The sequence below is a fragment of the Xanthomonas sp. NCPPB 2250 genome, from assembly GCF_056725265.1.
Genome location: NZ_CM161520.1, coordinates 2,400,653 through 2,515,995 on the forward strand (window position 1 = coordinate 2,400,653; position 115,343 = coordinate 2,515,995).

The 115,343-nt window shown below is 67.2% G+C and carries 52 protein-coding genes and 5 tRNA genes (2 of these 57 running past the window's edge); 44 read left to right on the forward strand and 13 right to left on the reverse strand.

Translation table 11 applies throughout. From position 1 onward, the window contains the following. A protein-coding gene (locus tag AC1PMG_RS10085) for a hypothetical protein (RefSeq protein ID WP_481111512.1) crosses the window boundary here: on the forward strand, window positions 1–173 show its 3' portion. Its footprint begins 4 nt before the window's first position; only the last 173 of its 177 coding nucleotides appear in the window; its start codon lies beyond the left edge, outside the window; it ends in the stop codon at window positions 171–173. A 534-nt stretch (window positions 174–707) separates the two neighbouring features. On the opposite strand, the gene AC1PMG_RS10090 is transcribed toward AC1PMG_RS10085, so the two are convergent. Next, entirely contained in the window at window positions 708–1,466 is a 759-nt protein-coding gene (locus AC1PMG_RS10090; RefSeq protein ID WP_017913018.1) for a 3-hydroxybutyrate dehydrogenase, read from the reverse strand. A gap of 141 nt (window positions 1,467–1,607) precedes the next feature. Here AC1PMG_RS10090 and AC1PMG_RS10095 point away from each other — a divergent pair, with 141 nt between their 5' ends. From AC1PMG_RS10095 to AC1PMG_RS10120, 6 genes are read left to right on the forward strand one after another with little or no spacing between them, the layout of a single operon-like run. Beyond that, complete coding sequence (locus tag AC1PMG_RS10095; protein WP_017909499.1) at window positions 1,608–2,222, forward strand: CDP-alcohol phosphatidyltransferase family protein; 615 nt, start codon at window positions 1,608–1,610, stop codon at window positions 2,220–2,222. Window positions 2,223–2,267: 45 nt separating this feature from the next. Then, complete coding sequence (gene phaE / locus AC1PMG_RS10100; protein ID WP_481111513.1) at window positions 2,268–3,389, forward strand: class III poly(R)-hydroxyalkanoic acid synthase subunit PhaE; 1,122 nt, start codon at window positions 2,268–2,270, stop codon at window positions 3,387–3,389. Beyond that, window positions 3,386–4,462: a class III poly(R)-hydroxyalkanoic acid synthase subunit PhaC gene (locus AC1PMG_RS10105; RefSeq protein WP_481111514.1), complete on the forward strand. Its 1,077-nt coding sequence runs from the start codon at window positions 3,386–3,388 to the stop codon at window positions 4,460–4,462. Before phaE ends, AC1PMG_RS10105 begins: the two co-directional genes overlap by 4 nt. Next, window positions 4,449–4,889, forward strand: a complete 441-nt coding sequence (locus tag AC1PMG_RS10110) for a DUF5329 family protein (RefSeq protein WP_481111515.1) — start codon at window positions 4,449–4,451, stop codon at window positions 4,887–4,889. The genes AC1PMG_RS10105 and AC1PMG_RS10110 overlap by 14 nt, the downstream gene beginning before the upstream one ends. A 28-nt stretch (window positions 4,890–4,917) precedes the next feature. Continuing rightward, a complete protein-coding gene (locus tag AC1PMG_RS10115) occupies window positions 4,918–5,118 on the forward strand; it encodes a PspC domain-containing protein (protein WP_026144177.1) in 201 nt (66 codons plus the stop codon). Next, window positions 5,115–5,564 (forward strand): hypothetical protein, encoded by a 450-nt coding sequence (locus AC1PMG_RS10120; RefSeq protein ID WP_481111516.1) that lies wholly within the window; start codon window positions 5,115–5,117, stop codon window positions 5,562–5,564. Before AC1PMG_RS10115 ends, AC1PMG_RS10120 begins: the two co-directional genes overlap by 4 nt. Window positions 5,565–5,694: 130 nt before the next feature. Here the strand turns inward: AC1PMG_RS10120 and AC1PMG_RS10125 are convergent, their stop codons facing one another. Continuing rightward, window positions 5,695–6,906: an NAD(P)/FAD-dependent oxidoreductase gene (locus tag AC1PMG_RS10125; RefSeq protein WP_342071894.1), complete on the reverse strand. Its 1,212-nt coding sequence runs from the start codon at window positions 6,904–6,906 to the stop codon at window positions 5,695–5,697. Between the two features lie 177 nt (window positions 6,907–7,083). Here AC1PMG_RS10125 and AC1PMG_RS10130 point away from each other — a divergent pair, with 177 nt between their 5' ends. The 3 genes from AC1PMG_RS10130 (at window position 7,084) to AC1PMG_RS10140 (ending at window position 11,468) form a co-directional block, all read left to right on the forward strand. Further along, window positions 7,084–7,299, forward strand: coding sequence for a hypothetical protein (locus AC1PMG_RS10130; protein WP_017907884.1), 216 nt, complete (start codon window positions 7,084–7,086; stop codon window positions 7,297–7,299). A 144-nt stretch (window positions 7,300–7,443) separates the two neighbouring features. Further along, window positions 7,444–9,009: a hybrid sensor histidine kinase/response regulator gene (locus tag AC1PMG_RS10135; RefSeq protein ID WP_481111650.1), complete on the forward strand. Its 1,566-nt coding sequence runs from the start codon at window positions 7,444–7,446 to the stop codon at window positions 9,007–9,009. Between the two features lie 95 nt (window positions 9,010–9,104). Next, window positions 9,105–11,468, forward strand: coding sequence for a Tex family protein (locus AC1PMG_RS10140; protein ID WP_481111517.1), 2,364 nt, complete (start codon window positions 9,105–9,107; stop codon window positions 11,466–11,468). Window positions 11,469–11,547: 79 nt separating this feature from the next. On the opposite strand, the gene AC1PMG_RS10145 is transcribed toward AC1PMG_RS10140, so the two are convergent. The 3 genes from AC1PMG_RS10145 to AC1PMG_RS10155 form a co-directional block, all read right to left on the reverse strand. Beyond that, entirely contained in the window at window positions 11,548–15,351 is a 3,804-nt protein-coding gene (locus tag AC1PMG_RS10145; RefSeq protein WP_481111518.1) for a PAS domain-containing protein, read from the reverse strand. Window positions 15,352–15,510: 159 nt separating this feature from the next. Further along, entirely contained in the window at window positions 15,511–15,891 is a 381-nt protein-coding gene (locus tag AC1PMG_RS10150; protein WP_481111519.1) for a response regulator, read from the reverse strand. A gap of 164 nt (window positions 15,892–16,055) precedes the next feature. Continuing rightward, window positions 16,056–16,142 (reverse strand) — tRNA-Leu (locus AC1PMG_RS10155). Between the two features lie 431 nt (window positions 16,143–16,573). On the opposite strand from AC1PMG_RS10155, the gene AC1PMG_RS10160 reads away from it, so the two are divergent. From AC1PMG_RS10160 to AC1PMG_RS10175, 4 genes are all read left to right on the forward strand, one after another. After that, window positions 16,574–16,649: transfer RNA gene (locus tag AC1PMG_RS10160), tRNA-Ala, on the forward strand. A gap of 46 nt (window positions 16,650–16,695) precedes the next feature. Then, window positions 16,696–16,771 (forward strand) — tRNA-Glu (locus AC1PMG_RS10165). 114 nt (window positions 16,772–16,885) lie between these two features. After that, window positions 16,886–16,961 (forward strand) — tRNA-Ala (locus AC1PMG_RS10170). Between the two features lie 43 nt (window positions 16,962–17,004). After that, window positions 17,005–17,080, forward strand: a tRNA-Glu gene (locus AC1PMG_RS10175). A 568-nt stretch (window positions 17,081–17,648) separates the two neighbouring features. On the opposite strand, the gene AC1PMG_RS10180 is transcribed toward AC1PMG_RS10175, so the two are convergent. Genes AC1PMG_RS10180 through AC1PMG_RS10200 form a run of 5 tightly spaced genes read right to left on the reverse strand, consistent with a single transcriptional unit; the run spans window position 17,649 to window position 26,033 of the window. Beyond that, window positions 17,649–19,520 carry a lipase family alpha/beta hydrolase gene (locus AC1PMG_RS10180; protein ID WP_481111520.1) on the reverse strand — a complete coding sequence of 624 codons (1,872 nt, stop codon included), beginning with the start codon at window positions 19,518–19,520 and terminating at the stop codon, window positions 17,649–17,651. Then, window positions 19,517–22,591 (reverse strand): efflux RND transporter permease subunit, encoded by a 3,075-nt coding sequence (locus AC1PMG_RS10185; RefSeq protein ID WP_481111521.1) that lies wholly within the window; start codon window positions 22,589–22,591, stop codon window positions 19,517–19,519. The genes AC1PMG_RS10180 and AC1PMG_RS10185 overlap by 4 nt, the downstream gene beginning before the upstream one ends. Further along, window positions 22,588–23,706, reverse strand: a complete 1,119-nt coding sequence (locus AC1PMG_RS10190; protein ID WP_481111522.1) for an efflux RND transporter periplasmic adaptor subunit — start codon at window positions 23,704–23,706, stop codon at window positions 22,588–22,590. The genes AC1PMG_RS10185 and AC1PMG_RS10190 overlap by 4 nt, the downstream gene beginning before the upstream one ends. Before the next feature lie 23 nt (window positions 23,707–23,729). Further along, window positions 23,730–24,548, reverse strand: a complete 819-nt coding sequence (locus tag AC1PMG_RS10195; protein WP_481111523.1) for a MipA/OmpV family protein — start codon at window positions 24,546–24,548, stop codon at window positions 23,730–23,732. A 27-nt stretch (window positions 24,549–24,575) separates the two neighbouring features. Further along, window positions 24,576–26,033: an efflux transporter outer membrane subunit gene (locus AC1PMG_RS10200; RefSeq protein ID WP_481111651.1), complete on the reverse strand. Its 1,458-nt coding sequence runs from the start codon at window positions 26,031–26,033 to the stop codon at window positions 24,576–24,578. Window positions 26,034–26,145: 112 nt separating this feature from the next. Between AC1PMG_RS10200 and AC1PMG_RS10205 the strand changes: the two genes are divergently transcribed. From AC1PMG_RS10205 to AC1PMG_RS10225, 5 genes are all read left to right on the forward strand, one after another. Then, a complete protein-coding gene (locus tag AC1PMG_RS10205) occupies window positions 26,146–26,835 on the forward strand; it encodes a response regulator (RefSeq protein ID WP_152182643.1) in 690 nt (229 codons plus the stop codon). Next, entirely contained in the window at window positions 26,832–28,082 is a 1,251-nt protein-coding gene (locus AC1PMG_RS10210; RefSeq protein WP_481111524.1) for a sensor histidine kinase, read from the forward strand. Before AC1PMG_RS10205 ends, AC1PMG_RS10210 begins: the two co-directional genes overlap by 4 nt. A gap of 277 nt (window positions 28,083–28,359) precedes the next feature. Further along, window positions 28,360–28,560 carry a hypothetical protein gene (locus tag AC1PMG_RS10215; protein WP_481111525.1) on the forward strand — a complete coding sequence of 67 codons (201 nt, stop codon included), beginning with the start codon at window positions 28,360–28,362 and terminating at the stop codon, window positions 28,558–28,560. Window positions 28,561–28,773: 213 nt separating this feature from the next. Then, window positions 28,774–29,238 (forward strand): hypothetical protein, encoded by a 465-nt coding sequence (locus AC1PMG_RS10220; protein ID WP_481111526.1) that lies wholly within the window; start codon window positions 28,774–28,776, stop codon window positions 29,236–29,238. Window positions 29,239–29,433: 195 nt separating this feature from the next. Continuing rightward, window positions 29,434–29,988, forward strand: a complete 555-nt coding sequence (locus AC1PMG_RS10225; RefSeq protein WP_481111527.1) for a hypothetical protein — start codon at window positions 29,434–29,436, stop codon at window positions 29,986–29,988. A gap of 850 nt (window positions 29,989–30,838) precedes the next feature. Here AC1PMG_RS10225 and AC1PMG_RS10230 read toward each other — a convergent pair. From AC1PMG_RS10230 to panD, 3 genes are all read right to left on the reverse strand, one after another. After that, on the reverse strand, window positions 30,839–30,985 hold the full coding sequence (locus tag AC1PMG_RS10230) for a BPSL0761 family protein (protein ID WP_481111528.1): 147 nt from the start codon (window positions 30,983–30,985) through the stop codon (window positions 30,839–30,841). Between the two features lie 575 nt (window positions 30,986–31,560). Then, a complete protein-coding gene (locus AC1PMG_RS10235) occupies window positions 31,561–32,160 on the reverse strand; it encodes a class I SAM-dependent methyltransferase (protein WP_481111529.1) in 600 nt (199 codons plus the stop codon). Between the two features lie 209 nt (window positions 32,161–32,369). Continuing rightward, on the reverse strand, window positions 32,370–32,735 hold the full coding sequence (gene panD / locus AC1PMG_RS10240; protein ID WP_481111530.1) for an aspartate 1-decarboxylase: 366 nt from the start codon (window positions 32,733–32,735) through the stop codon (window positions 32,370–32,372). 1,112 nt (window positions 32,736–33,847) lie between these two features. Here panD and AC1PMG_RS10245 point away from each other — a divergent pair. From AC1PMG_RS10245 to AC1PMG_RS10365, 25 genes are all read left to right on the forward strand, one after another. Then, complete coding sequence (locus tag AC1PMG_RS10245) at window positions 33,848–35,467, forward strand: MBL fold metallo-hydrolase (protein ID WP_481111531.1); 1,620 nt, start codon at window positions 33,848–33,850, stop codon at window positions 35,465–35,467. 9 nt (window positions 35,468–35,476) lie between these two features. Continuing rightward, window positions 35,477–35,698 carry an MbtH family protein gene (locus AC1PMG_RS10250; protein WP_481111532.1) on the forward strand — a complete coding sequence of 74 codons (222 nt, stop codon included), beginning with the start codon at window positions 35,477–35,479 and terminating at the stop codon, window positions 35,696–35,698. A gap of 235 nt (window positions 35,699–35,933) precedes the next feature. Then, a complete protein-coding gene (locus tag AC1PMG_RS10255; protein ID WP_481111533.1) occupies window positions 35,934–36,692 on the forward strand; it encodes a thioesterase II family protein in 759 nt (252 codons plus the stop codon). A 109-nt stretch (window positions 36,693–36,801) separates the two neighbouring features. Continuing rightward, the gene (locus tag AC1PMG_RS10260; protein WP_481111534.1) at window positions 36,802–38,451 is read left to right on the forward strand and encodes a cyclic peptide export ABC transporter; all 1,650 of its coding nucleotides are present in this window, start codon (window positions 36,802–36,804) and stop codon (window positions 38,449–38,451) included. A gap of 10 nt (window positions 38,452–38,461) precedes the next feature. Then, window positions 38,462–42,121, forward strand: a complete 3,660-nt coding sequence (locus AC1PMG_RS10265) for a condensation domain-containing protein (protein WP_481111535.1) — start codon at window positions 38,462–38,464, stop codon at window positions 42,119–42,121. Window positions 42,122–42,242: 121 nt separating this feature from the next. After that, the gene (locus tag AC1PMG_RS10270) at window positions 42,243–43,364 is read left to right on the forward strand and encodes a DUF3326 domain-containing protein (RefSeq protein ID WP_481111536.1); all 1,122 of its coding nucleotides are present in this window, start codon (window positions 42,243–42,245) and stop codon (window positions 43,362–43,364) included. Between the two features lie 7 nt (window positions 43,365–43,371). Next, a complete protein-coding gene (locus AC1PMG_RS10275) occupies window positions 43,372–45,957 on the forward strand; it encodes a lantibiotic dehydratase (protein ID WP_481111537.1) in 2,586 nt (861 codons plus the stop codon). A gap of 21 nt (window positions 45,958–45,978) precedes the next feature. After that, complete coding sequence (locus AC1PMG_RS10280; protein WP_481111538.1) at window positions 45,979–58,854, forward strand: amino acid adenylation domain-containing protein; 12,876 nt, start codon at window positions 45,979–45,981, stop codon at window positions 58,852–58,854. After that, a complete protein-coding gene (locus AC1PMG_RS10285; protein ID WP_481111539.1) occupies window positions 58,851–59,897 on the forward strand; it encodes a TauD/TfdA family dioxygenase in 1,047 nt (348 codons plus the stop codon). The genes AC1PMG_RS10280 and AC1PMG_RS10285 overlap by 4 nt, the downstream gene beginning before the upstream one ends. Window positions 59,898–59,958: 61 nt before the next feature. Beyond that, a complete protein-coding gene (locus tag AC1PMG_RS10290; protein ID WP_481111540.1) occupies window positions 59,959–60,972 on the forward strand; it encodes a TauD/TfdA family dioxygenase in 1,014 nt (337 codons plus the stop codon). 5 nt (window positions 60,973–60,977) lie between these two features. Then, complete coding sequence (locus AC1PMG_RS10295; RefSeq protein ID WP_481111541.1) at window positions 60,978–65,090, forward strand: amino acid adenylation domain-containing protein; 4,113 nt, start codon at window positions 60,978–60,980, stop codon at window positions 65,088–65,090. Beyond that, window positions 65,087–72,034 carry a type I polyketide synthase gene (locus tag AC1PMG_RS10300; protein WP_481111542.1) on the forward strand — a complete coding sequence of 2,316 codons (6,948 nt, stop codon included), beginning with the start codon at window positions 65,087–65,089 and terminating at the stop codon, window positions 72,032–72,034. Before AC1PMG_RS10295 ends, AC1PMG_RS10300 begins: the two co-directional genes overlap by 4 nt. Continuing rightward, entirely contained in the window at window positions 72,035–75,445 is a 3,411-nt protein-coding gene (locus AC1PMG_RS10305) for an amino acid adenylation domain-containing protein (RefSeq protein WP_481111543.1), read from the forward strand. Then, window positions 75,435–76,712 (forward strand): LLM class flavin-dependent oxidoreductase, encoded by a 1,278-nt coding sequence (locus AC1PMG_RS10310; protein ID WP_481111544.1) that lies wholly within the window; start codon window positions 75,435–75,437, stop codon window positions 76,710–76,712. Before AC1PMG_RS10305 ends, AC1PMG_RS10310 begins: the two co-directional genes overlap by 11 nt. Window positions 76,713–76,725: 13 nt before the next feature. Then, window positions 76,726–85,608: an amino acid adenylation domain-containing protein gene (locus AC1PMG_RS10315; RefSeq protein WP_481111545.1), complete on the forward strand. Its 8,883-nt coding sequence runs from the start codon at window positions 76,726–76,728 to the stop codon at window positions 85,606–85,608. Window positions 85,609–85,691: 83 nt separating this feature from the next. After that, window positions 85,692–90,371: a type I polyketide synthase gene (locus AC1PMG_RS10320; protein ID WP_481111546.1), complete on the forward strand. Its 4,680-nt coding sequence runs from the start codon at window positions 85,692–85,694 to the stop codon at window positions 90,369–90,371. Beyond that, entirely contained in the window at window positions 90,368–91,960 is a 1,593-nt protein-coding gene (locus AC1PMG_RS10325; RefSeq protein ID WP_481111547.1) for a condensation domain-containing protein, read from the forward strand. Before AC1PMG_RS10320 ends, AC1PMG_RS10325 begins: the two co-directional genes overlap by 4 nt. After that, window positions 91,960–93,555: an MBL fold metallo-hydrolase gene (locus tag AC1PMG_RS10330; protein WP_481111548.1), complete on the forward strand. Its 1,596-nt coding sequence runs from the start codon at window positions 91,960–91,962 to the stop codon at window positions 93,553–93,555. Before AC1PMG_RS10325 ends, AC1PMG_RS10330 begins: the two co-directional genes overlap by 1 nt. Window positions 93,556–93,587: 32 nt before the next feature. After that, complete coding sequence (locus AC1PMG_RS10335; protein ID WP_481111549.1) at window positions 93,588–105,692, forward strand: amino acid adenylation domain-containing protein; 12,105 nt, start codon at window positions 93,588–93,590, stop codon at window positions 105,690–105,692. Continuing rightward, window positions 105,689–109,756, forward strand: coding sequence for an amino acid adenylation domain-containing protein (locus AC1PMG_RS10340; RefSeq protein WP_481111550.1), 4,068 nt, complete (start codon window positions 105,689–105,691; stop codon window positions 109,754–109,756). The genes AC1PMG_RS10335 and AC1PMG_RS10340 overlap by 4 nt, the downstream gene beginning before the upstream one ends. Before the next feature lie 127 nt (window positions 109,757–109,883). Beyond that, a complete protein-coding gene (locus AC1PMG_RS10345; protein WP_481111652.1) occupies window positions 109,884–110,297 on the forward strand; it encodes a YybH family protein in 414 nt (137 codons plus the stop codon). A gap of 197 nt (window positions 110,298–110,494) precedes the next feature. After that, window positions 110,495–110,845, forward strand: a complete 351-nt coding sequence (locus AC1PMG_RS10350) for a hypothetical protein (RefSeq protein WP_481111551.1) — start codon at window positions 110,495–110,497, stop codon at window positions 110,843–110,845. A gap of 642 nt (window positions 110,846–111,487) precedes the next feature. Continuing rightward, window positions 111,488–112,966, forward strand: a complete 1,479-nt coding sequence (locus tag AC1PMG_RS10355) for a patatin-like phospholipase family protein (protein ID WP_481111552.1) — start codon at window positions 111,488–111,490, stop codon at window positions 112,964–112,966. Window positions 112,967–112,975: 9 nt separating this feature from the next. After that, entirely contained in the window at window positions 112,976–113,533 is a 558-nt protein-coding gene (locus AC1PMG_RS10360) for a hypothetical protein (RefSeq protein WP_481111553.1), read from the forward strand. A 745-nt stretch (window positions 113,534–114,278) separates the two neighbouring features. Further along, window positions 114,279–115,343 carry the 5' portion of a hypothetical protein gene (locus AC1PMG_RS10365; protein ID WP_481111554.1) on the forward strand. Its footprint extends 333 nt past the window's final position, so the window shows 1,065 of its 1,398 coding nt (coding positions 1–1,065); its start codon is at window positions 114,279–114,281; its stop codon lies off the right edge, out of view.

Here is a 115,343-nt window from a genome sequence, read left to right on the forward strand (position 1 = left end):
TTGCACCAGGCTTCACCCGTACCCTCATCCGGCCCTTCGGGCCACCTTCTCCCGACGGGAGAAGGAACAGCCTGTTCCTGCCGCTGGTGTTCGAGGGCGACCCGCGCACGTTCCACGGGGTCATGCCGTACCGCGACGGACGCATGCAGTCCTGGCGCTACTCGCGGGTCTGACACGCTCGTGCTGCCATCAAGCCCCTCTCCCATCGGGAGAGGGGTTGGGGTGAGGGTGCGGCGCGAAAGCGGCTCAAGGAGTTTGGGGCGAGGGTGCGGTGCCAAGCGACGCGCGGAGTTGGTTGCACCACGCTTCACCCGTACCCTCATCCGGCCCTTCGGGCCACCTTCTCCCGATGGGAGAAGGACAGCCTCTTCCTTGCTCGTCGGGAGATGGGCGAGCGGCCGGCGCTGCTCGGTCGAACGCCCGCGCGACACCGCGTCCGTCTTGTCCACAGCGGCTGTGGATCGATGCTGCACAAGCCTGTGGGCAAGCGTGGCAAGTCGCTGAAATGACTGCTCGATTTCGCCGGGTGGCGAAAATTTCACCAGTCCCGGTCGCGCTTCTCCACAGCCGGTGTGGATGAAAGTGCACGAACGCTGTGGATAAGATGCCAGTGGCGTTGTGCCGCAACGGCCGCTGCCGACCTGGCGAAAAATTCGCCAGCGTCGGTCGCGCGATCCAGCAGGCGCACGTGCGTGCTTTCCGCAGCGCTACTGCGCGGTCCAGCCGCCGTCGATGGCGATCGTCTGCGCGGTGATGTTGCGCGCCGCCGGCGAGGCCAGGAACGCCACACAGCCGGCCAGTTCGTCGTAGGCGATGAACACGCCCTTGGGCATCGGCTTGAGCATCACTTGGGCGATCACGTCGGCTTCGGAAATGCCGCGGGTGCGCGCCTGGTCGGCGATCTGCCTGTCCACCAGCGGCGTTTTCACGTAGCTTGGGCAGAGCGTGTTGATGGTGATGTCGGTGTCGGCGGTCTCCAGGGCGATCACCTTGGAGAAGCCGACCAGACCGTGCTTGGCGGCGACGTAGGCGCTCTTGTACGGGCTGGCGACCAGCGAGTGGATGCTGCCGATGTTGACGATGCGGCCGAAGCCGCGTTCGCGCATGCCCGGCAGCACCGCCTGGGTCAGCCGGGCGACCCCGGTCAGCATCACCTCCACCAGCAGGCTCCACTTGTCCATCGGGAACTCCTGCAGTGGCGCCACATGCTGCAGCCCGGCGTTGTTGACCAGCACGTCCACCGGCCGGCTGACGGCAGCCAGCGCCGCGGCGATGCTGTCCGCGCTGGCCACGTCCAGCGCCACCGCCTCGGCCGAGCCGCCGGCCTGGCGCACCTGCGCGGCGACCGTTTCGGCGGCCTCGAGGTCCAGGTCGCTGACGACGATGTGGCGGCCGTCGGCGGCCAGTGCGTGGGCGATGCCGGCGCCGATGCCGCTGGCGGCGCCGGTGATCAGGACGGTCTGCATGGGGAGTACCTGCGCGGAGTGGGGAGCGATCAGCGTAGCAGCGCGCCGCGACGCCCGGCAGCGGCCGCTCGCCAGTGCGGCGGCGCCACGCTACCCTGTGCCGTCGCTCGCCGCTCACGCCGGATCCGCCACGTTATGCCGATGAAACGCCACTTCTCCATGCTGCGCGAGTTCCAGCTGGCCGACTGGTTCACCCTCGCCAACGCCTTCTGCGGCACCGGCGCGGTGTTCGCGGCGATGCGCTTCCTGCAGGACGGCCGCCGCAGCGACTTGCTGTTCGGCATGGCGCTGATCCCGCTGGCATTCGTGTTCGACGCGCTGGACGGGCGGGTGGCGCGCTGGCGCAAGTCGTCCTCGACCCTGGGCCGCGAGCTGGACTCGCTCGCCGACGTGATCTCCTTCGGCGTGGCCCCGGCGGCGCTGGCCTACGCCTGCGGCATGCAGGGCGGCTGGGACTGGCTGGTGCTGAGCTTCTTCGTCTGCTGCGGGGTCAGCCGCCTGGCCCGCTACAACGTCACCGCCGAGCAGATCGCCGGCGACGGCGACAAGGTGCCGTATTTCGAGGGCACGCCGATCCCGAGCAGCCTGGGCTTGGTCATCGTGCTGGCGATCGCTGCGCACCTGGGCCATATCGGCGACGCCTTGTGGTGGGGCGAGTGGCGGTTGGGGCCGTGGCTGCTGCACCCGCTGGCGCTGCTGTTCGCGCTGTCCGGCTCGCTGATGATCAGCAAGACGCTACGCATCCCCAAGCCCTGATCGCAGCGGGTTGCTATCATCGCGGGCCAGGTCTGGAGAGTGGCGATGAAGGCTAGCGGCGGTGGCGCCGGCGATTTCGAGGCGATGACGCGGCAGTACTGGGACGCCTGGAGCGCCGCATTGCGCCAGGGCGCCGCGGCCCCCACGTCGCCCGCGGCTGGCGATGGCGCCGGTTCCTGGCGCGACGCGATCGCAGCCTGGAGCCAGTGGCTGCCGCGCGGCAGCGCGCCGCAGGCCGAGGACGCGCTGGCGCAGTTCCAGCAGCAGGCCGGCGATTGGCTCGGCGCCATGCAGCAGGTGGCGGCGCAGTTCGCCGGCCGCGACGCCAGCAGTGCCGACGTCGCCGACGCCTGGAAGCGCCAGGTACAGGGCCAACGCGAACAACTGCTGCAGTGGCTGCTGGGTGCGGTGCGCGGCGCCGGCCAGGGCGGGATCGACCCGTGGCTGCAGCAGGCGGCACAGTGGCTGCAGGGACTGCAACGCGACAGCGGCCCATGGCTGCAGATGCCCGGGTTCGGCCCGGCGCGCAACCACCAGGCGCGCTGGCGGGCGCTGGCCAAGGCGCAGCAGGACTATCAGGCGCAGTTGCAGGCCTATCTGGGGCTGCTGCAGGGCGCCATCGACCGCGCCTTCGGCCTGTTCGAGGAGAAGCTGCGCGCGCACGAGGATCCGGGCCGGCAACTGACCAACGCGCGGGCGATGTTCGATCTGTGGATCGACGCGGCCGAGGAGGCGTATGCGGCGGCCGCGCTGTCGCCGGAGTTCCGCCAGGTCTACGCCGACGTCGCGAACGCGCAGATGCGCCTGCGCGCCCTGCTGCAGCGCGAGACCGAGCAGGTGTGCGAGCAGGTGGGCCTGCCCACGCGTACCGAACTGGATGCCGCGCATCGGCGCATCGCCGACCTGGAACGGCGGCTGCGACGACTGGAGCGCGGCGAAGGGCAGGGCGCGACTGCCGCAGCCGGACCTGCACCGGTTGCCACGGCCCAGGCTGCGCCGCAGAAGAGCCCCAGGAAGACCGCGACCAGGTCGGCCCCTGCGCGGGCGGCAGCCGCCGCGTCCAAATCCAAATCCAAATCCAACGCCGCCAAGCCAGCGAAGGCCGCGCCCGCCGCCAAGCCGCGGAAGGTCGGGACCACGCCGGCTGCACGCGGGGGGCGCGCATGAAGGGACCGCTGAGTTTCAGCAGCGACGACCTGGTCCAGGAAACCCTGGAACTGCAGCGCAAGCTGCTCGAAGGTCTGCGCGTGCTGCCGGGCCTGGACACGGTGGACTACGGTGCCACCGCGCGCCAGGAAGTGTGGCGTGACGGCAAGGTGGTGCTGTACCGCTTCGTCGGCGAACGCCCGCCCACCGCCAAGGTGCCGCTGCTGATCGTCTATGCCCTGGTCAACCGCCCGTACATGGTCGACCTGCAGGCCGACCGCTCGCTGGTGCAGGGCCTGCTGGCGCTGGGCGAGGACGTCTACGTGCTGGACTGGGGCTACCCGGACCGCTCCGAGCGCTACCTGACGCTGGAGGACTACCTGCTGCGCTACATCGACGGCGCGGTGGACTACCTGCGTTCCGCCGGCGGCGGCGCGCCAGTCAACATGCTTGGCATCTGCCAGGGCGGCACGTTCTCGCTGTGCTACGCGGCGCTGCAGCCGGAGAAGGTGCGCAACTTGGTCACCATGGTCACCCCGGTGGATTTCCACACCCCGGACAACATGCTGTCCAACTGGGCGCGCCAGGTCGACGTCGACCTGTTCGTGGACACGCTGGGCAACGTGCCGGCGGACCTGATGAACGTCAGCTACCTGATGCTCAAGCCGTTCCGGCTGAACCTGCAGAAGTACGTCGGCCTGCTCGACATCCTCGACGATCCGCGGGCGCTGGAGGACTTCCTGCGCATGGAGAAATGGATCTTCGATTCGCCGGACCTGGCCGGCGAGACCTTCCGCGAGTTCGTCAAGCAGTTCTACCAGGACAACGCGCTGATGCACGGGCGCGCGCGCATCGGTGCGCACACGGTGGACCTGGGTCGGGTCACCATGCCGGTGCTCAACGTCTATGCCGAGCAGGACCACCTGGTGCCGCCGGACGCGTCGCGGGCGCTGCGCGGCGTGGTCGGCAGCCGCGACTACGCCGAGCTGAGTTTCCGCGGAGGCCATATCGGTATCTACGTCTCCGGCCGCGCCCAACGCGAAGTGCCGGCGGCGCTGCACCAGTGGCTGGCCGAGCGCGATGGCGGGCACTGAGCGCCAGCGGCGGCCTGTCGCGCCGCCAGGGGCGCGCCTTGCTGGCGTCGCGTTGGCGGTGGCGCTGGCCTGCCTGAGCGTGCAGCGCGGCACGGCTGCGCCCGCGGCCGCGGCCGACCGTGAAATCCGCGGACTGCTGGCGGCGTTGCAGTCCTCGCCCTGCCGGTTCCAACGCAACGGGACCTGGTACTCCGGTCGCGAGGCCGAGGCGCATCTGCAGCGCAAGTATGCGGCACTGCGTTCGCACGACCTGGTGGACAGCGCCGAGCAGTTCATCGCGCGCGGCGCCAGCCGCAGCAGCGTCAGCGGACGCGCTTACCGTGTCGCCTGTCCTGGCCGGCCGGAACAGGAGGCGGCGGCCTGGTTCGAGCAACAATTGGCGGCGTTGCGCCGTCACGCCGCGCCCGCGCCGGCGCGCGTAGAGTGAGCCAGCCGCCGTCGCTGGAGCCGCTGCCATGTCGCAACCCCGTTCGCTGTCGCGCTCGTTGAACGACCGCATGATCGCGGGCGTGATGGGCGGGATCGCCCACCGCTTCGGCTGGAACGCGACCCTGCTGCGGGTGCTGTACGTGGTCGGGTCGATCGTCTCGGCCGCCTTCCCCGGCATCCTGGTCTATCTGATCCTGTGGCTGCTGATTCCCAACGAAGCCGATTGACGCGGCCGCTGGCCTGGCGCCGTGCCGGCATCGCTGTCGGCGTCCTCTGGACCTCGCCGAACACCGTCCTGGGCATGCTCGCAGGGACCATCGCGCTGGCCTTCGGGGCGCGCCTGCGCTTCAGCCGCCGCGAACTGGCGCTGGTGTTCGAACGCGTGCCGATGCGGCCACGCGGGGCGATGACGCTGGGCAACGTGATCCTGCTCAGCGCAGACGACCTGGACGTGGCCTGCGCCACCTACGAACACGCTGCCGGTCGCTGCCGGCATCCTGCGGTACGGCTCGGCGACCACGAACGTGCGCACGTGCTGCAGTACATGCTGCTCGGGCCGCTGTTCCTGCCGGTGTACCTGGCCTGCGGCGGGGTCAGCGTGCGCAATCCATTGGAACGCGCCGCCGATCGCTATGCGCTGTACGGCCGCGGTTGGTGGCCGGGGACTGGTTGAGTTCAGTGCACCGACCATCGCGTGTTTTCGCGTAGGAGCGGCTTCAGCCGCGACGAGGCTTGCCCGGTATGGCGGTCGCGGCTGAAGCCGCTCCTACGGATGTACCAGTGGCGCTTGTTGATGGCTCGGCTCAGTCGAGCCGGGAGAAACCGAACAGGCGCTTGAGCGGGTGTGCATGCCGCTCGATCTGCGCGCGCAGCAGGCCGGCGCCGATCATGCTGTAAGTGATGCCGTTGCCGCCGTAGGCCATGGCGAACTGCACGCGCGGGCCGTGCTGCGGGTGCGGGCCGAAGAACGGCAGGCCGTCCTCGGTCTCGGCGAAGGTGCCGGCCCAGGCGAAGGTCGGCTGCAGCTCCAGTCCCGGCATCACCTTGGCGATCTTGCGCGACAGCGTGCGCGCCTTGCTGTCCACGCGCGCGTCGCGGCGCGCCGGCACGTCCACGCTGTCGTCCTCGCCGCCGGCGACGATGCGGCCGTTGCCGGTGCTGCGCAGGTACAGATACGGCCGCGCGCTTTCCCAGATCATGGTGTCGCGCAATGGGCCCAGGACGGAAGGCTCGAGCGGGTCGCTGACGAAGGCGTAGCTGCTGCGGTTGCGGGCCACGCGTTGATCCAGCCAGTGCTGGTTGGCGTAGCCGGCGGCCATCACCACATGGCCGGCGCGCACCTGCGCGCCCTGGTCGGTGTGCAGGGTCACGCCGCGGCCAGTGACCACGATCCGCGCGATGCGGGTGCGGTCGTAGACGCCCACGCCGCGCCGGAAGGCGCGGCCGAGCAGGCGGTAGGTTAGGCGGTACGGATCCACCCGCGCCGCCTGGTGGCTGAGAATCGCGCCGTGCGCCTGGAGGCCGTAGTCCGCGTCCAGCGTCTGCGCGTCCAGCCATTCCACGTCCAGGCCGTGTCGCGCCCGCACTTCCAGCTCTTCCTGCAGCACCCGCACGTGGCGGCGTTTGCTGGCGTAGTACAGGCTGTCGTTCCAGCCGAAGTCGACGTCGCGCAGCGGCCGGACCAGGTCGCGCAACTGCTCCAGCGCCTGCGCGCAGGCGCCGTAGGCGAGGGCGGCGGCAGGTTCGCCATAGCGCTTGGCCAGGTCGATCAGGTGGGTGTCGATCTCGTACTGCAGCAGGGCGGTGCTGGCCGCGGTGCTGCCCCAACCGATGTCGCGCTGCTCCAGGACCGTCACGGCATGCCCGTGCGCGCTCAGTTCCTCGGCGATCAAGGCGCCGGTGATGCCGCCGCCGACGACCGCGACATCGCAGCGCACGTCGTCGCGCAGCTGCGGAAAGCTCTGCATCAGGCCATTGCGGACCGACCAGAAGGGATAACCGCTCTTGAGATCCATGACGCCCCGGCGCAGAAAGGATGTGCGACTTAGGCGCAGGTCCGGTTAAGTCCGCGTGAGCCGCCGCGGACGTCATGTTCGGGCAAACAGCCGCGATTAATCTCGGTGCAGAAGTCCCTCACATGGCGCTGTGTATGGTGCGCGCCAGTTCCACGAATTCCCTGTAGAGGAAGCGTCATGTCGGTCGTTCTGTATATCGGTGGCAGCAAGGACGGAGAGAAGGGCGTCGTGCCCTACGGTTTCCGCAAGTCCATGAAGGAAACCGAGGCAGGCCCGGAGATCTATGTCGAGCGCGTGCTGGCATTGAGCGATCGGCAGGTGCGGATCATGGCGCTGGAGTCGCTGCAGGACGATATCGTGGTAGAACGCTTGCACAGGTATTATTCGCGTTGACGCCGGCGTGCGAACCCCGGTGTGGCCGCCCGCCTAGGTGGGCCAGCGACGGTTCGCATCGACCTGCCATCGACCATGCCCGCACCAGAAACCAGCAACAGCCCGGCGCCCCCGGCGACCGTCGACCCCAACGCGCCCACCGACATGTCCAATCAGCGCAGCGATATTTTCTTCGCTGCGGTGCAGACCACGCGCATGCCGATGATCGTGACCGATCCGCGGCAGCCGGACAATCCGATCATCTTCGTCAACCGCGCGTTCCTGGAAATGACCGGTTACGGTCGCGAGGAATTGATCGGCAATAACTGCCGCTTCCTGCAGGGGCCGGACACCGATCGCGAGACGGTGCGCAGCGTCCGCGATGCGATCAAGTCGCATGACGAAGTGGCGGTGGAGATCCTCAACTACCGCAAGGACGGCTCCAGCTTCTGGAACGCGCTGTATATCTCTCCGGTGTATGACGACCGCGGCGAGTTGGTGTATTTCTTCGGTTCGCAGCTGGACGTGAGCCGTCGCCGCGATGCCGAGGACGCGCTGCGCCAGGCGCAGAAGATGGAGGCGCTGGGCCAGCTCACCGGCGGCATCGCGCACGACTTCAACAACCTGCTGCAGGTCATGTCCGGGTATCTGGAACTGATCGAGCACGCGGTCGAGAGCGACCCGCTGAATCCGTCGCTGCTGCGCAAGAGCGTGGACCGCGCACGCGATGCCGCCGGCCAGGCCGCGCGCCTGACCCAGCAGCTGCTGGCGTTCGCGCGCAAGCAGAAGCTGGAAGGACGCGTGCTCAATCTCAATGCCCTGGTGGCCGGGATGAGCGACGTGGCCGAGCGCACGCTGGGCGACGGCATCGCGTTCTCGCTGGAACTGGCGCCGGACCTGCGCAACTGCCGGATCGACCCGACCCAGGCCGAAGTGGCGCTGCTGAACATCCTGATCAATGCGCGCGACGCCATGGCCGACCAGGCGGCGCCGCGTCTGGTGATCCAGACCCGTAATGTCTCGGTGCGCGCGGACGAACCCACCACCTACGACAACCTGCTGCCCGGCCACTACGTGTGCGTGTCGATCACCGACAACGGCAGCGGCATGCCGCCGGAGGTGCTGGCGCGCGTGCTGGATCCGTTCTTCACCACCAAGGAAGAGGGCAAGGGCACCGGCCTGGGGCTGTCCATGGTCTACGGCTTCGCCAAGCAGTCCGGCGGCGCGGTGCGCCTGTATTCGGAGGAAGGCCACGGCACCACCGTGCGCCTGTACTTCCCGATCGACGACAACGTCGAGAACATGGCCCCGCGCGATTCGCGCACGCGCCGCCCGTTCGATCGCCAGGGCGACGAGACCATCCTGATCGTCGAGGACCGGCCGGACATCGCCGAGCTGGCGCGGCTGTTCCTGGGCGACCAGGGCTATGCCACGCACGTGGTGTACAACGCCCGCGAGGCGCTGGAGCTGCTGGATAGCGGCGTGCACGTGGACTTGCTGTATTCGGACCTGATCATGCCGGGGGGCCTCAACGGGGTGATGCTGGCGCGCGAGGCGCGGCGGCGCCGGCCCAAGATCAAGGTGCTGCTTACCACCGGGTATGCCGAATCCTCGATCGAGCGTACCGATGCCGGCGGCAACGAGTTCGAGGTGCTGGCCAAGCCGTACAACCGCCAGGAGCTGATTCGCAAGGTGCGCATGGTGCTGGACGGACCGACCGGGGTCACCTGACGCGACAGGTCGGCGCGCGCCTGTCAACGGGTTCCCCGGCGGCGCGAGCACTGCGAAAATGCGGGTTTTCCGCAAGGCGGCTTCGGCCGGACGCAATGCACGACACTCAGCTCGCCCAGCAGATCGCCAACACCATCGCCGCCGAGATCGGCGCGCAGCCGGCGCAGGCGCGCGCCGCCATCGCCTTGCTCGACGAGGGCGCCAGCGTCCCGTTCATCGCGCGCTACCGCAAGGAAGTCACCGGCGGGCTCGACGACACCCAGTTGCGCAACCTGGAAGTGCGCCTGACCTATCTGCGCGAACTGGAGGAGCGCCGTGCCGCGGTGCTGGCCAGTATCGCCGAGCAGGGCAAGCTCAGCGACGAACTGCGTGCGGAGATCGTCGCCGCCGACACCAAGTCGCGGCTGGAAGACCTGTACCTGCCGTACAAGCCGAAGCGGCGCACGCGCGCGCAGATCGCCCGCGAGGCCGGGCTGGAACCGCTCGCCGACGGCCTGCTGGCCGATCCGAGCCAGGTGCCGGAAACCTTCGCTGCCGGCTTCGTCGATGCCGACAAGGGCGTGGCCGACGTCAAGGCCGCGCTGGAAGGTGCGCGCGCGATCCTGATGGAGCGCTGGGGCGAGGATGCCGCATTGGTCGGCGAACTGCGCACCTGGCTGGGCGAGGTGGGGGTCATCCGCGCCCGCGTGGCCGAGGGCAAGGAGCAGGAAGGCGCCAAGTACCGCGACTACTTCGATCACGCCGAAGCACTGGCCAAGATTCCTTCGCACCGGTTGCTGGCGCTGTTCCGCGCGCGCCGCGAGGAGATCGTGTATCTGGAACTGGATCCCGGCAGCGAGGCCGAGGCCGGCCACCAGTACGCCGAAGGCCGCGTCGCGCTGCGCGCCGGCATCGCCAACCAGGGCCGCCCGGGCGACCGCTGGTTGCTGGATGCCTGTCGCCTGACCTGGCGCGCCAAGCTGCACATGCACCTGCTGCTGGACCTGTTCAACCAGGCGCGCGAGAAGGCCGAGTCCGAGGCGATCGCGGTGTTCGGCGACAACCTGCAGGACCTGATGCTGGCCGCGCCGGCCGGGCCGCGCGTGACCCTGGGCCTGGACCCGGGCATCCGCACCGGTTGCAAGATCGCGGTGGTCGACGCCACCGGCAAGCTGCTGGCCACCGACACCATCTACCCGCACGAGCCGCGCCGGCAGTGGGACCAGTCGCTGCACACGCTGCGGCAGCTGTGCACGCAGCACGGCGTGGAGCTGATCGCGATCGGCAACGGCACCGCCAGCCGCGAGACCGACAAGCTGGCCGCGGACCTGATCAAGCAGAACCCGCAGCTGAAGCTGGAGAAGATCGTGGTCAGCGAGGCCGGCGCCTCGGTGTACTCGGCGTCCGAATTCGCCGCCAAGGAGTTCCCGCAGCTCGACGTGTCGCTGCGCGGCGCGGTGTCGATCGCGCGGCGCCTGCAGGATCCGCTGGCGGAACTGGTCAAGATCGAGCCCAAGGCGATCGGCGTGGGCCAGTACCAGCACGACGTCGACCAGTACCGCCTGGCGCGGGCGCTGGACGCACGGGTGGAAGACTGCGTGAACGCGGTCGGCGTGTACGTCAACACCGCTTCGGCGGCGCTGCTGTCGCGCGTGTCCGGGCTGTCGTCGAGCGTGGCCGAGAACATCGTGCGCCACCGCGACGACAACGGCCCGTTCAAGCGGCGCAAGGACCTGCTCAAGGTGCCGCGGCTGGGCGACAAGACGTTCGAACAATGCGCTGGGTTCCTGCGCATCGCCGATGGCGAGGAGCCACTGGACGCTTCGGCGGTGCACCCGGAAGCCTATCCGGTGGTGGAGCGCATCGTTGGCGCCACCGGCAAGCCGATCAAGGCGTTGATCGGCGACGGCGGCTTCCTGCGCGGGCTCAAGCCGGACCAGTTCACCGACGAGAAGTTCGGCGTGCCGACCGTGCGCGACATCCTCAAGGAACTGGAAAAGCCGGGCCGCGATCCGCGCCCGGAGTTCAAGGCGGCGCGTTTCGCCGACGGCGTGGAGGACATCAAGGACCTCAAGCCGGGCATGGTGCTGGAGGGCGTGGTCAGCAACGTCGCCGCCTTCGGCGCGTTCGTCGACATCGGCGTGCACCAGGACGGCCTGGTGCACATCTCCGCGCTCTCGGACAGCTACGTCAAGGATCCGCGCGACGTGGTCAAGGCCGGCGACATCGTCAAGGTCAAGGTGCTGGAAGTGGACGTGGCGCGCAAGCGCATCGCACTGACCCGGCGTCTGGACGACACGCCGGCGCCGGCGCGTCCGGCCGACCGCGACAACGGCGCACGCAATGCCGGCGGCCCGCCGCGGCGCGAGCGCGACGGGCGCGGCAATCCGGGCGGCGGCAATGCCAAGCCGCGGCCGGCTGCCGCGGCGCCGGTCAACAGTGCACTTGCCGACGCGTTCGCGCGCGCCAAGCGCAGCTGAGGTTCCAGCAGAAAAAATCCGGCGCGCTCGCGCCGGTGCATCCAGTGCCGGCCGCACAGTGCGGCCGCGCAGCGCCGAATCAGGCCGATTCGGCGCGTTGGCTCTGGTCGGTGGCGAGCGCGGCCGGTGCCGGCGCCACCAGCGAGGCGGCCAGCCCGAGCAGCTTGACCGGATCCACCGGCTTACCCAGGTGCGCATCGAAGCCGGCCTCCAGGGCCAGCGCGCGATCCTCGCTGCGCACGTAGGCGGTCAGCGCGATGGCCGGGATGCGGCTGGCCGCGCCGGCGCCACGGGCGCGGATGCTGCGGATCAGGCTGTGGCCGTCGCGGTGCGGCATGCCGACGTCGCTGACCAGCAGCGCATACGGCCGTTCGCGCAGCAGCGCTTCGGCATCGTCGGCGCAGACCGCGGCCTCGACCACGGCGCCGGCTTCCTGCAGGAAACGCTGGGTGACGCCCCGCGAATCCATGTCGTCGTCCACCACCAGCACGCGCACGCCATCCAGGCGAATGCCGTCACGCCGCAGCATGCCGCGGGACAGGGCGGCGTCGTTGCCACGGCGGATCGGATCCAGACTCTGCACGTCGTTGCGCGGCAGCAGCAGGGTGAAGGTCGCGCCGAGGCCGACGCCGTCGCTGCTGACCGACAACTGTCCCTGGTGCAGTTCGGCCAGCTGCTTGGCGATCGCCAGGCCCAGGCCGAGGCCGCCGGCGCTGCGCGTGCTGCTCGCGTCGGCCTGGCGGAAGCGGTCGAACACGTGCGGCAGGAACGCCGGGTCGATGCCGATGCCGGTATCGCCGACGGCGATGCGGACGTGGGTGCTGGTGCTGTCCAGGGTCACCGTGACCGTGCCGGCGCTGGGGGTGAACTTGATCGCGTTGCCGATCAGATTGGTCAGCACCTGCTGCAGCCGCACCCGATCGCCGAGATAGGGCAGGGCGGTCGCTTCGTCGGCGACCAGCACGATGTCGATGCCCTTGTTCTGCGCGCCGGGGCGCGCCGCATCGATGGTCTCGCTCAGCAGTGCGCGCAGGTCCAGCTCGCCGGCCTCCAGTCGGACCTTGCCGGACAGGATGGCGCTCATGTCCAACAGGTCGTCGATGATCTGCGCCTGCGAATGCGCACTGCGCTCGATCACCTCCAGGCCCTTGCTCAGATCCTTCTCGCGCACCGCATCGTCCTGCATCAGCCGCGACCAGCCCAGGATGGCGTTCAGCGGCGTGCGCAGTTCGTGGCTGAGCGTGGCCAGGAACTCGTCCTTCATGCGGCTGGCGCGTTCGGCCTCGCTGCGCGCGCTCTGCTCGGCGGCGAGCAGTTGCTGCAGGCGCAGGTCGGTGCCGCGGCGCTCGATGATGATGCCGGCCAGGTGCGAGGCGGAGCGCGCAAGATCCTGTTCGTGCGGGTTGGGGTAGTGCACGAACGGGTAGTACAGCGCGACCACGCCCAGCACTTCGCCATCGCTGGCCAGGATCGGCGTCGAGCAGCAGGCGACGATGTCCGCCTCCAGGGCGGTCGCCAGATACGCCTGCCAATGCGGGTTCACCCGCACGTCGCTGCACAGCACCTGCCGGCGCAGGTAGGCGGCGCGCCCGCAGCAGCCGGTGTTGGGGTCGATCGGCAGGCGCTGCACCGCCTTGCGGAAGGCGGGCGGCATGCTCGGCGCGGCGCCTTCCAGCAGGCACTGGCGGTGCTCGTCGACCAGCATGATGGTACAGCGCAGGCCGACATCGCTCTGCGACTCGATGCCGCGCGCGATCGCCTCCAGCACCGTGCTCAGCGGCTTGCCGGTGGTGATCATCTCCAGCGCCGCGCGCTCTGCGGTGGTGGCATTCTCGATGCGCTTGCGCTCGGAGATGTCCAGCAGCGAGCCGATGAAGCCCAGGAACTGGCCGGACGAGCTGAAGCGCGGCGTGGCGGTGTCCACGCACCAGCGGTACTCGCCGTCATGGCGGCGCAGGCGGTATTCCACGGTGTAGGCGCGGCGGTCGGCGCAGGCGCGCGCGAGGGTACGGCCGACCGTGGCCAGGTCGTCGGCATGGATCATTTCCTGCCAGCCGCTGCCCAGCGCCTCCTGCTCGCTCTGCCCTGTGAACAGATACCACTGGCGGCTGATGTATTCGCAGTCGCCGTCGGCGTTGGACATCCAGATCATCACCGGCGCGTTGTCGCACAGCTGACGGAAGCGCATTTCGCTTTCCTGCAGGCGCTGCTCGACCAGGCGGCGGTCGTGGATGTCGGTATTGGTGCCGATCCAGCGCACGATGCGGCCGCTGTCGTCGCGGATCGGCAGGGCGCGGCCGAGATGCCAACGGTACTCGCCGTCGTGGCGGCGCAGCGGGTACTCGATCTCGTACGGCTTGCCGCTGCGCAGCGCTTCCGGCCACACCTCCATCACCCGCGCCAGGCCTTCCTCGGTGTGCACATGGCGCCAGCTGTCGTAGCCGGCCTCGCCGACCGGCAGCCCGGTGTACTCGTACCAGCGACGGTTGAAGTAGTCGACGTGGCCGTCGGGCATGGCGGTGAACACGATCTGCGGCATCGCATCGGCCAGTTCGCTCAGGCGCGCGGCACTGCTGGCCAGTGCGCTTTGCGCGCCCGCGCGTTGCATCGATTCCCAGCAGCGCGCCGCCACCAGCCGCACCAGCTCGATCTCGGCTGAGGTCCACACGCGCGGCTGGGCCTGGTGCACGCCGATCGCGGCCACCAGGCGGCCGGCCTTGTGCAGCGGTGCGGTCAGCACGGCGCGCATGCCCAGACGACGGTAGTTCGGATCGTCCAGGCGCATCGGCGGCTGGTGGGTCTCGGTGTCCTGCACCACCCACGGCCGGTTTTCGCGCATGCAGTCCAGCAGGTCGCTGCCGAAATCGCTGAAGCGCGAGCGCCCGGTCAGGTGCGAGGCGCCGTCGACGTAGTCGGCGCGCACGTCGAACACGTCCTCGTCGGCCTCGACGATCGCGTAGGCGCAGCGGTTGGCGCCGAGGTGCTGGCCGAGCAGGGCAGCACCGGTCTCGCAGATGGCTTCGGTGCTGTGCAGGTTCTGCAGGGTGTCCTCGAGCATCAGCAGGAAGCTGTCGTGCGCCTGCGCGCGCGCCTGTTCGGTGCGGTCGATGCCATGCACCAGGATTCCGCTGACCCGGCCCTCGGCGTCGTGCATCGGCTGGTACACGCATTCCAGCGTGGTCTCCGAGGTCGCTTCGTGCGGACTGCGGCACAGTTGGAAGGTCATCGACTCGTCGATGAACGGCACGCCGCTGGTGCGGACGTTGTCGAGCAGGCCAATGACGCCCTGTTGCTGGATTTCGGGGATGGCCTCGGTCAGCGGCCGGCCGACCACCTCGCGCGGTCCGACCAACTGCTGGTAGCGCCTGTTGACGGTCTGGATCACGTAATCCGGGCCGCGCAGGATCGCCAGCGCCGCCGGCGATTGCTCGAAGGCGTCGGCCATCTGCGCACGTTGCGCGTCCAGCGCCTTCAGCAGCGTGTCGCGTTCGCGCGCCAGGGTGATCCGCGCCGTGTCCTCGGTGCACACGCACAGCACGCCGGCGATGCGGCCCTCGTCGTCGAACAGCGGGCTGTAGGAGAAGGTGAAATACACCTGCTCGCTGTAGCCGTTGCGCATCATCGTCAAAGGAATATGTTCGTTCCAGGTCGATTCGCCGCTGGCCATCACTTGGTCGGCCTGCGCCCGCACCTCGGGCCAGACGTCCGGCCATACCTCTTCCATCGGCCGGGCGAACCCTTGCGGGTGCCGCAACCCGAGGATCGGCACGTAGGCGTCGTTGTACAGGTTGAACTGGCGCTCGCCCCAGCGCACCGCCATCGGGAACCGCGAGTTCAGGCAGATCGACAGCGCGGTGAGCAGGCTCCGCGGCCAGTGCTCCATCGGGCCCAGTTCGTGCTCACGCCAATCGATGGCGCGCAGCAAGGCCCCCGTGGCGCTGCCGGCGGGAAACCGGACAGGAGGCGGCGAACAGTCCTTGGCGTTGATGGCTGAGTCCCTCGAATCGTCCCGGCCAGGCGGCGGGCTTACGACCGAGGATTCTCAGGGGCGTGCGGTCGTCTTGGCGTGAGCGTCCTGCAACGCCTTGATCAGCTGCTCGGACAGGTAGGGCTTGGTCAGCACCACGCCGGCGGCGAAACCGGTAGGGAGCGCGTCGGCGGCCACGCCGGTGGCGAGTACGAAGGGGGTGCCACGCTCGCTCAGCGCCCGGGCGACCGGTTCGCTGGTCTCGCCGGCGGAGAGGCGGAAGTCGAGCACCGCCCGGTCCGGGCGCTCGCTGTCGATCAGCGCAAGGGCCTGCTGCACGGATGCGGCGATGCCGACCACCTCGGCACCGGCCTGGGCGAGCTGCAACTCCAGCAGCGTGGCGTTCATCTCGTCGTTCTCGACCACCAGGATACGCAGGCCCCGCAATGCCGACATCGCTTGCTCGTTAAGGTTTGGGAACGGAAAGTATAGCGGGACCGTCACTGCCACCGCCTAGACAAACGCGCGCAGGAAGATGAAGCGTTTACCTGTGATCGACGTCGACGCGCGCCGCGGCGGTCGCGCAAAAAACAAACGGCAGCCGAAGCTGCCGTCAGTCCTGGTGCCGAAGGTGGGACTCGAACCCACACGCTTTTAAGGGCGGCGGATTTTGAGTCCGCTGCGTCTACCGATTCCGCCACTTCGGCGCGGCCGCGGAGTATAGCCGACAGTTCGGTCCCGCCGCCAGCGCATCTGCGGTTGCCGTCGTTGGAGGGGCAGGGGGAATGGCAGTGGCCATGGTGCTTCCCGAGTACGTCTATATAGATGCGCCGCACGATAGGCGAAGTGTTCGGTTCCTGCCGACCGCGCAAGGGGCGCGCAAGTCCACCCGTTGTGCCGATATCGGCAATCGCCGACATGAGTGGCGGAAGGCTGCGGAGGCGGGTTGGCGTCGCGTGCGATGAGCTTCGTGCCTCGCGTCCATCGTTCGACGTGAGGCGCAGACGTAGCGCAATGCAGGCGCGCGCGCGGACGCTTCCGGTCGTGGTGAGGTCATGTGCGGCGGAGCGAACATTCCGCAAAAAAACGCTTGCGTGTGCCGATCACGATCGTTAATATTCCGCTCCTCGCAGCACGTGGGGCCATAGCTCAGCTGGGAGAGCGCTTGCATGGCATGCAAGAGGTCGCCGGTTCGATCCCGGCTGGCTCCACCAACTTTTCGGACATAGGCCGTCCGCAAAGGCGACATCGTTATACAGCGTCCCCATCGTCTAGAGGCCTAGGACATCACCCTTTCACGGTGGCGACCGGGGTTCGAATCCCCGTGGGGACGCCATTTTTCGCAGGAATTCCTCGCGCGCATCCGGGTTCGGCTCTGCCGAACGCACTGAGTGCGGGGTTTGTACATCGGAAGAAAGTCGGGTAAGATTCCGCTTCTGCCAGTACACGTGGGGCCATAGCTCAGCTGGGAGAGCGCTTGCATGGCATGCAAGAGGTCGCCGGTTCGATCCCGGCTGGCTCCACCACTTTTCGGACATAGGCCGTCCGCAAAGCAACATCGTTATCCGCGTCCCCATCGTCTAGAGGCCTAGGACATCACCCTTTCACGGTGGCGACCGGGGTTCGAATCCCCGTGGGGACGCCACTTTTCGAAAACACCCGGCACTGCCGGGTGTTTTTTTGTGCGCGCGGCGGTCGTGTGCGGTGGCTGCGAGATGCGGCAAGCATGTGCTGAAAGCTGGGTGGATCGCTGGCTTCTGCGAGCGAGCGGTGCTGCTGTTCTTTTGCTGCTCGCAGTGGGGCTGTAATGCGGCGCCCGCACCCTCACCCCAACCCCTCTCCCGAGAGGAGAGGGGCTTTGGTTGCTCCCTTCTCCCACCGGGAGAAGGTGCCCCGCAGGGGCGGATGAGGGTACGGGCGTAGCCTCGCATGGCCAGATTGGTGCAGGCACTGCGCGTCCCGTACCCTCACCCCAACCCCTCCCCCGGTGGGAGAGGGGCTTTGGTTGGTTGCTTCTCCCTTCGGGAGAAGGTGCCCCGCAGGGGCGGATGAGGGTACGGGCGTAGCCTCGTATGGTCAGATTGGTGCAGGCGCTGCGCGTCCCGGACCCTCACCCCAACCCCTCTCCCGGGGGGAGAGGGGCTTTTGGTTCCTTCTCCCTTAGAGACAGTGGGGCTGGTACTGCATCGATGAGGAGCTAGCGCTGCGCCAGCTCAATGCAGCAGCCGGCGGATCTGCAGGATCGCCTGCGGCGTGCGTTGCACGCTGTGTCCGGAGACGATCACCGTTTCCGAGGCGGCGCCGGGCAGGTGGGCGCTCCAGTACGGCACGATGCCGTCGCTGGATTGCGCCAGCGGCACGCGCGGATCCTCCTGCCCGATGATGGAGTGATAGGTCACCTGCGGTGAGATCGGCAACTGCGCCGCGGCGAGGATGAAAGGGTCGTGGTCGCTGAGGCTGTCGATGCTGTTGGGCAGCCCGTCGAGCATGTTCTTGCCCGCGATGTCCTGGAACTGATCGAGGACGCGCCGTGGCAGGCCGATCACGGCGCGTGCCAGTTCGCCCACCGTGCCGGCGGCTTCGGGCGTGCCGCGCTGCGGGGTGGCCAGGAAGATCGCCTCGGACACTTCCGGCATCGGCGCGAACTGCAGCATCGGTCCGAGCCTGGCGTGCAGTGCCTGGCGCGCCTGCGGATCCAGCGCCGCCCCGTCGAACAGGGTTCGCCACAGGCCTTCGCCGTCGCTGGAAGACACCATCAAGCGCGCCAGCACGCCGCCCATGCTGTGCCCGATCAGCACCATGTCATGTGCGGAGACGCTACGGCGGTGCGGATCGAGCTGGTCCAGCGTCTGCTCCAGGGCGTTGCGAACCTGCAGGTGGGTGTAGGGAATCGGCAGGTTGGTCGGGTAGTAGACGAACCAGATCTGATAACGCGCGCGGACCTGCGGATCGCCGAGCAGGTCGTTGGCCAGGTTGACCCAGGCTTCCGGGCTGCTGGCCAGCCCGTGCAGCAGCACCAGCACGCGCCGGTTCGGATCGTAGGGCTGGGTCAGGAACACGTGCGGCCGGTCGATGCCGTGTCCCAGGCCGAGCAGGGTGCGCAGCGATTGCGCGGCGAAGCCGGCGCGCGCCATCCACACGCCATAGCCGGCGCTGAAATTGGCGGCCAGCGGCACGTCGACACCGCCCATCGTGACCCGATCGCCGAGCGAGGGGTCGTAGACCTCCACGTGCGCGCTGTGGCTGGCCAACACCTCCTTGAGCGTGCAGCCGTCGAAGCGCAGCAATACCGTGAGGTTGGGGGTGGACATGTCGCTGTAGACAGGAGCGGCGTCGGTGCTGCGGATGGTGTCCGCCGCCGGCGGCGGCAGGACCGCGACCATCTCCGCGCCGAAGCCATCGCGCCGATACACGCTGCGCAGCCCATCGAAACGCAGGGCGCTGGCCGCCAGCATCGTCTCGGGCATCGGCATGTCCTGCGGGTTGCCGACGCCGCTGGCATCCAGCGTCACCGTCCAGTCGGGCAGGGTGGCGATCTGCGCACCGGCGTCGTGCGTGGCCGACGGATGCCGCCGGTAGCGGGCGAACAACGCGGTCACCGCCTGCTGCACGGCGTAGTTGTAGTAGTCGCGCACCTGGGTCTGGCGTTCCTCGAAAGCGCGTTCGCTGGGCGTGCGTCCGCTGAAGAACAGGTAGGCGTAGGCGTAACGCGCGGTCTGCAGCCAGGCGGCCAGCGTGGCATCGCTGTCCGGGCGTTGCCTGGCGGCGCGTTGCGCGGCCAGCAGCGACAGTTCCGCCGCCGTCGCCAGGGTACGTTCCTGGTCCATGTCGGCATTGCCGAGCAACCGGTCGATGCACGGCGGCACCGTCGCCGTGCAGCGTGCCGCGTCGAGGCCGGCCACGTTCAGCGTCTGCAGCGCGGTATCGCTGGGGCGCGCGGTGCTCAGCGCGTCGCCGCGCTTGGCCTGGATGTAGCGCGCCGCATCCACGCGTTGCAGGGTGACGCTGGCACAGCCGCCAGCGCACAGCGCCATGCACAGTACCAAGCAGGCCAGGATCACGCGGTGCCAGCGCCGCCGCTTCATGCCGCGACCTTCACCAGCGTGCCGGCGCGGCGTGCGAACAGTAGGTCGTACAGCACCGGGATCACCCCCAGGGTCACCAGCGTGCCCAGGGCCAGGCCGCCGATCATGGTGATGGCCATGCCGGTCCACAGCGGGCCGGCGAACAGCATCAATGGGACCAGGCCGACGATGCAGGTCAGCTTGGTCATCACGATCGGGCGCAGGCGCTTGACCGCCGCGGCGATCACCGCCTCGTGCCGGCTCAGGCCATCGGCCAGTTCGGCCTCGATCCGCTCCAGCAGCAGCACCGCGTTGTTGACGATGATGCCGGCCAGCGCGAGCAGGCCGAAGGTGGCCATGAAGCCGAACGGATAACCGGTGACCAGCAGGGCGAGGGTGGCGCCGATCAACACGAACGGAATGCTGGCGACCACGATGAACAGCTTGCGGAACGAATTGAACTGCCACACGAACAACAGCAGGATCGCGCCCAGCGCATGCGGCATGTACTGCAGCAGCGCCTGGTTGGCTTCGGCGGCGTCCTCCAGTTCGCCGCCCATCTCGATGCGGTAGCCCGGCGGCAGGCGCAGCGCCGCGACCTTGTCGGCCAGTGCGTCCACCACCTGGTCGGTGGTCAGGTCCGGGTTGCGGCCGGTGATGGTGATGGCGCGGCTCAGGTTGCGGCGCTGGATCGTCGAGGGCTCCGAACTCAGTTGGATGTCGGCGATCGCCGCCAGCGGCAGCGGCGCGGCGCCGGAGGACGGGTAGATCGGCGTGTCGCCGGGATTGCCGCCGCGTGCATGCGGATCGCTGTCGCCGCGCAGCACGATCGGCACGGAGCTGCCGTCGTCGTGGATCACCGAGGCATCCACGCCGCCGTAGCGCAGTTGCAGCGCCTGGGCGATGTCCTCGCTGGCGACGCCGGCGCGGCGTGCCTTGGCCTGGTCCACCTGCACCACGTAGCGCGGAATGCGGCTGTCCCAGTCGTCGCTGACGTCCAGCGTGCCGGGCAGTGCACGCAGGGCGTCGGCGATGCCGCCAGCGATCCGGCGCAGTTGCGTTTCGTCCGGGCCGATCACCCGGTAGATCGCCACGCCGGATTCGGTCGAGCCCAGGGAGAACCGCTTGGGCTCGGCGCGTACCGCCGGGTAGGCCTGGCGCAGGTGGGTACGCACCTTGGCGATCAGCGCATCGATGTCGCTGCCCGGCCGCACGCTGACGGTGAAGTAGGCGATGTTGGCCGCCGGCAGCGGCGGGTTCAGCCCGAGCACGATGCGCGGGCCGCCGTCGGCGACGTAGCCGATGCTGTCGACGATCTGCGGGTTTTGCCGGCGGTCGGCCAGCCACTGGCTGATCGATTGCACGGTGCGCAGGGTTTCGCGCGCATCGCTGCCCGGCTGCAGGGTCACCGGCATCTGGAACTGCAGGCGGTCGGACTTGGGCAGGAAGCTGTACGGTACCGAGACCAGCACGGTCACCGCCAGCGCCAGCAGGGCCAGCATGCTGCCCAGGAACAGCGCCTTGTGCGCCAGCAAGGCCTCGATCGTGCGCCGGTACAGGTGATACGGTCTGGACGTATAGGTGTCGCCATGGCCGTCGGCGGGCGCGGCATGCGCGCGGGCAAAGTACATGCACAGCAGCGGGGTGATGGTGATGCTGAGCAGCCACGAGCCGAGCAGGGTCACGGCCAGCACGATCGCCAGCGAGCGCATGTACTCGTTGGTGCTGGTCTGGCCGAAGAAGAACGGCGAGAACGCCAGCACGATTACCAGGGAGGAGGTCAGCAGCGGGATCGCCAGGCTGCGGCCGGCGGCCTCGCACGCGGCGCGGCGTTCCTCGCCGGCAGCCAGGCGCCGTTCGATGTCCTCGGCGATGACGATGCCGTTGTCCACCAGCAGGCCCAGCGCCAGGATGATCGCGGCGATGGACACGGTCTGCAGTTCCACGTTCAGCGCCCGCATCGCGATCAGTGCGCCGAGGATGGTCAGCGGCACGATCGCGCCGACGATCAGGCCGGTGCGCCAGCCGAGGAACAGCATCACCACCGCCATCACGATGACGATGGTCTCGCCCATCACGTGATGCATCTTGCCCATCTCGCGCTCGACCACGTCGGCCTGGAAGGTGACCACGTGCTGCGCGAAACCCACCGGCAGCGCCTTGGCGGTCTCGCCCAGGGTGCGCCGCAGCGCCTTGCCGACCTCGGCGACGTTGTTGCCCGGCGCCATCGACACCGCCACCACCACCGCCGGCTGGCCCTGGTAGATGGCGCCTGCGTCCGGCGGATCGACCGGCATCAGTTCGATGCGCGCCAGTTGCGCCAGCGGGATCTGCCGCGAGCCGTCGGCACCCTGCGTCGCGATCGGGGCATTGCGCAGGTCGTCGAGGTCGCGCACCTCGCCGGAGGTGGTCACGGTCATCGCCATGCCCGACGCGGCGACCAGGCCGCCGCCGGCGACCACGTTCTGCGCGCGCAGTTGCTGCGCGACCGCGGCCGGGGTGAGGCCGGCTTCGCCCAGTTTGGTGCGGTCGAAGGCGACGTAGACGCGTTCGTCCCGCAGGCCGTGGAAGGTGACCCGCTCGACGCCCGGCACGGCGTACAGTTGCGCGCGCATCTGCCGCAGCGGTCCGAGCATTTCGGCGGTGTTGAAGCCGGGCGCGGTCACCGCGATCGAGGCGATGGCGACACGGCCGAAGTCGTCGTCCACCAGCGGCCCCTGAGTGCCGGCGGGCAGTTCGGCGCCGGCCTCGGCCGCCTTGCTGCGCACCCGCTGCCACAGCGCCGGCAGGTCCTTGACGCTGTCCTGCGCGGTGACCTGCACGATGGCGCTGCCGGGATGGATGGTGGTGACGATCTTCTTCAGCCCGCTGACTTCGCGCAGCCGTTCCTCCAGCGGCCGCGCGAGCAGGTTCTCCACGCGCTCGCTGGGCATGCCGGGGTAACCGACCTGCACGATCGCATCGCGCACGGTCACGCTGGGTTCCTCCTGCGAGGGGAAGCCGAGAAAGGTGACGATGCCGCCGATCAGGATCAGCGCGGCGCTGAACAGCGCCAGGCGGCTCGATTGCAGGGTGGCGCGGGTCAGGTTCATGGCGAGACGGTGCCGAGGCGGGTGGTGGGACGGAACGGCACGACGTGCTGGCCGTCGTGGAGGAAGGCGGCGCCGGCGGCGACGATGCGCTCGCCCGGAGCCAGGCCGCGCAGGATCTGCACGCGGCCGCCCTCGGCGTGTCCGGTGACGACCTGGCGGCGGCGCACGCTGCCGCTGTCCTGGCGGTACACGAACAACATGGTCTGGCCGTCGGCCATGCTCGGGATCAGCGCGCTCAACGGCACGCTCGGCGCCTGATCGGCGGCGCTGTCGGGCAGGGCCAGCAGCAGCGATTCGCCGCTGCGCGGCTGCGCCGCATCGGCGCCGGTGCTGTCGAACAGCGCCTGCACGGTGGCCCCGCCGTCCACGCGTTCGGACACGCTGCGCAGGCGCAGTGGCAGCGCCTGCTGCGGCGCGCTGCTGCGGTAGGCGAGGACGCTCTGGCCCGGTTGCAGTGCCGCCGCGCGATCGGCCGGCAGCGTCGCCAGCACCTGCGCGCGATCGGCGCCGTCCAGTTGCAGCACCGGCTGGCCCGCGCTCACCAGACTGTCGGGCTGCTGCAGGCGTGCCACCACGCTGCCGTCGAACGGCGCGCGCAGTTCCGACTGGCGCACCGCGCGGCGCGCCAGCGCCAGATCCGACTGCGCGCTGCGCACCTTCGCCTGCGCCGCGGCGAAGGCGCTCTTGGCCGCGGTCAGGGTCGCGGCCGAGGCGGCGCCGTCGTCGAACATGGCCTGCTGCTGGGCGAGCTGGGTCTGCTGCTGCTGCAGGTCTGCCGCGGCGATGCCGACGCCGGCCTCGGCCTGCTGCAGGCGCAGGCTGTTAGGTTCCGGGTCCAGGCGTGCCAGCACCTGGCCGGCGTGGACGCGGTCGCCCACGTCCACGGCGATGGCGGCGATGCGGCCGCCGCCTTCGAAGCCGAGATCGGCGCGTTGTTGCTGGCGCACCTGGGCGAGGTAGCGGGTGCTGTCGCGCGCGGCATCGCTGCCGACGGTTTCCAGCTTGACCGCGCGCGGCGCGTCGGCGGGCGGTGCGGCCTCGCGGCCGCAGCCGGACAGCGCCAGCGCGGCCAGCGGCAGGCACAGCGTGAGAAGCAGGGTGGGGCGCAGGGTCATGATCGGCGGTGTCCCGGGAACGTTCAGAAGGTGTAGGTGACGGTGGCGCCGCCGCCGGCAGCGGCGCGGCGACGCACCACCGGGCTGCCGTCGGCGGGGCCGACGTAGCGGGTGGCGTTGAGCAGCAGCGAGGCGGTCCAGTGCGGCGACAGGGTGTGATCCCATTCGGCGCCGACGGTGTAGGCGTACACGCCGGCATCGGCGCGGTGCGGTTGGAATCCGCTGGTCAGGCTTTGCGCCTCGGTGACGCCGAAATACGCCTGGTTGAAGCGGCGGTCGCCGACGTGCGCGTCCAGGTCCAGGGTCACGTTGTCGGCCGCGGCCTGCAACAGGGTGAAGCGCGCGCCGGCGCGGTAGCGGTTGCGGCGCGCGCCGTCCTTCAATGCGAACTCCGCCTCGGCGTCCAGCGCCATGTACGGGGTGAGCTGCTGCATGACCAGGCTGCGCGCGGTGATCGCGCCGGGTACGTCGCCCATGCCGGCCAGGCTCTTGGAGCCGGGGCGCCAACTGCTGTTGCGCTGCAGGCGGCCCAGGTCGTAGCCGAACGACTGGCTGGCGGAGAAGCCATGCGCGTTCTGGAACTGCACGCCGGCACCGCGCACCGTATCCGCGAACAGGATGCCGCGCTGCACCGAGAACACCGGCACCGCCTGCACGCGATCGTCGGCGGAACCTGCATAGCGCGGGGTCAGCATGGCGCCGACGCCCACGCTCAGTTGGGTGCGGTCGCCGAACAGGCCGGCGCTCGGGGCCGGATCGGGGTCTGCGGCGTGCGCGGCCGGCGGCAGCGCCAGCACCACCACGGTCAGCGTGGGCGACAGAACGGACAGGAGATGTTTCATCGGGGGTAACCTCGTGCGGGGGAAAGGTCAGGGCGCGTGCGGCAGCGGCACGCCATAGAACGCGCGGAACAGCGCGATGCGATCGAGCAACAGGTCCTGGCGCGCCTGCAGATGCGCCAGTTCGGCCTGCGCGGCCTGGATGTCGCCGGCCAGCAGCTCGGGGCGGTCCTGCAGCCCTTGCGCCACGCGCTGCTGCAGGCGCGCCACGCGCTGGCGTTCGCGCTCCAGGTTGGAGCGTTCGCCGCGCTCGCGCTGCTGCAGCGCCGGCAGCGCATCCAGGGCATCGGCGACCTCGCGGAACGCGGCCTCCACGGTCTTCTCGTAGTCGGCCACCGCGCCTTCCTTGCGCAGCTGTGCAAGATCCAGGTTGGCGCGGTTGCGGCCGCCGTCGAACAGCGGCAGCAGCAACTGCGGCATGAAGCTCCAGGTGCGGCTGCCGGGCATGAACAGGCCGTTCAATGCCTCGCTAGCGGTGCCCAGCGAGGTGCTCAGGCGGATCGACGGGAAGAAGGCCGCGCGTGCGGCGCCGATGTCGGCATTGCGCGCGCGCAGCTCGGCCTCGGCCTGGCGCACGTCCGGGCGCTGCAGCAGCAACTGCGAGTCAAGGTCGCGCCAGGTGCGGCCGTCGTCCTGCCCGGCACCCGGCAGCAGGTCCTGCATGGTGCCGGCGCCGTCCGGCGTGGCGTAGCCGGCGAGCAGTTGCAGGGCACGGCGGGCGGCGGCGTGGTCGCTGGCGGCCTGTTGCGCTCGCGCCTGCGTCTGGTCGTCGTCGTGGCGCTGGCGGTCCAGCGCATCGCGGGAGATCAGCCCGACCGCCTGCTGGCGCGTGGCGATCGCCAGCAGCGCCGCACTGCGTTCGGCGATGGTCTGCGCCTGCTGCTGGCTCTGCAGGGCGGCGCGTTCCAGCGTGTAGGCCCGCAGCACCTCGGCGATCAGCGCACCGCGTGCCGCCTGGCGGCCGTCTTCGGAGGCCAGGTAACGCTGCTGCGCCGCCGCCGACAGCGAGGCCAGCTTGCCGAACAGGTCCAGTTCGAAGCCATCCACGCCGACCGCGACGGTACTCAGCTTCTGGCCGTAGCGCGCCTGCGTGGCCGCGTCGTCGTAGCTGCGGCGCGTGCCCTGGGCATCGAGGCCCAGCTGCGGCACTTGTTGTGCGCGTTCGATGCGGTACTGGGCGCGCGCCTGCTGCACGCTCAGCACGGCATAGCGGAAGTCCGGATCGTGGGCCAGCGCCTGGGTCAGCAGCGGGGTCAGGTCGTGCTGCGGCGAGAATGCCCGCACGAACTGCTGTTCCTGGTCGGTGAGCGCACTCTCGCCGCGATCCGGTGCGGCGGCCGCGGTCGCCGTGGTCGCGCCGAAGGTGGGCGGTAGGGCCGGTTGCGGGCGCTGGTAGACCGGCGCCAGGGAGCAGCCACCCAGGGCGAGCGCGAGCAGGCCGAGCAGGGCGCGGGTGCGACACGGGCGAAGCGGCAGGGACGGTAGAATCATGGCAGCGGTCGGGTGATCGAACTCGACTGCCAGCATCGGCGGGCATGTTCAAGCCGCCTTCTAGGAATCTTCAAGATTCCATCAAGACGCCAAACACGGGCACCGGGCAATGCACGCGAAGAAGATCCTGCTGGTCGAAGACGATGCCGACAGCGCCAGCATCCTCGAGGCCTACCTGCGCCGCGACGGCTTCGAGGTCACCATCGCCGAGGACGGGCAGAAGGCGGTGGCGGTGCATGCGCAGTGGAAGCCGGACCTGGTGCTGCTGGACGTGATGCTGCCGCGGCTCAGCGGCACCGAAGTGCTGTCCACGATCCGCCGCAGCAGCGACACGCCGGTGATCATGGTCACCGCGATGGGCGACGAGCCGGAGAAGCTCGGCGCGCTGCGTTACGGCGCCGACGACTACGTGGTCAAGCCGTACAGCCCCAAGGAAGTGGTGGCCCGGGTGTACGCGGTGCTGCGCCGCGCCGGGCCGGCGCGTGCCAGCGAAGAGCCGCTGCGCCATGAGCGGCTCACCGTGGACACCGCGGCGGTGCGCGCCACGGTGCGCGATGCCGACGGCCACGAGGTGGCGCTGGAACTGACCCCGACCGAGTTCAACATCCTGGCGACGCTGATGAAGACGCCGTTCAAGGCCTTCACCCGCAGCGAACTGCTGGAGATCTGCCTGCCCGACAGCGACGCGCTGGAGCGGGTGGTGGATGCGCACGTGCACAACCTGCGCAAGAAGCTGGAACACGAGCAGGTCACCGGCCTGCTGGTGACCGTGCGCGCGATCGGCTACCGCTTCCGATGAACTGGGCCTGGTTCCGCCGCAAGCGCCACGCGCCGCTGTGGCAATGGGTAGGCCTGCGCATGAGCGCGCTGGCGGTGCTGACCATCATCGCGATCGCGCTGGGCATGGTGCTGCGCTTCGCGATCTGGGACGTCTCCACCCTGAGCCGCCTGCCGCCGCAGGCGCGGCAGGAGATGCTGCAGCTGCGCGAGGATCCGCACAGCAATGCGCGGCGCCTATGGGAACTGTTCGAAACCTACTACGACGTGGCCGACTTCCTGCCCGGGCTGGCCAGTCGCGACTGGTGGCTGCTGGCCGGCATGGTGCTGGCGTCGATCCCGGTGATCGTGGTCTGCGGCCTGCTCGCTTCGCGACCATTGTCGCGGCAGTTCTCCAACGTCGCCGAGGCGGCGCGGCGGATCAGCGATGGCGATTTCGCCGCACGTGCGCGCGTGGTGCCCGGCGCCCCGGACGAACTGGCCGGGCTGGCGACCGACTTCAACGGCATGAGCGCGCAGCTGCAGCAGTACGAGCGCGAGGTGCGCGAGTCCAGCGCGATGCTGGCGCACGAACTGCGCACCCCGCTCAACGCGGCGATGGGCCGGGTGCAGGGCATGCTCGACCAGGTGTTCCCGAGCAGCGAGGAGCAGTTGCGCATGGTCCAGCGCCAGCTGGAGCAGATCAATCGCCTGGTCGGCGACCTGCACCTGCTGTCGATGGCCCGCGCCAACCAGCTGATGCTGGAGCCGCAGCGCTTCGCACTCGGCGCCCTGGTCCGCGAACGCCTGACCTGGGCCGCGCAGCCGCTGCAGGAGGCGGGCATGCAGGTGCAGGTGCGCATTCCCGAGCAGTTGCACATCAGCGCCGACCGCGACCGCCTGGGCCAGGTGCTGTCGGTGCTGATCGACAATGCGCTGCGCTACGCGGCGGCCGGCGGCGAACTGTCGCTGGAGGCGCAGGCCGACCCCGATGGCGTGCTGATCCGCGTCGCCGACCGTGGTCCCGGCGTCGACGAGGAAGCGCTGGCGCGCATGGGCGACCGTTTCTGGCGCGCCGACGACTCGCGGGCACGCCATTCCGGCGGCAGCGGACTGGGCCTGTCGATCGCCGCGGCCATCTGCCAGGCGCACGGCGGCACGCTGGAGTTCGCCAACCGCGCAGGCGGCGGGCTCTGCGCGCGGGTGCGCCTGCCGCATGCGTCTGCCGTCGATGCGGATGCGCTGGTCACAGGTGCGTCCGCGGCGACCCCGCGCAAGCGCCTGGCCTGAGACTCGCAACGGCTGCGGGATCTGGCGGGGGCGTGGCCGGCGGGCGTGGCGCCCAATTCGCACGCATCGCAGTGCCCGTGCTCGACGTCGCGGCGATCGGCGCCTCGTCGATGAACCTGCCGACCGCGGCACATCCACGCGCTGGACTGCGGAGCGCAGATACGGTCCTGCATCTGGCCGCCCACGCGGCACGAACCACCGATGACCTGCTTGGCGGTAAAGTGCATCAGGGTCGACACCTGCATCGGCCCGCCCGTGCCGCAAATCGGATCCCGCAATGCACGCAGACAGCACCGCCCTCCCAACCGGAACCACCCCCGCCGAATGGCGCTCCATCGAGCACGCCGCCACCAGGGAACTGCAACGCCGCACCGAGGCAGCGCACACGGCGGTGATCGCACTGCTGCAGACCCACGCCACTGCGTTCAGCGCGAAACAGCGCGCCCAGATCCGGCGGCGGTTGGCGCGGGGCGGCTGAATCCCGCGGCCGCAGGTGCGGCAGTGCGTGCGTGATGCCACAGCCAGCGAGGCAATGACAGGCGCCATCGAGCGGCGTCGCATGCCCAGTTGTCAGCGCCAAGGCGCACGCGGTCAGTGAGTCAACGAGGCAGCCGCCCGCGTGCCACGTGTCCGGCTCCGACCATGTCGCTGATTGCCACACAACCTCGGCTATCATCGACCGGACGCTGAGATGAGTACGCATATGGAAGTGCGACTCACGCGCGAGCAGGTCCTCGCGCTTGCGCCGGATGCGGCATCGGCCAAGGCGGCCGCCGGCCTGGCCACGGACGCAAAATGGAGCCTGCTCGGCGCCGACGCCGAGGTGCTGTGGGGAGAATGCCAGGGCAGTGGCGCCAAGCCCTACCAGACCCAGGTGGACCTGATCGCGCTGGTGAGCCGGGGCTCATGCCCCAGCCGCAAGTTCCCGTGCAAGCACGGGTATGCCGACGGCAACCCGCGCTGCGTGCCGGGCACCCGGCCGGCCTGGGTCGAGAAATGGATGCAGGGACGTCGCGAACGCGCGGCGCGCAAGGAGGAGGTCGCCGCCAGCACCGCGGCCCGATCCGCAGGTCCAGGCCGCGGCGGCGGCCAGGCGCGAACAGGCGCGTTGGACGCGCATGCAGGTCGGCGAGTCTGGTGGTGTCCCTTTTCATAAGGGCCTCCCATGAAATATCTAGTTAAAACATAGGCTTGTGTTTATGGAGGCGCGCGGTTGTGCACAGGAATTCGAACGCGAATACGTATCCTATCCTGCACCCTTTGACATCTTGGACGGCAATCTGTATCCCAAGTTGCGAGATCAGCCAAGGGTCTTCTCATGGTTGCTTCAAAGCACATGCGCCCCAGAGAGATGAGCTCATCCGAGTTCTATCGCTCCAACGTCTTCGTCGCCAAGTCTCCGCGGCTGGAGCGTAAAGTCGAGCTTGTCTCCAGCCAGTATGAGGCGTGGCTTTTTATTGAGTTCGATCCCGAGATCGATTGGTTCTGCGAACGTCCACCTTTAGGGATAGACCTGCTCCCATTGGAGGGTCAGAGCCACGCTCTGGACTTCTGGGTCGTCACGCGGAAGGGGGAACAATACGGCGTACTGATCTACCACGAGCAGGCGATGAGCGCTCGTGGGCGCAGCTTGGACTTGATTGAGCGCTCAATCGATCGCGCCAACATTCGCTGCCAGCTTTGGCGTGCTAACGACCTGCGAAAGCGCTTTGTACATCTTCGCAACCTCAAGCAACTGCTCGCATTTGTGTTGATGCCAACTGTGCACGGCGAGAGTGTGGCGGAAAGAGTGCTGTCCTATTTGAAGTGGGCAGAGGCGGCATCCTCTGCGGTGACTTGGTCCAACGAGGCGGCCATATGTGTTGTATCGCCAATCGCGGCTTTGCTGGCTCGGAAAGATGCCTGAAGTTGAGGAAGGTGCTCTGTGACAAGTGATTCGCCGAACGGAAGATTGCACGCTTTTTGAATGCTCTTCAGTAAGTTAATTCGCCATTCGGTGGTTCGAGGGACAACCAGGGTGCGTTTTCGGTTAAAGCCTTGCTTCGCAAGCTCGCTTTTTAACGGTTCGGCCATGCAGAGGGTTAGATTTCCTTGGGACGCCTTGATCATGTGGTCACTGAGGAAATCGATAAGTACTGGCCCAGAAACGGGAACGGGAGGAGCGCCAGATAAAGGGAAAGGGCATCCGTAACGGAGTTCATGCCAAGCGCTCCAGTATTTCAGGCCGGCTACATACATTGCTGCGCTATGCTCGTTCAGCGCGAGCTTGGTGACCAACTTCTCGGGCCAATCTGTCATGCGCGCCTCGCATTGTTTGGCGAAGTGTGGCAAATAGATGGTTTGGCTGGCTTTAGACTATGTCTAGTTGAAGCAATATTCAATTTACCCGGCGGTTCAAATCAACTCGCTGAAGCACGAGCTTATCACCATCATCGTCGTCACGCCTGGTGCCGAATCCCGCCTGCCCATCGGCTCCGCCGCGGGCCAACCACTGCCGGTGTTCAGAGGCGATGCGGGCAGTTTAGCGGACGTGCCTACGGGTTCTTCCTGAGTTTTGGTAGCGGCTCTTAGTCGCTACTCGTCTTTTGACCCACGTCTTGCTGAGGCAGATCGGCGCTTGGTCGGTGGGTCACTGAGCGTGTAGTACAGTCGAGAGATCCTATCACTGAGCCCCATGGTCAATGGCCCGTGCCGGTAGCTTTCAAGCCAGCTAGTCTCAGGCCGCGATAGGAACCCGATGACCGACGGAGTGAGGGCTAGAGCACAGCCTGGAGCGGGTAATGGCGCGTCAGCCGGGCTGCTTCGCGGCGTACCTCAACGGGCAAGCGCTCATCAAGCGCGAGCTCTACCAGGAAGGCGCCAGCCTGGTAGAGATGGCGGGTACTTTCCTCGGGTGTCGTCATATGGGCGAGCAATTGCGATCAGAAGTCCTAGGCATGGTTCGCGATCTCGGCTTGCTCGCGTTTGCTAGTCACCTTGGGGAGGTGGCAGCGTCCAGAACTTCTTCCCGATTGGCGCGATTCGTGTCAGGAAAGAGTTCGAGCAGTATCGGGCGGCGCCAATGGGCGTCCGGTACGAAGCTGTACTCGTCATCAGCAAGATCTTGGTTGGACTGCCTGGCCGCGAGCCAACGCCCACGGCGTCGTAGATGGGTTTGTAGGGCGGCGTACAGGGTGTCTATACCAAATACCCCCTGGGACAACGTAGCGGCAGCATGGCGCACGCTCACCCATGCAAGGTAGCGACGCCTGCCTACGGAATAGGAAGCCCACTCTGTTCGTATTGCCAATATGAGTGCTCGGACGTCACCGCCATCTAGGCGATGGCGCTGCAAGAGATGCACAAGATAGGCTTCGCTATCTCCATCAGCGAGCAAGCGCCAGAGAGCATCGCGAGAAATCACGTCGTTCTCGGACAAGCGAAGTTGCACAGCAAGCAACGTCATCCTTCGCCATGGGGGCGTGATCCTGCATCCCTGCTACGGCCGCTGGGCGTGGAAGTAGTGGTTGCCGCCAGCATCGACATAGCTGCGGACGAGGACCAGCCCCACCTCCGCAAGGAGGCCGACATATGCGCTCTCTCCAAGGGAGCGGGACGCGCGGCCCGTCATCACGTCCGCCCACTCGCAGACCTGGGTGGGAGCGGTGAATAGAAAATGGCCGCCGGCGTTCAGCGCCGATGCAACTGCGAAGATCAGCTGCCGCTGCATGACCGAGGGAAGCAGGAAGATGAGCCCGATCGCAACGATGCCGTCGAAACGTCTGCCGAAGAAGCTTGAGTTCTCCACCGGCTCGCAAGCGACGCTGGCACTGGGGAAGCGCTTCCGAAACTCGGCCACCATCGCAGGCGAAGCGTCGACCCCGTAGATCTCGCATCCCTCCGCGATCAGTGCCCTCGCGATCGGGACACCGGTCCCGCAACCAAGATCCAGCACCGCGCATCCGTGCGGCAGATCCTGCGCCCAGGCGCGCACCACATCGACGCCGATGTCGGACTGTTCGCGGATGGCGATGAACTCGTCCGTGACTTCTTCCCAGCCATTGGACGTATCGTGCTCGAAAGGCGCTGTGGGAATCATGCGTTAGCTCTCTTGGCCTGCGTTTTGTCTGCCGGGCCAGTAACACGATGCCGACGACGTGCTCGCAAACCTATCAAAACGGCCGCCGTGGCTCAAGAAGTTGCATGACGCGGCATGACGTTACAGGAGTCGAGACGAGCTCAAGGCCTCCGCGGAAGTGGCGACCGCGAGGCCGGATCCAAAGATCGCAATTCGCGCAAGCCCTTTCGTCACGAACCATGCGGACCTGCGGTTTGGACATTGTTGTCGTCGACCAGAACGATGATCGGCACATGGGTGGCGGCCTGTTCTTGCGTATAAGACGAGTACGCGCAGATGATGACGTGATCGCCAACCATCGCCTTTCTCGCCGCCGCTCCGTTGAGACAGATTTCTCCGCTGTGGCGAGGCGAACGAATCGCATAAGTCGTCAGGCGCTCTCCGTTCTCGACATTGTAGATTTCGATGTGCTGGAACTCGCGGATACCCGAGCTTTCGAGTAGAAGCTCGTCGATGCCGCAGGACCCTTCGTAATGCAGGTCGGCTCGCGTCACGCGGACCCGGTGAAGCTTGGCTTGAAGCAGCGGAATAAGCATGCGATGAGTCTCCATGAAGTTCGTTTCGGCCGATGCATGTGGATTGCGTGGTGGACTGATGCTGCGATTCGAACTCAAGGCGCCTGCGGCCCATCTGCCGCGTACGCGTCGGGAAAGCATGTTCTTGGTATCCGTCTGCCAGGAATCGCCATGTCAGAAACCGAACAGGCCACAAATCGGAAAACGGGTGCCGTGGATGTCACTTGCACGCTCTCCTTGTCGCCATGGGCTGTTTCTCACCAAGAATCGGCGATGCGGGTTGCCGTCGCGTCCACAGATCATGCCCGCCTCAATGACGGATTCCAACGATCTGCAGATGGCTCCGATCTAGCGCATCGAATACGCGTAGTACTCGCTGGAAGGCAGGATCAAATGCGGTGTGCAACAAGGAAATCTTGAAGCTGGCAAGCTGGTTCAAAAGCACGCGAGCAAGACGCGATTCGCGGACTGGACGGCAATTACACGGAGACCATCAATCGCGCCTCATGCTTTTTGGCGCGCATCGGCATGCTACTACCATGGCAGTAAGCCGAGCAACTTTCCAGTGGCTGAAGCGACGTGTCTCAGTCGCCTTGGCATGCCCTGCATGCCCCATGTGCACGCCAGCCAGGACATGGCAGCACGCGTTGGCAGGACAGTTGTCAATTTCTGGATAGACGTCTTCAGATGTCTGTTAAGCAGACGCGCTGCGTTCGGATGGTTCGACTGAAAACGCTCCGTACGCGGATCGCATCAACGTTGCGACGTAGCAAGAACGTCCTTGCGGTGATCGATCGCATGCGTCATGTGCGAGTTTCGTCGCCGAGCGAAAAGCGCTTGAAGCTGCGCTACTTTTTTGTCTACGGAATCGTGAGCGGGCTGGCTATACTCGTGTTCGATCGGTCGTCCTCGAACGCTTCAGACGGGTGTCACCGAACGTACATCGCTCCATGAAATGCTGACGCTTGATCGCTGCGCGGCAATCGTTGACGGAATTGTTATTAACGTTTTCCGAATTTAGCCTCTGCAATGCAGGTGACTGGCGTCACCGCGCCGACTTTGCTGGTCGGCTGAAGCACGCGCGTTGCCAGGAGTTGGACGCTACCTTCTATCTCCACTTCGATAGGTGAGGCATGAGGCCGGAAAATCTGTTCGTCAGGCCGAATCTTGTCACTGAGCCATTGTTCAATCGATGGTATGCGTGGTCCTATCTCGTTTCGCCCGCAAGTTCGGCGTTGTACCTGGCCAACCAGCAACTCAGGATCCTTCAGTCCTTCGTTTCGGCTCCCCAGGTCCATGCCAAGGCACTGCAGGATCGCAAGATGATCGGCGGTCCGTTTGTCGATCATCCAGCGACGAAAGTCGGCGAAATTCGTGCGCTACTGGAAAGGACGGTCGCGACGCGATCGCAGGCGCTCGCGTTCGCCAAGGCGGTAAAAGAGCTGCATCAGTTGCTCGAGGAGAGCGCGGACGGGCATTCGCTCGAACCGCTGTACAGCCGAGTTCCCGAGCTTTTGCGCGGCTATGTCGAACTTGTCTACGACCTCAATCACGCCCCGTCGGTGCGTTTTATGGAGGGCCTGTTGTATCGCAGTCCGCTGTTCGACGAAGCCGGCCAGAGCGTGACGATGTTCCTGGCGCACCAGGATGGGCGCCCATTCGCATTCAGTACGCCCAGGCTGCCCTCCGCCGCTGCCGTGGATCTGCCGATCAGGTTCGCAGATTCCAGGCTCGATGCGTTCTATCGCGCGAAGTCCGAACCCGCGGACTACCATTATCTGAAGGATCTGCTTGGGGTGGAGGAACAGCATGAGGAGATCTTCTCCACGTTCTTCACCTCGCAACCGCCCGTGACGACCCGCGCCGAGCATGACGGCGTCAGGATCCGCTACTTCGGCCATGCTTGCGTGCTGATAGAGACGCAAGACGTTGCGGTGCTATGTGATCCGGTGATCGGTTACGACTACGACGACGGCGCGCCACGATTCAGCTACGCCGATCTGCCAGCCAGGCTGGACTATGTCCTCATCACCCACAACCACCAGGATCATTGCGCGCTGGAGACCCTGCTCCAGCTCCGGCATAGAATCGGTACGGTCCTGGTTCCCAAGAGCAACCCCGGGGCATTGGCCGATCCCTCGTTGAGGATGGTGCTCAGGAGCATCGGCTTTGCCCGCGTGCAGGAAGTCGAGGAGATGGAGGAGGTCGACATCGACGGCGGCGTCATCCGCTGCATTCCGTTCCTGGGCGAGCATGGCGATCTCAATATCCAGAGCAAGATGGCCTTTGCCGTCGAACTCAAGGGTCGCACCGTCGTCATGGCCGCCGACTCCAACAATCTGGAACCGAGGATGTACCAGCACATCGCTGCGGCCTTGCCACAGGTGGACGTGCTCTTCATCGGCCTGGAGTGCGAGGGCGCGCCGCTGAGCTGGGTCTACGGCCCGATGCTGATGCGTACGTTATCGCGCAGCATGGATCAGTCCAGGCGATTCGACGGATCGGATTGCGCGAAAGCGTTGCAGGTGGTCGAGGTCTTCAAGCCGCAACAAGCATATGTCTATGCCATGGGGCTGGAGCCCTGGCTCACCTACATGCTCGCGGTCGATGGAAGTGAAACATCCCACTCGATCCAGGAATCGGAAAAATTCGTTGGACTTTGTCGCGAGCGCGGAATTGAATCGGAGCGGCTGTATTGCAAGAAGGAGATCGTTCTTTCCGCACGTCGGGCTTCCATTGGCAGACACAATTAGGAGAAACACGTGAGAAACGACGAGAGCGAAGATACCACCATCTACAAGGTGGTTATGAATCACGAAGAGCAATATTCGATCTGGCCGGCCGATCGTGAGAACGCGCTTGGCTGGAACGATGCCGGAAAGTCCGGAACCAAGGCGGAATGCCTGGCGTACATCGAGGAGGTATGGACGGACATGCGGCCGCTCAGCCTCCGGAAGAAGATGGACGCCGCTGCCGGCGCCTAGCTGGATCAGACACGGCGTGATCGCGCGCGTTGCCGCGCGAAGAGCGGCGCCATCGAATGCATGTCGGATTTTGCTGGATCGTCGCAAGCGTCGGCGTACCCGTGCGCGCTGGTCGATGACAGAGCGCAATACGCCCGCAGGCGGCTTCGCAAGGTGTCGCCACATGCCGTGAGAGTCCGCGCTTTCTCGGGATATCTGACCGCACGCTGCCAAAGCCACTCTGGAGGCAACGCAGATGAGTCCAAAATGGCGGAACAGGTGGATCGTGTTTCCCAGTCCGAATCCGGCTGCCAGGCTGCGCTTGTTCTGCTTTCACCATGCGGGCGGGAGCGGGCAGTTCTTTCACGGCTGGCCAGGGCATCTTGCGCCGATCGTGGAAGTGGCGGCAATTCAGCTGCCAGGTCGCGGCCCCAGGCTCGGGGAGCCCTATGCACGGCATTTGCAGGCGCTGAGCGGGATCCTGGCGAAGGAGTTGTCGCCCTATCTGGATAGGCCGTTCGTCTTCTTCGGCCACAGCCTGGGGGCGCTGCTGTGCTTCGAAACAGCGCGCAGCCTGCGCCACGACGACCAGCCGCAGCCGGCGCATCTGTTCCTCTCCGCTGCCGAGGCGCCGCACCGGCGCGAGCGCGACGAACGGATCTCCGGATTGTCCAGACAGGCGTTGATCGAACGGCTGCGCGAGTTCGATGGCGCGCCGGAGGAAGCGCTGCGGAACGATGAGTTGCTGGATCTGATGCTGCCAGCGATTCGCGCGGATTTCGAACTGGGTGAAACGTACGAGTTTCGATCCGAGCGGCCGCTGGAGTGCTCGATGACCATTTACGGCGGCATGGACGATAGAGGCGTCGACGCGGAACGATTGGAAGCATGGGAGGAGATGACCCATGGCGCGAGCGAATTGCGCATGTTTCCCGGTGGCCATTTCTACATCAACAGCGCGCAATCGAGTTTTATGCATGCGCTGTCGGCCGACATCGCCAAGCTGTGCGTGTAGTTCTGCCCATGCGTAAGCGAATGCCTTGGGCGATCGGATTGCCGCGTCCGAGCAATGGTGCCTCGGCGCCGGATCCCAGCGTCCGCGCCATCGAAAGGATTCTTGCGCTATGAGAATTGTCCGGCTTGCGGCGAAGAACGCGATGCATCTTCTCGTCCCATCGGTGGTTGCGGGCCTGATCGCGGGCCTGGGCGGCGCCGCATTGATCGCGCTCATCAACCGGATCATGAACCGCCCGGAGCTGGCCACATCCGGCCTGATCGGCACGTATGTGGCCGCGTGCGCGTTGGTGCCGCTCACGCGACTGGTTTCGGCGGCGCTTCTGATCAAGCTGAGTCAGCGCATGACCTACGATCTGCGCATGCGCCTGAGCGAGCGGATCCTGGGCGCTCCGCTGCGGCATCTGGAGGAGGTCGGCACGCATCGCTTGCTCGCTGCGCTCACCGACGATGTGTTGGTCATTTCCAACGCTGTCGTCAACATTCCGGTCGTCTGCGTCAACCTGGCGATACTGCTTGGCTGCGTGGTCTACGTGGGCTATCTCTCCCTGCCGCTGCTGGCGACAATGTTGCTGGCCATCGCCATCGGCGTCGTCAGCTATCTGCTGCCGATGGCCATCGCCAATCGCCGCCTGCGTTTGGCGCGCGAGCTGCAGAACGATCTGTTCAAGCACTTCAACGGCCTCATCGGCGGCATCAAGGAGCTGAAGCTGCACCAGCCGCGCGCCGAGACCTTCACACAGGACGTGCTCGAAGTCTCCGCCGAAGCCGTTCGCCACCACACTACCGCCGGCATGACCGCCTACGCAGCGGCGTCGAGCTTCGGGCAGGCGTTGCTGTTCGCATTCATCGGGCTGCTGGTGTTCTACCTGGGCGGCGCGCTGCACGTCGGGATGGAAGTGGTGGTCGGCTGCGTGCTCGTCGCCTTGTACATGATGGGTCCGCTCGAGGTGATCGTGAACGCGCTGCCGGCCTTCGGCCGTGCGCGCATCGCACTGCAGAACTTCGAACAGCTGGGCCTATCGCTGGCCTCGCAACCGGCCGAGCGGATGGCATCGGCGCAGGCGCCGGGGTGGAAACGGCTGGAGCTCGACAAGGTCGTGTTCCGCTACCGTCAAGATGAGGACAAGCCCGGGTTCGCGGTGGGACCTATCAGCATGCAGCTTGCGCCGGGCGAAGTGGTTTTCGTGACCGGCGGCAACGGCACCGGCAAGACCACCTTTATCAAGCTGCTGACCGGGCTGTATGCGCCCGAATCCGGGCAGATCCGGCTGGACGACCAACCGATCGGCGACGCCAACCGGGTCGCGTATCGGCAGTTTTTTTCCTCGGTGTTCTTCGATTTCCATCTGTTCGAGCAGTTCCTCGGCATCGACGTGAGCGAGGCCGGCGAGCGCATCGCGGCCTACCTGAAGGTGCTCCAGCTCGATGGCAAGGTCACGATTCGCGAAGGCAGGCTGTCCACCACCGAACTGTCGCAGGGGCAGCGCAAGCGCCTGGCCCTGCTGACTGCCTACCTCGAGGACCGGTCCATCTACATCTTCGACGAATGGGCTGCGGATCAGGATCCGGTCTTCAAGGAGGTGTTTTATTACGAGCTGCTGCCCGAGCTGAAGCATCGAGGCAAGTCGGTCGTGGTCATCAGCCACGACGATCGCTACTTCCACGTCGCCGATCGCATCATCAGGCTCGACGCCGGGAAGGTTTCGATGTCAGCGGACGTGATGCGTCCGTCCGACGCGCTGAGCCGAGCGGGGTAGCGGGATGCCCATGTCGATTCCCGACGGCTACAGGGGGCCATTCGACGGCGCGACCGAGCCGCGGACGCTGATCGAGCTCCTGCGGTGGCGCGCGCTCCGGCAACCAGGCAAGACCGCCTACCTGTTCCTGGACGAGTCGGGAGTGGTGGCGGCGCAGACCGATTACGCGACCCTGGAGCGACGCGCATCTTCCATCGCGCGACGGCTCGAACGGACGCGGGCGCGCGGCGAGCGGGCGATACTGCTGTGTGGACCCGGACTGGATTTTCATGCGGCGTTCCTGGGTTGCCTGTGCGCGGGCGTGGTTGCGGTTCCGGTCAATTCGCCTCGGGTGAACCGTAACTTCGAGCGGTTGCGCGCGGTCATGGCCGATGCCGATGCACGCCTGATCCTGACCATCGCGCCCTTGCTTCCAAAGCTGCGGCTCGCGGCCGATCATCTGCCCGACCTGCAGCGCTGCGAGTGGATCGCGGTGGATGAAGTGGAGGACGACGTGCAGCCCTGGCACGGGCCGCCCGTTACGGAGGACACGCTGGCTTTCCTGCAATACACCTCCGGTTCGACCGCAACCCCGCGCGGCGTGCGGCTCAGCCACGCGAATCTGTTGCACAACGCGCGGCTGGTGCATCGGGCCGGCCGGCATGGGCCGGACGACAAGTATGTGTCGTGGCTGCCTACCTTCCACGACATGGGATTCATGGTCGGTCTGCTTCAGCCCTTGTATGCGGGCATACCCGCGGTGTTGATGTCGCCGGCATCGTTTCTGCAACGTCCGCAGCGGTGGCTGCAGGCGATCGCCGAACACCGCGCCACCTTGAGCGGCGGCCCGGATTTCGCCTACCGGTTGTGCGTGGAGCGCATTTCTCCCGAGCAGCGCGCCGACCTCGACCTGCGCCGCTGGCGGATCGCCTTCAACGGCGCCGAGCCGGTGCGGGCGCAGACGATGGACGATTTCGTGGCGGCGTTCGCACCGTGCGGCTTCGAGAAATCTTCGTTCTATCCATGCTATGGGCTGGCGGAAGCGACCTTGATGGTCTCCGGTAGCGGTGGCGGCACAGCCGCGCGTCGCGGGCGTTTCAGCCAATCCGCCCTGGAGCGGCATCGTGTCGCCGCGGCCGGCGAGGCGGACCGCGACGCAGTGAAGCTGGTCAGTTGCGGGCGCGTGCTCGGCGGCCAGCGCCTGGCGATCGTCGATCCGCGGACGCGCCTGCGCTGCAGCGCGAGCGAGGTCGGCGAGATCTGGGTGTCGGGCCCAAGCGTATCCGATGGCTATTGGAACCGCCCGGAGCAGAGCGCGGAGCTGTTCGGCGCCCGGCTCGAGCCCGACGGCGAGGGCCCATTCCTACGAACCGGCGACCTGGGGTTCCTGGCCGACGGCGAACTGTACGTCACCGGGCGCCTCAAGGACCTGATCATCGTGCGCGGCGCCAACCACTATCCGCAGGACATCGAGCAGACGGTCGAAAGCGTGCATCCGGTGCTGCGTTCCGGTTGCAGTGCCGCGTTTTCGGTCGAGATCGACGGCGAGGAGCAGTTGATCGTCGTGCAGGAAGCCGAGCGCCAGCCAGGCATCGATCCGCAGGAGCTGATCGATGCGATCCGGCAGGCAATTTCGCAGCGACACGAATTGCAGGCCCATTCGGTCGTACTTGTCAGGAAGGGCACCATCGCCAAGACATCCAGCGGCAAGATTCAGCGGCACGCCTGCAAGGCCGCCTTTGTCGATGGGCGCCTGCGCGAGATCGCGCGCGATTCCCTCCAGACGCACGACGCTGCGCCGGAAGCGAGCCTGATCCTCAGAACCCTCCAATCCATCCCGGCCGCCAGCAGGCAACCTCCGCTGGAGGTGTATCTGCGGGAACAGGCCAGCCGCCTGCTCAAGATTCCGGCGCGGCGCCTGGCCCATGACCTGCCGCTGTCGGCGTTCGGGCTGGATTCCCTGAATGCCATCGAGTTCAAGAACGCCGTCGAGCGGGACTTGCGCGTTCCGCTCGCGCTGTCGACGCTGTTCGAAGACGGCACGATCTCCGATCTGGCCCGCGAATTGGCGCCAGCGCTGGACGCGCCGCCGGCAATGCAGGCGCAGGCAGCAGAGGGTTCGCCGCCGGAATCGCCCGAATCCGGCGCGCCGCTGTCCTGCATGCAGCAATCGTTGTGGCTGACGCACCAGCTCGCGCCTTCCAGTCCGGCCTACAATGTCGCGCTCGCCGTGCGGATCGACGACGCGATCGACCGCGCTGCGCTGCGCGACGCGCTGCAGGACGTGGTCGACCGCCATGCCGCCCTGCGCACCGTGTTCGTCGCGACCGCGGACGGTCCCAGGCAGATCGTCCGTGAGCGGCGGGACGCGTGGTTCGAGGCGACCGATGGCGCTGCGGAGCGGATGGACGAGGCGCTGATCGCGCTGGCGTACCAGCCGTTCGACCTGTCGGTTGGGCCGCTGTTCCGCGCTGCGTTGTTCACACGTTCCGCGCGCGACCACACCTTGTTGTTGATGGCCCACCACCTGGTCACCGACGGCCGTTCGATGTGGATCCTGCTCGAACAAACCCTGTCGCTGTATCAGGAGCGCAGAGCCGGTCGCCCGAGCGCCGCGCTGCAGCCGGCCCGTGACTACGCCGACTTCGTGCGCTGGCAGGCGCAAACCCTGGCGGGGCCGCAGGGCGAGGCGTCGTGGTCGTACTGGCGCGCCGAGCTCCAGGAGCTTCCGGTCCTGGATTTCCCGATGGCGTCCCGGCGGCCGCCGGTGAGGACGTTCAGCGGCGCGGAGTTGCGCTTCGACGTAGGTCTGGCGCTGGCGCAGTCGCTTCGCGACCTGGCGACATCGCACCGGACGACGCTGTACACGGTATTGCTGAGCGCTTTTCAGGTGTTGCTGCATCGTTACAGCGGCGCGCGCGACCTCGTGGTCGGTTCGCCGGTGCAGGCGCGGCCTGGCGCCGACTTCGAGGGCGTCGCCGGCTGCTTCTTCAACGTGGTGGCGCTGCGCTGCGACCTCCACGCGAACCCGCGCTTCGGCGAACTGCTCGCCCAGAACCGGCGCAAGGTGCTCGGCGCACTGGAACATCAGGATTATCCTTCGCACCTGCTCGCGCAGAAGCTGCAGGCCGAGCGCGATCCCAGCCGCTCGCCGCTGTTCCAGGCGACATTCCTCCTGCAGAAACCGGTGCCGGTCGCCGATGGCGCGCCGCTGTCGCTGCAGCAAGGCGCCAAGGCCCGTATCGGTGGCGTGACGTTCGCGCTGGAGCCGGTCGAACGGCGCTTCGCGCGCAACGATCTGGAACTGGAGATCCTGGAGGCGCAAGACGGCCTGCTCGGTTCGCTCCAATACAACACCGATCTGTTCCAGCGCGGCGACATGCAGCGTTTGATCGGGCACTACCAACAGTTGCTGTCGTCCATCGTTGCCGATCCGCGACAACGCGTCTCGCAGTTGCCGATGAGCCCGCAGGCCGAGCGCCAACGGGTTCTTGAGCAGTGGAGCCAAGGGACGGGCGGCTACTCGCAGGCGAGCACGGTCGATGCGCTGTTCGCGGCGCAGGCGGCACGAACCCCGGAGAAGATCGCCGCAGTGCACGCGGGCGCATCGCGGACCTTCGCGCAAATCAACGACGAGGCCGAAAGGCTGGCCACTCTGATCGAGAGGTTGAGTTCACATGATCCGAAATAGTCAAATCACGCTCGGCAAATCCGAGGCATTCGCCACCGGATCGCTTGCCGAGGCCGTCGCCAAGGCCGCGGACGGGAAGGTGCTGCGCTGGTATGTGGCGCAGTCCACCGACGAGGACCTGGTGGTCGAGGTGACCACATGCGAGGACGTGCGCGACCGGCCCGACCCGTCCGCGCAGCGGCGGTTCTATCCAGGAAGGAACGTCGTGCTCAGCGTCGTGCCGACCGGCATCGGCTGCAGCATCGGCGGCTTCGCCGGCGACGCCGCGCCGGCATCGAACCTGCTCGCCGGCGTAGCCGACTACCTCATCGCCAACCCCAACACGGTCAACGCCTCCAATTTCATCAATCTGCAGAACCGCAACATCCTATACACCGACGGGTACTCGATGGACCTGTTCTGCAGCGGCGCGGCCGATCTGCACATCCCGTACGCGAACCGCGTCGGGCTGATCGTGGAGAGGACCGACGAACGCAGCATCGCGACCATCTTCAATATCGTCAACGCGGTGCGCGCGGTCCACGGGGTCAACATCTCCGACGTGGTGGTGACCGAGGAAAGCATCGGCGGGCGTTGCCACGAGAACGCGTCGAAGGGTTTCGTCGGCACGGTCGACAATCCGAGCGTGCTGTTCGATGCATGCGAGCAACTGGTGCGGCGCGGGGTCAATGCCATCGGCATCACCACCAACATCAGCGACTTGCCGCTGCACAACTACGCCAAGCACTTCGACGGCGAGTATCCCAACCCGATCGGCGGAGTCGAAGCGATCATCTCCTACCTGGTCAGCAACCGTTTCAACTTGCCGGCGGCGCATGCCCCGCTGCTCAACATCAAACAGCTCGACCTGAAGAGCGCCGTGGTCGATGCACGCGGGGCGGGGGAGTTCGCCTCCGAAAGCGGACTGGCCTGCATCCTGGTCGGCTTGAAGAACGCGCCGCAGATCGCGCCGCCGGCCGGCTCCCGCATCGCCGATGTGGTCAATGTCAACAACCTCGCGGCGGTCGTCACACCGGCGTCCTGCCTGGGCGGCATCCCCGCCGTGTGCGCGAACCAGCAGGGGATCCCGATTGTCGCGGTGCGCGAGAACAGCACGATTCTGCGCGTGGACCGTGAGGTGATGCGGATGGACAACGTGATCGAGGTGGAAAACTACGCGGAAGCGGCTGGGATCCTGCTGGCGCTGCGCAATGGAATTCATGTCGAAAGCATCCGCCGGCCGCTGAAGACGCTGCGCTACTGAGAACGCCATGGAAACCGCGGTCGCCGCCTGCCACCAGATCACGCCTGCCGAATCCGGCGCCGCGCCGCATTCGGACGCGGCGCATTACCGCGTCGACCTGCCCGGCGGCACGTGGATGCTGTGGCGCTGGGCGGCGTTGCGCGGCGCGGGTTTTCCGGCCCACCTGCTGCTGCAGTTGGGCGCGCCGGACTGCGCGCGCGCGGCCGATGCGCTCAACGATGAGCGCCAGCGCGAGGCGGATGCGCGCCAGGCTGCGATCGCGGCAATGCAGCGGGCGATGCACGAGACGGGCCAGCATCGCCCGTCGGCGCGCAAAGCGCTGCGATTGTTGCAAGTACCGGAGTTCGCCGCGGCCTTGCAAACCCGCGATGACGTCCGCGAGGCAGTGCAGCGATGGCGGCATTGCGATGCCGCCTGTGGCGCGGCGCGGGAGCGGTTCGCCGCGCGGTTCGGCGCTGCGACCCTGCAGGCCTCGGACGCGCTCAAGCGGGTTGCGGGGCGTCGCGACTTCCGCGAGGCGGTGGCGTGGCAGAACCGCCATGCGCTGCAGACCGGCGTCGATCCGCTGCTGCATGAGCGCAGCGAAACGCGTGGTTCCAAGTTGCGGCAGCGGGAGCAACTGGTCGCGAACTATCTGCAGCGGTACTGCGTCAAGAACGACACCATCGGCTTCTTCGGGCCGGTGGGCTGGGCGCGTCTGGCATCCGACGGACCCGCGTGGCGGGTCCGCGCGGGGAGCGCGCTGTTGGCGCGCAGGAACCTGTACTTCGAGTCCTGGTGCGTGGACGCGCTGGTGGAAAACTTCGAACACCGCCGCGCGGTGTTGCCGTGGATCGCGCCGCGCCGCAGCTGCACGATGCACGAAATCGACGGTGTCGCGCATCTTCCGTTCCGCGCGCCCGTGCGGCTGTCGCCCGCGGAGCGCGCTGCGCTGAACGCCTGCGACGGCGTCGTGCAGGCGCACCGCATCGCCGCCGCGTTGGCCGCCGATCCCACCCTCGGCTTGCACAACGAGGGCGAGGTCTACGAACTGCTGCACAGCCTGCAGGCGCGGGGAGTGCTCTGGTGGCAGTTAGAACTGCCCAGGCAACTGCGGCCCGAACTCGCGCTGCGCGATGCGCTGGCGCAAATCGAAGATCCGCAGCTGCGCGCGCCCCTCGCCGCGGCGTTGGAGCAACTGCAGGCGGCGTTCGAGACGGTCGCCGCGGCCGCGGGCGACGCCGACGCGGTGAGCGCCAGCACCGCCGATCTGGAGGCGACGTTCAATCGCCTCACCGGCCGCGCGGCGACGCGCGCGGCGGGCGAAACGTATGCGGGCCGGACCTTGGTGTACGAGGATTGCGTTCGCGGCGGCGAGCTGCAGATCGGCCCCGAGGTGCTTGCGGACGTGGGCCCTGCCTTGTCGCTGGTGCTCGACAGCGCACGCTGGCTCGCCTATGCGGTGTGGTTCTCCTACAGCAAGATCGCCGCGAACTTGTATGCCTCGCTGTCCCGCTCCACAGGTTCGGCGCAAGTGGATTTCGTCCAGTTCTGGGCGCGCATCCAGCCGTTCTTCTTCGAGCGCCGCGAGGAGGTGGGGTCGGCGGCGTTGGACCAGTTCCAGAAGCGTTGGGCGCGGATCGTGCCGCCCTCGCGCGACGTGCGCCATCGGCACTTCACCGCGGACGCGCTGCGGCAGGCGGTGGCGAAGGAGTTTTCGCTCGGCCAGCGCCCGCGCAGTCTCTCGCGCTACCACTGTCCCGACCTGATGTTCGCGGCGAAGGACGCCGAAGCGCTGGGCCGGTTGGACTATCAGGCCGTGTTGGGCGAGCTGCATGCCGGAATCAACACCCTTGCATGGCCGCTGTTCATCGCGCAGCACCCATCGCCCGAGGATCTGTTCCGCACGGTCGCACTCGACCTGTCCGAGCCGCGGCTGCTGCCGATCGTGCCGAAAGGCGCGTTCGGCGATGTCACGCGGCTGTTTCCGGCGCTGGCTTCGCCAGCGGACTACCACCTTGGATTGCAGACCGGCCCGGTCCAGGTCGACGCGTCGCGCTACCTGCCGATCGGGGAACTGGTGGTGGAGGCGCGCGGCGACGAGTTGTTGCTGCGCACGCGCGATGGCCGGGTGACGCTGGACCTGATGGCGGGACTGGGTCAGTTCATCGACGTCGTCACCGCAGGGCGCTTCAAGCCGTTCGGCATCGATGGGCACCTGCCGAGGATCACCATCGATCGGCTGGTGGTGTGCCGCGAAGCCTGGAGTTTCGCCTTCGACGCGGCCGCTTTCGCTTTCTGCAGGGAAGAAGCGCAGCGCTATGCGGGAGCCCGTGCGTGGGCGGCCCGGCACGGCCTGCCGCGGTTTGTGTTCGTCAAGTTCCCGGGCGAAGGCAAGCCCGTCTATATCGATTTCGCCAGCCCCGTCTACGTCGAGATCCTGTCCAAGCTGGTGCGGCGCGCGGCCGCCGTCGGCGCCGGGTCGCAGGCGGCGTTCACCGTTACCGAGATGTTGCCGGAGATCGAACAGAGCTGGCTGCCGGGCGCCGCCGGCGAACGCTACACCTGCGAGCTGCGAATGGTCGCGGTCGACCGCTCCGACCACGCTCGCTGAGCCACGGGACAAGGAATGCACATGCCATCCGAACACCGACTCATTGGTATAATGGCCGATCCGGGCCTGCAGCTGTTGACCGGCATGATGGGCATTCTCAGGTCCGGGCGTGCGTTCGTGCCGATCGACGCGAAGTTTCCGGTTGATCGCATCGGCGTGATCGTGCGCGACTGCGGACTGGAAGTGCTGGTGACGCAGGGCAAATGGCTGGAGCTGGCCCGGCAGGTGGCCGAGGCGTGCCCATCGCTCAAGCACGTTGTCTGCCTCGACCGGATCGAGGGCGGAACGGAGAACCAAGCCGGCGGTGTCCTTGTCCACGATGTGCGCGGCTATCTGAGTGGGCCGGCACCCGAGGCGGCCCGGCGCGACCGGGCGACCCCGCAGGGCCTGGTCTACGTCATCTACACCTCCGGCTCGACCGGCGCGCCCAAGGGGGTGCCGATCAGCAACGAGAACCTGATTCCGATCCTGCTGTGGAGCCGCGAGTATTTCGGTCTCGGCGAACATACGCGGGTGCTGCAGAACCTTTCGTATTGCTTCGACTTCGGGGTATTCGAGCTGCTGACCACGATGCTGTTCGGAGGAACGCTGTACTTCACCGACCGGCGGGAGGTCTCGGGCGTCGGGTTCTACGGCGATTTCATCAGGCGCAACCGCATCGACACCGTCCATACCACCCCCTCGTACTTCCGGGACGTGCTGGCGCTGGACGGGGGACTCGAAACGCTGGGCACCGTGCATCTGGGCGGCGAGCCGCTGAGCCGCAGCGCGGTCGAGCAGATCTATCGCGCGGTGCGCGAGGACTGCGCGGTCTACAACGGGTACGGACCGACCGAGGCTTCGGTCAACGCCACCATCTTCTGCCTGAAGACGAAGCATCAACTGGAGCGCCTGAAGGCCGGAACGGTGCCGATCGGGCGGCCGACGGCGGATAACCGCGTCTTCGTGCTCGACATGGACATGCACCCCGTCGCCGAGGGAGTGCCGGGTGAGTTGTATATCGGCGGCCCGGGCGTGGCGCGCGGCTATCTGTCCCGCCCGTCGCTTACCGCGACGCGGTTCCTGCCGGACCCGCTGTCGGCGCAGCCGGGCGCGCGGCTGTACCGGACCGGCGATCTGGTCCGCTTCGTCGACGACGGCGACATCGAGTTCCTGGGGCGTATGGACGAGCAGGTCAAGCTGCGCGGCTTCCGCATCGAACTGGGCGAGCTGGAGGCGGCGCTGCTGACCCATCCGGACGTGGCCGATGCGGCCGCGGTTGTCGCCGACGCCGATGCGGGCAAGCGCCTGGTGGCATTCGTGGTACTGAAACCGCAGGCGGCCGCGGACTCCGACGCGCGGTTGCGTACCTATCTGCGCGAGCGTTTGCCCGAGTACATGGTGCCGGCGTTGATCGTGCCGCAGCCGCGACTGCCGCTCAATCCGAACGGGAAGGCAGACCGGCGCCTCCTACTGCGGCTGGCGGCCGACGCGGCGCCGGCCAGGAGCGCAACGGCGGCGACGCAGGCGCGCAGTCCCGCCGAAGAGCTGGTGGCGGCGGCGTGGGCGGAAGTGCTGGGGGTCGACGCCATCGGCGCGGAGGACAACTTTTTCGAGCTCGGCGGTCACTCGCTGCTGGCCACCCAGGTGATCAGCCGCTTGCGCCATTCCTTCGGAAGCGATCTGCCGCTGTACCTGCTGTTCGAACGACCGACGCTGGCCGATTTCGCCCGGCACCTGGAGAGCGCCAGCTGGAGCGGCGCCGCTGCGCAGGTGCCCGCGATCGTGCAAGCGCCGAGGGACGCCGACCTGCCGCTCTCGTTTCCACAGGAACGCCTGTGGTTCTTGAACCGGCTCGAGCCCGGAAGCACCGCGTACCTGATCACCCGTGCGATCCGGATCGAGGGCTCCCTCGACCACGCGGTGCTGGAACAGACGTTCGCCGAACTGGTGCGCCGGCACGAGATTCTGCGCACCACCTTCCCGATGGTCGACGGCCGGCCGCTCCAGCGCATCCATCCGCCCTATGAGTTCCGCATTCCGGTGATCGACCTGAGCGGCGTCGAGGAGGACGGCGCGCGCCGCGAGGAGGTCGAGCGGCTGATCCTGTACGAAGGCCAGCGCCCGTTCGACCTGGAACGCCTGCCGCTGCTGCGCGTGAATGTCGTCCGCTTGAGCGACGACAAGCATGTCGTGATCCTCAACGAGCATCACCTGATCCATGACGGCTGGGCGCAGGGCGTCCTGGTTCGCGAGTTCCTCGCGCTGTACCGCGCCTTCGCCGACGGCGAGCCGTCGCCGTTGCCGCCGCTGCGCTTGCAGTTCGCCGATTTCGCCCATTGGCAGCGCAGCTGGATGCAGTCCGAGCAACTGCAGCGGCAGTTGCGTTATTGGCAAGAGCAGCTGAAGGGCGCGGATGGCGGCTTGAATCTGCTCACCGACCGGCCGCGGCGCTCCGTCGCCATCCCGCGCGGCGACCAGTACGAGTTCGCGATCCCGGCGGAACTGTCGGCGCAGTTGCGCGACTTCAGCCGCCGCGAGGGCGTCACCCTGTTCATGACCATGCTCGCCGGCTTCAATGCGCTGCTGCACCACTACACCGGCCAGGTGGACATCAGCCTGGGCTCGGGCATCGCCAACCGGCGGTCGCAGGAATTCGAAGACCTGCTGGGAATGATGGTCAACACGGTGGTGCTGCGCACCGACCTGAGCGGCGCCCCGTCGTTCCGTGAGTTGCTCGAGCGCGTGCGCAAGGTCTGCCTCGGCGCCTATTCGCACCAGGACGTACCCTTCGACAAGGTGGTCGAGGTATTGCGCCCGCAGCGCAACCGCGGCCATTCGCCGCTGTTCCAGGCCATGTTCGCGTTCATGGACGCGCCTACCCGCGAACTGTCGTTGCCCAATCTGTCGCTGAGCGTGATCGAAACCCACAACCGCTCGGCGAAGTTCGATTTCACCGTCATCGTGCTGCCGCACGTGGAGCAACTGGCCGGTCAGCCTGGGCAGCGGGCACCGGTCGAGATTTCGGTCCAGTTCGAATACAACGCCGAGATTTTCGACGCATCCACGGTCGTGCGGATGTGCGAACGCTACCTGCGGATTCTGCGGGCGGTGGTGTCGGATCCCGAACTCCGGCTCGGTGAACTGCCGCTGATGGACGATGGCGAGCGGCAGCGGACCCTGCACGGACACAATCCGGAGCGGGCACCGTTGGCCGACCCGGAACTGTGCGCGCACCAGCTTGTCGAGCGCCAGGCGCTGCTGGATCCGGATGCTGTGGCGGCGTGCGACGAACATCAGGCGCTGAGCTACGCGCAACTCAACAGCCGTGCGAACCGCCTGGCGCATCACCTGATCCGGCTGGGCATCGTCGCCGAGGATAAAGTCGCGATCTGCCTGCCGCGCAGCATCGAGTCGCTGGTCGCCGCGCTGGCCTGCTTCAAGGCCGGCGCCGTCTATGTCGCGCTCGATCCGGCGTCTCCGCGGCAACGTCTGCAGGACATGGTCGAGGACTCGGGTGCGCGGATCGTGCTGACCATGGCAGCGCTGGCCGAGCGGTTCGATGCTGCGCGAATCCGCGTCATCGGGCTGGACGCCGATTGGCCGCAAATCCAGCAGCACAGCGAGCGCGATCCCGAGATCACGGTGGTCCCGTCGCAACTGGCCTACGTGATCTACACCTCGGGATCGTCCGGCGTGCCGAAGGGCGTGGCGGTGGAACACCGCGGGCTGATGAATCTGATCGACTGGCATCGCCGTGCGTATGCGCTGACGCCAATGGACCGGGCGACGATGCTGGCCGGGCCGGGATTCGACGCCTCGTTCTGGGAGGTCTGGCCGTATCTGGCCGCCGGCGCCAGCGTGCACATCCCCGGCGACGAGGAGCGCAATTCGCCCGCGCGGCTGCTGCGCTGGCTGACCGCGCAGAAAGCGACGCTCTGCTTCCTGCCCACGCCGCTGGCGGTGGCGGTGTTGAACGAGCCATGGCCGGAGGCGATCGCGCTTCGCGCCTTGCTGACCGGTGGCGACAAGCTGCTGTGCCGGCCGCCGGCAGGGCGCGCGACGCAGTTGTTCAACCACTATGGACCGACCGAATACAGCGTCGTCGCCACCGGTTGCGAAGTGACGCCGCAGGGCGAGCCGGAGGTGCCGCCGATCGGCCGGCCGATCGCCAACACCCGGATCTATGTGTTGGACGCGCGGATGCAACCGGTGCCACAGGGACTGCCCGGCGAACTGTGCATCGCGGGGGCGGGCCTGGCGCGCGGCTATTTGGCGCGTCCGGCGTTGACCGCGGAGCGTTTCGCTCCCGATCCGTTCTCCACCGAAGCCGGGGCGCGGCTTTACCGCAGCGGCGACCTGGTGCGCCTGCGCGAAGACGGCCAAATCGAATTCCTGGGCCGCTTCGATCGCCAGGTGAAGCTGCGCGGCTTCCGCATCGAACTCGAAGAGATCGAGGCGGCGGCGGTCGCGCACCCCGCGCTGCGCGATGTGGCGGTCATCGTGCGCGAGGACGGCCCTGGCGGCGCCTGCCTGGTCGCCTACGTCGTGCCGAGGCAGAGCCATGCGCTCTCGTCGGCGGATCTGCGCGCCCACCTCAAGCAACGGCTGCCGCACTACATGGTGCCTGCCGCGCTGGTCATGCTCGACAGCCTTCCGCTATCGCCGAACGGCAAGGTCGACCGCCGCGCGTTGCCGCCGCCGGTCTGGAGCGGCGGCGAGGGTTCGCCCGACAGCAGCCCGCGCACTCCGGTCGAGGAAGCCGTCGCGGGCATCTGGAGCGCCGTCCTGGGCGTGGCGCGGGTCGGCCGGCACGATGACTTCTTCGCACTTGGCGGACATTCGCTGATCGCCATTCGCGTGGCGATGCGCATCAACCAGACGTTCGGCGTCGAACTGCCGCTGCGCGACCTTTTCGAGGCGCCGACGGTGGCGGAACTGGCCGAGCGCATCGGCCACCTTGGCGGTGCCGACGCCGACCGCGAAACACAGCCGATCGCGCGGCTGCCGCGCGACCGGCCACTGCCGCTGTCGTTCGCCCAGCAGCGGCTCTGGTTCCTGGACCAACTGGAACCGGGCAAAGTCAACTACAACATTCCGGTGGCGGTGCGCCTGAGCGGCCGGCTCGATGTGGAGGCGCTGGAGCGGAGCATCGGCGCGATCATAGAACGCCACGAAGTGCTGCGGTCCACCTTCGTCAGCGCCGCCGGGCAGCCGTTGCAGTCCGTCGCGCCGCCGGGCGAATGGCGCTTGCAGCGGCGCGAGCTGGACGAGGTGGAGCAATCGCGGCGCGAGGCCGAAGTCGTGCGCCTGGCGCAAGAGGAAGCGGCGCGTCCGTTCGACCTGTCGCGCGATCCGTTGCTGCGCGGCGTGCTGTGGCGGCTGTCCGACGACGAACACGCCCTGCTGTTGACCACGCACCACATCGTCTTCGACGGATGGTCGGCGGGGGTGCTGGTGCAGGAGCTGTCCAGTCTGTACTTGGCATTCTCGTGCGGCGAAGCGTCGCCGTTGCCCGGCTTGCCGGTGCAGTACGCGGACTTCGCCCACTGGCAGCGCGAGCGGCTCGGCGCCGATTGGTGCGCGCCGCATCTGGCCTATTGGCGGCAGCGGCTGCGCGGGCCGCTGCCGGTGTTGCAACTGCCCGCGGCAGGCCGGCGCGACACGGCAGCGCCGCCGCGCGCCGCGATCGAGCGGATCCGGTTTCCCAAGGCCGTGTACGCCGCGTTCCAGCGCTTCAACCGCGAACGCGGCGTGACCCCGTTCATGACCCTGCTCGCGGCGCTGCAGGCCCTCCTGCATCGCTACACCGGGCTCGACGACATCGTAATCGGCACGCCGATCGCCGGACGCACCCACATCGACGCCGAACCACTGATCGGGTTCTTCGCCAACACACTGGTATTGCGCGGGGATCTCTCGGGCGATCCAAGCTTCGCCGCGTTGCTCGAGCGCGCGCGCGACGCGACCCTCGAGGGGCACGCCCACGGCGAGATCCCGTTCGAGATGCTGGTGCAGGAATTGCAGCCCGAGCGCAACCTGGACCGCACGCCGCTGTTCCAGGTGATGCTGGTGGTGCAGGGCATGGCGCGCGCGACCGAGTTGCCCGGGCTGTCCGTGCGCCCGCTGCCGCTGCAGTCCGCGCAGGCCAAGTTCGACCTGACCCTTTCCCTCGGCGAGGACGGGGAGGGGATGGCCGGGCATTGGGAGTACGACGCCGCGCGCGTGGACGGTGCGGCGGTCGCGCGAATGGCCTCGCACCTCATCGCCCTGCTGGAGCGAGCCATCGCCGCACCGGACGCGCCGGTGTCCAGGCTCGATATGCTCTCCCCGCAGGAACTGCGGCGGGTGACGGTGGACTGGAACGACACCGCATCGGACTATCCGGACGCCTGTATCCATGAATTGTTCGCGGCGCAGGCGGTGCGCACGCCCGAGGCGATCGCGCTGATCGACGGCGAGCAGCGGCTGAGCTACCGCGAGTTGAATCAGCGCGCCAACCGGCTGGCACGGCAGCTGCGCGCACGCGGCGTGGGGCCGGAAACCATCGTCGGCGTCCTGCTGCAACGCACCGCGACGCTGGCGGTCGCGCTGCTTGGTGCGCTCAAGGCCGGCGCCGCGTACCTGCCGCTGGATCCGGAGTATCCGATGGCGCGGCTGGCGATGATGGTCGAGGACGCGAAACCGGAGGTGGTGCTGACCCAGAACAGCCTCTACGCGGTGAGCGAAGGACTGCACGCGGACGTGGTGTGCCTGGACGACGCCGGCTTTGCCGCGGCGACGCACGCCGACGACGATTTCGACAGCGGCGCGCGCGGCGGCAACCTGGCCTATGTCCTCTATACCTCCGGTTCGACCGGCCGGCCCAAGGGCGTGGCGGTCGAGCACCGCAGCGCGGCGGCGTTCATCCATTGGGCGCGGACGCGTTTCAGCCGCGAACAGCTGGCCGGGGTGCTGGCCTCCACCTCGATCTGCTTCGACCTGTCGGTGTTCGAATTGTTCGTGCCGCTGGCCAGCGGCGGCTGCGTGGTGCTGGCGCAGGACGCGCTGGCGCTGGCCACCCTGGCTGCGGCGGACGAAGTCACCCTGATCAATACGGTGCCGTCGGCGTTGACCGAACTGATCCGTCTGGGCGCGATCGGCGAGGGCGTGCGCGCGATCAATCTCGCCGGCGAACCGCTGCACAATGCGTTGGCGCAGCGCGCATACGCGCACCACGGCGTGCGCCAGGTGATGAATCTGTACGGGCCGTCGGAGGATACGACGTACTCGACCTGCGTGGTGGTCGAACGCGGCGCCACCGAGGCGCCAACGATCGGACGCCCGATCGCCAATACCAGGGCCTATATCCTGGACGCGGCGCTGCAGGCGGTGCCGCCGGGCGTCTGCGGCGAGTTGTACCTGGGGGGCGCAGGCCTCGCACGCGGCTATCTGCTGCGCCCGGCGTTGACCGCGGAACGTTTCGTGCCCGACCCGCTGTCGGGCGCGGCCGGCGCGCGGCTGTATCGGACCGGCGACCTGGCCCGTTTCCGCGAGGACGGCGAGATCGAATTCCTGGGCCGCTGCGATCGCCAGATCAAGTTGCGCGGGTTCCGTATCGAATTGCCGGAGATCGAGGCCGCGCTGAGCGCGCATCCGGCGGTCGCCGATGCCGCCGCCATCGTGCGCGACGATGCCGCCGGCGAAGCCGCGATCGTCGCGTGCTTCGTCGCGGCGGGAACGGTGCCGGCCGCCGCCGAACTGCGCGCCCATCTGAAGCGGGTGCTGCCGCATTACATGGTGCCCGCCGCGTTCGTCGCGCTCGACGCACTACCGCTTTCGCCGAACGGCAAGGTCGATCGCCAGGCGTTGTCCGCGCTCGCCGCGCCCGATATCGGAAGCGCGGCCGACGCCGTCGCGCCGCGCGACGCGGTCGAGCAGGCGGTGGCCGCCATCTGGGCCTCGCTGCTGGGCGTGGAGCGAGTCGGCGTGCACGACGATTTCTTCGACCTGGGCGGCCATTCCCTGGTCGCGACCCGGGTGGTTTCGCGCATCAACGAGACCTTCCACATCGAGCTGCCGCTGCGCTGCGCATTCGAGGCGCCGACGGTGGAGGAACTGGCCATGCGCATCCAGGCCCTGATCGGCTCCGGCGCTGGTCGGCATGCGCCGCCGATCGAGCGCCTGCCGCGCGGTACGCCGTTGCCGCTGTCCTTCTCCCAGCAGCGGCTATGGTTCCTGTCGCAGTTCGAAGGCGCCAGCCACGCCTATCGCATCGCCGGCGGCGTGCGGCTGAGCGGAACGCTCGACCGCGTGGCCTTGCGTGGCGCGCTGGATGCGGTCATGGCACGGCACGAGGCGTTGCGCACCACGTTCGCGCAATCGCAGGGCCAGCCGGTGCAGATCGTCGCCGCACTCGGCCGCGGCTTTCCTCTTCAAGAAACCGACCTACGACAGGAGGCCGATCCCCACGCCGCGCTGCAGGACTTCGCGCGCAGCGAGGCCGGCGTGCCGTTCGACCTGAAGCAGGGTCCGCTCGTCCGCGCCCGCCTGCTGCAACTGGCCGAGGACGACCACGCGCTGTTGCTGACCATGCATCACATCATTTCCGATGGTTGGTCGATGGGGGTGTTCGTCAATGACCTGGGCGCCTTCTATCAGGCGTTGCGCGACGGCGAGACGGCCGCGTTGCCCGAGTTGCCGATCCAGTACGCCGACTATGCCGCCTGGCAACGGCAATGGTTGAGTGGCGCAGTGCTGGAGCAACAGGCCGCGTACTGGAAGCAGGCGCTGTCGGCCGCGCCGGCCCTGCTGGAGCTGCCCACCGACCGGGCGCGGCCGGCCGAGCAGGACTATGCCGGCGATTCGGTCCGGGTCGATCTGGACCAGGCGCTGGCGGGCCGGCTCAGGGCATTGGCGCGGCGGCACGGGACGACGCTGTATGTCGCGTTGCTGGCTGGCTGGGCCGCGTTGCTGGCGCGGTTGTCGGGGCAGGACGATCTGGTCGTCGGCGCGCCGGTGGCCAACCGGACTCGCACCGAACTCGAACCGTTGATCGGTTTCTGCGCCAACACGGTGGCGCTGCGGTTGGATGTGAGCGGCGCGCCGACGGTGGCCGAACTGCTGCGCCGTGCCGCGGCCGCGACGCTGCAAGCGCAACAGCACCAGGACATTCCCTTCGAACAGGTGGTGGAAATCGTACAGCCCGCGCGCAGTTTGGCGCATGCGCCGATCTTCCAGGTGATGTTCGCCTGGCAGAACGCGCCGGAAGGCCGCACCGACCTGCCGGAACTGCGCATTGCGCCGATCGAGATGCCGCGTGTCTCCTCGATCTTCGATATGACGCTGTCGTTGCGCGATACCGGTACGTGCATCACCGGTGCCCTGGAGTACGCGACCGCGCTCTTCGATCAGCGGACGGTGGATCGCTACCTGGGCTACTGGCGAACGCTGCTGCAGGCGCTGGCCGAGGACGAGACGATGGCAGTCGGGCGCTTGCCGTTGCTGGCGCAGGCGCAGCGACGGCAGGTGCTGGAGCAGTGGAGCACCGGGCCGACCATGGCGGGCGACGCGCTGCCCGAGTGCGCCCATGCGGCGTTCGAACGGCAGGTGGCACGGTGCCCCGCGGCGGTCGCGCTGCGCCATCGGGACCGGCAGTTGAGCTATGCGCAACTGGACGTGCGGGCCAACCAGCTTGCGCATCACCTGCGCGGCTTGGGGGTGGTCCCCGATGCGGGCGTGGCGATCTGCATGGAGCGCGGCACGGAGACCATCGTCGCCTTGTTGGCCACGCTCAAGGCCGGCGGCGCCTGCATTCCGCTGGATGCGTCCTATCCCGCGGAGCGGCTGGCCTATGTGCTGGAGGACAGCGCGCCGACGGCGATTCTGATCCATGCGCAAACTCCGCCGGCGGTGCGTGCACTGCTCGAAGCCAGGCCCGCGGGCGCCGCCGTCGTGGACCTGGACGAGCAGCGCGAACGCTGGGCCGACGCGCCGGGCACGCCCCCGGATCGCGCAGCGATGGGCTTGAGCGCGCAGCACCTGGCCTATGTGATCTACACCTCCGGCTCGACCGGACGGCCGAAGGGCGTGGCGATGTCGCACGCCGCGCTGGTCAACCTGATTGGCTGGCAGACCGCGCAGGCCCACGACACGGCGCCCACGCGTTGCCTGCAGTTCGCGGCGCTCGGTTTCGATGTCGCGTTCCAGGAGATCTTTTCCACCCTGGCCGCGGGTGCGGAGATGGACCTGATCGACGACGCAGTGCGGCGCGATTTCCCGGAACTGCTGCGGCATGTGTGCGAACGCGGCATCGAGAGGCTGTTCCTGCCGTATGCGGCGCTGCAGGCGCTGGCCGAAGCGGCCTCCGCCGCGCTCGCCGATCTGCAGCTGAAGCTCAAAGAGGTCATCACGGCCGGCGAGCAGTTGCACATCACCCCGCAGATCGCCGCCTTCTTTGCCCGCGCCGATGGGTGCAGGCTGCACAATCACTACGGTCCGACCGAGACCCACGTCGCCACGATCTACGAGTTGCCGGCCGAGGTCGCCGGCTGGCCGAACCTGCCGCCGATCGGGCGTCCTGTCGCCAACAGCTCGGCCTACGTGCTCGACCGCGACGGCCAGCCCGTGCCTGCCGGGGTGGTCGGCGAGATCCATCTCGCCGGCAGGCAACTGGCGCGGGGCTATCGCAACAAGCCCGCGCAGACCGCAGAACGCTTCGTGCCCAATCCGTTCGGCGACGAACCGGGTGCGCGCCTGTACAGAACCGGCGACCTCGGCCGCTGGCGTTCCGATGGCCAGCTCGACTATCTCGGGCGCGCCGACCGCCAGATCAAGCTGCGCGGATTCCGTATCGAGCTGGAAGAAATCGAATCGGCGCTGCTGGCCCATCCGGACGTCGCCGACGCCGCGGTCGTGGTCGACGAGACCGTTTCGGCCGACCGCGGCAAGCGCCTGATCGGCTTCGTCGTGGCCCGCGACGGCGCCGGTTTCGACGAGGCGGGATTCGACCATGCGGCCGCGCCCGCCGCCCAGGAGTCTGGGGCCACCGGCGCACTGCGGCCATTCCTGCGCGCGCGCTTGCCGGATTACATGGTGCCGGCCGTCACCGTCCCGATCGCGGCGTTGCCGCTGACGCCGAACGGCAAGATCGATCGGACGCTGTTGGCGCGCTGGGCCGCGCAGGCCGGGCAGGCCGGGCAGGCGCGCGCTACTGCCAGCGCCGTGCCGGCGATGACCCCGATGGAGAAACTGGTGGCGGCGGCCTGGGAAGAGGTCCTCGGGCCCTGCGACATCGGACCCGGCGACAACTTCTTCGACCTGGGTGGTCATTCGCTCAGCGCCTCACGGATGATTTCCAGGTTGCGCGAGGTATTGCGGATTCAATTGCCGGTGAAGCGCGTCTTCCAGCACCCCACCGTCACCGAGTTGGCGGCGTGGCTGGAACGGCAGCAACGGTCCGACGCACAGCCCGTGCCGCCGCCGATCCGCAAGGCCCCGCGCGACGAGGACGTGCCGCTGTCCTTCGCGCAGCAGCGGCTGTGGATCGACCACCGGCTTGCGCCGGCGAGCGCGGCGTACAACATGCCGGCGGCGATGCGCATCCATGGGCCGCTGGACGCGGCCGCGTTCGCCAAGACCATCGGCATGCTGTTCCAGCGGCACGAGGTGTTGCGGACGGTCTTCGTGCTCAAGAACGATCGTCCCATCCAACGCGTCGGCGCGGTTCCGGATACCGCGTTCCAGATCGAAGACCTGTCCGACCTGCCGGCACCTGAGCAGGCACAGCGTGCGGAGGAATTGGCCGCGCGCGAGGCCACCGCGCCGTTCGATCTCTCCGCCGGCCCGCTGCTCCGGGTCAAATTGCTGCGACTGAGCGAGATCGAGCATGTGGCGCTGATGACCGCGCACCACATCGTCTGCGACGGCTGGTCGGTGGAACTGATGAAGCAGGAGATCGGGCAGCTCTATCAGGCCTTCGCCGGCGGCGAGCAACCGCGCTTGCCGGCGTTGCCGGTGCAGTACGCCGACTATGCCCGCTGGCAGCGCGAACAGATGCGCGGCGACTACGCGCAAGCGCTCCTGGACTATTGGCGGCGGACGTTGGGCGGCGCATCCGCAGCGCGCGAGTTGCCGACCGACCGGCCCAGGACCGCCGCCCCCGACCTTCGCGGCGACTACCGGCATTTCGCGCTGCCGCTCGATCTGGCGCGCGGCCTTCGCCAGTTGAGCCGGCAGGAAGGCGCGACCTTGTTCATGACGTTGCTGGCGGCATTCGACGTGCTGTTGGCCCGGTACACCCACGGCAGCGACATCGTGGTCGGCTCGGCCATCGCCGGGCGCGGCCCGATCGAGGTCGAGCGCTTGATCGGCTGTTTCGTCAACATGCTGGTGCTGCGCACGGACCTGTCGGGCGACCCGCGCTTCCGCGAACTGCTGGCGCGGGTCAAGGAAACCAGCCTGGGCGCCTATGCCCACCAGGACCTGCCTTTCGACCTGCTCGTGGACGAACTGAAGCCCGAGCGGCGTCCCGGACGGTCGCCGTTCTTCCAGGTCGCGTTCGGCTTGCAGAACCAGCACAAGCTCTCGATCGACGCGGCGGGGCTGCGGCTGTCCCCGTATCCGGTCAAGAGCGAGGCGGTACGCTATGACCTGACCGTGTGGGTCTACGAGGATGCGGACGCGCTGGAGGTCAAGTGGACCTACCGCAGCGACCTGTTCGATGCGCAGACCATCGAGCGGTTGCAGGCGCATTACGCCTCGCTGCTGCGCAGCGCCTTGGCCGATCCCGACGCCCGCATTTCGAGCCTGGAGATGCGGTCGGACGCCGAGCGCGAACGCATGGCGCCGGAGCAGTCGGGCGCACGCCAGGAACAACTTTCCAGGACCCGCAGAAAGCCGATCGCCGTGCCGGCGATCGGCCAGGAGAACCGGTCGTGAGCGAATCGCACAATCCGCCGCCGGCAGGCCAGCCGTTGTTCAATCGCAGGAAATCGATCCGGATCACGCAACAGGCGTTGGTCCAGACAGGATTCAACGCGGCCTGCGGAACGTGCCCACTTGTGGTGCAGCCGGTGGTGGATGCACTGAATCTCGCCGCCTGGGCGGACGGCAATGCCGGCTTCATCGACGAACGGCTCGACACGCATGGCGCGATCCTGTTCCGCGGCTTCCGGCTGGCGGAGGTGTCGGAGTTCGAGCGGTTCGTGAAAGTCACCAGCGGCGAGCCGATGACCTACAGCGAGCGCTCCTCGCCGCGCAGTCAGGTGCGCGGGGCCATCTACACCTCCACCGATCATCCGCCGGAGTACCCGATCTTCCTGCACAACGAGCAGTCGTACAACGTCACTTTCCCGACGCGCATCTTTTTCCATTGCCTGGTCGCCAGCGAGACCGGCGGGCAGACGCCGATCGCCGACACGCGGCGGGTGCTGCGGCGGATATCGGCGCGAACCCGCGAGCGTTTCGAGCGCAACGGTTACATGTACGTGCGCAATTTCGGCGATGGCCTGGGCTTGAGCTGGCAGACCGCGTTCCAGACCAGCGATCCCGCGGCAGTGGAGGCGTATTGCCGCGCCAACGACATCGAATACGAATGGAATGGCGAGCGGCGGCTCAGGACCTGGCAGATACGCCGGGTCACCGCCCGCCATCCGCGGACCGGCGAGACGGTGTGGTTCAACCACGCCACCTTTTTTCATGTCTCGACCCTGGACGCGCAGATCCAGGAGCGGCTGCGCGCCGAGTTCGGCGACGAGCGGCTGCCCAACCAGACCTATTACGGCGATGGCACGCCGATCGCGCCGGAGGTACTGCAGGAGTTGCGCGAAGCCTACCTGGCCGAGAAGACCAGTTTTCCCTGGCAGGAGGGCGACGTGCTGATGCTGGACAACATGCTGTGCGCGCACGGGCGCGAACCCTATAGCGGCGCGCGCAAGGTGGTGGTCGGCATGGCGCAGGCCAGCGATTGGTCGAACGTGTGATCGCCGAGACGAGGAACCGGGCATGAGCGAAACCATTCCAAGCAGGCGCAGAGGCATCAGGTTGTCGGATCGCGACCTGGTTCGGTTCGGCTATCTGGACGGACTGGAGGGCTTTCCGCTCGTGGTGTCGCCGGGCGTGGGCGACTTGAACCTGGCCGCCTGGGCCGCGGCGCACAGGCAGACGCTGGAACAAGCGCTGCTCGATCACGGCGCGATCCTGTTCCGCGGATTCGGCAACGAGACGGTCGCGCATTTCTCCCAGTTCGTCCGCTCCATCTCCGACGACGTGCTGGATTACCAGGAGCGCGCCGCCGCCCGCACCCAGGTCGCCTCGCACATCTTCACCTCCACCGAATACCCGGCCGACCAATCGATACCGCTGCACCACGAGATGTCGTATTCGCACAATTGGCCGAGCAAGATCTGGTTCTATTGCCAACAGCCGCCCGCCAGCGGCGGACGCACGCCCATCGCCGACGATCGTCGGGTCGTGGACCTGTTGCCGCCCGCGATCAAGACGCGGTTCCTGGAAAAGGGCGTGATGTACGTCAAGAACTACGGCGAGGGCCTCGACCTGTCGTGGCAGGACGCGTTCCAGACCGAGGATCGCGCCGCGGTGGAGCGCTACTGCCGCGAGGCGATGATGCAGTGCGAATGGCGCGATGGCGGCCGCTTGCGCACCCGCGCGCGGCGCCACGTCATGGTCTCCCACCCCACGCTCGGCACCAGGCTGTGGTTCAACCACGCGCACATGTTCCACCTGTCGAATCTGAGCGCGCCGATACGCGAAGGCCTGCTGGCGCAGTTCGGCGAAGACGAGGTGCCGCGCAACGCGTTCTTCGGCGACGGCTCGCCGATTCCCGATTCGCTGATGGAGGAGGTGCGCCAGACCTACCGCAGCGCCACGGTGGGTTTCGACTGGGAGCGCGGCGACATCCTGCTGCTGGACAATTTCCTCGCTTCGCACGGGCGCGATCCGTTCACGGGGCCGCGGAAGATCCTGGTGGCGATGGCCGAGCGCTTCACGCTCGGTGGCGCGGTCCCGGCGACGGCGACGTTCGGGTCGCACGAGTGAGCAGCATGCACGTGATCGAGCCCGTGAACGCAGAGGATGCCCGCATGCAAGAAGACGTGATCGAGGGATTCCGGCTCTCTCCGCAGCAAAGGCACCTGTGGCTGACGCTCGCCCCGGGCGAGCGTTGCGCGCAGTGCGCCATCGTCGTCGAAGGCGAGTTGGCGCCGGAGCGCCTGCGCGGCGCGTTGCGGGCGCTGGGCGGCCGGCACGAAGCGCTGCGCACGGACTTCCGCTATCTGGCCGGCATGGACGTTCCGGTCCAGGTTCCAGGCGCAGATCCCGGCATGGATTTGGAGATCCACCACCTCGGCGCGTCGGCCGACCTGTCGCGCGAAATCGACGAGCGGCTGCGTTTGGATGCCGCGGGGACGCTGGAAGGGCATGCGACTGGCCTTTACACCTGGCTGAGGTTCGCGCCGTCCGGCGGCGCATTGCTGATCACGTTGCCGTCGCTGTGCGCCGACACCCGGACGTTCGTCAACCTGTATGCGCAACTGGCGGACCTGTGCGGCGAAGGCGAGGGCACGAACGGCGACGGCGAGTTCGTTCAGTACGCCGATTACAGCGAGTGGCAGAACGAACTGATAGAAAATCACGCAGGTTCGAAAGCCGCGCCTTATTGGGCGGCGTTGGCAGGCGCGGACGCCGCGCTCGCGCTGGAGCCGGCGCCCGACGACGCTCCGCAAGGCACCGCAGAACCGGTCAGGACCGTGCTCGATCCGACGGTGGTGCAGGGGTTGAGAACGCTGTGCCTCGAGCACGGCACGGACCTGCGCACCGCGGTGCTGACCGCGCTCGGCGTGCTGGTCTGGCGGTTGCGCGGACAGCAGTCTGGCGTGTTCGGGGTCCTGTTCGACGGGCGAACGATTCCGGGGTTGGCGAATGCGCTGGGCCTGTTCGCCAGATACATGCCGGTCGAACTGCGCATCGAGACCGATTACAGTTTCGTCGAGGCGCTGCGCCGGACCCGCGACGCGCTCGACCAGGCCGAGGCCGCGCAGGACCTTTTCGCGCCTGACAGTGCTGCGTCGCCACCGATCAAGTTCGAGTGGCACGCCACGCCGGCACCGATCGGCGCGGGCGCGCTGCGGTTCTCGCTGCTGCGGCATTGCTCGCGCATCGACCGGTTCCAGCTCAGGGTGACCGGCATCGAGAGCGACGCTGGGGTGACGCTCGAGTTCGAGCACGACCCCGCGGTGCATTCCGCCGCCGCGGTCGAGTGCCTGGCCGCGCGCCTGGCGGCGCTGCTGGCCGATGCCGCCGCGGCTCCGCAGCGCTCGGTGAGCCAAGCCGAGGTGTTGCCCGGGCCGGAACGCAAACGGTTGCTCGAAGAGTGGAATCAGACCCAGTGCGCCTACCCGCGCGACGTCTGCCTGCACGAACTTTTCGAACAGCAGGCGCGGCGCACGCCCGAGGCGACCGCCGTCATCTGTGGCGAGCAGTCGCTGAGTTTCGCCGAACTCGACCGCGCCGCCGATGCGCTGGCGCGCGTATTGCGCAGCCTGGACGTCGGACCGGACGTGGCGGCCGGGGTGTGCCTGGAGCGTTCTTGCTGGATGTTGGTGGCGGTGCTGGGAATCTGGAAAGCCGGCGGCGCCTACGTACCGATCGATCCGGCGCAACCGCCGGCGCGGCTGGCGTTTCTGGCCGGCGACGCGGGTTGCCGCGTCGTCGTCACCCAGCAGCCCCTGGCTGGCCAACTGGCGGATATAGGCTGCGCGCTGGTCCAAGTGGACGCGCCGAACGCGCTGTCCTGTGGTGCGGACACGCGTGTCCCGCCGCCGCGCACGCTGCCGGCAAATCTCGCCTACGTCCTGTACACCTCAGGCTCGACCGGAACGCCGCAAGGCGTGATGGTGCGTCATGGTTCGGCGGTCAATCTGGCTTTCGCCCTGCAAAGCGCGGTCTATCGCGAAGTCGGCCGGCCGTTGACGATCGCGTTGAACGCGCCCCTGGTGTTCGACGCTTCGGTGAAGCAGTTGCTCCAGGTCGTGCACGGCCACAGCCTGTGCGTGATTCCGGAGGAACTGCGGCGCGATCCAGCCGAACTCGCCGCGTACCTGGCCAAGCATCGGGTCGATGCGGTCGATTGCACGCCGTCCCAGCTCAACCTGTGGCTTGCCGCTGGCATGGCCGATAGCCTGCAAGGATTGCCGGCGACGGTTCTGGTCGGCGGCGAGGCGCTGGACGAACGGCTATGGCGGCTGCTGTCGCAAGCCCCGGGCAAGCGTTGCTTCAATGTGTACGGCCCGACGGAATGCACGGTCGACACGACCATCGCGCCGATCCGCGGCGGCAGGCCCAACATCGGCCGGCCGCTGGCGAACATGCGGACCTACGTGCTCGACGACACCATGAATCCGGTGCCGACCGGCTCGGTCGGGCAACTCTACGTCGGTGGCGACGGGTTGGCGCGCGGTTACCTGCGGCGGCCGCGGCTCACCGCGGACCGGTTCGTTCCCGATCCGTTCTCCAAGCAGGCCGGCGCCCGCTTGTACCGGACCGGCGATCTGGTCCGCCAGCTCGGGGACGGCCGCCTCGACTATCTGCGCCGGACCGACCATCAGGTGAAAGTGCAGGGCATCCGCGTCGAGTTGCCCGAGATCGAAAAAGCGCTGCGCGAGCATCCGGCGGTGCGCGAGGCCGCTGTGGTCGTGGCCAAGGGCGAGCACGAAGTCGAGCGGATGATCGGCTACGTGCTGCCGCGCCGCCGCTATCTGAAGAAGATCGACGGGTACTCGCGGCTGACCCTGCCTGACGGCCGCGCCATCGCCCATCGCAACAGGAACGAGAGCGAGTATCTCTACCTGGAGATCTTCGAGCGCCGGACCTACCTGCGCAACGGCATCGCCCTGCCGCCCAGGGCGGTGGTGTTCGATGTCGGCGCCAATATCGGAATGTTCTCGATGCTGGTCGCCGAACGCTGTCCCGAGGCCGAGCTCTACGCGTTCGAGCCGATCCCGCCGATCCTCGAGATATGCAGGATCAACGCCGAGCTGTACGCGCCGGCGCTGCGGTTGTTCCCGTTCGGCCTGTCCAGCCGTAACGAAACCGCGGCATTCACCTACTACCCGCACTACAGCATGATGTCGGGGCGCCAGGCCTACTCCGACGCCGGCGCCGACATCGACGTGATCAAGCGCTACCTCGCCAACCAACACGCCGAGTCCGCGGGCGGGAACGACGAGTTGATCCGGCACGCCGACGAATTCCTGGCAGGACGTTTCCTGTCGGAGACGTACGAATGCGCATTGCGCCGGCTCTCGGAGGTGATCGCCAGCGAAAACGTCGCGCGCATCGATCTGCTCAAGATCGATGTGCAGCGCGCCGAAATGGATGTGCTGGAGGGGATCGACGAGGCCGATTGGCCCAAGATCCGGCAAGTGGTGCTCGAGGTGCACGACGCCGACGGACAGGAAACCGCGGGGCGCACGCGCAAGATCGCGGCATTGCTGGAACGGCATGGCTTCGAAACACTGGTCGAACAGGACGGCGAGTTGACCGGCACGGACCGGTACAACGTCTACGCCAGCCGGCACGGGCTGCGGCCCGGGGCCGCGGCCGCAGCCCCGGGCCCGTCGACGGCGAAGTCGCCGGCGGACGTGCTGACCGCGCAGGAACTGCGCACGTTCCTGAAGGAGCGGTTGCCGGCCTACATGGTGCCCGCGAGCCTGGCCCTGCTGGAGGAGATGCCGCTGACCCGAGGCGGCAAGATCGACCGCATCGCGCTGGCCTCCTCGCAGTACCGCGCGGCGCGTGCCGAAGAGGAACTGCTCGCGCCGCAGACCGGCCTTGAGCGGCAGATCGCTGCGATCTGGCAGCAGCTCCTGGGGCTGGAGCAGATCGGGTCGCAGGACAACTTCTTCGACCTCGGCGGCCACTCGCTGCTGCTCATCCAACTTCATCGGCGGCTATGCGAAGAGCTGGGCGCGCAGATCCTGATACTCGACGTGTTCCAGCATCCCACCGTGGCGGCACTGGCCGGTTTGCTGCAGCGCAAGCGTTCCGGCGTCGACGCCGAAGCGCGCTTCGACGCGGCGCAGTCGCGGGCCGAGAAGATCAGGAAGGCGGGCGATCAACGCAGGCAGGCATCCAAAGAATGGAAGGACAGGCTATGAGCGGGTCGGATGTTTCCCAGGCACCGGAAGCGGTCGCCATCGTCGGCATGGCGGGCCGGTTCCCCGGCGCGCGCGGGCTGGAGGAGTTCTGGCGAAATTTGGCGGACGGGGTCGAATCGATCCGCTTCTACACCGACGAGGAACTGGCAGCCGCCGGCATCGCGCCGCAGGTGCTGAGCGACCCCGCCTATGTCAAGGCCAGGGCCGAGTTGGCCGACATCGAGCTGTTCGACGCCGGCCTGTTCGGATTCACGCCGCGCGAGGCCGAGATCGCCGATCCACAGCAGCGGATCTTCCTGGAATGCGTATGGGAAGCGCTGGAGGACGCAGGCTACGACCCCGCGCGCTATCCGGGTGACATCGCCCTGTATGGCGGGGCCAGCATGAACACCTACCTGATCAACAACCTGCTCGGCAACCGCCGCCTCATCGAGGCGATGGGCCTGCTGCAAACGGCCATCTTCAACCGCAACGACCACCTCACCACCCACACTGCCTACACGCTCAACCTCAAGGGCCCCAGCGTCACCGTGCAGACCACGTGCTCGACCTCGTTGGTGGCGGTGCACATGGCCTGCCAGGCGCTGACCGGCTACCACTGCGACATGGCGCTGGCCGGCGGCGTCGCCGTGCCCGTGCCGAACCGGACCGGCTATTTCTATCAGGAAGGCGGGATCGGATCGCCGGACGGCCATTGCCGCGCCTTCGACGCGCAGGCCGACGGCACCGTCAGCGGCAGCGGCGCCGGCGTGGTGGTGTTGAAGAGGCTGTCCGAGGCGCTCGCCGACGGCGACTGCATCCGCGCGGTGATCCGCAGCAGCGCCATCAACAACGACGGCGCGGAGAAGATCGGCTACACCGCGCCCAGCGTCGCCGGCCAGGCGCAGGCCATCGCGATGGCGCAGGCCATCGCCGGCATCTCTCCGGAGCGGATCAGCTACATCGAATGCCACGGCACCGGCACCTCGCTCGGCGATCCGATCGAGATCGAGGCGTTGACCCAGGTGTTCCGCCGCTCCACGGCGCGCAAGGGCTTCTGCGCGATCGGCTCGGTCAAGACCAACCTCGGCCACCTGGACACCGCTGCCGGCATCGCCGGGCTGATCAAGACCACCTTGGCGCTGCAGCACCGACAATTGCCGGCGAACCTCCACTTCCGCGAACCCAACCCGCGCATCGACTTCGCCGACTCGCCGTTCCGGGTGAACGCGGCGCTGAGCGATTGGCCGAGCGATGGGCGGCCGCGCATGGCCGGCGTCAGCTCGTTCGGCATCGGCGGCACCAACGCCCATCTGATCGTCGAGGAAGCCCCGCCTGGCGAGCCGCGGCCGTCGTCGCCGGGTCCCGAGTTGTTGACCTTTTCCGCGCGCAGCAAGTCGGCGCTCAACGTCATGGTCGCCAATCTGGCCGACCACCTGCATCGGCATCCGCAGCAGGATCTGGGCGATGTCGCCTATACCTTGCAGGTCGGCCGGCGCGCGCTCGGCCACCGCTGCGCATTCGTCTGCCGGGACCGCGAGGATGCGTTGTCGGTGCTGGCGATGTCCGATGTGAGTCGGATGGCCTCGGGCACCAAGGAAGCAGTGACGCGCCCGGTCGCCTTCATGTTCCCCGGCCAGGGTGCGCAATACGTTAATGCCGCGGTCGAGCTTTACCGGTCCGAAGCGACGTTCCAGCGCGAGATCGATCGTTGCGCACAGTTGCTGCGGCCACACCTGGATTGCCCGTTGCAGGAGCTGTTGTTCGCGCCGTCCGAGCGGGTCGCCGACGCCGGAGAGAGACTGCAGCGGACCGCGTTCGCGCAGCCGGCGCTGTTCGCCGTCGAATACGCGCTGGCGCGGCTGTTCATGGAATGGGGCGTGCAGCCGCAGGCGATGATCGGGCACAGTGTCGGCGAGTACGTGGCGGCCTGCCTGAGCGGTGTGTTCTCGCTCGAAGACGCGCTGAAGCTGGTCGCCGCGCGCGGCCGGCTGATGCAGTCGCTGCCTGGCGGCAGCATGTTGTCGGTGTCGCTGTCGGAGGCCGAGCTGCGCGCGCGGCTCGGTCGTGGACTGGAGATCGCCGCGATCAATTCGCCCTCGCTGTGCGTCGTGGCGGGCCGCGACGAGGCGGTCGCCGCGTTCGAGGCCGAACTGATCGAACAGGGGGTCGGGTGCCTGCGGCTTCGCACCTCGCATGCGTTCCATTCCTCGATGATGGAACCGATCCTCGATGAATTCCTGCAGGTCTTTGACAGCGTCGAACTGCGGCCGCCGGGCAGCCCCTACATCTCGACCCTGACCGGCGCCTGGATCACCCATGCCGAAGCGACCTCGCCGGCGTACTGGGCCAAGCACCTGCGCCATCCGGTCCAGTTCGGCAAGGGCCTGGGCGTACTGTTCGAAGACCCCGCTTGGATCCTGCTGGAGGTCGGTCCGGGCCGGATGCTGATGTCGATGGCACGCCGGCATCCACAGAAGGCCGCGGCGCAGATGGTGCTGCATTCGCTGCCGCCGCCGGATACGGACCGGTCCAGCGCGGAAGTCGCGTTGCTGACGCTGGGCCAGCTCTGGGCGGCCGGCGTGGAGCCGGATTGGCACGCGCTGCACCGACGCGCTCCGCGAGGCCGCGTGCCGCTGCCTGCGTATCCGTTCGAGCGGCAGCGTTACTGGATCGACGCCCGCGGCGAGGCATCGGCCGCGGGCGATCCGCTGGCCAAGCACCCGGACCTGTCCAAGTGGCTGTATGCGCCGTCGTGGAAACGCGCGGCGCAACGAGGCCTGGCCGCGGCCGCGGCGGCGGAAGGCGCGACCTGGCTGTTTTTCGCCGACCGCTTCGGCGTCGCGTCGCGGTTGGCCGAGTCGTTGCGTCCGTTCGCGCGCAGCGTCGTCAGCGTGAGCGCGGCGCAGGGTTTCGCCAAGCACGGCGCGCTGGATTACGCGCTGGATCCGGGCGATCCCGCGGGCTACCTGCGCCTGTTCGAAGAGCTGGAACGCGACGGCCTGCTGCCGCAGCGGATCGTGCACGCCTACGGCATCGAGCTTCCCGACCCGGAGCGGGCGGCCGCGCCGGCGAGCTTCTACAGCCTGCTGTACCTGGCCCAGGCGCTGGGCACGGAGGCGAACGGGAGGTCGATCCACATCGACATCGTCGTCGCGAACGCGAACGAGGTGACCGGCGCGGAGAGCGTATATCCGGAGCAGGCCACGCTCGCCGGTCCTTGCCTGGTGATTCCGCAGGAATACGCCGGGGTGAGCTGCCGCATGATCGATCTGGATTTCGTCGAGGTGGCCGGCCAACAGGACGCGAACCTGCCAGAAGGCCTGCTGGAAGACCTGCGCGAGCCCGGCACGGAGGGCATCGCCTACCGCAACGGCTATCGATGGGTACGGTTCTTCGAACAGATCGCGACGCAAACGCCGTCGGCTCCGCCGTTCCGGCTCAGGCGCGACGGCGTCTATCTGATCACTGGCGGGCTCGGCGGCATGGGGCTGACGGTGGCGCACTATCTGGCGAGCCAGTTGCCGGGAGTGCAGCTGGCGCTGGTCGGACGCTCGCCGCTGCCGCAGCGCGAACACGGGGACGAACGCCGCGCCGCGCAGGGCGAGGGCGAGCGCGCGGACGCGATGATCGCCGCCCTCAGCGCGCTGGAAGCGCAGGGCGCACAGGCGATCTACTTCAGCGTGGACGTGTCCGATCCGGCGCGGCTGCGTGAGGTCGTAGCGCAGGTCAATGCGCGCTTCGGTCCCATCACTGGCCTGGTGCATACCGCGGGCATCCCCGGCAACGGCCTCATCCAGCTCAAGACCGCGCAGAGCGCCGATCGGGTCCTGGCTGCCAAGCTGCAGGGAACGCGTGCGCTTTACGACGCGCTGAGCGGGCAGCCGCTGGATTTTTCGATCCTGTGCTCCTCGCGCAGTGCGCTGCTCGGCGGCCTGGGCAGCGTGGACTACTCCGCGGCCAATGCCTATCTCGACGCCTTCGCGCAAAGCCGGCGCAAGCGTACCGGCGAGTTCGTGGTGTCGGTCAACTGGCCGGCCTGGCAGGAGGTCGGAATGCTGGCCGACAACGCGGCCGCGCACCGGGTCCGCCGCGAAACGCCGTCCGGCCCGGAAGAGCGGGTCGGGCATCCCTTGGTCGATCGGCACATCGCGCAGGGCCGCGACCGGCACCTGTTCCGCTCGCGCTTCGCGGTGAAATCGCATTGGGTACTGGACGAACATCGGATTCTCGGAACGGCGGTGGTCCCAGGGGTCACCTATCTGGAGATGGCGCGCGCCGCGTTCGCCAAGGCCGTGCAGGCCGGTCCGGTCGAGATCGGGGACGTCTACTTCCTGACCCCGCTGCGGGTGCAGGACGACGAAGCCAGAGAAGTCCGGCTGGTCCTGGAACGCGCTGGCGAGGGCTACGACTTCCACGTCGAAAGCGCGCCTGCGGCCGACGCCACGGACTGGGTCAGGCACGTGATCGGCAAGATCGCGGCATGTCCGGCAGCGCCAGCGCGCCGGATCGACATCGCAGGGTTGATCGCCGAGTGCGGCCGCGACGAACTGCGGCTGACCGAAGAAAACTTCTTCGACGAAAGCCTGGGCCCGCGTTGGCAATGCGCCAACCATGTGCATCGCGGCGACGGCCGGCTGCTGGCGGAGTTGCGCCTGGCGGACGAATACAGCGGCGACCTGGAGCACTTCCAGCTGCATCCGGCACTGCTCGACCGCGCCGCCGGCATTGGGTTGCTGTTCCTGGTCGAGCGCAGCAGCAGCTACCTGCCGTTCGGCTACGGCAAGCTGCGGCTGTACGCGCCGTTGCGGCAACGGGTCTACATCGCATCCAAAGGCGGCGCCGACCCGACGACCGATGGCGAAACCACTGCGTTCGACGTCGACATCCTCGCCGAGGACGGTACCTTGCTGGCGCAGATCCACAAGTTCGCCCACAAGCGGATCAACGAGGTCGGCAAGGCGGTCAATGCGCTGATGGCCGGACACCGCGGCGGCGACGAACCGGCGCGCGCGTCGGCGCAGGTTGCGCGCGGCAACGCGGGCGCCGACGACAGTAGCCCGTTCGAGCGGGTGCTGAGCCTGGGCATTTCTCCGGCCGAAGGGGCGCAGGTGTTCGCACGCATGTTGGCGCGCACGGTGCCGGCGCAGGTGGTGGTGTCGCCGAGCGATCTCGCCGCAGTGATCGAATGGGCGCGGCAGGCGACGCCGGAGCGCTACGGCGCGGAAGCAGGCAGCCTGATAGCACCTGCGACGCACGCGCGGCCTGGACTGGAAACCGCGTTCGTGGCCCCAGCCAGCGAACTGGAGCGCCGGCTGGCGACGCTTTGGCAGGAGTGCCTGGGCATCGACCGGATCGGCCTGCACGACGATTTCTTCGAACTGGGCGGCAACTCGGTGCTCGCCATCCAGATCATGGCCAACGCCAGGAAGGCGGGACTGAACTTCAACGTCCAGCAGTTGTTCCAGTATTCGACGCTGGCCGAACTTGCCGCCTTCGTGGAAGGCGCGGACGCGCGTGACGCCGAAGCGCAGGGGGCAGGAGCGCTGCCGCTGCTGCCGGCGCAGCGCCGTTTTCTCGAAGCGGATGCGCGGGGCCTGGAACCTGCGGCCTGGTCGGTGCTGCTGGAAATCGATCCTGTTGTCGATCCGGCGTCGCTGCAGCCACGTCTGGAGCACCTGCTGGCCAGCCACGACGCCTTGCGGCTGCATTTCCCGGCCGACGTGCCGCCGGGAACGCCGTCCATCGCCGCGACGCCTGCCGAGGGCGCATTGCAAGTGGTCGATCTGCGCGACATCGCGCCAGCGGACCGGGCGGCGAGCATCGCCACGATCGCCGCGCGCACGCGCGCGCAACTGCGGATCGGCCAGGATCCGCTGGCGAAGATCGTTCTGTTTCGCGCGCACCAGGGCGAAGCCTCGACGCTGCTGTTCGCCGCGCATCCGCTCGCCGCCGATCCGGGTTCGGCCCGGGTGCTGATCCAGGCGTTGCGCTCGGCCATCGACCCCGCGGTGCCTCCCGGCCAAGGGGCCTCCGCGCAGGCGCCGCGCTACCGCAGGGCGGTAAGCTCGGCACTCGAATTCGCCGGTTCGCCGCTCGCTCGCCACGAACTCGGCTACTGGGAAGCGCTGTACGAGCGCGGTGCCGCGGGCTGGCCTTCGGCGTATGCAAACGGCACCGGTGCCTCGGCGCAGAGGGCGCTGCACTCGGTCAGTCTTGGGCACGAGGAAACCCGACTGTTGGTTGCCGAGGCGCCACGCGCCTACCGTGCCCGAATCGAAGAGGTCGTTCTGGCCGGGTTGGCGAAAGTCCTGGGTGACCGCATCGGCGACCGCCGGCTATGGATCGACTGCCACGCTCGCTTGGACGCGCTTCCTGGCGAGCACCTGCGCGACGTGGTGGGGCCCTTCGCCACCGTCGCGCCTGTCGCCTTCGAACTGCCGGCCGGCGACAATCCCGGTGCGTTGTTGACCGCGGTCAAGGAACAGTGGCGCGCGGCACCGCGCGGCGGCGCCGGCTACGACCTGCTGCGTTCGCCGAGAGGCGAGGCGGACCCGTCCGCCGCCGCGCCATCGCTGCCCGATCCATCGATCGGCTTCGCCTACCTGGGCGCATTCGACGACACGCCGGCCTGCGCATCGGCGGTGCGCGTGCATCCGTCGTTGTCCCCGGCCGGCCTGGAACGTCCGGAACGGGCCGGATACGCCATCAGCGTGCGCGCCTTCGTGCATGCGCAACGCCTGCATTTGCATTGGAGCTTCGATCCGGCACGGATAGACCACGACAGCGTCGTGGCGCTAGCCAGCGATCACGGCAACGAGATCGATGCGTTGGCACGGCATTGCGCTGCGGCCGAGTCGGACGTGGTCACGCCATCGGATTTTCCGCTTGTCGGCCTGGATTCGAACAAGTTGCGGAAGATATTCGACATGCTGGAGAAGGCGGATGAATCCGCGTTGCACTGAATGTTCTTCGCATGCGGCGTCGAGAGCGCATGTGTCGTTCGCAGGCGCGGCGGCCGGTCGATCTTTTGGTCGAGAAAGCATTCACCCCGCGTGTCATCATCCACTACAGCGCGTGCTGGAATTTGCAGCGCAGGAGCGTCGATCGTGAAAGGTGTTGAAGACATCTATCCGCTTTCTCCGATGCAGCAGGGAATGCTGTTCCATTCTCTCTACGCACCGCATGCCGGCGCCTACATCGAACAGATCACCTGCAGCTTCGAGGGTGACCTCGACCTCGACGCGTTCACCGAGGCCTGGCGCAGCGTGCTCGCGCGTCATCCCATCCTGCGCACGGCCTTCCTGTGGGAGGGGCTGGACGAACCGGTGCAGGTCGTGCGTACCGACGTGGACGTGGTGCGCGCATACGAGGACTGGCACGAGCTGGCGGCGGATGCGCGACGGCAGCGGCTCAGCGCGTTCCTGGAGCAGGACCGCCGCCGCGGCTTCGAGATTTCGCGCGCGCCGCTGACCCGCTATCTGTTGGCGAAGACATCGGCGGACACGCACGAATTCGTGTGGACCTTCCACCATCTGATTCTCGACGGCTGGTCGATACCGCTGGTGCTGCGCGACTTCTTCATGGCCTATCAAGCCGCCTGCGCCGGCACTGCGGTTGCCGCGGCGAGCCCGCGTCCGTTCCGGGACTATATCGCATGGCTGCAGGAGCAGCCGCTGCCCGAAGCGATGGAGTTCTGGCGGCGCACCTTGAGCGGATTTTCCATGCCCACGCCGCTGGGCATGGAGCTGAGGGCGGGCGAGGGCGCCGATCCTGGCGAAGCCGCCTATGCGGAAGCCGGTTTCCGCATTTCGGCGCGGACCACCGCGGCCTTGCACTCCTTCAGCCGTCAGCAGCAGGTCACCCCCAGCACCCTGGTGCTCGGTGCGTGGGCCTTGCTGCTGGGCCGCTATGCCGGCCAGGACGACGTGGTGGTCGGCGCGACCGTGTCGGGGCGCTCGCCGCAGTTGCCCGGCGCGAACGAAATGGTCGGGATGTTCGTCAACACCTTGCCGGTGCGGGCGCGGATCGATGGCGCATGCGCGGTGGCCGAATGGTTCCGGGAACTGCAGGCGCAACTGGTGGAAGCGCGGCAGTACGAGCATAGCCCGCTAGTGCAGGTACACGGCTGGAGCGACGTGCCGCGCGGGCTGCCGTTGTTCGAGAGCATCGTGTCGTTCCAGAACCAGCCGATCGCCGAAGTGCTGCGTTCGGTCGATTTGGGGCTGAAGGTGCATTCGCTCGTCGCCCATCACACCCGGACCACCTACCCGTTGACCATCGTGGTCGAGCCAGGCGAAGAGCTGGCACTGGTCATGGTCTACGACGCGCGCCGATTCGAATCCGCGGCGCTGGAGCGGCTGGAAGGGCATCTCGACACCTTGCTGGCCGACATCGCCGCCGACGCCGCGCGGCCGCTCTCGGCCTTGTCCATCGTGTCGGCGGCCGAGCGCGACCTGCTGTTGCACCAGTTCAACCGCGTGCCGGCCATCGCATCCGCGCCGCCGCCCTGCCTGCACCATCTGTTCGAACGGCAGGCGGCGACCGCGCCGGAACGGATCGCGGTCTGCGCCGGCACGCGGCGCCTGACCTACGCCGAACTCAACGTTCGCGCCAATCGACTGGCCCATTACCTGCGGGAACAGGGCGTGGCGCCGGACGGCGTCGTCGCGCTGTGCCTGGAGCGCTCGGTCGAGATGGTGGTGGCGATCCTGGCGGTGCTCAAGGCCGGCGGCGCCTACCTGCCGCTGGACCCGAAGTATCCGCGCGAACGCTTGGCGCATATGCTGCGCGATTCGGGCGCGCGGGTGGTGGTGTCCCAGCGCGAGCTCGTCCAGGCGCTGCCGCTCGACGCGGCCAAACCTGTTTACCTCGACGCGGACCGCGCCGCGATCGACGCCTGCAGCGCGGAGAACCCGGCGGCTGCGGCCGAGCCGGACAACCTGATGTATGTCATCTATACCTCCGGCTCTTCCGGCCAGCCGAAGGGCAGCCTGCTCACCCATGCCAACGCGTCGAGATTGTTCGAGGCCACCGAGGGCCTGTACGGATTCGGCGAATCCGATGTGTGGACCATGTTCCACTCATACGCGTTCGACTTCTCGGTGTGGGAACTGTGGGGCGCGCTGCGCTACGGCGGCCGGCTGGTGATGGTGCCCGAGCAGACCGCGCAGGCGTCGCGCGAACTGCATCAGCTGCTGATCGACGAGGGCGTGACGGTGTTGAATCTGACGCCGTCTGTATTCCTGCAGTTCCTCGCTGTCGCCATGCACGGTGCCGCGCCACTGCCGTTGAGGTTGGTGATATTCGGCGGCGAGGCGCTGGATCTGGCCAGCCTGGAACCCTGGTTCCAGCGCTATGGCTACGAGTGCCCGCGCCTGGTGAACATGTACGGCATCACCGAGACCACGGTCCATGTGACCTACCGCCCCATCACGGCGGCGGACTATCCGGGGCGCGCACGCAGCCCCATCGGCATACCGCTCGCGGACCTGCAGGCGTACGTGCTCGACGCGCAGCTGCAACCGGTACCGGTGGGCGTACCCGGCGAACTCTACATCGGCGGCGCCGGGTTGGCACGCGGCTACTTGAACCGGCCAGGACTGACGGCCGAGCGGTTCCTACCGGACCCGCTCGGCGAGCGCGCCGGTGCACGCCTGTACCGGACCGGTGATCGTGCCCGCATCATCGGCGACCGGGCCGGCGGCCTGGAAATCGAGTACCTCGGACGGGTCGATACTCAGATGAAGATCCGCGGTTTCCGCATCGAAGCCGGCGAGGTCGAAGCGGCCATCCGCGCCCATCCACAGGTGCGCGACACGGCGGTGGTGCCCTACCAGGAAGCGCCTGGCGACATGCGCCTGGTCGCGCACGTCGTACTCAACGAAGGCGGGTCGGCGGGTGCCGGCGAACTCAGAAGCGCGCTTGGCCGACGTTTGCCGGCCTACATGATCCCCTCGCGCTTCGTGTTCACCGAAGCGCTGCCGATCACGCCGAACGGAAAGGTCGACCGCGCCGCGCTGCCTGCTCCCGGCGCCGCACGTCCGCAGCTGGAGCGGGAGTACGTGGCGCCCCGCAACGAACTGGAGCAGGAACTGGCGCAGATCTGGAGCGAGGTGCTGGGCACGCAAAGGGTCGGCGTCTACGACGATTTTTTCGAGCTGGGCGGGCATTCGCTGCTGGCGACGCGGCTGATTTCGCGGGTACGCGATACCTACCAGGTCGACCTGCCGCTGCGACGCCTGTTCGAGGTCACCACCATCGACGCGTTGGCGCTGGCCATTCTGCACAGCGGCACCGAAGACGCGAGCCCGGACATGATCGAGGAGATCTTCGCAGAACTCGAAAGCCTGGGGACGCAAGCGCATGAGCGATAGGATCGAAGACCGCATCGCCGCGCTCACTCCCGAACGGAAGGCGCTGCTGGAGCGGCAGTTGAACAAGCACGCGAAGCGCAATCCCGCGCCGGCAGTTCGACGCGACCCAGCCGAGCCCGGCGCGCAGCCCGCCGCGGCGCCGGTTCCGCCGCCTTCGCCGGCATCCGCCGCCGGAGAGGGCGGCCTGGATTTCAGCTTTCTGTTCTTCTCCGGCGATGGCGCGACCGACGAGCCCGACAAATACCGCCTGCTGATCGAATGCGCGCGGTATGCCGACGCCAACGGCTTTGCGGCGGTGTGGACGCCGGAACGCCATTTCAAGCCGTTCGGCGGGTTGTATCCCAATCCCGCGGTGATCGCCGCAGCGCTGGCGATGCTGACCCAGAGGGTCCAGCTGCGCGCCGGCTCGGTGGTGTTGCCGTTGCAGCATCCCTTGCGCGTGGTCGAGGAATGGTCGGTGGTCGACAACCTGTCCAATGGGCGCGTCGCCATCGCCTTCGCCTCCGGCTGGCTGGCCGACGACTTCGTGCTGGCGCCTGAGCGCTACGCGTCGCGCAGGGAACTGATGTTCCGCGAGATCCAGACCGTGCTGAAGCTCTGGCGCGGCGAGTCGGTGACGTTGCGCAACGGCAAGGGCGAGCCGACCGAGGTGCGCATCTATCCCAACCCCGTCCAGGCGCAGCCGCCGATCTGGATCACCGCCACCGGCAAGGGCACCTTCATCGAAGCCGGCAAGATCGGCGCCAACGTGCTGACTGGCTTGATGGAGCAGGGATTGGAGCAGTGCACCGACTGCATCAAGGCGTATCGACAGGCGCGCGCCGACAATGGCCATGATGCGCGCGCCGGGCGTGTCGCGGTGATGCTGCACACCTTCCTGGGCGAAGACCTGCAGCAGGTCAAGGAAACCGTCCGCGGCCCTTTTGGCGAGTACCTGCATTCGTTCCTGCGCATGACCAACACCCAGTTGGCGCCCGACGCAGCGGGATCGGATGCGGCGGCGACGCTGCAAGCACAGGATCAGCAGACCCTGCTCGATTTCGCGTTCGAGCGCTATTTCAACACCCGTGCGCTGCTCGGCACTCCGCAAAGCTGCGCCCGCATGATCCAGTCGTTGCAGGCGATGGATGTCGACGAGGTCGCATGCCTGCTCGATTTCGGTCTCGACACCGCGACCGTTCTGGACGGACTGGCCTATCTGAAGCAGTTGAAGGACTCCATCCGGCACAGGCACGCGCAGCGGGCTGGCGCAGGCGACGAGCGATAGAGAGAGCCCAAGCATGAGCGACTTGTCCGAGCGAATCCTCAATCTATCGGCCGAACAGCGCGGCATCCTGGCGAAGAAGCTGCAGGTGGCGCGCAAGCGCGCACCGGCCCCGGAAAGCCGCATTCCGCGCAGTCCGCGCACGGGGGAACTGCCGTTGTCGTATGCGCAACAGCGGCTTTGGTTTCTGGACCAGCTGCGGCCCGGCGACACCACCTACAACATTCCCGCAGCGACGCGACTGAAAGGCAGATTGCGGGTCGAGGCGATGGAGCACGCGCTGTCGGAGATCATGCGCCGGCACGAGGTCCTCAGAACCACGTTCCCGGCCGTCAACGGCAAGCCGCGGCAGGCTATCGCCGCGGCGCGCCCGGTTCGCCTGCCGGTGGAAACGCTGCTGCACCTGCCCGAGAACGCGCGCGAGGAGGAGGCCCGGCGGCGCGCGGCGGCCGAAGCGGCACGGCCGTTCGATCTGGCGGAAGGCCCCTTGCTGCGCCTGGCGCTTATCCAGATCGGCGAAACCGATCATGTGCTGCTGCTGACGATGCACCACATCATTTCGGATGCATGGTCGTTCGGCATCATGCTGCGCGAGCTGCAGCATCTGTACTGCGCCCATTGCGACGGCCGGCCGGCGGCGCTGGCCGAGGCCGACATCCAGTACGCCGACTATGCGCTCTGGCAGCGGCAGCCGTTCCACCAGCAACTGTCGGCGCGCCAGTTGGACTATTGGAAGACGCGCTTGGCGGGGCTTCCGCCATTGCTGGATCTGCCCACGGACCGTCCGCGCATGGCGGTACAGACCTTCGCCGGCGCGGTGATCGATTTCGAACTGCCGGCGCCGCTAGCCCGCGCCATCCATGCGTTGCGCCTGCGTGAGGGCGCAACGCTGTTCATGGTGCTGCTGGCCGGCCTCGTCGCCGTGCTGCATCGCTACACCGGGCAGCACGACATCGCCATCGGCACCGACATCGCCAACCGCAACTGGTCCGAGACCGAAGGGCTGATCGGCTTCTTCATCAATCAACTGGCGCTGCGGACGGACGCGAGCGGCGATCCCAGCTTCGCCGAACTGCTCGGCCGCGTCAAAAGCCAGACCCTCGATGCGTTCGCGCATCAGGATCTTCCATTCGAGCAGCTCGTTGCCGCCTTGCAGCCCGAACGAAGCCTGAGCTACGCGCCGCTGTTCCAGATCAAGCTGGTGGTGCAGAACGCGCCGGCCGAGGCCGTGCAGCTGACCGACCTGACCATGGAGCCGCTCGCGGTCCACAACGGCACGGTCGGCTTCGACCTGATCCTCACCGTCAACGAGTCTCCCGGCGCGCTGCAAGGCGCGCTGGAGTACAACACCGACCTGTTCGATCGCGCGACGATCGAACGCCTGCTCGGCCACTTCACCGGGGTGCTCGAATCGGCGACCGCCGCCCCGGCGCAGCGGCTCTCGCGCCTGCCGCTCGTATCGCCCGCGGAGCGGCGCCTGCTGCAACAGGAGTTCAACCGCTTCGCCGCCGACATGCCCGATCCGTTGCCGTGCATTCACCGCTCCTTCGAGGAGCACGTGGCGGCCGGCCCCGAACGCACCGCGGTCGTTTCCGGCGACCGAAGCATGTCCTACGGCGACCTCAACGCGCGCGCCAACCGGCTGGCTCGCTACCTCGCGGGCATGGGCGTCGGGCCGGAGGTGATCGTGGGGTTGTGCCTGGAGCGCTCGGCCGAGATGGTGGTGGCCGTGCTGGGCGTGCTCAAGGCCGGCGGCGCGTATCTGCCGCTGGACCCGAAATATCCGCGCGAGCGGCTGGCGTACATGCTCGAGGATTCGGCTGTCCCGATCCTGCTGACGCAGCAGCATCTGCTCGATCAGTTGCCGTCGGTCTGGTCGCAGGTCATCTGCCTGGAGGATGCGGCCGAACAGATCGCGCTGGAAAGCGCCGACAACCCCGACGTCGCGGTGGCACCGGAGAATCTCGCCTATGTCATCTACACCTCCGGTTCCACCGGCCTGCCCAAGGGCGTGGCCGTCGAGCACTACGGCATCGCCAACCTGGTGCGCTGGCAGGCGCGCCAGTTCAAGCTGACCCGCGACAGCCGGATTTCGCAGTTCGCCTCGTACAGCTTCGATGCCGCGATCGGCGAAACCTGCATGGCCCTGCTCAATGGCGCCACGCTTGTGATGCTGGAGCGCGAGGACCTGGCCTCGCACTCGCTGGTCGAGGCGATCAACCGGCACCGCATCTCGGTGATGGTGCTGGTGCCGTCAATACTCAAGGCGCTGGACGCGGACGCGCTGCGATACCCCGAGGAGTTGACCATCGTGGCGGTCGGCGAGGCCTGTCCGCCGGAGTTGGCGTTGGAGTGGTCGCGCCGCTGCCGGTTCGCCAACGCCTATGGGCCGACCGAGTACACGGTGTACTCGCATCTGTGGGACGTGAGCCCGGCGGAGGTGGCCGCGCGCGGCGGCGCCGTGCCGATCGGATTTCCGATCTCCAACACCAGGACCTATATTCTCGACGCCCATTTGAACCCGGTACCGGTGGGCGTCACCGGCGAGATCTACATCTGCGGCCAAGGCGTGGCGCGCGGCTACCTCAACAAGCCCGGTGCCACCGCCAGCAAGTTCGTGCCCAATCCCTTCCTGATCTACGATGCGTTCGTCGAGCACGAATGCCTCGACGTCAGGATCGCCGACGCCGAACTGCGCGAGTTCCAGCGGACCGCGCGCGCCGGCCAGCATGCGGCGGTGCACTCCGAGGCCAAGGACTGGCCGCGGCACCTGTCGCCGCCGATGATCTTCAAGCTGATCGATTCGCTGGGCCCGGATCTGATCGAGAAAACCCATTCCTTCATCACCCGGCACGCCGAATCCAGCGCCGCGTACGGCGCCTTCAGCCGCTATCTGCTGGAAGGCGTCAACCAGTCCTACGCATCGTGCGGAATCAACGCGCAGGTGCTGCGCCAGCTGCTGCCGCTGCCGACGTTCGAGGGCGCGCGCGGCATCGATTTCGGCTTCGGCAATGGCGAGATCCTCAAGACCTTGCAGGGCATGGGCGCGAACATCACCGGCCTGGACTTCAATCCGGTGTTCGTGCAGAAGGCGCGCGACGCGTCGCTCGACGCGCAGATGGTCAAGGTCGACCTGGAACCCGCCGAGTTCGCCGCCAGCAGCGGCATCGCCCCCGGCACCCAGGACTTCGCCGTTTCCACGCTGTTGCTCGACCGGCTCGCCAATCCGCGCAACATGCTGGAGAACTTCTTCGCGGTGCTGAAGCAGGGTGGCCGTTTCGCGATCCAGACCCTGCTGCCCATCGTCGGCGTCGACGACGGCGACGTGCGCGATCCTCTCACCTACACGCCCCAGCACGAGCGGATCGTCCCCGGCCGCGACGCCGAGGAAGACAAGCTGGCGCTGGTCCGCCTGTTGCGCGCGCTGGGCGCGGACGCGATCGAGGTACACCAGCTGCCCTATGCGGTGATGAGCCGCGACGGGCTGCAGGAGTACGTGGTGTGGAGCTTCACCGGCCTGAAGAACGCCGCTGCCGGGCGCGACGCCGGCAGCGGCCGCTACCACCTGATGTACAAGACCGGCGATCTGGGCCGTTTCCTGCCGGGCGGCGAGATCGTCTTCCGCGGGCGCATCGACAGCCAGGTCAAGATCCGCGGCTATCGCATCGAACTGGGCGACATCGAAGCGGCGATTTCGGCCCATCCCAAGGTCGCCGACTGCGCCGTCGTCGCCCTGGACAACGCCCAGGGTGGCAAGCAGCTCGCGGCGTACGTCGTCGCCGCGGGCGCCGAGGCGTCGTTCGCCGAGGAGCTTGCGGGCTTCCTGCGCAACAAGCTGCCGGGCTTCATGGTGCCGGCGGTGTTCGTGTTGCTGGAGCGCTTGCCGCTGCTGTCGAACGGCAAGATCGCTTACGACATGCTGCCGCCGCCAGGCGAAGGCACGCTCAGCCGTCCCGCGTTCGCGCCGCCGCGCAATCGCCTGGAACGGGTGCTGGCCGAGGCCTGGGGCAAGGTGCTCAACCTGCATAAGGTCGGCATCCACGACAATATCTTCGAATTGGGCGGGGACTCCATCCTGATCCTGCAGATCCTGGCCGAACTGAACCAGGAAGGCATCCAACTGCGCGCCGGTCATTTCTTCGAACATCAGACCATCGCGCGCCTGGCCGAGGCGAACGTCGCCACCGCGCCGAACAGCGCCGAACAGGCGCGGGTCAGCGGAGCGGTGCACCCGACCCCCATCCAATGCTGGTTCTTCGAACAGGAACTGGCGGAGCCGCACCACTACAACCAGTCGATCACCCTGCAGGCGCGCGCGGCCCTGGACCCGCGTGCGCTTGAAGAGTGCTTCCGCCACATCGCCGAGCACCACGACGCGCTGCGCCTGCGTTTCAGCCGGGTCGACGGCGGGTGGGAGCCGTTCAATTGCGAATCCGTCGGCCACGAGATCTTCAGCCGCGTCGATCTGGAGGCGAGCGACGCCGACGCGGCGCAGGAGGCGATCCGGCAGGCGGCACTGGAACTGCAGACAGGCCTGAACCTGGAGACAGGAGCGTTGATCAAGGCCCGCCTGTTCTCGTTCGGCGGAACGATGCCCGACCGGTTGCTGATCGTCGTCCACCATCTGGCCGTGGACGGCGTGTCGTGGCGGATCCTGCTCGAGGACCTGCATACCGTCTACGGCCAGCGGCTAGGCAACCGGGCGCCCACGCTGCCGGCCAAGACGGTGTCATGGAAGACCTGGGCGCAACGCTTGGCGGAGTTCGCCGTCTCGCCGCAACTGGACGAGGACGCGGCCTACTGGCGCGAACATGCGCGCGCCGCCAGTGGCGAGGAGGGCAGGGCCGGGACGCCGGTGGATTTCCACAGCGCGGACAACAGCGAAGCCTCGGCCGAGTGGGTCGGCGTGAGCCTGAGCGCGGAGGAGACCGCGGCGTTGATCGAACAGGCACCCAAGCGGTGGCGCGCGTCGGTCAACGAAGTCCTGCTGGCCGCGTTCGCGCATGCCGTCTCGGCCTGGCAAGACAGCGGAACCGTCCTGTTCGACGTCGAAGGGCACGGACGCGAGGATCTGTTCGAGGACGTCGACGTGTCGCGCACGGTGGGCTGGTTCACTTCCCTGTATCCGCTGCGGCTCGACGTCGACCGGTCGCTTGCGCCGCTGCAGGCCATCGCCCTGGCCAAGCGTTCGCTGCGCGGTGTTCCGCGCCGCGGCCTGGGGTACGGGCTGTTGCGCTACGCCGGTGCCGACGCCGCATTGCGCGGCGCGTTGCGTGCAGCGCCGCCGGCCGCGATCAGCTTCAACTACCTGGGACAACTCGACGGCGCGCTCAAGGATTCGCTGTTCTTCGACCACACGCTCGATGCGGCGGCGCCCGACCGCAGCCTGCGCCAGCAGCGCCGTTACCTGCTCGAGCTGAACGCGTTCGCCGGTGCCGGGCAGTTGCAACTCAATGTCCGTTTCAGCCGCAATCTGCATCGGCGCGAGACCGTGCAAGCGCTGGTCGGGCATGCGCTCGAGTTCATCCGCGAGTCGCTTGCCGCCGCCGACGATACCGGTACAGTGGCCGCCAGCGCCGGCGACTTCCCGCTCGCCGAGCGCACCCTGGCCAAGCTCGATCCGCGGACGCTGGCCAAGCTGCTTGCATCGGCGCCCGCGGTGGCCGACGTCCATCCGCTGACGGCGTTGCAGCAGGGGCTGCTTTATCACAGCCTGGTCGCGCCTGAATCCGGCGTCTACGTCAACCAGATGAGTTGCGATCTGAAGGGCGATCTGGACATCGAGGCCTTCCGGCACGCCTGGCTCGAAGTGATGAGGCGGCACGAGATCTTCCGCACGTTCTATGTATGGGGCGAGGTCGCCGAACCGCTGGCGGTGGTTTGCCGCGAGCCGGAATTGCCATTCGTGGTGGAGGACTGGCGCGACAAAACGGCGGCTCGCCGGAGCCAGGACCTGACGGCGTTGCTCGAGGCGGATCGCCTGCAGGGCTTCGACCTTGGCCGCGCGCCGTTGATGCGTCTGGGCCTGGTGCGGATGGAGGACGATGCGCAGCGTTTCTTCTGGTCGTTCCACCATCTGCTGCTGGACGGCTGGTCGGTCTATCTGGTGCTGAAGGAAGTCTTCCTCGCCTACGAGACGGCGCGCGCGGGACAGCCGACGGTGCTGGAACCGGTGGTCCCCTATGCCGCCTACATCGCTTGGCTCGGCAGGCAGGACCTCGGCAAGGCGGAAGCGTTCTGGCGCAAGACGCTGGCCGGGGCCTCGCCGTCGCATTTTCCCGCGCTCAATCCGTCGCAGATGGACGGCGCGGCGGGCGCGAACTTCGGCGAACGCCAGTCGCGCCTCAGTCCCGCGCTGACCGGGCGTCTGCAAGCGCTGGCCAAGCAGCAGCGCTTGACGCTCAATACCATCGTCCAGGGCGCCTGGGCCTTGCTGCACAGCCGCTACACCGGCAGCGACGAGGCGATCTTCGGCGCCGTGGTCTCCGGGCGGCCGGCCGCCTTGCCGGGCATCCAACAGACCATCGGCTTGTTCATCAACACCCTGCCGGTGCGGGTACGGGTGGCCCGCGACGTCGCCGCGATGGACTGGCTGCAGACGCTGCAGGCGCAACAGGCCGAGATGAGCGAGTACGAGTACAGCCCGCTGATGCAGGTGCAGGGCTGGGCCGGCATTCCCAGCCGGGTGCCGCTGTTCGACGTCATCCTGGCCTTCGAGAACTATCCGATCAGCAGTTCGTTGGCGGCGAGTTCGCCCGGCTTCCGGATCGGCGAGGTCCACGCCGTGGAGCAGACCAATTATCCGATGACGCTGCTGATTGCTCCCGGCGAATCGCTGTCGATCCGGATGGTCTACGACGAAAGGCGCTTCGACCTGGCGAGCGTGGAGCGGCTGCTCGGGCATTTCGAAGCCTTGCTGGGCGCCATCGCCAACGATCCGGGCGCGCCGCTCGGCGAGCTGGCGATGCTGTCCGCGCGCGAACGCCAGGAGCTGCTGCGCGATTGGAACGGTACCGCGACAGCGCCGCCGGCCGCGGCGACGATCCCGGAACTGTTCGCGCTGCAGGCGCGGCGCACCCCGGATCGCCTGGCGGTATGGTGCGGCGAGCAGCGGCGCACGTACCGCGAATTGGACGAACATTCCAACCGCCTGGCCCGCTACCTGCAGCGGCAAGGCGTCGGCCGTGGGGCGCTGGTCGGCATCTGTCTGGCGCGTTCGGTGCGGACGGTGGAGGCACTGCTGGCGGTGATGAAGGCCGGCGCGGCCTATGTGCCGCTGGATCCGACGTATCCGCAGACGCGGTTGCGCCTGATGATCGAGGACTCCGGCATGGCGCTGCTGGTCGGCGATGCGCAGGCACAGTGGGCGCATGGCGTAGGCAGACTCGAGCGCGTGCTGGACCCGGAGCGCGAGCAAGCCGCGATCGCCCGCGAAGAGGCAAGCGCGCCCGCGTCGGAAATCTGCGCCGACGATGCGGCGTACGTGATCTACACCTCGGGCTCGACTGGCCGGCCCAAGGGCGTGGTCGGCCTGCACGGCGCGACCGTCAACCGCTTCGAGTGGATGTGGCGCGCCTATCCGTTCGCAGAAGACGAGGTGTGCTGCCACAAGACGGCGCTGAGCTTCGTCGATTCGGTCTGGGAGATCTTCGGCCCGCTGTTGCAAGGCTTGAGCGTGGCGGTCGTCGCGCAGGACCTGGTGACCGACCCGAGGCGCCTGATCCACAGCCTCGCCGACGCCGGCGTCACGCGGATCGTCCTCGTGCCCTCGCTGCTGCGGATGTTGCTGGACGTCGCCGACCTCGGCGCGCTGCTGCCCAAGCTGAGGTTCTGGGTAAGCAGCGGCGAGACGCTGCCGGCGGATCTGGTCGAGCGTTTCCGCGCCGCGTTGCCGGCGGCGCGGCTGCTCAACCTGTATGGTTCGTCGGAGGTCGCGGCGGATGTGACGTTCTGCGAAGCCAGCGGCTCCTCGCAGATCGCCATGCCCGGGCTGATCGGACGGCCGATCGCGAACACGCGGATCTATCTGCTCGGCCGCGACCTGGAGCCGGTGCCGCTCGGTGTGCCCGGAGAACTGTACGTGGGCGGCGCCAATCTCGCCCAGGGCTACCTGCACGCGCCCGGCCTGACCGCGGCCAAGTTCGTTCCCGATCCCTACGGCGACCGGCCGGGCGACCGCTTGTTCCGTACCGGCGACATGGCCCGCTACACGCCAGGCGGGGATCTGGAATACCTGGGCCGCCGCGACCATCAGGTGAAGATCCGTGGGCACCGCGTCGAACTGGGCGAGGTCGAGGCCGCGCTGCGCGCGCATCCGTCCATCCGCGAAGCGGTGGTCGTGGCGCACGAGGACGAGCCGGGCCAGCGGCGCCTCGTGGCCTACTACGCGTGCGGCCACGGGCAGGATCTGCAATCTGGCGAACTGCGCGATTTCCTCAAGCTCAGCCTGCAGGAACACTTGCTGCCTTCCGTCTCGATACCGCTGGCGCACTTGCCGCTGACGCCGAACGGCAAGGTCGATCGGCTGGCCTTGCCGGCTCCGGATCGAAGCCGTCCCGGCGGTTCGGCGGCGATGACGCCGCCGCGGACCGAACTGGAAACCGACATCTCGCGGATCTGGTGCGAGGTGCTGAACCTGCAAGCGGTCGGTGTCGACGACAACTTCTTCGAGCTGGGTGGCCAGTCGCTCTCGATCGTGCGCATCCAGGGTCTGCTGAAGGAACGCCTGGGCATCGATCTGTCGGTGGCAGAGTTGTTCAAGTACCCGACCATCGGCCTGCTGGCGGCATCGCGCGCCGGCGCCGACGCGGGCGAGGTTCCGGCTGTGTATCGGCAAAGCCTGGAACGCGGCAGGCGCCGGCAGGCCCGTCGCGGCCGCCCGCGTGGCGAGGTTCCTTGAACCGATGCCAGGTAGGGACCGCGCTCGAAGGCACCGTGTTCTGAAGAATCGCGCTGTGAGGACCTTGGGAAAGGAGACGGATGATGAATCACTCTGATCGGGATGCCGCCGCGGCCGGCGATTGCGATATCGCCGTCATCGGTCTTGCCGGCCGCTTTCCCGGCGCCACGGATGTCGCCCAGTTCTGGCGCAATCTGCGCGACGGCGTCGAGTCGATCCGCCGCCTCGCCCCGGAGGAACTGGAACTTCCCGGTCTCGGCCGCGCTGCCGCGGACCGCCCGGATCACGTGCCGGCCGCCGCGATGCTCGATGACGCGGAGCTTTTCGATGCCGGTTTCTTCGAGTTCACCCCGAAGGAAGCCGAGGTCATGGATCCGCAACACCGGGTGTTCCTGGAGTGCGCCTGGGAGGCGCTGGAGAACGCCGGCTACCACGCCGAGGCGATCGCCGGCGCGGCCGGCGTCTATGCCGGCTCACTGTTGAGCACCTATCTTCTCAACCTGTATTCGAACCCGTCCCTGCACGACGCGGTCGGCGTGGCCCAGATCGGCATCGGCAACAACGTCGATTACCTCACCACCACCGTCTCGTACAAGCTTGGCTTGAACGGTCCCAGCGTGGCGGTGCAGACCGCCTGTTCGACGTCGCTGGTGGCCACCCATATCGCGTGCCAGGCGCTGCTCAACGGCGAGTGCGATCTGGCCATGGCCGGCGGAGTGGCGGTGCGGGTGCCGCAGCGCTCTGGGTATTTCTACCAGGAGGGCGGCATCCTTTCGCCCGATGGACACTGCCGCGCGTTCGACGCCCAGGCGCAGGGAACCGTGTTCGGCAATGGCGTCGGCGTGGTGGTGCTGAAGCGGCTCGAGGACGCGCTGGCCGACGGCGACAACATCCGCGCGGTCATCAAGGGCTCCGCGATCAACAACGATGGCTCGCTGAAGGTCGGCTTCACCGCGCCCAGCGTTCAAGGGCAGGCCGCGGTGGTCGTGGAGGCGCTCGCCAATGCCGGGGTGAGCGCCGACAGCATCGGGTACGTGGAAGCGCATGGCACCGGTACCGCGCTTGGCGATCCGATCGAGATCCAGGCGCTCACCGAAGCCTTCCGCATGGGGACCGACCGGCGCGGCTACTGCCCGATCGGCTCCTTGAAGACCAACATCGGCCATCTGGACGCAGCGGCCGGCGTGGCGGGACTGATCAAGACGATCCTGGCGCTGGAACACGGCGCCATTCCGCCCAGCCTGCATTGCGTCCGGCCCAATCCGAGGATCGACTTCGCCGCCAGCCCGTTCTTCGTCAACGCCGAACTGCGGGAGTGGAAGCGCGGCGCGGCCCCGCGCCGCGCCGGGGTCAGCTCGCTCGGTATCGGCGGGACCAACGCGCACGTGGTGCTCGAGGAAGCGCCGGAGCCCGAGCCGTCCGCGCCCGCGCGGGAGTGGCAATTGCTCTTGCTTTCGGCCAAGACCCGCAGCGCGCTCGACACCGCGACCGCGAACCTGAGCGGCTACCTCAAAACCCATCCACAGGCCTCCCTGGCCGATGTCGCCTATACCTTGCAGGTCGGCCGCAAACCGTTCGGCATGCGCCGCGCGGTGGTCTGCCGGGATGCCGCCGACGCGATCCAGGTCCTGGACAGCGACAACCGCGAGCGCCTGCTGACGGCGACGGCGGAGCCGGGATTTCGGCCGCTGGTGTTCATGTTTCCCGGCCAGGCCTCGCAGTACCCGGGCATGGCGGCCGATCTCTACGCAGGCGAACCGCTGTTCCGCGAGCACGTCGACCGCTGCGCCGCGCTGCTGCGGCCGCATGTCGATTTCGACCTGCTCGACGTGATGTTCCAGCCCGCGGACGCGGACGGTAATGCCGCGGTCGACCAGACCGCGGTCGCGCAGCCGGAATTGTTCGTCGTCGAATACGCGCTCGCGCGCTGGCTAATGCAGGCCGGAATCGAGCCGCAGGCGATGATCGGGCATAGCCTGGGCGAGTACGTGGCGGCGTGCATCGCCGGCGTGGTGTCGCTGGAGGACGCGCTGCGGCTGGTCGCCGCGCGCGGCCGTCTGATGCAGGCGCTGGACGGCGGCAGCATGCTCGCGGTGCGGCTGCCGCAGGCGCAGGCGCGCGAATGGCTCGGCGGCGATCTGTCGCTGGCCGCGGTCAACGCACCGGAGTCCAGCGTCGTGTCCGGCCCGGCCGCCGCGGTGGACGCGCTGGAGAAGGCGCTCAAGGCCCAGGACATCCCTTGCCAGCGCCTGCGCACCTCGCACGCGTTCCATTCGCCGATGATGGATCCCGTGCTCGCGCCCTTGCGCGAAGTGCTCGGCCAGATCGAGTTCCATCCGCCGCGCATTCCGTATCTGTCGAACGTCACCGGGACCTGGGCCGGGTCGGAGGTGGCGACTCCGGACTATTGGCTGCGGCACCTGCGGCAGAGCGTCGAATTCTCCGCGGGGATCGCCGAACTGCAGAAGGAACCCAAGCGGATTCTGCTCGAGGTCGGTCCAGGCCATGCGCTGTGCGAGTTGGCCCGCGCGCATCGCGCGGCAACCGATTCCGTTGCGGTCATCGCGCTGATGCGCCACGCCCGCGACGGCCGCGGCGACGGCGCGCACCTGTGGGGCGCACTGGCGAAACTGTGGCTGGCCGGTGGCAGGATCGACTGGCCCGGGGTGTACGCCGGGCAGCGCCGCCGGCGCCTGCCGTTGCCGACATATCCGTTCGAGCGGCAGCGGTTCTGGGTCGACGCCAGGCCGTTGATGCAGGAGCAGGCCGCGACGGGGGCGGGGATCCACAAGAAGCCGCGCATGGCCGACTGGTTCTACCTGCCGTCGTGGAAGCGCGCCTTGCCGCCGCCCGCGCCTGGCACCGGCGATGCCGACGCGGACTCGAACTGGCTGGTGCTGATGGATGCCGAAGGCATCGGCGAGCGCCTGGTCCAGCGATTGCACGCGCGCGGACAGCGCTGCGTGCGTGTCTTTCCCGCAACGCAGGCGGCGCGGGTAGGCGACGGCGACTTCCAGATCGATCCGGCGGCCGCCCCGGAGTGGGAACGGCTGGTCCAGACCCTGCTGCGATCGGATCGCAAGCCGGGGCACATCGTGCATCTGTGGATGCTGGACCGGGCAGGGGAGGGCGCGACCTCCGATCGCGCCGACCCGCGGATCGTCGATCAAGGGTTCTATGCGATGCTGCGCGTGGCGCAGGCGATCGCGAAGGCCAATCTGATCGATCCGGTCGAGCTTTGGCTGGTCGCCAATCGCCTGCACGACTTGTCGGGCAACGAGCGCATCGTGCCCGAGAAATCGCTGGCACTCGGACCGTGCCTAGTGATACCGCAGGAGCACGCCAACCTGCGTTGCCGCAGCATCGATGTGGAATTGCCGAGTAGCCCGGGCGACGCGGGCGCCGACGCGCTGGCCGACATCCTGCTGGCGGAGCTCTTCGCGGCCGAGCGCGAACCCGCCGTGGCCTACCGCGGGCGTTCGCGCTGGCTGCGCGCCTACGAACCCGTACCCGTGCGCGTAGACGCCACGCCGCGCCCGCCGCTGCGCGAAGGCGGGGTCTATCTAATCCTGGGCGGATTGGGCCGCTTCGGCCTGCTGCTGGCCAAGCACCTCGCGCAGGCCTACCGCGCCAAGCTGATCCTGACCGCGCGGCAGGCACTGCCGCCGCGCGAGCACTGGGACGGCATCATCGCCGCCGCCGATGACGCGGATCACGGCGCCTGGCGCCTGCGGAAGGTGCTGGAACTCGAAGCGCTCGGCGCCGAAGTGCTGGCCAGGCCGCTGGACCTGGCCGACGCGCGGCAGTTGCGCGAACTCGTCGACGAAGCCGTCGGCCGCTTCGGCGCCCTGCACGGCGTCGTCCATGCGGCCGGCCTGCAAGAGCACGTGCCGCTGGTGACAGCCACGCGTGCCGACTGCGAACGCATGTTCGCCCCGAAGGTCGAAGGCCTGTTCGCACTCGAACAGGCGCTGCAAGGGCGCTGGATCGATTTCTGCCTGTTCACTTCCTCGCTGTCGCCAATCCTCGGCGGTCTTGGCTTCATCGCGTACTCGTCGGCGAATCTGTTCCTCGACGCCTATGCGCAGCACGCCCGCAAGCGCGGGCTGCCGTGGCGGACGATCAACTGGGAGAGCTGGCACCGGCGCGAAATGCCGGCGGATGCCGGGGAGCGCGGCGGTGGCCATTTCGGCAACGAGCTGGCCAAGCTGGTGATGTCGGACGAGGAGGTCATCGAATGCTTCCGGCATGCGCTCGCCATCGCCGATGCGCCGCAACTGATCCTCGCCACCGGCGATCTCAGGCTGCGCACCGACCAGTGGGTCAGGCTGGAATCGCTGGAAAGGAAGCCGGCCGGGAAACCCACCGAGCCACGCGCGCAGATGCCAGCGCCCGCGACGGCGGGAAAGCCGCCGCGAAGCGATCTGGTCGGCCCGCGGGACGAGATCGAGCGCATCATCGTCGAGGTCGGGCGCTCGGTGCTGGGCATCGAGGAAATCAGCGTCTATGACAATTTCTTCGAACTTGGGGGCAGTTCGCTTCTCGCCGTGCAGTTGATGTCGCGACTGCGCGAGGCCTTCCAGCAGCAATTGCCGCTGCGTGCGCTGTTCGAACGTCCGAGCGTCGCCGGACTGGCCGACGTCATCCGCGAAGGGCAAGCGCCCGAGGAGGACCTGCTCGAGATCTCCAGCCTGCTGGCCGAGATCGAAGCCCTGGACGAACAGGAAGTCGAACGGCGCCTGGAGGGAGAAGAACGATCGTGAACGACCTGTCGGACCGCATCGGCCGGCTGCCACCGGAGAAGCAGGCGCTGTTCCGGTTGATGCTGAAGCAGCGCGGCCTCAGCCCCCCGCAAGCCGACGTCATCGCCAGGGCGGCCGACGCCGACGCGTACCCGCTGTCGTTTTCGCAACAGCGGCTCTGGTTCCTCGACCAGATGGCGCCGGGCAATGCGTTCTACAACGAACCGCTGCTGGCGTTGCACATCGAGGGGCCGCTGGATCGCGACGGGCTCGCCGCGACCATCGACACCATCACGCGCCGCCACGCGTCGCTGCGTACCCGCTTCGCCAGCGTCGACGGCCGGCCGGTGCAGATCATCGAACCGCCAGCGCCGGTGCCGATCGCCTGCCACGACCTGCGCGACCTACCGCCGGAACAGCGAGAAGCTCGGTTGCTGCGGCTGGCGCAGGAAGAGGCGGCGCGGCCGTTCGACCTGACCTGCGCGCCGCTGCTGAGGGTCAGCCTGATCCAACTCGGCGAGCACGAGCACACGGCGCTGCTCGAGATGCATCACATCATCACCGATGGCTGGTCCAACCGCCTGCTGCTGCGCGAGATACTGGTCCTCTACGCAGCGATCTCGCGCGGCCAGCCAAACCCGCTGCCGGAGGTGCCGATCCGCTATGTGGACTTCGCGGTCTGGCAGCGGGAACGCCTGAGCGGCGCGTCGCTGCACAAGCTGCTGGCCTACTGGACAAGGCAACTGGCCGGCGATCTGCCGGTGTCGGAGTTCCCCGCCGACTTTCCGCGTCCGGCCGAACAGCGTTATCTCGGCCGATTGGAAACCCACGTGATCGCGCCGGAGCTGAGCGACCGCATCCGGCAGTTGGGCAAGCACCGCGACTGCACGCTGTTCATGACCTTGTTCGCGGCTTTCGCCGCCTTGCTGCAGCGCTACACCGGGCAGGAAGAGATCGTCATCGGCACCCCGGTCGCCAACCGCAACCGCACGGAGACCGAATCGGTCGTCGGTTTCTTCGTCAACACCCTGGTCATGCGCGTGGACGTGTCCGGCGGCCCGCGCTTCACCGAGCTGATGGAGCGGGTCCGTAAGGTCGCGGTCGATGCCTATGCCCACGAAGACTTGCCGTTCGAGAAACTCGTGGAAGTGCTGCGGCCCGAGCGCAACCTGGACCGGCAGGCGCTGTTCCAGATCCTGTTCGGCTTGCACAACTACCCGGACACGGCGCAGGCCATCGACGTAGGCAACGACCGCCTGCGGTTGCGCCGCATCGAGATCGACGGCGGCGAGTCGAAGGTGGACTGGGCGCTGTCGATCACCGATCTGGATCAGGACGGCATCAAAGTGCAGATCAACTACAACACTGACCTGTACCGCGCCTCGACCATGCAGCGGCTGCTGCGCCAGTACGAAAACATTCTGTGCTACGTCGCCGCCGAGCCGCACACCCGCTTGAACGCGATTCCGTTGTTCGGCGCCGACGGAAGCCCGGCAGGCGCGCAAGCGCCGATACCAGCGCCGGCGCCGGCGCAGGACGCCCTGCGGGCAAAACTCAAGACCATCCGGCGAAAGCCCGTCCTCATCGACGGCGAGGGAGAGAACCGCTAATGCAGAGCACGCCGTCCTATCTGAAGCCCAACGCGCGAACCGAACCGCTGCTGCGCCAGTGGTACGCCGTCTCGCTGGCAGTACCGCCGGCCAGCGGCGCGATGTTCCTGGCCAATTCGCAGATCCAGATCATGAAGTCGTATGTGCTGTCGCCGGAGGCGCATGCGGCCGCCTCGCAGGATCCGTCGATGATCGGCGGACCGTTCATGAACTACGCCGGGAACCGGATGCCGGAGATCCAGGCTCTGCTGGAGCGTACGCTCGCGCAGGCAAGGCCGGCCCTGGAGTTCGCCGAAAACATCCGTTCGCTGGACCAACTGATACGCAGGGAAGCCAAGGGCTTTTCGCTCGAGCCGTTTTACGCGCAGATTCCCGATGCGCTGAAAGGCTATGTCGAACTCACCTACGATCTGAATCACGTTCCCTCGTTCCGGCTGATCGAACGGCTGCTCTATCGCACGCCGGTCTACGACCGGGCCTGGCAGAGCATCGGCCTGTCGCTGGTGGACCGGGACGAGCGCCCATTCGTGCTGAGCACGCCACGCCTGCCCGGCAGCGACTACCTGTGCCTGAACCTGCCCTTCGACGACCCGCGTCTGGATGCGTTGTTCGCGATGAAGCGCACGCCGCGCCCGGTGGACGAGATCGCCGAATTGTTGGAGGTGGGTGCCGCGGACCGGCCGCTGTTCGACACCCTGTTCACCCAGGCTGCGCCACGACCGCGCCCGGAAGCCAGGTTCGAATCCGATAGCGTACGGGTGCGCTATTTCGGCCATGCCTGCCTGCTGATCGAAACCCGCCAGGTCAGCATCCTGACCGATCCGATGATCAGCTACGAGTACGAAAGCAACATCGAGCGGCAAACCTACGCCGATCTGCCGGAGGTGATCGATTACGTCATCATCACCCACGCCCATCTCGACCACGTGGTGCTGGAATCGCTGCTGCAGCTGCGCCACAAGGTAGGGTGCGTGGTCGTACCCCGCAATAACCGCGGTGCCTTGGCCGACCCGTCCTTGCAATTGCTGCTCGGCCATCTCGGATTCCGCAACGTGATCGGCCTGGACGAATTCGAAAGTGTCGAATTCGAAGGCGGCAGCCTGACCGCGCTGCCGTTCCTGGGCGAGCATCACGATCTGAACCTGCACAGCCGGATCAAATACCTGGTCCGCGCCGGCGGCAAATCGATCGTGGTCGCCGCCGACGCCTGCAATCTGGAGACCCAGCTATACCGGCACCTGCATGCCGAGTACGGCGACATCGATGCGCTGTTCCTTGGCATGGAATGCGACGGCGCGCCGCCGTCGTGGTTCTACGGCCCGTTGATGCTGCGCAAGCAGAGCCGCGAGATGGACTATTCCCGCCAGGGGTCGGCCTGCAACTACACGCGTGCCATCGAGATGGCCGACAGCCTGCGCTGCAAGAAGGCCTATGTGTACGCGATGGGACTGGAGCCCTGGCTGAGCTACATCATGAGCATCAACTGGACCGCCGATTCGCTGCAGATCACCGAATCCGACCGCTTCCTGGCCGCCTGCAAGGAGCGCGGCGTGGAAGCGGAACGGTTGTTCGGACAAAAGACCCTCCACCTGTGATTCCCAACGGCTTCCGCCCGATGGATGTGACCATGAACAAGGAAACGCTGGAAGGCTATCGCGTATCGCCGCATCAGAAGCACGTTTGGCAGTTGCGACAGATTGCACGATGCAACTGGGTCGGACTGTTATCGATCGACGGCGAGCTCGATGGCGGGATCCTCGAACAGGCGCTGGACTGGGTCGTCGGCCGCCACGAGGTGCTGCGCACCTATTTCCACGTGCAGCAGGGCGCGGCGCTTCCGCTCCAGGTCGTCGCCGACCGGGTGCCGATGGCATGCGCGACGGTCGATCTGCGCGCGCGCAGCGCGGCGGAACAGGCGGAGCTTCGTGACGCCTGCCTGGCGACCGCGATCCAGTGCGAGATCGATCCTGTGCGTCCGTCGGCTTTGCAGGTCACCCGGCTGGTGTTGAGCGAACGCCGCAGCGACCTGGTCATCGCCCTGCCCGCGGCGTGCGCCGATGCGGCCACTGCGAGGGTTCTCGTGCAGGAGCTCGGCCGCTACTTCGCTCGGCACACGGGACAACCCGAAGCGGCGGTCGAGGAGGAAGCGATCCAGTACGCCGACTACGCCGAGCTCCAGTGGGCGCAACCGGACCCGGACGATGCCTCGGACGCGATCGAACGCTGGTTGGTGCAGACGCTGCAGGCCTATCCGTCACCGGCGTTGTTCGCCGAAAAGCGGCCGCCGCAGGATGCGGCGTTCGAGCCGCGCTCGTTGCGCCTGGCCGAGACGCCAGGGCTCGCGGCCGGCATCGAAGCCGCTGCGCGCCGCTGCGGCACCGACGAGGCCACCTTCGTGCTGACCTGCTGGCAAATCCTGTTGTGGCGGTTGAGCGGCGAGCAGGACATCGTCGTCTGGCGGCTGTTCGACGACCGCGCCAGCAGCGAAGCCTTGCTGGACCTGCCTGGACTGTACGCGCGGTGGCTGCCGGTACACGGCTACTTCGACGGCACGTTCCGCCTCGACGAAGCCGCGGCCCAGGCGGCCGAAGCGGTTCGCCAGACGGGCGCGTGCCGGGGCTACTTCTCCTGGCTCGCGTACAGCGAGCAACAGGGCGCCGCACTGGAACCGTCCAAGTTTCCGTTCGCGTTCGAGTTCGTCGACTGCGGTCGCAGCGTCCACGCTGGCGGCCTGCGCTTGCAGGCCCAGCGCCAATACAACTGCACGGATGCGTTCCGTATCAAGCTCTCGGCACTGAAGGCGGATGCCGGGCTCGCACTGGAGTTCCACTACAACGGCGCGCTCTACGACGCGCCCACCGCCGAGCGGATGGCGCGAAGCCTGCAGGCGCTGCTCGAAGGCGCGGTGGCGGAAACCGCCACCGCGACGGCCATCGCGCGCCTGCCACTGCTCGACGCGGACGAACGGCAGCGGATACTCGGCGACTGGAACGCCACCGAGCAGCCGTTGCCGTCCCTGGCCCCGTTCCACGCGTTGTTCGAAGCGCGGGCGCGCCTGCATCCAGAGAGGGTAGTGGCCGAATACGGCGACATCACGCTCACCTACGCCGAACTCGACCGCGCCGCGGATCGGCTCGCCATCCGCCTGCGGCACGAACACGGGGTGCGGGCCAACGACCGGGTCGGCCTGCTCGCGGGTCCATCGGAACGGTATCTGATCGCGTTTCTGGGCATCCTCAAGGCCGGTGCCGCGTACGTGCCGATCGATCTGCAATATCCGCAGGACCGGCGCGAGTTCATCGCCCGCGATGCGGGCCTCAGGCTGCTGATCCAGGATGCCGCGCTGCCGCCAGCGGCGCCGGTGCCGGTACTCCGGCTCGATGCGCAACTGGCCGGCGCGGAGGCCGCTGCCGGGGACGTCGCCGCGCAGCACGCGCCCGTCGATGCCGACGACCTGGCCTACGTCATCTACACGTCCGGCACCACCGGCACACCGAAGGGCGTCATGCTCAGCCACGCCGGACTTCGCAACCTGGTGCACGCGCAGGCCGCCGCATACGGGCCACTCGATGGTGCGCGTGTGCTGCAGTTCGCATCGTTCGGTTTCGACGCCTCGGTATTTGAGATCTGTCTGGCGCTGGCGCATGGCGGCACCTTGTGCCTGGCGGACCGTGACGCCATCCGGCCCGGTCCCGAGCTGATCCAGGTGCTGCGCGACAGGGCGATCTCGATCCTCGACACTACTCCCGGGGCGCTGGCGGCATTGGAAATGGCCGATCTGCCGCACTTGCGAACCATCGTGTCCGCCGGCGAAAGCTGTTCGCGCGACGTGGTCGGCAAGTGGGCGCCCGGGCGGCGCCTGTTCAACGCCTACGGGCCCACGGAAACGACGGTGTGGGCCAGCTACGCGCTTTGCGACGCGTCGGCGGCCGCCGCGCCGCCGATCGGGCGACCGGTCGCCAACGCGCACGCCTACATCCTCGATGCCGACATGCAACCGCTTCCGGTCGGCGCGCCGGGCGAACTCATGATCGGCGGCGCCGGACTGGCCCGCGGCTATCTGGCGCAACCAGGATTGACTGCCAGCAGGTTCGTCCCGCATCCGTTTTCCCGACACCCAGGCGAACGGCTCTATCGCAGCGGCGATCTGGCCCGATGGCTGCCGGACGGCAACATCGAATTCCTCGGCCGCGTGGACCAACAGATCAAGCTGCGCGGATTTCGCATCGAAGTGGGCGAGATCGAATCCCTGTTGCGCCAGCATCCGGCGATCCGCGAATCATTCGTGATGGTGCGCGAGGACCAGCCAGGCGACAAGCGCCTGGTCGCGTATTTGGTCCAGGACGCCGAATACCGCGACGAAGCGCTGGAAACCGAGCAATTGTCGCAATGGCAGGAAACCTTCGAGGAGATCGACTACGCCGAGGACGAAACCCAGGCGGATCCGGAGTTCAACATCGCCGGTTGGAAGAGTTCTGCGACCGGCGAGCCGATTCCCACCACGCAGATGCGGCTATGGGTGGATCACACGGTCGAGCTGATCAAACGCCTGCGGCCCACGCGCACCCTCGAGATCGGCTGCGGCACCGGGTTGTTGCTGTTCCCGCTGGCGCCCCTCACTGCGCACTATACCGGCCTGGACTTCTCCGGCTTCTCGCTTTCATCGGTCCGCCGCGGGTTGCGCCGCCGCGCCGACCTGAGCGAGCGGGTGCGGTTGCTGCAGCGCGCCGCGCACCAGCTCGATGACCTCCCCGATGCCGGATTCGACACCGCGGTGATGAATTCCGTCATTCAGTATTTTCCTAGCCTGGATTACCTGTTCGTGGTCATCGAGCGCCTGCTGCCGAAGCTGGAGACCGGCGGTCGGGTGTTCCTTGGCGACATACGCAGCCTGCCATTGCTGCGCGCGATGCACACCTCGGTCGAACTCGCCCACGCGGACCCGGCGTTGCCGCTGGAACGGTTGCACGACCGCATCGAGGCCGCCGTGCAGCGCGATCGCGAACTGGTGCTCGATCCGCGCTTCTTCGCCGCGCTGCCGATCCGCTTCCCGCGCATCGGCGCGGCCGAGATCCGACCCAAGCGCGGCGGATACGCGAATGAGCTCAACAGCTTTCGCTACGACGTGGTCCTGCATCTGGACCGGGCCGAACCCGATCGCGACCCGCAATGGCAGACGTGGCAACCGGAGCTGACGCCGCTGGAGGCGCGCTACCGGCTCAAGGTCGGCGGCGGTGGCGAGTTGTGCCTGCGCGATGTGGCTAACGCGCGGATCGCCACCGCGGTCGCCGCGGCCGCGCTGTTGCGCGATCCGCCACCGGAGTGCAGCGTCGAGCAATTGCATTACGAGCAGATGCTGGTCCCCGAAGAAGAAGGCATCGACCCCGAAGAGTGGTGGCGGCTGGAGGAGGAAGGCTTCGAGGTCGAACTCAGCTGGGCGCGGGGCGCGGCCGATGGCCGCTACGATGTCGCCATCCGCGAGCGCGGCAGCGCAGTGGCGCCGATCCGTTGGATCGACCGCGCGTCCGCGCCGCCACAGTGGCCGCGTTACACCAACGCGCCGGTCAAGCCGAAGCTCGTCGCCGGACTGATCGCGCAATTGAAGCAACAACTCGGCGCGCGCCTGCCACAGTACATGGTGCCCTCGGCATTCGCCTTCGTCGACGCGCTGCCCTTGACCGTGCACGGCAAGATCGATCGCGCGGCGCTGCCAGCGCCGGAGCGCGGCGAACCCGCCGAGCAGAGCCTAGTGGCCCGCGAGCGCACGCCCACCGAGCAGGTGCTGGCGAGCATCTGGCGCCAGGTACTGGGCCTGGACCGGATCGGCGTGGAGGACGATTTCTTCGCGATCGGCGGGCATTCGCTGCTGGCGACGCAGGTGATTTCGCGGGTCAACAAGACCTTCCAGGTCGAGCTGCAGGTACGCAGCGTGTTCGAGGCGCCGAGCGTCGCGGGCATGGCCAGGCTGATCGACGACGCGCGCACGTCCGGGCGGCGCGTGCGCGATTTTCCGTTGCAACCCATGCCCAGGACCGCCAGCCTGCCGCTGTCGTTCGCCCAGCAGCGGCTATGGTTCCTCGATCAGATGGAGCCTGGAAGTTCGTTCTACAACATTCCGGCGGCAGTGCGCCTGCGCGGTAGCCTGGACGTGGCCGCGTTGCAGAAGAGCGTCGATGAGATCGTACGCCGGCACGAATCGCTGCGGACCCGGTTCGAGGACCGGCAAGGCCAGGCGTTCCAGACGATCGACGCGGCGGTCTCGGTGGCGATCCCGTTGCTGGACCTAAGCGGGGTCCGCGAAGCCGAGCGCGAGTCCGCAGCGCGGCAGGCGGCGATGGCCGAGTTCACCCGGCCATTCGATCTGGCGCGCGGCCCGCTGATCAGGATGCTGCTGATCAAGCTGGAGGACGACCACCACATCGCACTGCTGACCTTGCACCACATCGTCAGCGACGGCTGGTCGATCGGTGTCTTCGTGCGCGAATTCGCCGCGATGTACGCCGCGTACGCGCGCGGGGAAGCCTCGCCCTTGCCCGAGCTGCCGGTGCAGTACGCGGATTTCGCGTACTGGCAGCGGCAATGGTTGGCCGGCGAGATCCTGGATCAGCAACTGCGCTACTGGCGCGAGCGGATGGCGGACGCACCGCCCAGCCTGGACCTGCCGACCGACTTCGCCCGGCCGGCGCTGCAGACCTTCAACGGATCCACGCGTTATTCGATCCTGCCCAAGCCCATCCTCGACAAGCTCGAGGCCCTGAGCCAGGACCAGGGGGTGACGATCTTCATGACCCTGGTCGCCGCGTTCCAGATCGCGCTCTACCGCTACACCGGGCAGACCGATCTGTGCGTGGGCACCCCGATCGCCAACCGTGAGCGCGAAGAGCTCGAGGGCATGATCGGCTTCTTCGTGAATACCCTAGTGCTGCGGACCCGGCTCGACGGCGCGCTGAACTTCTGCGACGTCCTGTCCCTGGTTCGCGAAGCGGCGCTGGGCGCCTACGACAACCAGGACCTGCCGTTCGAGCGTGTGGTGGAGGTGCTGCAGCCGCAACGCGATCTGAGCCGGTCCGCGCTGTTCCAGGTCTGGTTCGCGTTGCAGAACGCGCCGATGGGCTCGCTGAAGATTCCAGGGCTGACCTTGGGGCTGGTGGATCTGGTGCCACCGACTTCGAAGTTCGATCTGTCCGTGTCCGCGATGACGCTGGCCGAAGGGTTGCATCATGCCTGGGAGTTCAATACCGATCTGTTCCGCGAAGCGACCATCGAGCGCCTGATGGGGCATTTCGAGACCTTGCTGCAGGCCATCGCCGAGAACCCGCGCGCGCCGATCGGCGAACTGGCGATGCTGTCCCCGCGCGAACGGCGAACCCTGCTGCGCGACTGGAACGACACCGCCGCGGTGGCGGACGCGCACACCGTCCCGGCGCTGTTCGCGCTGCAGGCGCGGCGCACCCCGGACCGCCTTGCCGTCTCGTGCGGCGAGCAGCGGCGCACGTACCGCGAGTTGGATGAACATTCCAGCCGCCTGGCCCGCTACCTGCGGCGACAGGGCGTGGGCCGGGGAGCGCTGGTCGGCATCGGCCAGGAGCGCTCCGTGCAGATGGTGGAGACGCTGTTGGCGGTGATGAAGGCGGGCGCAGCGTATGTGCCGCTGGACCCCGCGTATCCGCCCGCGCGGCTGCGGCTGATGATCGAGGACTCCGGCATGGCGCTGTTGGTTGGCGACGCGCAGGCGCCATGGGTGCAGGGTATCGGCACGCCCGAGCGCGTGCTGGACCCGCAGCGCGAGCAGGCCGCGATCGCGGCGGAAGAGGCGACCGCGCCGATGCTGGAGATCGGTGCCGACGATGCAGCGTACGTGATCTATACCTCCGGCTCGACCGGCCGGCCGAAGGGCGTCCAGGTGCCGCATGGCGCGCTCGGCAACTTCCTCGCGTCGATGCGGCGTGTCCCGGGACTGGACGAAGACGACATCTTGCTCGCGGTGACGTCGCTGTCCTTCGATATCGCCGGGTTGGAGCTGTACCTGCCGCTGATCGCAGGTGCGAGCGTGGTGGTGGTCGGCCGTGAAGTGGCCAGCGATGGGTTCCAGCTCGCGGAGGCCTTGCGTCGCTCCGGAGCGACGGTCATGCAGGCCACGCCGTCGACATGGAGGATGCTGGCCGCGAGCGGGTGGCGTGGCGAGCATCCGCTGAAGATGCTGTGCGGTGGCGAAGCGCTGCCGCCAGACCTGGCCGAACAGATGCTCGGATGGCGCGGCGAGGTCTACAACCTGTACGGGCCCACCGAAACGACGATCTGGTCGACCTTGTCGCGGGTAGGCGCGCAGGCGCTCTCGTCCCTTGGGCATCCCATCGCCAACACGCGCTGCTACCTGCTGGATGCGGCGCTGGGCCTGGTGCCGATCGGTGCCCGCGGCGAACTGTACATCGCCGGCGACGGACTCGCGCACGGCTACCTGCACCAACCTGCGCTTACCGCCGAACGCTTCGTCCCGGATCCTTTCGGCGAGCGGCCCGGCGCCAGGATGTACCAAACCGGCGATGTCGCGCGTTATCGCGACGACGGCAGCCTTGAATTCCTCGGACGAGTCGACCATCAGGTCAAGATCCGCGGGCACCGCATCGAAATCGGCGAGATCGAGAACGCGTTGCGCACGCACCCGATGGTCGCCGAGGCCGTCGTCGTCCCACGCGAAGAGCAACCCGGCGATCTGCGGCTCGTCGCCTACGTCGTGGCCGATCCGGATCGCGCCGGTGCCGGTGCCGACGCCATTGCCGCCGGCCGCAACGGCGAAGCCGAGCAGCTCGTCCAATGGCAGCAGGTCTGGGACAAGACCTACGACGCGGCGGGTGCCGGCGAAGACCCGGATTTCAACATCGCCGGTTGGGCCAGTTCCTATACCGGCCAGCCCATCGACACCGCGCAGATGCGCCTGTGGGTGGAGCACACCGTCGAGCGAATCGCCACGCTGCGGCCTTCGCGGCTGATCGAAATCGGTTGCGGAACCGGGCTTCTGCTGCTCCCGTTGGCGTCGCGCTGTCAGCGCTATGTGGGGCTGGATTTCTCTCCCGCCTCGCTGGACCATTTGCGGCGCAGGCTTTCGCGCGTCTCCGACGCGGACCGCATCGTGCACCTGCTGCAACGCCAGGCCCACGAACTCGACGACCTGGAGCCCGGTAGCTTCGATACCGCCGTCGTCAACTCCGTGGTCCAGTACTTCCCGAGCCTGGATTACCTGCTGCGCGTGCTCGATGCGCTGCTGCCCAAAATGGCCGCAGGCGGCCGCATCTTCCTCGGCGATCTGCGTAGCTTGCCCTTGCTGGAAGCATTCCATGCGTCGGTGGAACTGGAGCGGGCCGAGGACGGCGTCGCTGCCGCCACCTTACGGCAGCGGGTGGAGCAGGGCATGGAGCGCGAAACGGAACTGGTCCTCGACGCCCGCCTGTTCGGCCGGCTCAAGGCGCGCTGGCCGCGGCTGGGCCGAGTGGAGGTTCTGCCCAAGCGTGGCGGCTACGACAACGAACTGAGCCGGTTCCGTTACGACGTGGTGCTGCACCTGGACGAGGCCGGCGAGCGCGAAGTGCACTGGCGAAGTTGGACGCCGGACATGACGCCGGAAGCAGTCGCCCGCGCACTCCGGTCCGCCGGCGGCGACGCGGAGATCGGGCTGCGCGATGTCGCCAACGCCCGCGTGCAGCCGGCGTTGGCCGTGGCCGCATCCTTGCAGGACGCGGCGCATGCGGGTAGCGCCGGCCAGATCCGCGCGGCGCTGCGCGGCGCGCAGGGCCAAAGCATCGACCCGGAGCAGTGGTGGCGGATGGCGCAGCGCGAAGGGCTGCAAGTCGAAGCGAGTTTCGCGGCGGGAGGCGACGACGGGCGCTATGACGTCGTGGTGCGCGCAAGTGCGGCCGCGTTGCCGCCACGGTGGACGCAGCCCGGTCCGGCGCCGACGAACTTGTCCGCGTACGCGAACGCTCCGCTACGCGCGCAAGGCGCCGAGCAGGCCGTAGCGGCATTGAAGGAGCATTTGCGCGCGCGGTTGCCTGAATACATGCGACCCTCCACCTTGGTCCTGCTGGAACGCCTGCCGCTGACGCCGAACGGCAAGATCGACCGCAAGGCGCTAGGCACGATGCGGCGCATGTTGGTGGAAGACCGCCCCTACGTCGAGCCGCGCTCGCCGGCGGAGACGTCGCTGGCGCGGATCTTCGCCCGGGTGTTGCGCAAGCAACGCGTCGGCGTGGCCGACAACTTCTTCGACCTGGGCGGACATTCGCTGCTCGCGACGCAGGTCGTGTCGAACATCCGCGAGGAGTTCGGCCTGGAAGTCCCGCTGCGCCTGCTGTTCGAGGCGCCGACCGTCGCCGCTCTCGCCCAGCGCATCCAGGCAACGGCCGTCCAGACCGCGCAACAGCGGCCGCCATTGCTGCGCAGGGCCGGCGGACAGGGCGATCCGCCATTGTCCTTCGCCCAACAGCGGCTGTGGTTCCTCGACCGCCTGGAGCCCGGCAGTTCCGCCTACAACATGCCCGCAGCGGTACGCTTGGAGGGGCAACTGGACACCGATGCGCTGGAGCGCACGCTGACGGAGATCTCGCGGCGACACGAGGTCCTCAGGACGCGCTTCCCCGAGGTCGATGGGCAGCCCGTTCAGGCGATCCAGGTGCCAAGCCCGGTGCGGCTGGCGTGCGAAGACCTGTCCGCGATCGCGGCGGACGAGCGGCTCGCCGCCGTGTCGGAAATCCTGCGCAAGGAAGCCGCGCACCCGTTCGACCTGGGCAGGGATGCGCCCTGCCGGGTGCGCCTGCTGCGTCTGGCGCCGCACAGCCACGTCGTCCTGGTCACGCTGCATCACATCGTCAGCGACGGCTGGTCGATGTCCCTGTTCATTGCCGAGGTCAAGGCGTTGTATGAGGCCTTCAGTAGCGGCCGTGGATCGCCGCTGGCGGAGCTGCCGGTCCAATACGCCGATTACGCGCTGTGGCAACGGCAGTGGCTGCGGGGCGATGCGCTGGAACAACAGCTGTCGTACTGGCGCGAGCGCCTGTCCGGGATACCCGCGCTGGAACTCCCGACCGATCGGCCGCGACCGGCCGTACCGAGCTTTCGCGGCGCGCGGCGCACGTTCTCGCTGGCGCCGCGGTGCGTGGAGAGACTGCGGGCGTTGGGCCGCCAGGAGGCGGCGACGCTGTACATGGTATTGCTGGCGGCGGTGCAGACGGTGTTGGGCCGCTGGAGCGGCCAGCGCGACATCGTGGTCGGCGCGCCCATCGCCGGGCGCACGCACCAGCAGACCGAAGGCATGATCGGATTGTTCACCAACACCCTGGTGCTGCGCACCGACCTGTCGGGCGATCCCAGCTTCGTCGACTTGCTGGCACGGGTGCGGGAAACCACGCTAGGCGCCTATGCGCACCAGGATCTTCCGTTCGAAAAGCTCGTCGCGGAACTGCAGCCACACCGCGACCTGTCACGCCAGCCTCTGTTCCAGGTGATGCTCACCCTGCAAAACCAGCCCGCGAGCGAGTTGAAACTGCCCGGGCTCACCCTGGCGCCGGTGCTCGACGGACATGCCAGTTCGAAGTTCGACCTATCGCTGGACTTCTTCGAGAACCAGGCGGAACTGTGGGGCAGGGTGGAGTACGCGACGGATCTGTTCGACGCCGCGACGATCGACCGACTGATCGAGAGCTGCGAGAGCTTGCTGGACGCCGTGGCGGAGAACGCGCGAACGCCGCTGTCGCGGCTGCCGGTGATGCGCCCTGGGCAGCGCCACAGGCTGCTGGTCGAGTGGAACGACACCGCGCGCGCGCGCGCGCCGGCGCGTCGCCTGCACGAACTGTTCATGGAGCAGGCGGCACGTACGCCGGATGGGGTAGCGGTGGAGCACGGCGACGAGCGGCTGAGCTACCTGGAGCTGGATGAACGCTCCAACCAACTCGGCCATTATCTGCAAGCTCTCGGCATCGGTGCGGACGCGGTGGTCGGCGTATGCATGCGGCGTTCGCTGTCGATGATCGTCGGGCTGTTGGGCATCCTGAAGGCTGGCGGTGCCTATCTGCCCCTGGATCCCGCCGCGCCGTCGGAGCGCGCGACGGCCATGCTGGAAGACGCCGGCGCGCAGGTGCTGCTACTCGACGATGCATGGCGGGATGGGATGTCCTCCTATTCCGGGCGCTGCGTGCGTCTTGCCGCGGACGCGCCGCGTATCGCCGAACAGGCCGTCGCGCCTCCACGCCCGCGCGTGCCGGGCGATGGTCTGGCTTATGTCATCTACACCTCGGGATCGACCGGCGGACCGAAGGGCGTCATGCTTTCCCACGACAACGTGGTCAATTACCTACGCTTCGCCATCGATCGGTACGCCGCCGCGGCCGGCGCCGGCGCCCCGGTGAACACCTCGCTGTCGTTCGATGCCACGGTCACCAGCCTGTGGGTGCCCCTGCTCCTCGGCAGCCGCGTCGTGCTTTTGCCCGAAGGGATGGAGGAGGTCCCGGCACTGGCCGCCGAACTGGCGGCAGGCAAGCAGTACTCCCTGATCAAGCTGACGCCGGCCCATCTGAGCCTTCTGCAACACGGCTTCCCCGAGGCCGCGCGGGACGCAGCGGCCAACGCCTTCGTCATCGGCGGCGAGGCGCTCGATGCGGCGCGGGTCGAGTTCTGGCGCAAGCGGGCACCGGCGATACGCCTGATCAACGAGTACGGGCCCACCGAAACGACGGTGGGTTGCACGGTCCACGAAGTGTCCGGCGACGCCAGCGGCAGCGGCACCATCCCGATTGGCCGCCCTATCGACAACATCAGGGTGTACGTGCTCGACGAGCATCTGCAGCCGCTGCCGGTCGGCGCGATCGGGGAATTGTGCATCGGCGGCGCGGGTGTGGCGCGCGGCTACCTCAACCGCCCAGGCCTGAGCGCGGAGCGCTTCGTTCCCGATCCCTTCGCCACAGAGCCTGGCGGCCGCCTGTACCGCAGCGGCGACCGCGCACGCTACCTGGCCGACGGCAATTTGCAGTTCTGCGGTCGCGCCGACCATCAGGCCAAGGTCCGCGGCTTCCGCATCGAACCCGGAGAAATCGAGGCCGCGTTGGCAGCGCATCCGCAGGTGAGCGACGCGGCGGTGCTTGTTCGAGCGACCGATGGCGGCGCATCTCGGTTGGTCGCGTATCTCGCCGCGAAGGACGCGCAGCCAGCGGATGCGGAGTTGCGCGCCTTCCTGAAGCGGCGCCTGCCGGAGTACATGGTGCCCGCAGCGTTCGTATGCCTGGAATCGCTGCCGCTGACCGTCAACGGCAAAGTCGACCGCGAGCGGCTGGCCACGCTCGGCGGCCAGCGCGATACAGCGACGAACGACTATGTGGCGCCGCGCACGCCCGAGGAAACGCAACTGGCGGCGATCTGGGCGCAGGTTCTGGATGTCGGCCGGGTCGGAATGAACGACCACTTCTTCGACTTGGGCGGTCATTCGCTGATGGCGATCCAGGTCGTTTCGAGAATCCGCGAGACCTTCGGTCGCGAGGTCCCGCTCCGCCTCCTGTTCGAATGGCCCACATTGGAAGGTTTTGCCGACGCCCTGTTGCGGCAGGACAGTGGACCGGCCCCCGCCGCCTGCCCCATCCGCGCCGAGGCCACCCGGGAGGAACGGTTGCTGTCGAAAATCGACGAACTGTCCGATGCCGAAGTCGATGCGCTGCTCGACGACATGCTGCTGGAGGGGGACGAGACGTGAGCGATTCCCAGCAGCTCCGCGCAGTCCGACATTCGCCGCAGGAAAAGCGTGCGCTGCTGGCGCGCCTACTGCGCGAGAAGGCGCAGCGCCCGCAGCCGCACCCGGCCTCCTTCAGCCAGCGGCGGCTGTGGTTTCTGGATCGGCTGGAACCAGGGTCCACCGCCTACGTCATGCCGGCGGCACTGCGCCTCAAGGGTTCGCTGGACATGCGCGCCTTCGAGGATAGCCTGCACGAGGTGGTGCGACGGCATGCGGCACTGCGCACGACCTTTTCCGATATCGACGGCGAGCCGCTGCAACTCGTGCATCCCGCCGCGACTGTCGAGCCCGAGCTGCGCGATCTGCGTGCTGTCGCCGAGGACGAGCGCGAACGTCGCGCGGCCGCAGTCCTCATGCAGGAAGTCGGCCGCCCCTTCGATCTGGAACGAGGGCCGCTGTGCCGGGTGCTCGTGCTGCGCCTGGCAGAGGACGAACACATCCTGCTCATCAATCTGCACCATATCGTCTCCGACGGCTGGTCGACGGCGGTGCTGATCGGGGAACTGGTCGCGTTCTACAAAGCCGCGCTCGGCGGCCAGGCCGCGCCCGTCGCGGCGTTGCCGATCCAGTACGCGGACTATGCACACTGGCAACGCGCGTGGCTGGACGGAGATGACTGCGCGGCGGAGATGGCGTATTGGCGCAAGCAACTGGGCGGACGGCTGCCGAGGCTGGAACTGCCTGCCGACTATGCGCGTCCCGCGTCGAACGATTACCGCGGCGGCCGATGCGACGCGGTTCTCGACGAGCGTACGACCGAGTCCCTTGCGGCACTGAGTCGGCGCGAGGGCGCCACGCTGTTCATGACCCTGCTCGCCGCGTTCAAGGTGCTGCTGTACCGGCAGACGGAGCAAGAGGACGTGATGATCGGCACGGTGGTGTCCGGACGCGAGCGCGCCCAGACCGAGCCGCTGATCGGGTTTTTCGTCAACACGTTGGTACTGCGCACGGATCTGTCGGAAAGGCCCACCTTCCTGGAAGCCCTGCGGCGGGTCAAGGAGGTTTCGCTCGGCGCGTTGGCGAACCAGTCGGTCCCGTTCGAGAAGCTGGTCGAGGAGCTGAATCCGGACCGCAACGTCGGCAGGAATCCGCTGTTCGAGATCCTGTTCAACTTCGGCAACATGCCTCGCGCCAGCGTCGATCTCGCCGGACTGTCGCTGAGCTTCGTCGAGCTCGAGGGGATCCAGGCCAAGCATGCGATCACCCTCTATGCCGACGAGGGCAGGGGACAGGTCGCGCTCTCGCTGGTCTATCAGCGCGCCTTGTTCGCCGAGCGGCGGATGCGGATCCTGCTGGCGCAGTATGGCGACCTGCTCGAACAGATCGCGCAGGCGCCGGACAAACCCATCGATACCTATACGCTGCGCATTGCCCAAACCCGGGACATGCTGCCGGATCCCCGCCAGCCGCTGGCGCGGTTGCCGTACGCGGCGGTAACGGACGCGATCCGCGGCTGGGCGGAACGCGCCCCGGCCGCGCCGGCGCTGCGCCAGTGCGGACACGAGTTGAGCTACGGCCTGCTCCAGCAACGCGCCGACGAAATCTCGCACTGCCTGTCCGGCCTCGGGGTGCAGCCAGGGGACACCGTGGCGGTGCTGGGGCCGCGCAGTTTCGGCCTGATCGCCGCCATCGTCGCGGTGATGCAGAGCGGCGCAGTGCTGCTGCTGATCGACCGCACGCATCCGGAGAATCGCCGCAGGCAGTTGCTGGCCGAAGGGCGTGCGCGTCAGTTGCTGGCGGTGTGCGAGGACGGAGGCAGCGGACCGGACCTGGACAACGTCGCAGGGCCACCCGCGACCCGCATCGCCGCCGCGGACGCCGCGCCCATCGATGCCGCGCCGGTTGACATCTCGCCTCCGACATTCCAGCCGCAACCGGATCATCCGGCCTATCTCTGCTTCACCTCCGGCTCCACCGGCATTCCGAAGGGAGTGCTGTGCACGCACCGCGGCCTTTCGCATTTCATCGCCTGGGAACGCGAGGAGTTCGGGGTCGGCCCGGCCGACCGTGTCGCGCAGTTGTCCCGACTCTCGTTCGACGTGTCGATGCGCGACATCTTTTTGCCGCTCACCAGCGGTGCCACGCTGTGCCTGCCCCCCGACCAGACCCGGTTCGATACCAGCCATATCCTCGACTGGCTGGAATCGGAAGCGGTGTCCATTGTCCACATCGTGCCGGCGGTGGCCCAAGCCAGTCTCGCCGCTCTGGCGCCAGCGATCGAACTGCGGTCCCTGCGCTGGGCATTGTTCGCCGGCGAGCCGCTGACCGAACACCTGGTGCGGCGCTGGCGCGAGTCCTTCCCATGCAGCGGTGGGATCGCCAATCTCTACGGGCCGACCGAAACCACACTGGCCAAGTTCTGCCATCGTATCGAGGACACGCCGTCGCCAGGCGTACAACCCGTCGGTCGTCCGCTTCCGCACACGCAAGGGCTCGTGATCAACGCCGCGGGGCAACTGTGCGGCGTCGGCGAACCCGGGCAGATCGTGATTCGCACGCCATACTGCAGCCTGGGCTACATCAACCTCGATGGTGCCGGGGATGGCCGCAGCGGCGGCTTCGTTGCCGATCCCTTCGGCGATGCCGACGACCGGCTTTACTTCACTGGCGATCGCGGCAGGTATCGCGCCGACGGCCTGCTCGAGATCCAGGGACGCATCGACCACCAGATCAAGATAGGGGGCGTGCGCATCGAACTGGGCGAAATCCAGTCGGTTCTCGGTATGCATCCCGACGTAGGCGCCTGCGTCGCTGCGCTCAAAGGCGACGGCGACGATGATCGCCGGTTGGTGGCCTATCTCGTCGCCAAGCCGGGCAGGAGCGTGTCCATCGTCAGCCTGCGGGCGCTGGCCAGACGCGAACTGCCGCGACATCAACATCCCTCGCACTACGTGCTGCTGGAAACGATGCCGCTGCTGCCCAACGGCAAGGTCGACCGTCGAGCACTGCCCGAACCTGGGAATGATCGTCCCGACACGGAGGAACCCTATCTCGCGCCGCGCACGCCGATGGAGCGCACGCTCTGTCGCATCTGGGAAGCGCTGCTGAAGATAAGCCCGGTTGGGGTGCGCGACGATTTCTTCGACCTCGGTGGCCATTCGCTGCTGGCGGTGCGGTTGATGGCGCAGATCGAAACAGCGGCTGGCCGCTCGCTGCCGCTGGCGGCGCTGTTCGAGGACGCGACCATCGAAAAACTCGCGCTGCGCCTGACGGACGCCTCCGAACGCGCATCCAACCCGCTGGTCGCCATTCAGCCCGCAGGGCGAGGACGCCCGTTGTTCTTCGTGCATCCAGCCGGCGGCAACGTGCTGTGCTATGCCGATCTGGCGAACCGGCTGGGCAGGGAGCGGCCGTTCTATGGCCTGCAATCGCCGTTGTCGGAGCTGGCACCACCTCTGGACCGGATCGAAGAGATGGCCACCCTGTATCTGGAATCGATCCTTGCCGCGCAGCCCACGGGTCCTTATCTGCTCGGCGGCTGGTCGATGGGCGCCATCGTCGCGTATGAGATCGCACAGCAACTGGTCCGCTGCGGCGAGCGGGTCGCCCTGCTCGCATTGCTCGATCACCGTGTCCCCGAGCGTGGCGATCCCGATGAGGCGCTGGATGACATCACGCTGATGCGGCGCTTCTTCGAAGGCACAGCCGAGTTGGATACCTCCGCGCTCAAGAACATGGGTCCCGAACAAAGGCTCGAGCACTTCCTGCGCAACGCGCAGCGGCTCAACTTGATTTCGCCGGAAGTGGGCATCGCCCAGGTGCGGACATACCTGAAGGTCTATCTGGCCAATCTGCAGGCACTGCGGCGCTATTCGACCCAAGCATACCCCGGCCGGGTGACCTTGCTGAAGACCAAGCCAGGTATCGATTGCAACGATCCGACGATGGGGTGGGGGGCTTTCGCCGGGGAGGTGGAGGTGTTCGATGTGCCCGGCAAGCATCATGATCTGGTGTTGGAGCCTCACGTAGAGGTGGTGGCGCAAATACTCAAGGACTGCTTGAAGAAGGCCGAAGCTGCAGGATGAAAGACGAAGTCGCAGTCGAATCCAAAACAGATAACCGAGAGGTCGAATGCATTACGCATATTCCAGCTATACCAGTTCCATTCTCGCTTGCATCCTGCTCAACCTCATCCTCGTGATTGGACCCGTTATGGCGACCCCCCACCCTCAGCCTGCGACGGCGACAGAACTTCCCGACATCGCGTTACCGCCCGAGCTGGACCGAGTGCTTCGCGACTACGAACGTGCGTGGGGCGCGGGCGATGCGGCGGCTCTCGCCTCGCTATTCGCAGATGATGGATTCGTGCTGCAAAGCAGTCGCCCGCCGATCCGTGGACGAGAGGCGATCCGTGCAGCGTATGCGGGGCAGGGAGGCAGCCCCTTGCGCCTGCGCGCGCTCGCCTACGCCATCGAAGACAGCATCGGCCACATCATCGGCACGTATGGGTACGACACCATGCCTGGCGTCACGGGGAAGTTCACCCTCACACTGCGCCGAGCGCCGGACGGACGGTGGCTGATCTTCTCGGACATGGACAACTCGGGCGCGCCGTTGCAGCAGTAGAACGTACCCGGCAGCCCTCTCGGCGACGCCTCTGTAGCGGTTGGCGGGCCAGGGAAGGCCGCCTTCCACCTTCGGTTCGCTAAGCGCCGTGGCACATTCGCGCCGTGGACTTCTCGGCCTATGCCCTGGTCGATCGCAACCTCTGGCGAAGAACGCCTGGCTCCTCGGTTCCACCCTGACATCTCGGCTCGGCAACCGTGCCAGACAGCGAGCCGGTTCGGGCCAGCCTTAGGAGGCGCTTCCAGTATGGTGCGCATCTGATCGTCGGGGCCTTCGCCAAGCAGTGCGGCCTGAGCGGCGACGCGCGCGCCGCGATCCGCGCGGCGGTGTTCGGGAGGGTAAGGCGGCATGTCGAGCACCACTTGCACGAGCCGGAACTCTCGCTGGAGAGCATCGTCGCTGCATCGCAACTGTCCCGCGCCGCGCTGTATCGCCTGTTCGAGCATGAAGGCGGCCTAGCCACCTACATCCGCAATCGCCGGTTGCGCGAGGCCGCGGACGAACTCATCCGATTCCCGAAGGCACCGGTCGTGGAGATCGCTTACTGACTTGGGTTCAATAGTGCAGCGGCTTTCAACCACGCGTTCCGCCGCGCGTATGACATGCCGCCCCGGGACTTCCGCGCCGTAGCCGGGGCGCGCGAAAGCCGGCCACCAGGCCAGAGGTCCGTCGCTTCCCTCACGCCGTGAATGGCAAGGACCGACACGTGCAGGCCGCCGAACATGCGTCGCCCTACCGCTTGGGGTGGTGCACTTCATAATTGAATTCGCCTTCTACCGTCTGTTTTTGGCGTTTCCATTGGATGAACCAGTGACTGGGGTTGGCCGAGAGTTGGCTTTGGCGGGGTGGGGATTAGGGAGGTTTATCGGGGGTAGGCGGCAGCTTCCGACCCGAAGCAGACATTGCCCTGATAGCTGAGGTTAGCTCCGCGGCGTGGTCCGGCTTACTCGCCAGGCTAGCAGCATGGAGAGATGCAGGCGGTCCATCGAGTGATCCTTCTTAAACTAAAGCAATCGGACTTTGGGCGAGCTGGTGTCCGAAGGAAAGGGCGGTTGGTGCGTAGGCGCTCTCGAGTGATTCTGGCTAGCTGGTGGGTTACGCTCCGTAGACGTGGGGGGTAAAGCCACGGGCAAGAGGGGCGCGAGGGGGGCCTTGCGCTCGCATCGGATGTGGAGCCATCAATGAGGAATATGTTCCTGCGCCTGCCGGCGCTTGCACTGCTGTGCTCGGTTGCAGCCTGCCAACACATCTCGCCGGCGACGGGCCACAAAGACGAGCCCTTCCGGCTGACCGACGATGAGCGGGCACTCATGACTAAGCGCTTGAATGGCGCTGAACGGCCGCGCCTCGCACTTGCGATGTCTGGCGGGGGCATTCGCTCTAGTCTTTACAATTTCGGCGTCATGAAGGCGCTTTATGACGATGGGGTGCTAGACGATGTTGACCTCATCTCCTCGGTGTCGGGAGGTAGCTACCTGACGTACTGGCTATACAGTGAACAAATCAAGAACCCGTCTCGTCCACTTGGCGAATCGATCTTCGCCGACGAGCACTTTGCGGCGCGGCTATGCGAGTTTACGGGGTCTGGCAACTTCGTCACGCTATCTAAAATGATCGGTAGCCTGGTCGTTACACCGGTTTACTGGGATGCCGGTAGAAACCTGTATGAGCGGCAGATGCGATGGGTGTTTGGCGGTTCTGACTCCAAAGCCAACCCGCTTCACCTGAGAGATCTGCAGTCCCTCATTTCAAGAGATGGCCAGCCCTATCTAATTATGAATGCGACGACGTTCGGCGTTCGCTTCAACGATGAGCCGTGGACACGCCGCGTGTTTGAGATGACGCCGCTGCACTACGGAAGCCTCAGCGAGCGAACATCGTGGAACGGGACCACCAATGAACCGTTTCAGCTTATTCAAGCAGCGCTGTCATCTGGAGCGGCCATCCGGCCCTTGAAGCGCCGCTTCATCCACCCCTTACCCTCGGATGAGAGAGGCTATACATATCTGTGGGATGGCGGGAGGTCCGAAAATCTTGGTGCCGCCTCCGCTCTTCGGCGCGGACCGGATGCTCTCATTGTTGTGGATGCCCAACTCGATCCGAAGAAGGATCCTTTCGAGGCATATCACATCCTTCGCGACCGGATGGACGATCTCGGCATGTCAGTCCAGGTCGATGGAGTCACCGGTACGAAACGTGCCGGTGTATATACGGGCACGGCTACGCGAGGGGAGTCCAGGACCGCAGTCGTCTACATAAAGATGGAACGGCCCGCCCGAATCCTAGAAAAGCTTTCTTATACCGAACAGACCGGGGGTCCGGCGTTTGCCGCAGAGCTGAGAGAATGGGAGCAGGCATATCAGGCGTTTGACGTAATTCGCGGCGACTATGTTGGCGGAGAGTGGCAGTGCGATTCGTCTCTGGGGCCACGCCCAAGTGCCGATGATCTGATGTACTTCAACCTCGCCGCTTACATTGGCTGGTCGGACGGCAGCGGTCTCTACCGCCAGATTTTGAAGAGGGACATCCCGATTGTCGGTCCACACGATTTTCCGCGAACTACAACGCTCGATCAAAGCATGTACCTCAACCAGTCCCTCGCGTATATCGCACTCGGCTACCTGACAGCGAAGGGGCAGGTGGCATCCCACTTGTCGAGCGGGCACTAAGTTTTGCTCATGGAAAGCCAATCGATATTTCTAGACCTTGAGCCGATGACCGCGGGTACGTACTCGCCAAATCGCGCCTTCATTCGCCTGACAAAGGCATGCGTCTACTGGCAGCCGGGCTGGTCGGGGAGGCCCGAGGACTTCGCAGTATTTCTCCACGAGTACGCCCACTATCTCCATAACTTTTCGACGGGCGCTGGTGTCAACTACTTTCTCTACGAGTTGGAAACGGTCCAGCTATTTCTCATGACCGTGGGTCCAGACGGGACGAGCAAGGGCATCTCCGCACTGGAACCGCGCTGGCAGGAACACTACCGACTTCTCCAGCAGCTACGCGGGCGTCTTCGCGGTGACTTCCATTTGCCTCCACTCGCGAGGCAGATGCATCGTCGCAGCCCTCAAATTCAGTATGTGGGGCACGACGCGCGTGAAGAGACGTTTAGGTTCCCCGAGCAGTCGCCAACGGTTGTCGGCGGCGTGACCCTGACGCTCAAAGCAGGCATCGGGTGTCCCCGCAGAGTCTATTACACCTTCGGAGGGTTAATCCTCGTCCCGCTCAGCCGATAACCGTCTTGCCCTGTCCCACGATTCAGGGCGATCTGGCGAAGCTGACGCTCCAGGTCGCACCTTAGCCCCATCCGTCGTCAAGCATATCGAGCAAGCTATGAGACTTGCGCCAGCTCCAATTATCGTTGGCATGGTGCTGTCTGCATGCAGCACTGCCAGCGCCGCACGCTGCACGCTGCACGCTGCACGCTATCGACCCTAATTATCGAAGCAAACAAAGAAGGTCACACTCCATTACGGATCGTTTCCGAGCTCACCAATGGAGTAGCCGACTTCTTCGAGGGCGCCCCTTACAGCTTTACAGAAGCTGCCGTGGTGTACGTCGACGCTCACGGAGCCCGTCTGGGCCAGTCAACATCAAGCAACACGGTAGATATCGGATTTAAAGGCGCGGGCAGTTGCTTTGGCGAGCGAGTACTCCTCGACTTCAGCCACTCAGTTCTGGTGAGAACGCAGAGCGTTCCCATGGCAATGACTGAGACCCCGTCATTCCCCCCAGACCTAGACTACTACAGGACTACGCTAGTTCTCGATGGCAGGGCGGGCTCCGAGCCGGAGCAGCGGACCATGAACGGATGGACCTATACCTTCCGCGCCAATAGCGCTGACCACAGTATGTCGGCTGCACTAGCGCCGCCATCATCATCTTCCGCAAGTGATAGCGAACTGGCTTCCGCTGCCGCGGGACGCCCATAATGAGCCACGGCCACAGCCACGACGGCCAGTCCAAAGTAAGGAAATTCCTATGTCAGAACAAGCCGCTGCAAGCTACAAACCAGACATGCAAGTGATGACGCTGAGCGAGCATCTGCCAGCCTTTTCAGACCCTAACAACCCAACGGGCTTCACGACTCCAGATCAGGTCGCGATCGTTACACACGAATGGGTTCATTACCTCCACAATCTGTCTACCGTGGTAGGCATGACGACTGTTTGCACGTATGCCAACATTTGGAACAGCTTCCGCTGGACTTTTGAAGAAGATGGCTGGAGCCACTGTCAGAATGAGGCTGTGTCGTCCATAGTCCAAGACATCGAACGCCAGTTTGACTATTTGAGCGTGCTACGGAGTGCCAACCCTAGCACCCTGCCGAATGCTGCGGAGTCCTGCTACACACGAGCGATAGACCACGAGCTCGTGAAGTCGGAAGCCTCGCCGAGCTATCAAATCGACCTCATTAAATTGACACTTGAGTATCGTCGACACGCGCAAGCGGAAATTGAACTGCACAACGCCGTTATCGGAGCTCATGAGATTTTTGAGTACGCGGCCTTTGCACTTGAAGAGAGAGCTTCGCTCAAGCTCAAGACCCTCTCTCGGCCCGCCAAGCTCATCCCCTACCTGCTCGTCGCAAAGCTTGCGGACCTGGTAGCACCAAGCCTGGACAGAGATCTGGTGTTGAAGGCATCTCTTGCTTCCCTGCAGCATCCATCTCCTGCTACCAAGTTGCTAGAGATCCTCCGCCGCGTCGAACGGGCAAGCCAGGACGGAGCCGATGCGGAGAGAGAGGTCACCATGGCAGCGGCGGAGCTGATTGAGGAAATGAAGCTCCCGACAGAGCTGTCATTGCAGCAGACAGAGGCTCTCTTCCCGAATTCAGAGGCTATGGGAAACTCAGTCAAGCACACTACCGCAAATATTCGGCAGCTCTTGGAGCGCCGTCGCCAGAATCCATTCTTTGAAATCGACGCTATCCAAGAGTTCGATGAGGTTGAGACTTCGTTCGCGAAGCTCATCCTTGACTTTGGCGGCCCGCTCTTCATACAGCGCAGACAGGGCGATCCTGATCAAGTTGGTGTCGATCTGATG

What these genes read in the sequence shown, in the direction of transcription:
- AC1PMG_RS10330 (WP_481111548.1), top strand. Translation starts at nt 91,960, where the DNA reads ATGCAGAGCACGCCGTCCTATCTGAAGCCCAACGCGCGAACCGAACCG.
- AC1PMG_RS10275 (WP_481111537.1), top strand. Translation starts at nt 43,372, where the DNA reads ATGGAAACCGCGGTCGCCGCCTGCCACCAGATCACGCCTGCCGAATCC.
- AC1PMG_RS10345 (WP_481111652.1), top strand. Translation starts at nt 109,884, where the DNA reads ATGGCGACCCCCCACCCTCAGCCTGCGACGGCGACAGAACTTCCCGAC.
- AC1PMG_RS10190 (WP_481111522.1), bottom strand. Translation starts at nt 23,706, where the DNA reads ATGACCCTGCGCCCCACCCTGCTTCTCACGCTGTGCCTGCCGCTGGCC.
- AC1PMG_RS10125 (WP_342071894.1), bottom strand. Translation starts at nt 6,906, where the DNA reads ATGGATCTCAAGAGCGGTTATCCCTTCTGGTCGGTCCGCAATGGCCTG.
- AC1PMG_RS10150 (WP_481111519.1), bottom strand. Translation starts at nt 15,891, where the DNA reads ATGTCGGCATTGCGGGGCCTGCGTATCCTGGTGGTCGAGAACGACGAG.
- AC1PMG_RS10235 (WP_481111529.1), bottom strand. Translation starts at nt 32,160, where the DNA reads ATGATTCCCACAGCGCCTTTCGAGCACGATACGTCCAATGGCTGGGAA.
- AC1PMG_RS10320 (WP_481111546.1), top strand. Translation starts at nt 85,692, where the DNA reads ATGAATCACTCTGATCGGGATGCCGCCGCGGCCGGCGATTGCGATATC.
- AC1PMG_RS10180 (WP_481111520.1), bottom strand. Translation starts at nt 19,520, where the DNA reads ATGAAGCGGCGGCGCTGGCACCGCGTGATCCTGGCCTGCTTGGTACTG.
- AC1PMG_RS10145 (WP_481111518.1), bottom strand. Translation starts at nt 15,351, where the DNA reads ATGGAGCACTGGCCGCGGAGCCTGCTCACCGCGCTGTCGATCTGCCTG.
- AC1PMG_RS10280 (WP_481111538.1), top strand. Translation starts at nt 45,979, where the DNA reads ATGCCATCCGAACACCGACTCATTGGTATAATGGCCGATCCGGGCCTG.
- AC1PMG_RS10295 (WP_481111541.1), top strand. Translation starts at nt 60,978, where the DNA reads ATGCACGTGATCGAGCCCGTGAACGCAGAGGATGCCCGCATGCAAGAA.
- AC1PMG_RS10215 (WP_481111525.1), top strand. Translation starts at nt 28,360, where the DNA reads ATGCACGCAGACAGCACCGCCCTCCCAACCGGAACCACCCCCGCCGAA.
- AC1PMG_RS10315 (WP_481111545.1), top strand. Translation starts at nt 76,726, where the DNA reads ATGAGCGACTTGTCCGAGCGAATCCTCAATCTATCGGCCGAACAGCGC.
- AC1PMG_RS10335 (WP_481111549.1), top strand. Translation starts at nt 93,588, where the DNA reads ATGAACAAGGAAACGCTGGAAGGCTATCGCGTATCGCCGCATCAGAAG.
- AC1PMG_RS10135 (WP_481111650.1), top strand. Translation starts at nt 7,444, where the DNA reads ATGTCCAATCAGCGCAGCGATATTTTCTTCGCTGCGGTGCAGACCACG.
- AC1PMG_RS10195 (WP_481111523.1), bottom strand. Translation starts at nt 24,548, where the DNA reads ATGAAACATCTCCTGTCCGTTCTGTCGCCCACGCTGACCGTGGTGGTG.
- AC1PMG_RS10225 (WP_481111527.1), top strand. Translation starts at nt 29,434, where the DNA reads ATGAGCTCATCCGAGTTCTATCGCTCCAACGTCTTCGTCGCCAAGTCT.
- panD (WP_481111530.1), bottom strand. Translation starts at nt 32,735, where the DNA reads ATGCTTATTCCGCTGCTTCAAGCCAAGCTTCACCGGGTCCGCGTGACG.
- AC1PMG_RS10300 (WP_481111542.1), top strand. Translation starts at nt 65,087, where the DNA reads ATGAGCGGGTCGGATGTTTCCCAGGCACCGGAAGCGGTCGCCATCGTC.
- AC1PMG_RS10105 (WP_481111514.1), top strand. Translation starts at nt 3,386, where the DNA reads ATGAAGGGACCGCTGAGTTTCAGCAGCGACGACCTGGTCCAGGAAACC.
- AC1PMG_RS10260 (WP_481111534.1), top strand. Translation starts at nt 36,802, where the DNA reads ATGAGAATTGTCCGGCTTGCGGCGAAGAACGCGATGCATCTTCTCGTC.
- AC1PMG_RS10220 (WP_481111526.1), top strand. Translation starts at nt 28,774, where the DNA reads ATGAGTACGCATATGGAAGTGCGACTCACGCGCGAGCAGGTCCTCGCG.
- AC1PMG_RS10255 (WP_481111533.1), top strand. Translation starts at nt 35,934, where the DNA reads ATGAGTCCAAAATGGCGGAACAGGTGGATCGTGTTTCCCAGTCCGAAT.
- AC1PMG_RS10095 (WP_017909499.1), top strand. Translation starts at nt 1,608, where the DNA reads ATGAAACGCCACTTCTCCATGCTGCGCGAGTTCCAGCTGGCCGACTGG.
- AC1PMG_RS10310 (WP_481111544.1), top strand. Translation starts at nt 75,435, where the DNA reads ATGAGCGATAGGATCGAAGACCGCATCGCCGCGCTCACTCCCGAACGG.
- AC1PMG_RS10185 (WP_481111521.1), bottom strand. Translation starts at nt 22,591, where the DNA reads ATGAACCTGACCCGCGCCACCCTGCAATCGAGCCGCCTGGCGCTGTTC.
- AC1PMG_RS10110 (WP_481111515.1), top strand. Translation starts at nt 4,449, where the DNA reads ATGGCGGGCACTGAGCGCCAGCGGCGGCCTGTCGCGCCGCCAGGGGCG.
- AC1PMG_RS10115 (WP_026144177.1), top strand. Translation starts at nt 4,918, where the DNA reads ATGTCGCAACCCCGTTCGCTGTCGCGCTCGTTGAACGACCGCATGATC.
- AC1PMG_RS10355 (WP_481111552.1), top strand. Translation starts at nt 111,488, where the DNA reads ATGTTCCTGCGCCTGCCGGCGCTTGCACTGCTGTGCTCGGTTGCAGCC.
- AC1PMG_RS10305 (WP_481111543.1), top strand. Translation starts at nt 72,035, where the DNA reads ATGTTCTTCGCATGCGGCGTCGAGAGCGCATGTGTCGTTCGCAGGCGC.
- AC1PMG_RS10090 (WP_017913018.1), bottom strand. Translation starts at nt 1,466, where the DNA reads ATGCAGACCGTCCTGATCACCGGCGCCGCCAGCGGCATCGGCGCCGGC.
- AC1PMG_RS10130 (WP_017907884.1), top strand. Translation starts at nt 7,084, where the DNA reads ATGTCGGTCGTTCTGTATATCGGTGGCAGCAAGGACGGAGAGAAGGGC.
- AC1PMG_RS10245 (WP_481111531.1), top strand. Translation starts at nt 33,848, where the DNA reads ATGAGGCCGGAAAATCTGTTCGTCAGGCCGAATCTTGTCACTGAGCCA.
- AC1PMG_RS10210 (WP_481111524.1), top strand. Translation starts at nt 26,832, where the DNA reads ATGAACTGGGCCTGGTTCCGCCGCAAGCGCCACGCGCCGCTGTGGCAA.
- AC1PMG_RS10265 (WP_481111535.1), top strand. Translation starts at nt 38,462, where the DNA reads ATGTCGATTCCCGACGGCTACAGGGGGCCATTCGACGGCGCGACCGAG.
- AC1PMG_RS10230 (WP_481111528.1), bottom strand. Translation starts at nt 30,985, where the DNA reads ATGACGACACCCGAGGAAAGTACCCGCCATCTCTACCAGGCTGGCGCC.
- AC1PMG_RS10360 (WP_481111553.1), top strand. Translation starts at nt 112,976, where the DNA reads ATGGAAAGCCAATCGATATTTCTAGACCTTGAGCCGATGACCGCGGGT.
- AC1PMG_RS10205 (WP_152182643.1), top strand. Translation starts at nt 26,146, where the DNA reads ATGCACGCGAAGAAGATCCTGCTGGTCGAAGACGATGCCGACAGCGCC.
- AC1PMG_RS10140 (WP_481111517.1), top strand. Translation starts at nt 9,105, where the DNA reads ATGCACGACACTCAGCTCGCCCAGCAGATCGCCAACACCATCGCCGCC.
- phaE (WP_481111513.1), top strand. Translation starts at nt 2,268, where the DNA reads ATGAAGGCTAGCGGCGGTGGCGCCGGCGATTTCGAGGCGATGACGCGG.